Raw genomic sequence first — 108,036 nt, forward strand, 5'->3', positions numbered from 1 at the left:
GGACTCCGTGGACTGCCAGCCGCCGTAGCGACCGGCGCGGTCGTCCTCGGCGCTCCGGCCGGACGAGGCCGCGCCCTTGGGGTCCTTGGGCCGGTTGCGACGCGGGGACACGGGACACCTCACGGGGCTGTACGGGAAGCAGGGGCCGTGTCCAGCCTACGCGGCGCGCACGGGGGTAGGCGAAGGACGTCAAACCGTATAAGTCGCCGCCCAGAACGATGCATTCCGCCGACAATCCGCACAGCCCTTCCCAGGCCGTGTCCTCGGCACGTGGCGGGCGGTTATGCCGGGGTGGGGGAGCTCCGCGTCGGAGCCAGGAAAGCAGGAAGCACCATGCGCGTTGGAACTTTTGTGCTGGCCGCCCAGTTCCCCGGGCAGGGCCAGGGGGAGGCGCTGCACCGGGCGGTCCGTTCGGCGGAGGCCGCCGAGGAAGCGGGGCTCGACGCGGTCTGGCTGGCCGAGCACCATTTCGTACCGTACGGCACTTGTCCGTCCGCGATCACCCTGGCCGCGCTGCTGCTCGGCCGCACCCGCCGCATCCGGGTCGGCACGGCCGTCAGCGTGCTGCCCACGGCCCATCCGGTCGCCCTCGGCGAACAGGCCGCGCTGCTGCACGTCACGAGCCGGGGGCGCTTCACCCTGGGCGTGGGCCGCGGCGGCCCCTGGGTGGATCTGGAGGTGTTCGGCTCGGGCCTCGCGGCGTACGAGCGGGGGTTCCCGGAATCACTCGATCTGCTGGTGCGCTGGCTGCGCGAACCGGCGGTCGCCGCCGCGGGCGAGCGGTTCACCTTCCGCGAGGTGCCCGTCGTGCCCCGCCCGGTGGAGGCCCTGACGGAGCTGCCGGGACCCGAGGTCGTGGTGGCCTGCACCTCGCGGGCGAGCGTGCGGCTGGCGGCCGAGCACGGTCTCGCGATGCTGCTCGGGATGCACGTCGGGGACGAGGAGAAGGCCGAGATGATCGCCGCGTGGCGGCAGTACGCGCGCGCGGTGGGACGGCCCGCGGACGAGATCGCCGACGCCGCCCATGTCTCCGCGGGCGTCTGCCAGGTCGACGACCGGCGCACCGACGCCGTGGAGACGCTGCTGAAGTCGTTGCCGGGCTGGCTGAAACAGGGCCTGGAGGCGCATGTGACGGTGGACGGCCGGAAGCGGACGATGCGCGATCCCGTCGCCTACACCGAACTCCTCTGCGGGCTGCACCCGGTGGGGACCCCGCGGCTGTGCGCCGACCGGCTCGCGGCGACCTCCGAGCGGACGGGCATCTCCCGCTTCGCGCTGCTCGTCGAGGGCTCGGGCGACCTCGCGACGACGGAGGAGAACGTACGGCGGCTGGGCGCCGAGGTCCTCCCCCAACTGCGGTGACGCCCTTCTGCTCCCCTGCCGGGCGGGGAGCTTGCCGCCCCGGTACTGATGGCACCTCCCGCGGGTGGGGCGGCAAGCAGGCAGCTCACATCGTCAGCAGTCCCGCAGTTCGGGCGACTGGTTGAGCAACTGGGCGCGCACCGAGGTGAAGCGGGCCAGCCTCTCGTCGACCGAGGCGTCCAGCGGGAACACCGCCACCCGGTGGCAGTTCTGGAACGCCAGCCGTACACCGAAGTGCCGCTGCAGCGCGCCGCGTATCGCGTCACTCGCGAGCGCACGCAGCAGCTGTCCGCGCGCCTGCTCGTCGGGCGGCGGCGTCTGGTTGTCGGCGAAGTCTCCGCCGTCCACCTTGAGCTGGGCCACCAGGGAGCTGATCATCTCCCATGCGTAAGGCAGGGAGGTCCGGACGCAGTCGACGAATTCGGCTTCGTCGACCTCGCCTCGCTCGGCCTGTTCGAGTAGGGCCGGTGAGACGTCGAGCGACATGGGTTCTCCTCTCGCACCCCCGAACAGCAGGGGTTGCCGGACAGGTAAGGGAGCACGCGACAAGCGGACACGCTGAGTACACGTGCCGCGACCTCCCGTTCCTACGGTAGGCAACCGACGGTGACGCCACCACCAGAATGCGTACATGGACCGATCTCTTTGAGCACACAATCGGCCAGGGATGAACAACTGTTTACACGGGCAAGAGGGACGGCCCACCCGGGCCCGGTCGGGGAGGCGGTGGGAGACCGGTGGGCGAATCGCGGGCACCGGGGCGCGTCCAGTAGCGTTGCCGACCATGCGTCTCGTCATTGCCCGGTGCTCCGTCGACTACGCCGGCCGGCTCACCGCCCACCTCCCCTCGGCTCCCCGTCTGATTCTGGTCAAGGCGGACGGCAGCGTCTCGATCCACGCGGACGACCGGGCCTACAAGCCCCTCAACTGGATGTCGCCGCCCTGCACGCTGAAGGAGGAGCCGGCGGACCCGGCGGGAGACTCGGGCGGCGCCGCCGGGGTGTGGACCGTCATCAACAAGGCGGGCGAGAAGCTCATCATCACGATGGAGGAGATCCTGCACGACTCCTCCCACGAACTCGGCGTGGATCCCGGCCTGATCAAGGACGGCGTGGAGGCGCACCTCCAGGAACTGCTCGCCGACCGCATCGAGACGCTCGGCGAGGGCTACACGCTGATCCGCCGCGAGTACATGACGGCCATCGGCCCGGTGGACATCCTGTGCCGGGACGCGGCGGGGCAGACCGTCGCCATCGAGATCAAGCGGCGCGGTGAGATCGACGGCGTGGAGCAACTCACCCGCTATCTGGAGCTGTTGAACCGCGATCCGCACCTCGCCCCGGTCCGCGGCATCTTCGCCGCCCAGGAGATCAAGCCGCAGGCCCGGGTCCTCGCCACCGACCGGGGCATCGGCTGCCAGGTGCTGGACTACGACGCCCTGCGCGGCATCGAGGACGACAAGCTGCGACTGTTCTGAGCCTTGGCAGGCTTCCGGGCCCTCTGGGTCCTCTGAGGCTTCCGGGCCCTCTGGGGCTTCCGGGTCTTGGGGCTGTACCTGCGGCGCGCTCGGCGCACGGGAAACGAAACGGCGCGGGCCGGATCCGGGGTACGGATCCGGCCCGCGCCGTCTCAGGCGAGGTAGTCCCGGCCGCCCGGCGCACCGCCGCCACCCCGGGCGCTCGCCACGCCGCTCGTCTGCGCCGACACGGTGGGAAGGGGCCCGCCGGCCGAGTCGGACATGGACGGCGAGGTCGGCGGCGGCGAACTCGGCGGCTCGCTGGTCGGCGGCGGGGTGGACGGTGTCGTGGGCGGTTTCGACGTCGGCGGCCTGGAGGTCGGCGGTTTCGACGTCGGCGGCTTGCTGGTGGGCGGCTCGGACGTCGGGTCCGACGGGTCGTGACCGCCCGATCCGCTCGTCTCGCTGGGCTGGTCCGACGTCCCGGTCGTGGCCGACGCCGCCGGCGTCGGGTCGTCCGAGGTGCCGGACGTGCCGTCGGATTCCGGGCCGCTCGGCGTGGCGGTCGCCCCGCCGGTGGCTGCGCCGCCGTTCTCCGGGGTGCCCGCGCCCGGGGCGCCGTCGTCGGTGCCCTGGCCCGCGGACGGGCTGACGTCGATGGTGCCTGACGGGTCGTCGGTGCTGTCGTGCGAGGTCATGCCGAGCGTCACCACCGTGCCGAGCACGGCCGCGAGCAGGACGCCGGATCCGGCCGCCACGGCGTTGCGGCGGGCCAGCCGGCGCAGCTTGCCCCCACGGGACTCCGGGACCGGAGCCGGGATCGGGGCGCCGATCCGCTGGGTGACGGCCGTGTCGCCGAACCGCGGTGCGGCGGACGGGAAGGCCGCCTGGGCGGCGGCGGACGGCGAGACGGACTCGTCGTGGCGCGCGTCGGGCACGTCCTCGCCCGCGGTGGCTGCGACCGCGGGCACGCCCCCCGTGCGGTCGACGACCAGGGCGAGGGCGCGGCGGCCGGCCACGGCACCCCGCCGGTCGGCGAGCGCCCCGCGCAGGCCGATGGACGCCTCCAGTTCGGCGCGGGCCCGGTCGAGTTGTCCGCCGCAGAGCGCGAGTACGCCCAACTCGTGGTGGAAGTAAGCCTGTTCGGCGACGTCTCCGGCCAGCCGGGCGGCCTCGGCGCCGGACCGCAGCGCCCGCTCCCAGGCGCCCCAGTGCAGCCCCGAGGCGAAGGCGGGCGCGGCGGCACGGGCGAGCTGCACGGCGGGGTTCGCCGCGTCCTCGCCGGGTGGCGTGCCGACCGGCACCAGGACGGCCAGCGCGGCGAGCACCGCGTCGGCCTCGGCGCACACCCGGCCGGGCGTGACCGAGGGATGACCGGCCCACCAGGAGTAGTGCTGGGCGGCGGCCAGGGCCTCGGTGACGAGGTCGTCGGCGTATCCGGCGGCCTCCAACTGCACTTGCACGCCCGCCGCGAGCCGGTAGCGGGGGCCGGCCGCGGAGACCAGTCCGCAGCTCGCGAGTTCGCCGAGCGCGGCGTCCGCGTGGGTGTCACCGATCAGGGCGGGCAGGTGCGCCTGGTGCGGGAACTCGCCGCCGAGCGCGACGGCGAACCGCAGCGTGGTGCGCGCCGAGGCGCTCAGCCGGGAGGCGAGCAGCGGCGCGGGCGCCGCGGCCTCGCCGAGGGACGGCAGGGGCACCTCGTCGGCGGCGCCGGCGTCCGCCCCGAAGGGCACGGGGCCGTCGCCCGGCTCGCCCGCCGTCGGCAGCGGGGAGGCGGGACGTACGTTCTCGAAGACCCCGAACTCGTCCACGGCGCCGGCGCCGGCCCGCAGCCGGTCGCGCTGCCGGAGCAGGGCCCCGGCCTGGACGAACCGCAGCGGCAGGCCCTCGGACTCGAACCAGAGGTCGCCCGCCCAGTTGGCCTCCTCCTCGGTCAGGACCCGGCCGGCGGCCCGCTCCAGCAGGTCCAGGCTCGCGGCGCGGTCGAGGCCGGGGAGGAAGACCTCCTCGACGGCGGAGTCGGCGGACGGCGCGGGCACCTCGGGGGTGGCGCCGATCAGGAGGGCGCACTCGGGGGTGGCCTCGATCAGCTCGTCGAGGGCGGCCCCGCCGAACTCGATGTCGTCGAGGACGACGACGGCGCCGATCTCCCCGACCAGGCCGAGCAGTTCCGCCCGCTCCAGGCGGTGCAGGGGGGCGTCGTACACGGCGTGGAAGAGGTCGTACAGCAACTCGCCCGCGGTGCGGTGGAAGCCGCTGAGGCGGACCACGCCGTCCGGGGCGAGGTCCGCGCAGTCCTCGGCGACGAGGTCGAGCAGGGCGGTGCGGCCGGACCCGGAGGGCCCGGTGAGGCGTACGGAACGGCCGCGGGCCAGCAGCCGGACCAGGCGTTCGCGCTCGTCCTGGCGGGCCAGGAGCGGCAGGGTGGGCTGTGCGGGGCCCGGCGGCACGGGCGGCCGGGCGGTGCGGCCGGCCTCGGCCCGCTCGGCGGCGGTGAACTTCTCGGGCCTGCCGGGCCGCTCGCCCGGCGGGCAGGGTTCGATCTCGCTGCCGTCGACGGGGTTGACCGTCAGCAGGTAGTCGCCGGAGACGAGCCGCACCGTGCGCACGGGCACGGGTGTGCTCTGGCCGAAGTCCGGAGTGAGGGATTCCCTGGGCGGGCGCGGGCGCGGTGTGAAGCCGTCGCCCCGGCCGTGGTCCTCGGGTCCCGGGTTGATCGGGTCCATAGGTGTCAAGCCCCCCAAAAGCGTCGTGTGCCCGTGTCCGGCCCCTCCCGGCCTCGTGCACGCCGCGCTGTCGCTTCTGGTCCGGGCCCGCTTGAGGGTTGCGTGGCAGCGGGCGACCGCACCTTAAACCTTCGCACAGTATCCACGACAAGCCGGGGTACCGGACGGCCCGAGACATCACGGTCTCATGAGGATTGCGCACGACGCGGGGTTATGCGGCCTGCGCCCCGGTCTCCCCCGCCACCGGGTGCTCCCCGGGCGGTCGCGGCGGCGGCATCACACCCGGGGCAGGGACTCGACCCCGATGCCTCCCTCGATGGCCAGGATCCGGTGCAGCCGGGTGGCGACCAGCAGGCGCTGCATCTGGGGCGGTACACCGCGCAGCACCAGGCGTCTGCCGCAGCGGCCGGCCCGCCGGTGCGCCCCCATGATCACCCCGAGCCCGGTGGCGTCCCAGGAGTCGAGTTCGGACAGGTCGAGCACCAGGTCGCCGGCGCCGTCGTCGACAGCCGAGTGCAGGACCGTACGGGCGTCCGCCGCGCTGCGGACGTCGAGGCGGCCCCCGACGACCAGCTCGGCGTGGTCGCCCCTGATGTGCATATGCGCTCCCCGTGAGTGCTGCGGCGTACTCCCATGACAGTGCCAGTGCTGTGCACCGTCTGACTGCTTCAGTGGCATTCAGGTTGCCGTCTGTAAGCGAACCGATACCGAATTCACCCCTTGGGGTGATACCACAGGGGCCTGTGCGGTCTCAGCGCTGCCACCCGACCGGATGTCAGTAGGTGTAGAAGCCCTGCCCGCTCTTGCGTCCGATGTCACCGGCGTCAACCATCCGGCGCATCAGCTCCGGCGGCGCGAACTTCTCGTCCTGCGACTCGGCGTAGATGTTGCCGGTGGCGTGCAGCAGGATGTCGACGCCGGTGAGGTCCGCCGTGGCGAGCGGGCCCATGGCGTGGCCGAAGCCGAGTCTGCAGGCCAGGTCGATGTCCTCGGCGGTCGCGACCCCGGACTCGTACAGTTTGGTGGCCTCGACGACGAGCGCCGAGATCAGCCGGGTGGTGACGAACCCGGCCACGTCCCGGTTGACGACGATGCAGGTCTTGCCCACGGACTCGGCGAACTCCCGCGCGGTGGCGAGGGTTTCGTCGCTGGTCTTGTAGCCGCGGACGAGTTCGACCAGTTGCATCATCGGCACCGGTGAGAAGAAGTGCACGCCGACCACCCGCTCCGGGTGCTCGGTGGCCGCCGCGATCTTGGTGATCGGGATGGCCGAGGTGTTGGAGGCGAGTACGGTCTCGGGACGTACGAGCTTGTCGAGCGCGCGGAAGATCTCGTGCTTGACCTCCAGCTTCTCGAAGACGGCCTCGACGACGAGGTCGGCGTCGGCCGCGGCCCGGAGGTCGGTGGTGGCGGTGATGCGGGCCAGCGCGGCGTCGGCGTCGTGCGCCTCCAGCTTGCCCTTGCCCACGAACTTGTCGTACGAGGCCCTGATCGCGTCGGTGCCGCGCTTGAGAGCCTCGTCGGTGACGTCACGCAGGACGACGTCCCAGCCTGCCTGAGCGGCGACCTGGGCGATGCCGGACCCCATGAGGCCGGCCCCGACGACGGCGAGCTTCCCTGCCACTCCGACTCCCCTTACCCGCTGTTCGCGTACGCTTCTCCGGCGGACCCTAGCGCCCCGGAGCCGCTGTGTGACCGGTAAGTAACGCGGGTCACGTCCCACTTGACGGACGTCACACCGGCAGCGGTCAGCGCTCGCCGCGCACGGCGTAGTTGAGCACCTTCTCGCTCAACAGCTCCTCGATGTCGTCGAGGAGGACAAGCACCTCACGTGATACTTCGTCCGGTTTGCGCCCGGTCATCATCTCACGGCCGATACGCGCGAGAGCCGTCTGATGGATCCAGCAGATCTGACTCGCGATCAACCCGGTCAGCGGGTCGCCGACGGGGGCGGCCGCCTCCGCCCGCAGGGTCTCCTCAAGCCTGTCCTGGGTCTCCTGCTGCATCGTCCACAGCCGGGAGCGCAGCGCGGGCGCCTCGTGGATGACGCGCAGGAAGCGCCCGTAGCCCGCCATGAGGCCGACCCGTGGCGAGACCGCCTCGACCTCCGCGCGCAGTTCGCGCAGCACGGCGCGGGTGGCGGACTCCCCCGCGTCCCGGCCGCGTACCCAGCGGGCGAGCCGGTCGACGGTGCCGGCGGAGCGGTCGAGGAGCAGGTCCTCCTTGGCCGGGAAGTAGTTGTAGACGGTGTTCACGGAGACGTCGGCCGCCTCGGCCACGTCCGCCATCGTCACCGTCACGAAGCCGTGCTCCAGGAACAGCCCGGTGGCGATGTCCGAGATCCGCTGCCTGGTCTCGCGCTTCTTCCGTTCCCTGAGCCCTTCTGCCATGCCCGCATCCTAGGCGCGTCCCCCATTATTTGGTGGGATTGAAATTTTGGTGCCATTGCAAAAATGGCGAGCGTCTGTTTCCCTGTGGAGCATGCCCATCATCAGTACGGCCGGACTGGCCTGTACCTTCCGGACGACACAGGGCCCCGTGGCAGCGGTGCGCGGCATCGACCTCACCGTCCGGGCCGGCGAGATCCTCGGCTTCCTCGGCCCCAACGGCGCGGGCAGGACGACCACCCTGCGGATGCTGACCACGCTGCTGCGGCCGACCGGCGGCGCGGCGACCGTGGCCGGCCACGGACCCGGCCGCGCGACGCCTACGCCGGCTCGTACGCCACGGCCCACATGCGGTACGGCGTCCTGGTCGCGGTCGGTTTCGCCGCCTTCGCCATGGCGGTGGGCACGCGGGGCTTCCGTACGGCCGGAGCGTGACGGGCGGAGCATAACTACGCTGGTCGCATGGTCAATCTGACACGCATCTACACCAGGACCGGCGACCGGGGCACCACGAACCTCGGTGACATGAGCCGGGTCGCCAAGACGGACCTGCGGATCGCCGCGTACGCGGACGCCAACGAGGCCAACGCGGTGCTCGGCACGGCGATCGCGCTGGGCGGCCTCGACCCGGAGGTCGTCGCGGTCCTCACCCGGGTGCAGAACGACCTCTTCGACGTGGGCGCGGACCTGTCGACCCCGGTCGTGGAGGACCCGGAATTCCCGCCGCTGCGGGTCGAGCAGTTCTACGTCGACCGACTGGAGGCGGACTGCGACCGCTTCAACGAGCGGCTGACGAAACTGCGCTCCTTCATCCTCCCGGGCGGCACCCCAGGCGCGGCCCTGCTCCACCAAGCCTGCACCGTCGTACGCCGCGCCGAACGCTCGACCTGGGCGGCCCTCGAAGCACACGGCGACACCATGAACCCGCTCACCGCGACCTACCTCAACCGCCTGTCCGACCTTCTGTTCATCCTGGCCCGCACGGCGAACAAGGAGCCCGGCGACGTCCTGTGGGTACCGGGCGGAGACCGTTAGGAGCACCCCGAGCCCCTGAATGGGGCGCGGGGAACCGCCCGACCAGCCCCCACCCCGCCGCACCCGACCAACGACGCATCACACCCCACCCTTCCCAGCGGAGCGCTCCCGCTTGGGAAACAACGTGTAGCTGCCCGCGATCACCGCATTGAGGCCGATCACCAACGCCATCCTCGACTGCCACGCCCGCAGCGACCCGGTCCCGCCCTCCCCACCGACGTACCAGATCGCGGCCTGCAACAGCGCGATGGCGACCACACAGGCTAGGGTCCACCGCCCCGCCGTCCGCCACTCGTGGACCGCACGGGCCCGGCCGTACTTCGGTGGCTTCACCGGCGGCGGCCCGCCCGCGAAGCGATGGGCGACCCGGACGTCGGCCCACTTGATCGTGGCGTGCCCGAGACCCACCGTGAAGCCGATGTAGACGGCGGCCAGCCCGTGCCGCCAGTCCGGCTCCGCACCGTTCTTGAGGTCGATCGCGGTCACCACGAACAGGACGACCTCCAACAGCGGCTCGCACAGCAGCAGGCCCAGCCCGGTGCGCGGCATCCGCAGCAGATAGCGGAAGGCCAGTCCGGCTGCCAGCAGCACCCAGAACGCCACCTCACAGGCGATGATCAACCCGACGATCACAGTTCGCTCCCTTCGCTCACCCCTCCAGGCTCCCGGCCCCGGCCGCCGGTTTCGTCGTCGGCGGCGATGAACTCGCGGGCCCTGCCCGTACATCGAAAGATGCAGTCGCGGACCCTTCCCGGGGCGCAGGCGGCCGTGCCGCGGACCGTGTTCACTGGAGGACATGTCCCCGGCCCGCTCCCGCCCGCACCGCGACGACCTGCGCATCGCCGTGGGCGGGCTGGCCGGGGGGCTGCTGCTGTGGGCGTTCGGTGTCTTCAGCCGGGGGGTCTCGCTCGACCTGGTCGGGTGGCCCGCGTACTGGGCGCCCCTGGTGCCGCTGGCCGTGATGGCGGGCTGCGCGACGCTGCGCCGCGTCCGGCCCGGCCTCGGCCTGCTGCTCGGCACGGCAGCGCTGGCCGCGGACCTGCTGACCAGGGGCAGCATCGTCACCATCGTGCTGTACACGGACCTGGTGTACGCGGCCGTCCTGTACGGCTCCCCGGCCGCGGCCCGCCGCCTCACCTGGACCACCGGGCTGCTCACCGTGCTCGGCGGCGTGCTGCCCGCCGCGCTCCTGGGCTCCGCGCAGGGGCTGCTCATCGGAGTCGCGGTGGGCGTCGTCGCCTTCGCGCCGGCCACGACCGGCTGGGTGGTGCGCAGCCACCGGGACGCGGCCGAGACGGCGCGGCTGCGGGCGGAGCAGACCGCGCTGCTCGCCGGGATGGACCGCACCCAGGCGGTGAACGCGGAACGCGCCCGGGTGGCACGCGAGTTGCACGACCTGGTGGCGGGCCATCTGTCCGCCATCGCCATCCACTCCACCGCGGCGCTGTCGATCGACGATCCCGCCACCTCCAAGGAGGCGCTCGGGGTGATCCGGGAGAACAGCGTCGAGGGGCTGGCCGAGATGCGGCGCCTGATCGGGATACTGCGGGACGACGACGGCGGCGGCGTGTTCGCCACCCCCACGCTCGACGGCCTGGCCGCCCTGGTCGACGGCGCCCGTGCGGGCGGCCTGGACGTCGCCCTCGACGCCGACCACGGCCGGGTACCGGCGCCCGTGGAACTGGCCGCCTACCGGATCGTGCAGGAGTCGCTGACCAACGCGCTCAAGCACGCGGGACCCGGCCGGGTCGCGGTCCGCGTCGCCCAGCGGGACGGCGTCCTCGACGTGCGGGTGACCAGCCCGTACGGCGGTGCGGACGGCCCGCGCGCCCCCGGTTCCGGCGCCGGTCTGGTCGGGATGCGGGAGCGGGCGGCGCTGCTCGGCGGCGATTTCACGGCCGGGTCCGACGGCGCCGTGTGGACCGTACGCGCGACCCTTCCCGCGTCCGAAGGAGACCCCGAGTGAGCCCCCGAGTGATCCGTGTCCTGGTCGCCGAGGACCAGTCCGCCGTCCGCGCCGGGCTCGTGCTCATCCTGCGCAGCGCGGCCGACATCGAGGTGGTGGGGGAGGCGGCGGACGGCGACCGGGCGGTCGAACTGGCCCGGCGACTGCGCCCCGACCTGGTGCTGATGGACGTCCAGATGCCGCGCAAGGACGGGGTGGCGGCGACCCGGGAGATCGTCGCGGAACGGCTCGCGGACGTGCTCGTGCTGACCACCTTCGACCTCGACGCCTATGTGTTCGGGGCGCTGCGGGCCGGGGCGTCGGGGTTCCTGCTGAAGAACACGGAGGCGGGGGAACTGCTCGCGGCGGTGCGCACGGTGGCGCGCGGGGAGGGCGTCATCGCCCCGGCGGTCACCCGGCGGCTGATCACCGAGTTCGCCGCCCGGCCCGCGAGGGGGCCGAAGGCGGATCCCGCGGTGCTGGACGTGCTGACGCGACGGGAGCGGGACGTTCTGTCCCGGCTGGGCGAGGGGCTGTCCAACGCGGAGATCGCCGAGCGGCTCGGCATGGCGGAGGCAACCGTGAAGACGCACGTCAGCCGTCTGCTGGCCAAGCTGGAGCTGCGCAGCCGGGTGCAAGCCGCGGTTCTGGCGCAGGAGTTGGGGATCTAGCGGCCGACAGCGGGAGTGGTCCAGACCTATTGACCCGTGGTCCAGACCTTTCTATTCTCGCGGCACTGTGGGCGTGAAGGCTCAGTCACGCCCCCGACACCCATGGTCACCGATTCTGGCGCCCCGGTGGCCAAAAACAGAAGAGGAGGCGCAGGATGCGCTTCAGACACAGAGCCGCGGCAGGGTTCGCGACCCTGTTGCTCCCCCTCGCCGGACTGGTCGGCCTCGCGGCCCCCGCGCAGGCCGCCGACTCCGCGACGGCCACCTACGCCAAGGCCTCGGACTGGGGAACCGGCTTCGAGGGCAAGTGGACCGTCAAGAACACCGGCACCACCTCGATCAGCTCCTGGACCATCGAGTGGGACTTCCCCTCCGGAACGTCCGTCACCTCGGCCTGGGACGCGGACGTCACGTCGTCCGGCACCCACTGGACCGCCAAGAACAAGTCCTACAACGGCACCCTCGCCCCGGGCGCCTCGGTCTCCTTCGGCTTCAACGGCGCGGGCACCGGCTCTCCGTCCAACTGCAAGCTGAACGGCGGCAGCTGTGACGGCGGCACGGTGCCGGGCGACAACCCGCCGTCCGCGCCGGGCACCCCGACCGCCTCGGGCATCACCAACACCTCGGTGAACCTGTCCTGGTCGGCGGCCACCGACGACAAGGGCATCAAGAACTACGACGTGCTGCGGGACGGAACCAAGGTCGCCACCGTCACGGCCACCTCGTCCCCCTCGTACACGGACAGCGGTCTGACGGCGGGCACCGACTACTCGTACACCGTCCAGGCGCGTGACACCGCCGACCAGACCGGCCCGGCCAGCGGCGCGGTCGCCGTGCACACCACCGGCGGCGGCACCACTCCCCCGCCCACCGGTAACGCGGTCAAGCTCGGCTACTTCACCGAGTGGGGCATCTACGGCCGCAACTACAACGTCAAGAACCTGGTGACGTCCGGCTCCGCGGCCAAGATCACGCACATCAACTACGCCTTCGGCAACGTGACCAACGGCCAGTGCGCGATCGGCGACTCCTACGCCGACTACGACAAGGCGTTCACCGCCGACCAGTCCGTCAGCGGTGTCGCCGACACCTGGGACCAGCCGCTGCGCGGCAACTTCAACCAGCTGCGCCAGCTGAAGGCCAAGTACCCGAACATCAAGATCCTGTGGTCCTTCGGCGGCTGGACCTGGTCCGGCGGCTTCACCCAGGCCGCGCAGAACCCGGCCGCCTTCGCGCAGTCCTGCTACAACCTGGTCGAGGACCCGCGCTGGGCCGACGTCTTCGACGGCATCGACATCGACTGGGAGTACCCGAACGCCTGCGGTCTGAGCTGCGACGCCAGCGGCCGGGACGCCTTCAAGAACCTGATGTCGGCACTGCGCGCCAAGTTCGGCTCCACCTACCTGGTCACCGCGGCCACCACGGCCGACGGCTCCTCCGGCGGCAAGATCGACGCCACCGACTACGCGGGCGCCTCGCAGTACGTCGACTGGTACAACGTGATGACGTACGACTTCTTCGGCGCCTGGGCCGCCCAGGGCCCGACCGCTCCGCACTCCCCGCTCACCTCGTACAGCGGCATCCCGACGGCCGGCTTCACCACCGCCGACGCGATGGCCAAGTACAAGGCGCAGGGCGTGCCCGCGAAGAAGCTGCTCATCGGCATCGGCTTCTACGGGCGCGGCTGGACCGGCGTCACCCAGGACGCACCGGGCGGCACCGCCACCGGAGCCGCACCGGGCACCTACGAGGCGGGCATCGAGGACTACAAGGTGCTCAAGACGTCCTGCCCGGCCACCGGCACGGTCGCGGGCACGGCCTATGCGAAGTGCGGCAGCAACTGGTGGTCGTACGACACTCCGGCGACCATCGGCACGAAGATGTCGTGGGCCAAGACCCAGGGTCTGGGCGGCGCCTTCTTCTGGGAGTTCAGCGGTGACACCAGCAACGGTGAACTGGTGAGCGCCATCAACAGCGGCCTGTCGTAGAACCGTTCGCGGGGCCGGAGGGTCCCGCGATGTCGACGGTTCCCCCGGACCGCCGTCCGGGGGGACCCCGGGAAAAGCAAAGGGTGAATGTGGCTAAGCCACATTCACCCTTTGTCCTGGCGGGGCCGCCTCAAGCCAGGCGAGGAAGCCGGTGAGCGCGTCCTCGCTCATGGCCAGTTCGAGGCGGACGCCCCGATGGGCACAGGCCAGGATGACGGCGTCGGAGAGCAGGGCCAGTTCCTCCTCGCCCTCCGGGACCCGGCGGCCGACCACCTCGATCGCGGAACGCTCCAGGAGGCGACGCGGGCGGTAGGCGTAGGAGAAGACGCGGTACCACTCGATGCGGTCCCCGTTGTAGCGGGCGACCCCGTAGCTCCATCCTTTGCCGCTGGTGTCGGCCTTCTCCGGCACGTCCCAGCGCAGCGAGCAGTCGAACGTACCCCCGGAGCGCTGGATGAGCCGACGGCGCAGACCGAAGAGGAACAGCCCCACCACTACGAGCGCTACCACGACTCCGCACACAGTCAGAGCGAGGACCATCGGCACCGACCTCCTCGTCTCCTAGGTAACGGAACGGAAAAAACACCCACATCTGCCTCAGCCGCGGCTGGTGCCGGATCCCTCCGGTACCAGCCGCGGCTGAGTAAGTCTTCACACGACGCTCCCCGGGACCCTGAGGCCCGGGAGGCGTCCCCGGTCAGCGCGCCGTCGCCGCCCGCAGGCGGACGTCCGCACGCCGCTCGGCGGTGGCATCGCCCTCCGCGCGGGCGCGCTCCAACTCGCGCTCCACGCGCTGGACATCGATCTCGTCCGACAGCTCGGCGATCTCGGCCAGCAGCGACAACTTGTCGTCCGCGAAGGAGATGAAACCGCCGTGCACCGCGGCGACGACCGTTCCGCCATCACTCGTACGGATGGTCACCGGGCCCGACTCCAGCACACCGAGCAGCGGCTGGTGACCGGGCATGACACCGATGTCGCCGGACGTGGTACGCGCGACGACCAGAGTGGCCTCACCGGACCAGACCTGACGGTCGGCGGCGACCAGCTCGACGTGCAGCTCAGCAGCCAAGGGTGGCTCCTCGGGTCACCACCCGGCTGGGGTGCCGGGTGTTGGGGTCAATTCTAATGGGAGTGGAGAGAGGGGCCGGACACCCCCCAGACGGGATGCGTCCGCGCCCCTCTCGCACCGGCACCGGGCTCAGGAGACGCCCAGCTCCTTCGCGTTGGCCTTGAGGTCCTCAATACCACCGCACATGAAGAACGCCTGCTCGGGGAAGTGGTCGTACTCGCCGTCGCAGATCGCGTTGAACGCTGCGATCGACTCGTCCAGCGGCACGTCCGAGCCGTCCACGCCGGTGAACTGCTTGGCGACGTGGGTGTTCTGGGACAGGAACCGCTCCACCCGGCGGGCGCGGTGGACGACGAGCTTGTCCTCCTCGCCCAGCTCGTCGATACCGAGGATGGCGATGATGTCCTGGAGGTCCTTGTACTTCTGCAGGATCGTCTTGACGCGCATCGCCGCGCCGTAGTGGTCCTGCGAGATGTAGCGCGGGTCCAGGATCCGGGACGTGGAGTCCAGCGGGTCCACGGCCGGGTAGATGCCCTTCTCGGAGATCGGACGGGAGAGCACCGTCGTCGCGTCGAGGTGGGCGAAGGTGGTGGCCGGGGCCGGGTCGGTCAGGTCGTCCGCGGGGATGTAGATCGCCTGCATCGAGGTGATCGAGTGACCGCGGGTCGAGGTGATGCGCTCCTGGAGGAGGCCCATCTCGTCGGCCAGGTTCGGCTGGTAGCCCACCGCGGAGGGCATGCGGCCGAGCAGGGTCGACACCTCGGAACCGGCCTGGGTGAAGCGGAAGATGTTGTCGATGAAGAACAGCACGTCCTGCTTCTGGACGTCACGGAAGTACTCGGCCATGGTGAGGCCGGCCAGCGCGACGCGCAGACGGGTGCCCGGGGGCTCGTCCATCTGGCCGAAGACCAGCGCGGTCTTGTCGATGACGCCCGACTCGGACATCTCCTCGATCAGGTCGTTGCCCTCACGGGTGCGCTCACCGACACCGGCGAACACGGAGACACCGTCGTGGTTGTTGGCGACACGGTAGATCATCTCCTGGATGAGCACCGTCTTGCCGACGCCGGCGCCGCCGAACAGGCCGATCTTTCCGCCCTTGACGTACGGGGTGAGCAGGTCGACGACCTTCACGCCCGTCTCGAACATCTCCGTCTTCGACTCCAGCTCGTCGAAGTTCGGGGCCTTGCGGTGGATCGGCCAGCGCTCGCCGGCGTAGGTCTCGTCGACGTTCAGTACCTCACCGAGGGTGTTGAACACCTTGCCCTTGGTGAAGTCACCGACGGGGACGGAGATGGCGGAGCCGGTGTCCGTCACCGGGGCCTGGCGGACCAGACCGTCGGTGGGCTGCATGGAGATGGTGCGGACCAGGCCGTCACCCAGGTGCTGGGCGACCTCCAGGGTCAGCGTCTTCTTCTCGCCCTCGTTCGCCGGGTCGGCGACGTCCACGTGCAGGGCGTTGTAGATGTCCGGCATCGCGTCGACGGGGAACTCCACGTCGACGACCGGGCCGATGACCCGGGCGACGCGGCCCGTGGCCGTCGCGGTCTCAACAGTGGTGGTCATTAGCGGTCACTCCCCGCGGTCGCGTCGGCCAGGGCGCTCGCGCCACCGACGATCTCGCTGATTTCCTGGGTGATTTCGGCCTGGCGGGCCGCGTTGGCAAGCCGGGAGAGCGTGTTGATCAGCTCGCCCGCGTTGTCGGTTGCCGACTTCATCGCGCGCCGCGTGGCGGCGTGCTTCGAAGCGGCCGACTGGAGCAGCGCGTTGTAGATACGGCTCTCCACATAGCGCGGCAGCAGGGCGTCGAGGACGTCCTCCGCCGAGGGCTCGAAGTCGTACAGCGGAAGGATCTCGCCCTTGGGCTGCTCCTCCGCCACCTCGTCGAGGCGCAGCGGCAGCAGTCGGGCGTCCAGCGCCGTCTGCGTCATCATCGACACGAACTCGGTGTAGACGATGTGGAGCTCGTCCACCCCGCCGTCCGCCGTGTCCTGCTCGATGGCTTCGATCAGGGGCGCCGCGACCTTCTTGGCGTCCGCGTACGTCGGCTCGTCGGTGAAGCCGGTCCACGACTCCGTGACCTTGCGCTCACGGAAGTTGTAGTGGGCCAGCCCGCGACGGCCGACGACATACGTGTCGACCTGCCTGCCCTCGCGCTCCAGGCGCTCGGTCAGCTGCTCCGCCGCCTTGATGGCGTTGGAGTTGAAGGCGCCGGCCAGGCCGCGGTCGCTCGTCAGGAGCAGCACCGCGACACGGGTCGGGTTCTCCGCCTCGGTGGTGAGCGGGTGCCTGGTGTTCGAACCGGTGCCGACCGCCGTGACCGCGCGGGTCAGTTCCTGCGCGTACGGCGTGGAGGCCACCACCTTGCGCTGCGCCTTGACGACGCGCGAGGCGGCGATCATCTCCATCGCCTTGGTGATCTTCTTGGTCGCGGTGACGGATCGGATGCGACGCTTGTAGACCCGGAGCTGGGCTCCCATGAGTCAGGTCCCTTCCTTACGTCACTTGGCGGCAGCGGCCGGAGCGTCCTCGCCGAGCAGCTTGCCGTCGGAGGTCTCGAACTGCTTCTTGAAGTCCACGATCGAGTCCGCGACGGCCGTCAGCGTGTCGTCGGACATCTTGCCGCCCTCCCGGATGGAGGTCATGAGGCCCTGCTCCTTGCGGTGCAGGTACTCAAGCAGCTCCTTCTCGAAGCGGCGGATGTCGGCGACCGGCACCTCGTCCATCCGGCCGGTGGTGCCGGCCCAGACGGAGACGACCTGGTCCTCGGTGGACATCGGCTGGTACTGGTCCTGCTTCAGCAGCTCGACCATGCGCTGACCGCGCTCCAGCTGGGACTTGGAGGCGGCGTCCAGGTCGGAACCGAAGGCGGCGAACGCCTCCAGCTCGCGGAACTGGGCGAGGTCGACGCGGAGCCGGCCGGAGACCTGCTTCATCGCCTTGTGCTGGGCGGAGCCACCGACGCGGGAGACCGAGATACCGACGTTCAGGGCCGGCCGCTGACCGGCGTTGAACAGGTCGGACTCCAGGAAGCACTGGCCGTCGGTGATGGAGATGACGTTGGTCGGGATGAACGCCGAGACGTCGTTGGCCTTGGTCTCGACGATCGGCAGACCGGTCATCGAACCGGCACCCATGTCGTCGGAGAGCTTGGCGCAGCGCTCCAGGAGCCGGGAGTGCAGGTAGAAGACGTCACCCGGGTATGCCTCGCGGCCCGGCGGGCGGCGCAGCAGCAGGGACACGGCGCGGTAGGCGTCGGCCTGCTTCGAGAGGTCGTCGAAGATGATCAGGACGTGCTTGCCCTGGTACATCCAGTGCTGGCCGATGGCCGAGCCGGTGTAGGGCGACAGGTACTTGAAGCCGGCCGGGTCGGACGCCGGGGCGGCGACGATGGTCGTGTACTCCAGCGCACCGTTCTCCTCCAGCGCGCGGCGGACCGACGCGATGGTGGAGCCCTTCTGGCCGATGGCGACGTAGATGCAGCGGACCTGCTTGTTCGGGTCGCCCGTGCGCCAGTTGTCCCGCTGGTTGATGATCGTGTCGACGGCCAGGGCGGTCTTGCCGGTCTGACGGTCACCGATGATCAGCTGGCGCTGGCCGCGGCCGATCGGGGTCATCGCGTCGACGGCCTTGTAGCCCGTCTCCATCGGCTCGTGCACGGACTTGCGCTGCATGACCGTGGGGGCCTGCAGTTCGAGTGCGCGGCGGCCGTCGGTCTCGATCTCGCCGAGGCCGTCGATCGGGTTGCCGAGCGGGTCGACGACGCGGCCGAGGTAGCCCTCGCCGACCGCGACGGAGAGGACCTCACCGGTGCGCTGCACCGGCTGCCCCTCCTCGACGCCGCTGAACTCACCGAGGACGATGGCACCGATCTCGCGCTCTTCCAGGTTCAGCGCGAGGCCGAGGGTGCCGTCCTCGAACTTCAGCAGTTCGTTGGCCATGGCCGAGGGCAGGCCCTCGACCTTCGCGATGCCGTCGCCGGCAAGGGTGACCGTACCGACCTCCTCGCGCGAGGCCGCGTCCGGCTTGTACGACTGGACGAAGTTCTCCAGCGCGTCCCGGATCTCCTCCGGCCGGATCGTGAGCTCCGCCATCTGGGTTCCCTGCTCTCCTTGTTGGGCCCGAAGTTTCACTTTGGGGGGATGGGGACTCCCCCCATCAGGAGGTGAATCCTCTGTACGGCCCAACCAGGGCCGCCATCAGTACGTACTGCTTATTGAGTTGCTGCTAGCCGGCCATGCGGCGGGCGGCGTCCTCCAGCCGGTCCGCGACCGAGCCGTTGATGACCTCGTCCCCGACCTGCACCCGGATACCGCCGACGACCTCTGGGTCCACATCGAGGTTGAGGTGCATCGCGCGGCCGTAGAGCTTCGTCAGGGCCGTGCCCAGGCGCCGCTTCTGCGTGTCGCTCAGCGGTACCGCCGAGGTGACGACGGCGACCATGCGGTCCCTGCGCTCGGCGGCGAGCTTGGACAGGGATTCGATTCCCGCCTCCAGGCTACGTCCACGCGGCGCGGTCACCAGGCGCGTCACCAGGCGCTCGGTCGTCACGTCGGCCCGGCCGCCGAGCAGCCGGCGCAGCAGCTCGGCCTTGGCCGAGGCGCGGGCACTACGGTCGGTGAGCGCGGCGCGCAGCTCCGTGTTCGAGGAGACGATCCGGCCGAACCGGAACAGCTCGTCCTCGACGCTGTCGAGGCGGCCCACCTGCTGGGCGGCCGTGAGGTCGGCCACGTCGGCCAGCTCCTCCAGCGCGTCCACCAGGTCGCGCGGCTGCGACCAGCGGGAGCGGACCAGGCCGGACAGCAGGTCCGTGGCCGGGCCGCTGATCTGGCCGCCCACCAGGCGCCGGACCAGCTCGGCCTTGGCCTCCCCGGCCTGCGCCGGGTCGGTGAGGACCCGGCGCAGTGACACCTCGCGGTCGAGCAGCGCGGTGACGGCCGCCAGCTCGTCGGCGAGCTGCGTCGCGTCCACGGACGTGCCGTCCGTCAGCGCGTCGAGCCGCTCACGTGCGGCTGCCAGTGCCTCGCGGCTCGCTCCGTTCATCGCGCGGCCTCGGCCTTCTCGTCAAGCTCGTCGAGGAAGCGGTCGATCACACGGCTCTGCCGGGCGTGGTCCTCAAGGGACTCGCCGACGAGCTTGCCGGCCAGTTCGGTGGCGAGCTTGCCGACGTCCTGGCGCAGCGCGGACGAGGCGGCCTTGCGGTCGGCCTCGATCTGGGTGTGACCGGCGGCGACGATCTCCTCGCGCTGCCGCTGGCCCTCGGCCCGCATCTCGGAGATGAGCGCGGCCCCCTGCTCCTGCGCCTCCTGGCGCAGTCGCGCGGCCTCGTGCCGGGCCTCGGCGAGCTGGGCCTTGTACTGCTCAAGGACGCTCTGGGCCTCGGTCTGCGCGGCCTCGGCCTTCTCGATACCGCCCTCGATGGCCTCGCGGCGCTGCTCCAGAACCTTGTTGATGTTCGGAAGGAGCTTCCAGGCGAGGAAGCCGAAGACGATGACGAAGGCGATCAGGCCGATGACAAGCTCGGGGATCGGCGGGACGAGAGGGTTCTCACTCTCCTCGGCCGCCAGAATGAGCAGCTGGCTCATGTCAGTGCCTTTCGTCTAGTCGGCTGGTCGTGGATCGCTAGATCACTTGCCGTAGACGAACGGCATGACCAGACCGATGAGGGCGAGCGCCTCACAGAAGGCGAAGCCGAGGATCTGGTTGGCGCGGATCAGGCCGGCCGCCTCGGGCTGGCGGGCCAGGGCCTGGGTGCCGTTGCCGAAGATGATGCCGACGCCGACGCCGGGGCCGATGGCGGCCAGGCCGTAACCGATGGAACCGAGCGAGCCGGAGACGGCGGCAAGGGTCTGGAGCATGCCAGTTCTTCCTTCTTCTTTACGGACCGGTGGGGGTTGGCCACCGGACGATCAGGGGGTTGGGTACGGGGCCTCAGTGGTGCTCGGCGAGGGCGCCCTGGATGTAGGTGCAGGTCAGCAGCACGAAGACGTACGCCTGAAGCGCCTGGATGAACAGCTCGAAGGCCGTCATCACAAGGGTCATGATGAAGCTGACGCCGGCGTAGGCGACGCCGATGCCGTTCAGCAGGTACCAGCTGGCGATGGTGAACAGCAGCAGCAGGGTGTGGCCCGCGAACATGTTCGCGAAGAGTCGCACCGCGTGGGTGAAGGGCCGCACGAGCAGGTTCGAGAAGAACTCGATGAGCATCGCCAGGGGCAACACCGGGCCGAGCGACTTGTCGTAGCCGGTGACGTTCTTGAAGAACCCGACGAACCCGTGCCGCTTGAAGGTCAGCGAGACCCACAGGACATAGACGATCAGGGCCAGGATCGCCGGGTAGGCGATGATCGACGTGACCGGGAACTGGGCGACCGGAATGATCGACCACAGGTTCATCATCCACACGAAGAAGAACAGCGAGACGATGAGCGGTACGTACTTCTCGCCCTCCTTCTTGCCGATCGTCTCGTACACGACACCGCGCCGGATGAAGTCGTAGCCCGACTCGGCCACCATCTGCAGCTTGCCGGGCACGACCTTCGGCTTGCGGAAGGCAGCCCAGAAGAATCCGACGACGATGATCGAACCGAGCAGCGCCAACAGCATCGGCTTGTTGAAGTACAGGTTGCTGTCGGCGTCGCCCCAGAGGGGCTTGAACAGGAACGAGTGCAGGCCCGGAGCGGGGAAGCCACAGCCGTCGAAGATGTGGCAGTCGGTCTCGAAGGCGAGCACCTGCGTCGGGTCAGCACTCACCGCGGGCTCCTTCTGCGTGGCGCATGGGTACGGCAACCTCGTTGTGTCGGCGCGGCACACGGCCGCGGTTCGGCACCGGACTGGTGTTACGGATGTGGGGGCGGCTTGGGGGCATCTCGCCTCGCGATTGAGCAGGCGTCAGCTCAAATGCCCGCGCCCGCGATGCCGCAGTTGGCACCGGACGATAGCAGCATCTCTCAGGCGTCTTTATCCCGGCCCTACCTCTCACGACGAGTGACCAGTCGTCTCGGACCGGTCACCGGTCGGAGAAGGGGTCGAATCAGGCTGGACGTAGAGGATCTTGGACTTCATGTGCGCACGTGTCTGCGCGGCGATCCAGGTGAGGGTGGCGGCGACGAGCGTGAGCGCGAAGGCCCGGGGGTTGAACAGTGTCGTGTTCTTGAACGCCGCCACGAACACGAACAGCAGCAGGATCTGCGCCGAGTAGAGCATCAGGCCCATGGCCTGGAACAGATGCGGAAGTGATGCGGCGGTCCGCTGGAGGGCGTAGAGGCCCAGCCCCATGAAGAGGATCACGATGAGCGCCGCGACGACCGCCCCGAGCGCGCCCTTGCCACCCGCGACCACCGCGCCGATGACGGCGGCGAGCGCGCCGACGGCAGCCGTGGGCACGGCGGCCTGGGCCAGGGTCCGGACGTCATTGGACGGCATGGCGGCAACTCCGCTTTTCACAGGGGGCGTGGGGTGTCGTCATGGACGAGCGTAGCCCCGGGCCGAGTAGGGCAGACCTCGCACCAATGGGCTGCGGTAGCACGGTCCCTCGGCTCTGTCCGGGGTTCTCGTGAACCGTATCACAAACTATTTGATGAGGTCTTTACCTGGTAGGTGTGCTTGCTGTCACACATGAGAGTGAAGCTGCGCGTCTGTGCAAAAACCCGGCTCAGTTGTCTGGTATTAGGGGCTTTTGCTCCCCCACGAGTTGGCAATGCTCTAGTCAGATTCTTACCTTGAGCGTCAGCGCGACGTACCGGCATTGCGCCTATCCAGGAGGCGCGAACGGGGTCCGACCGCACTCGCTCCGTTGACCCCGGGCGCCCCCGCGGTGACCGGAGTGCGCTGTTCGTCCTCGACCGGAGCCGCCGCCGGGCAGGGCTCCACGGCGTCGGCCGCCGCCGCCCGCCGGCGCCGGTAGCGCGGCGGCACGAAGCGCTCGGCCCAGCGCGGGGCGCGGGGCGTGAACCGGGGCAGCAGGAGCAGCCCCAGACCGATCGCGCTGAGGAAGACCACGCCGAGCACGATCCACATGGACGCGGAGTTCACGGAGTAGGCCAGCGCCCCGAATCCGATCAGCGCGGACCAGAAGTACATGATCAGCACCGCCCGGCTGTGCGAGTGGCCGATCATGAGCAGCCGGTGGTGCAGGTGCCCGCGGTCGGCGGCGAACGGCGACTGGCCCCGCCAGGTCCGGCGGACGATCGCCAGCACCAGGTCGGCGGCCGGCAGCGCGATGATCGTCAGCGGCAGCAGCAGCGGGATGTAGACCGGCACCGTCTGGTGCACCGCCGCCTTCTCGGAGCCGGTGAACAGGGCCAGCGCGTCCGGGTCGACCTGCCCCGTGATGGAGATCGCACCCGCGGCCAGCACGAGGCCCAGCAGCATCGAGCCGGAGTCGCCCATGAAGATCCGCGCCGGGTGCATGTTGTGCGGCAGGAAGCCCAGGCACATGCCCATCAGGATCGCCGCGAACAGGGTGGCCGGGGCGGCGGCCTCGATGCCGTACGAGTACCAGATCCGGTAGGCGTACAAAAAGAACGCGGCGGCGGCGATGCACACCATGCCGGAGGCGAGGCCGTCCAGGCCGTCCACGAAGTTCACCGCGTTGATCGTGATGACGACCAGCGCCACCGTCAGCAGCGTGCCCTGCCACGGCGTCAGCGCCACGTTCCCGACGCCCGGGATGGGCAGCCACAGGATCGTCAGACCCTGCATGACCATCACGCCCGCCGCGATCATCTGCCCGCCCAGCTTGATCAGGGCGTCGATCTCGAACTTGTCGTCCAGGACGCCGATCAGCCAGATCAGGGCGGCCCCGGACAGCAGCGCACGCGGCTCGTTGGACTTGGTGAAGACCTCGTTGAGGTTGGTCAGGTGATCGGCCACCAGCAGGCCCGCGCACAGGCCGAAGAACATGGCGATCCCGCCGAGACGCGGAGTGGGCTCCCGGTGCACGTCACGGGCCCGGATCTCCGGCATCGCACCGGCCACGATCGCGAACTTCCGTACCGGCCCTGTCAGCAGGTAGGTCACCGCGGCCGTGACACAGAGCGTCAGCAGGTATTCACGCACAGGCTTCCCCACAGGTCTCGCTGGCCATCACAGCCCCACACCCTAGCGAGGGACGCATATGTATGGGGACTTCCGGGTAGCGACGATGGTTGCACGCATGGCTGTGCAGCAGGTGCACGGTCCTGCGCCTACCCTCGCTCAGCCGGGATACGGCGGAAATCTACCGGCAAGCTCGCGCACCTCGTCACGGGCCCCTGCCGGATCGACGTCGCCGCGCAGCACTTCAGCCAGCAGCGCCCCGATCCTGGCCAGTTCCGCCTCCCCCATGCCCTGGGTGGTCACCGCGGCGGTGCCCAGGCGCAGCCCGCGGGCGTGCCCGTACGGCAGCACGCAGCTGTCGAGGACCAGCCCGGCGGCGGCCAGCAGGCCCCGCGCGGCCCGCCCGTCGACACCGAGCGGCGCCGGGTCGGCGGTGATCAGATGCGTGTCCGTGCCGCCGGTGGTCACGGCGAGGCCCTGGGCGGCCAGCTCGGCCGCGAGCACCCGTGCGCCCGCGACCACCTGCCGGGCGTACGCGGCGAACGCCTCGGTGGCCGCCTCGCCGAACGCGACCGCCTTCGCGGCGACGGCGTTCATCTGGGCGCCGGCCTGGGTGAACGGGAACACCGCCCGGTCGACCCGCTCGGCCAGGTCGGCCCCGCACAGCAGCATCCCGCCGCGCGGCCCGCGCAGCACCTTGTGCGTGGTGGCGCAGACGATGTCGGCGTACGGCACCGGGCTGGGCGCCGCCTTCCCCGCGACGAGCCCGATCGGGTGGGCGGCGTCCGCGATGAGGTAGGCGCCGACCTCGTCGGCCACCTCACGGAAGAAGGCGTAGTCCAGGTGGCGGGGGTAGGCGATCGACCCGCACACGATCGCCTTGGGCCGGTGCGAGCGGGCCAGCGCCCGCACCTGGTCCTGGTCGACGAGCCCGGTCTCCGCGTCCACCCCGTACCCCACGAAGTCGAACCAGCGGCCGGAGAAGTTGGCGGGCGAGCCGTGGGTGAGGTGGCCGCCGTAGGACAGCCCCAGGGCGAGGACGGTGTCCCCGGGGCGCAGCAGGGCGGCGTACGCGGCGAGCACGGCGGAGGAGCCGGAGTGCGGCTGGACGTTGGCGTGCGCGGCCCCGAACAGAGCCTTGGCCCGGTCGACGGCCAGCCGCTCGGCGACGTCCACCAGTTCACAGCCGCCGTGGTAGCGGGCGCCCGGGTAGCCCTCGGCGTACTTGTTGGCGAGCGGCGAACCCAGCGCCGCCAGCACGGCCGGTGAGGTGTAGTTCTCGGCCGCGCTGAGCTGGAGGGTCGTCGACTGCCGGGCCAGTTCGCCCAGCAGGACCTCGGCCATCTCGGGATCCTGCCGGCGCAGCACATCGGTCGGTGCGAGCGTGTGGGTGACCGGCATCACGGGCTCCCGGCGGTCGACGGCGGCGTACGTCCAATGTAGGCCCGGGGCGGGTGGGGTGCGCGGTCGCTACATGTGTGCGGGAACGCCCGTCAGGGCCGTGACGACCGGGTCCAGGGCCTCGTGTATCTCGTCGCCGATGGACCGGAAGAAGGGCAGGGGGGCGCCGTAGGGGTCGTAGACCTCGTCGGCCTCGGCCGTGGGGGCCAGCAGCCAGCCGCGCAGCGCGGCAGCCGCCCGGACCAGCGCGCGGGCGCGCGCGACCAGCCCGTCCTCCAGCGGCGGCAGCGTCGTCGGGTCTATCGCGCGCACCAGCCGGGTGAACTCCTTCAGCGTGAAGGTCCGCAGCCCGGCCGAATGGCCCATGGAGATGACCTGGGCCCGGTGGTCACGGGTCGCGGTCAGCACCAGGTCGGCCCTGATCACGTGCTCGTCGAGGAGTTCCCGGCCGGTGAAACCGGAGGCGTCCGCGCCGAACTCGGCCAGCACGGCTTCCGCGTTGGCCTCCATCGGCGCGCCCTCGTGCCCCCAGGTGCCCGCGCTCTCCACGATGAGCCCGCCGCCCAGGATGCCGAGCCGTTCCATGACGAAATGCCGGGTCAGCCGCTCGGTGATGGGCGAGCGGCACACGTTTCCGGTGCTGACGTGGAGGATGCGGAAGGTGTCGCGGGGAAAGCCGAAGGTCGTCGTCTCCTCCGCGCTGTACCCGGTTCCTATGCCGCCCATGGGGGTCCCCCCTGCCCGGGAGCAGCCGGGAGCGGGAGCCCGGGGGAGGTGTCAGGGGCCGTCAATTCGCCACCTCAAGGTCGGGTACGACCTTGCGCAGTTCCTCCGGGGAGAGCGCGCCCTCGCGCAGCAGCACGGGCACGTCACCCGTGACGTCGACGATCGACGACGGCACGTTGCCGGGGGTCGGGCCGCCGTCGAGGTAGACGGAGACGGAGTCGCCGAGCATCTGCTGGGCGGCGTCGCAGTCCTCCGGCGCCGGGTGGCCGGAGAGGTTGGCCGAGGACACGGCCATCGGGCCGACCTCGGTCAGCAGTTCGATGGCGACCGGGTGCAGCGGCATGCGCACGGCGACCGTGCCCCGGGTCTCGCCGAGGTCCCACTGGAGGGACGGCTGGTGCTTGGCGACCAGGGTGAGGGCGCCCGGCCAGAACGCGTCGACCAGTTCCCACGCCTTCTCGGAGAAGTCCGTGACGAGGCCGTGCAGGGTGTTCGGGGAGCCGATGAGCACGGGCGAGGGCATGGCGCGGCCCCGGCCCTTGGCGTCCAGCAGATCGGCCACCGCCTCCGCGGAGAACGCGTCGGCCCCGATGCCGTAGACGGTGTCGGTCGGCAGGACCACGAGTTCGCCCCGGCGGACGGCGGACGCGGCCTCGCGCAGGCCGGTCGCGCGGTCGGTGGCGTCATTGGTGTCGTATCGCCGTGCCATGTCTAACGGTCTCCTTCTGTTGTCGCTCGGGTCGCCTCCGGGGTGCCCGCGGCCGGCTCACCCGCTGCGGTGGGTGCGGGCGCCGGCCTCATGGCAGGGCCCTGCGGGCGGTCGCGAACCGGGGGCGGTTGTTGAGGTCGGGGTGGTCGGCCGCGTCGGCCCAGCCCCGTTCCTCGGTGAAGATCCACGGCACCTGACCGCCCTGGGTGTCCGCGTGCTCGATGACCACGACACCGCCCGGGCGCAGCAGCCGGTGCGCGGCGCGTTCCAGGCCGCGGATCAGGTCGAGGCCGTCCTCGCCGGAGAACAGGGCCAGCTCCGGGTCGTAGTCGCGGGCCTCGGGGGCGACGTACTCCCACTCGGTGAGCGGGATGTACGGCGGGTTGGAGACGACGAGGTCGACCTGGCCGTCGAGGTCCCGGAAGGCGTCCAGGGCGTCGCCCTGGCGCAGGTCGACCCGGGAGCCCGCCATGTTCTTACGGGTCCACCGGAGGGCGTCCTCGGACAGTTCCACGGCGTGCACGCGCGAGCGCGGCACCTCCTGCGCGAGGGCGAGCGCGATGGCGCCGGAACCGGTGCACAGGTCGACGATGAGCGGCTCGACCACGTCCATCGCGCGCACCGCGTCTATGGCCCAGCCGACCACCGACTCGGTCTCCGGCCGGGGCACGAACACGCCCGGCCCGACCTGGAGCTCCAGATACCGGAAGTAGGCCCGCCCGGTGATGTGCTGCAACGGCTCGCGCTGCTCGCGGCGGGCGATGACCTCCCAGTAGCGGGCGTCGAAGTCGGCGTCCCGCACGGAGTGCAACGCGCCCCGCTTCACGCCGTGCACGAACGCGGCGAGTTCCTCCGCGTCGTTGCGCGGCGAGGGCACGCCCGCGTCGGCGAGCCGCTGGGTGGCCTGGGCCACCTCCGCGAGCAGCACGCTGCGGGAGGTCGGGGGTCGCCCCCCAGAAGGTTGCTGCACGCTCGTCCTCCGGTGTTCGGTGCGTGGCCCAGTCGTCCTGAGCGCCTCAGGCGGCGGCCAGTTTCGCCGCCGAGTCCGCGTCGACACATGCCTGGATCACCGCGTCGAGGTCGCCGTCCAGGACCTGGTCCAGGTTGTACGCCTTGAAGCCGACGCGGTGGTCCGAGATGCGGTTCTCCGGGAAGTTGTACGTACGGATCTTCTCGGAGCGGTCGACGGTGCGGACCTGGCTGCGCCGGGCGTCGGCGGCTTCCTTCTCCGCCTCCTCCTGCGCGATGGCGAGCAGCCTGGAGCGCAGGATACGCAGAGCCTGCTCCTTGTTCTGCAACTGGCTCTTCTCGTTCTGGCAGGAGGCGACGACTCCGGTCGGGAGGTGCGTGATGCGCACCGCGGAGTCGGTGGTGTTCACGGACTGACCGCCGGGTCCCGAGGACCGGTAGACGTCGATCCGCAGGTCGTTGGGGTTGATCTCCACGTCCACCTCCTCGGCCTCCGGAGTGACGAGGACACCGGCCGCCGAGGTGTGGATCCGGCCCTGGGACTCGGTGGCGGGCACCCGCTGCACGCGGTGCACTCCGCCCTCGTACTTCAGCCGGGCCCACACGCCCTGTCCCGGCTCGGTCTGCCCGCGGGTCTTCACCGCGACCTGGACGTCCTTGTAGCCGCCCAGCTCGGACTCGGTGGAGTCGATGATCTCGGTCTTCCAGCCGACGCGTTCGGCGTAGCGCAGGTACATGCGCAGCAGGTCGCCGGCGAACAGGGCGGACTCGTCGCCGCCCGCGCCCGCCTTGATCTCCAGGATGACGTCCTTGTCGTCGCTGGGGTCGCGCGGGACCAGCAGGAGGCGCAGCTTCTCGGTGAGTTCCTCGCGCTGCTTCTCCAGGTCCTTGACCTCGGCGGCGAACTCCGGGTCGTCGGCGGCCAGTTCGCGCGCCGTGTCGATGTCGTCGCCGGTCTGCTTCCAGGAGCGGTAGGTGGCGACGATGGGAGTCAGCTCGGCGTAGCGCTTGTTGAGCTTGCGCGCGTTTGCCTGGTCGGCGTGGACCGACGGGTCGGCGAGCTGCCGCTCCAGGTCGGCGTGCTCACCGACGAGTTCCTCGACGGCCTCGAACATCTTGGGCTCCTGATACTGCTCGGAAAGCGGGGAGGCGGGCGACCAAAAACGCCGGTCCCGGGCGCGCCCCGGTGAGGGGCACGGCCATGGACCGGCGAATGGGGGCTCGCTACTTCTTGGAGCCTGCGGCAGCCTTGCCGAAGCGGGCCTCGAAGCGGGCCACACGGCCACCGGTGTCGAGGATCTTCTGCTTGCCCGTGTAGAACGGGTGGCACTCGGAGCAGACCTCGGCCCGGATGGTGCCGGACTCGATGGTGCTACGGGTGGTGAACGACGCGCCGCAGGTGCAGCTGACCTGCGTCTCGACGTACGAGGGGTGGATGTCGCGCTTCAAGGTTTCTCCTAGTTTCCGGGAGGGCGCCGGGTCGCCGCTGCGGGGTGCAAAGGCGTGAACCGGAGCCGACGTACCAGTCTGCCAGGACTGGGGCCATCCCCCAAAACCGGGGGTGTGGGGGATCTATTCCGCCTCCGGCCGGGGAGGGTGTGCCCGGGGGACGGCAGGCCGGCGCCGGCGGCGGGTGCGGCGGGATGCGCGGCCGTGCACGCCGTGCCCCGCGCCCGCCCGCCCTCGCCCGCCCTCGCCTGCCCTCGCCTGCCGTCGCCTGCCGTCGCCTGTCGTCGCCTGTCGTCGGCGGCGCGGGTGGTCAGCCGCTGACCACTCCTGCCGCCTTGCCGGTGGCTGTGCCCTGGGTGGCCGTCTTCGGGATGGTCTGGTCCTTCTTCAGGGCGTTCCAGACGAGCTGGGCCTTGGTCTTGTCGAGGAGGACGCGGTTGGGGTTCGCGGGGTCGTACTGGACCGGCATCGTGACCATGGTCATGTGCGACGCGCTGATGCCCTTGAGGCCGTCCGCGAAGCTCACCAGGGAGTTGACCGAACCCAGGTCGGAGTCGGTGGTGACCGACTTGGTGGCGGTGTCGGCGAGGGCGTAGAGCTTCGTGGGGTTGGTCAGGACGCCGATCTGCTTGACCTGGTTGACCAGGGCCTTGATGAAAGCCTGCTGGAGCTGGATGCGGCCGAGGTCGGAGCCGTCGCCGACGCCGTGCCGGGTGCGGACCAGCCCGAGGGCCTCGTCGCCGTTCAGCTTGTGGGTGCCGGCCGACAGGTCGAGATGGCTGTCGGGGTCGTTGATGGCCTGCGTCGTGGTGACGGTGACCCCGCCCAGCTCGTCGATGAGCTTCTGGAAGCCGGTGAAGTCGACCTCCAGATAGTGGTCCATCCGGAGCCCGGTGACGGACTCGACGGTCTTGACCGTGCAGGTGGCGCCGCCGGTGGAGTAGGCGGAGTTGAACATGGCGCCGGACTCCGCCGGGTGCACGCCGCCCTTGGCGTCGGTGCACTCGGGGCGGTCGACCAGGGTGTCGCGCGGGATGGAGACCACGCTGGCCTTCTTGTGCCCCTCGTAGACGTGGACGATCATCGCCGTGTCGGAGCGCGCGCTGCCGTCGTCGACGCCGCCGCCGAGCTTCTTGTTGGCTCCGGAGCGCGAGTCCGAGCCGAGGACCAGGATGTTCTCGGAGCCGTTGTCGACCTTCGCCGGCCGGTCGGTGCCCAGGGCCTGGTTGATGTCCACGCTCTTGATGTTGCCGTTGAGCTTGTAGTAGACGTACCCGGCGCCCGCGCCGCCCAGCACCACGACGCCCGCGGCCGTCCAGGCCATGACCCGCAGGGCCTTGTTGCGCCTGCGGCGCTTCCCGCGGTGGCGCGGCCTCTTGTCGCCGGACCCGGATATGCCGGGTCCCAGCGTGCTCTCGGCGGACATGTGCTCCTCGGTCCTGGTCGGGTCCTTCGGTTACCCCCTGCTGTCAGGGCCGGGCGTGGTGCCTGTCGCACCATCGTCGCTCCCGCCCGGTCAGACGGCGAAACCCGGGACAGGGTTGCACAACGTACTGTGCCCGCCCTGTGAGAGGGCGGGCACAGTACGTGGCGTCACAAGCCGGATCTATCGGTCCACCTGGGGTTTCAGCCCCAGATGTCGTACTGCTGGTAGCCGGAGCCGACCGTGATCCTTGTGGTGAAGATCTCGCTGGTCGCCTTGCCGGTGCCCGGGTACAGGTACAGCGTGCCGCCCGGCGAACGGGTCAGGAAGTCGGCCTTGCCGTCACCGGTGACGTCACCGACGGCGTCGAAGACGTTGTAGTTGGTCCACGCCTTGCGGACCGTGACCCGGGCGGCGAACGCCCCGGTGCCGGCCTTGCCGGTGCCCTTGTACAGGAAGAGGTCCCCGCCGCTGCTCTTGCGGGCGAGCAGGTCGGCCCGGCCGTCGCCGTTGAAGTCTCCGTGGCCGAGCACCATGTTGTACTGGTTCCAGCCGGGGCCGACCTTCACGGCCGCGGCGAAGGTCCCGTTGCCCTTGCCCGGGTAGATCCACAGGTTGCCGGCGGAGTCGACGTTGAGGATGTCGGGCAGGTAGTCGCCGGTGACGTCACCGGGCGTGATGATCCGGGTACGGGTCTTCCAGTTGCTGAAGATCTTCGTCTGCGCCCAGGAGTCGCTGGCGCGCACGTAGTGCATCCAGAAGACGTCTCCGGTGCCGCTGTCCCGGACCACGAGGTCCTGGACGCCGTCGCGGTCGAGGTCGGTCTGCCGGACGAGGTTCACGCCGTCCCAGTTGCCCCAGGACTGGCGGGCGCCGAGCGAGGTTCCCGTGGAGTCCTTCTCGTACCCCGTCCTGGTGGAGGCGGCGCGCATCCAGACGTCGGCCTTGCCGTCGGTGTAGCTGAGGTTGGCGTCGTCGAGCTGCGCGTAGGCGGCACCGACGTAGGTGCCGACCTTGCTGAAGACGCTGTAGGCGCCCTTGGCGACGCAGTCCGTCACGCCCCAGGAGACGACGCCGACGATCCGGCCGCCGACGACGAGCGGGCCGCCGGAGTCGCCGTTGCAGGCCGTGGTGGTGCCGGTGTCGCTGCCGGTGGCGGGGGTGCCCGCGCAGACCATGTGGCCCTTGACGAAGTCGGAGCCGTAGGCGCCGGAACAGGTGGTGTCCGACTGGACGGGCAGTGTGGCCGTCTTCAGCGTCTCGGAGATGTCCTGCGAGGTGGACGAGGTCCGCCCCCAGCCGTACACCTTGGCGCTGGTTCCGGAGGCGTACGAGGCGGTGTCGCCGTACGTCGTCATCCGGATCGGCGTGGCCTTGACCGGGGTGTCCAGGGTGAGCACCGCGATGTCGTTGTCGACCGTGGTCGCGTTGTACGACGGGTGGTTCCACTGGCGCAGGAGGCCGGTGAGGGTGCCCCCGTGCAGGTCCGTGTTGCCGGAGGCGTCGCTGGTCGGCAGCTGGGCGGTGCCGGTGACGATGACGCCGTTGGCCTTCCAGTTGTAGCCCTTGACGCAGTGCGCGGCGGTGAGGATCTTCGTCGGCGAGACGACCGACCCGCCGCAGAAGAAGCCGATGTCGTCGCTCTCGGAGGCGGTGCCCCGGTCGTCGTAGTACCAGAGCTGCGCCATCCACGGCGCCGAGGTGAGGGTGGTCTGGCTACCGCCGATGATCTTCGGGTCGACGGTGGCGGCGCGGGTGCCCGCGGACAGCGGCGCCTTCGTGGCCGGCTGCCCCGGGGTGTCGTCCCCGGCGAGGGCGCCCGCGACACGGTGTTCCAGTGTGGCGAGCGAGGGCGTGGCGAGGGCCGGTGCGACCGACGGGGTCGGCAGGGCGGTGGCCGCACCCGCGGTGGTGGTCAGCAGCGCGGCGGAGAGGGCCGCGGCGACGCCGACGGCGGTGGCCGCCGGCCCGATGCGTATCGGGCGTCTGCGGCGTCCGCGGCCGGACATGGTGGTTGGCACGAAAGTCCCCCCAGATGAACTTGCGTTGGGAAGGGTGCATGGACACACCCGTTCCTCTCAGCGCCAAAAGGCCGGCCCCCGTCACACCGACGGAAACCGGCCTCTACCACCCACGAGCCCCACCGAAAGGGAACCGAGCGCCCCCGACAGGGGCGCGGGGAACTGCGCAACCAGCCCCCACCCCACCGCACCCAACCGACAACAGACCCCCCCCACAGGGGCGCGGGGAACTGCGCGACAAGCCACAACGACGCCGCAGTCAACCCTCCACGCCGTCACACCCCCCACAGGGGCGCGGGGAACTGCGCAACCAGCCACAACGACGCCGCAGTCAACCCTCCACGCCGTCACACCCCCGACAGGGGCGCGGGGAACTGCGCAACCAGCCACGGCAACCGCAGCCGACGACACCGCACAACCCCGCCCCCCAAGCGGAGCGCCTAGTCTCCGTTGCCAGGCGTAGGCGTCGTCTTCTGGATCTGCATCAGGAACTCGACGTTCGACTTCGTCTGCTTCATCTTGTCGAGGAGCAGTTCGATCGCCTGCTGCTGGTCGAGCGCGTGCAGCACCCGCCGCAGCTTCCAGACGATGCCCAGTTCCTCGGCGCCGAGCAGGATCTCCTCCTTGCGGGTGCCGGACGCGTCGACGTCCACCGCCGGGAAGATGCGCTTGTCGGCGAGCTTCCGGTCGAGCTTCAGCTCCATGTTGCCGGTGCCCTTGAACTCCTCGAAGATCACCTCGTCCATGCGGGACCCGGTGTCGACGAGCGCGGTCGCGAGGATGGTCAGCGAGCCGCCGTCCTCGATGTTGCGCGCCGCACCGAAGAACCGCTTCGGCGGGTACAGCGCGGTCGAGTCCACACCACCGGACAGAATGCGGCCGGAGGCGGGCGCGGCCAGGTTGTACGCGCGACCCAGACGGGTGATGGAGTCCAGCAGTACGACGACGTCGTGGCCCAGCTCCACCAGGCGCTTGGCCCGCTCGATGGCGAGTTCGGCGACCGTGGTGTGGTCCTCGGCCGGGCGGTCGAAGGTCGAGGAGATGACCTCGCCCTTGACCGACCGCTGCATGTCGGTGACTTCTTCCGGACGCTCGTCGACGAGGACGACCATCAGGTGGCACTCGGGGTTGTTGTGGGTGATCGCGTTGGCGACCGCCTGCATGATCATGGTCTTGCCGGTCTTCGGCGGGGCCACGATCAGACCGCGCTGGCCCTTGCCGATGGGCGAGACGAGGTCGATGATCCGAGTGGTGAGGACGCCGGGGTCGGTCTCCAGGCGGAGCCGGTCCTGCGGGTAGAGCGGGGTCAGCTTGTTGAACTCCGGTCGGCCGCGGCCGTGTTCGGGCGCCATGCCGTTGACGGAGTCCAGGCGGACCAGCGCGTTGAACTTCTCACGCCGCTCGCCTTCCTTGGGCTGACGGACCGCGCCGGTGAGGTGGTCGCCCTTGCGCAGGCCGCTCTTGCGGACCTGGGCGAGGGAGACGTACACGTCGTTCGGACCCGGAAGGTAGCCGGACGTACGAATGAAGGCGTAGTTGTCCAGGATGTCCAGGATGCCCGCGACGGGGATCAGGACGTCGTCCTCGGCGACCTGCGGCTCGGCGATGTCGTTGCGGTCCCGGCGGCCCCGGCGGTCGCGGTAGCGGCCACGACGGCCACGACGGCCGCCCTCGAAGTCGTCGTCGTCCTGCTGACGGTCCTGCTGGCGGTCCTGGCGACCGCCCTGCTGGCTCTGCTGCCGGTCCTGCCGGTCCTGCCGGTCCTGACGGCCCTGGCCCGGCTGCTCGTCGCCCTTGCCGCGGCGGTCACGGTCCCGGCCGCGCTCGCGGCGGTCACGCCGGCCACGGCCCTCGCCGTCGGCGCCGTCGCCCTTGGCCTCGCCCTGCGCGGACTGCTCGCCCGACGTCGCGGACCTGGCGGCCGGCGACTCGGCCCTGGCGTCGCTCTGCGCCTCGGCGGTGACGGTCTCGGGGCTGCCCGCCTCGGCGGTGACCCGGCGCCGGCCGCGCTCGGCGGGGGCGTCGTCGGCGGCTGCCTGCTCGGCCGGTCCGGAGACCTTGGGAGAGGGCTGGCCGGGGATCTCGATCTGCTGCTGGCCCACGGCCTTGTCGGCGGCGGCCCCGTCCGCGGCCTCGGCCTTCTTGCCGGCCTCGTCGCCCGTGCGGGCCCGGGACGTGGCCCGGCGCTTCGGCTTGGTCTCGGTGGCGTCCGCCTTGTCAGCGGAGGCGCCACCTCCCGCCTGCGCTTCCTTGATGACCTCGATCAGCTGGCTCTTGCGCATGCGCGCCGTGCCCCTGATGCCGAGGCCGGATGCGACCTGTTGCAGCTCGGCCAGCACCATGCCCTCAAGGCCGGTACCGCGGCGCCGCCGGGAGCCGGCACCGCTGGCAGGCGCGGAGGCGTCCGTGGCGGGCGCGGCAGCGGTCTCCTCGACACGTGCGCCCATCAGATCGGTGGTGTCGCTCACGAAGGGTCCTTCCCTGGAGCGGACGTCGGCCTGTCTGGCTCGGCGACCGGTTGTGCTGTCCGGCTTTGGTCCTTGCTGTGTGGACCGCGCCGGGGCGGTGGTCCGCCAAAGCGGCGGAAGAAATATCTGGTGATGGCGCTTCCTTGAGCCGTGGCACCCAGTGTCACGTGGCGGGGTCGCACCGATTCCGGAGCGTGTCCGGCAATCCGCTCAATGTCCACGGGCGACGCACTGCCCAGGTACGACGTACGGAACACGGAGTGGCTTGGGAGGCTCCCGGAAGAATGTCTGTCCCGGACGGGGACACGAAGCACCTCGCCGTGGTGGGGTCGGGTGCAGACTTGAGGTTAACACTACCGGATCCAACAAACATTCCCCCTCTCCAAATCCGGCAACCGGGTGTCAGGTCGCAAGCGGCAGCACGCTCGCTCCCTGGACATCGAGGCCCAGCCGGTTGGCGGCCCAGTCGGCGCCCGCCAGGGCTTGCACCTTGTCGGCGGTGCCCTCGTCGGCCAGCGCCATGACGGTGGGTCCGGCACCGGAGATCACCGCGGGGACACCGTCGGCGCGCAGCCGCTCCACGAGCGCGGCGCTCTCGGGCATGGCCGGTGCGCGGTACTCCTGGTGGAGGCGGTCCTCGGTGGCGGCGAGCAGCAGTTCGGGGCGCCTGGTCAGCGCCTCGACGAGCAGGGCGGCGCGGCCCGCGTTGGCGGCGGCGTCGACGTGCGGCACGGTGCGCGGGAGCAGGCCGCGCGCGGTTTCGGTGAGGACCGGTTTCGCGGGCACGAAAACCACCGGAACGATGGAATCGTCGGGCTCCAGCCTGATCGCCCGCGCGGCGCCCGCCTCCGTCCAGGAAATCGTGAAACCGCCGAGCAGACAGGCCGCCACGTTGTCGGGGTGGCCTTCGATCTCGGTGGCCAGTTCCAACAGGACCGAGTCGTCGAGCCGGGCCTCGCCGCCTATGGTCACCGCCCGCGCGGCGACGATGCCGGCGCAGATGGCGGCGGAGGAGGAGCCCAGGCCGCGGCCGTGCGGAATGCGGTTGGCGCAGACGATCTCCAGGCCCCGGGGCTGGCCGCCCAGCAGGTCGAAGGCGGCGCGCAGGGCCCGTACGAGGAGGTGGTTCTCGTCACGTGCGAGCGTCTCGCTGCCTTCACCGGCGATGTCGATGTGCAACCCGGAGTCGGCCACCCGGACGACCACGTCGTCGTAGAGCCCCAGCGCGAGGCCGAGGGCGTCGAAGCCCGGACCGAGATTGGCGCTGGTGGCGGGGACGCGCACCCGGACGGCGGCGGCGCGGAACGCTGGACCGGCCATCGCTCGATGACTCTCCTTGAGCTGCGTGGTGGTCGAATGACATTCGATGTGTGCGTACGTGAGACCCCTCGGGCCGCGTGGACGACGCGGCACCGCCCTATGCGGAGGCATATGCGGCAGGCGGGTTCGGTACAGCCTATCGAAGGAAGGTTCCCTGGCGACATAGGGCGCACAGGAGGCGCACGATGCGTGTCGCAAGCCCCCTGTGCATCCCTCATAGGGAGTCCCCAGGTTAGGACGCCGGACGGGCCGGTACGGCCGTTCCGTGGACGGGCCCCGCGGACCCGTCCACGGAACGGTTCGCGGACCCGTCCACGGAACGGTTCGCGGGCCCGACCGCGGACCGGCCGGCGGGCCGGTTCACGGTCGGGCCCCCGGGTCGGTTCGGCCGGTCCGCGGTTCCGTCGCGGGGGCCGCGGTTCTGTCGCAGAGGTCGCGGTTCCGTCGCGGGATCCGCGGGCCGTTCGCGCGCTTTCCGGTCCGGCGGGTGCTCTACGCCGTCAGACGAGCCCCAGCCGCTGGGCCGCGGCCGCCGCGTCGACCGGCACGGTGACCGGCTGCGGGGCGCCCGCGACGGCCCAATCGGGGTCCTTGAGGCCGTTGCCGGTGACCGTACAGACGATGCGCTGGCCGGGGTCGACCCGGCCCTGCTCGGCGGCCTTCAGCAGGCCGGCCACCGACGCGGCGGACGCCGGCTCCACGAAGACGCCTTCCTGTGCGGCCAACAGTCGGTACGCGCGCAGGATCTCACGGTCCGTCACCTCGTCGATGAGGCCGCCCGACTCGTCGCGCGCGCGGAGGGCGTACTGCCACGACGCGGGGTTGCCGATACGGATGGCGGTGGCGATGGTCGACGGGTCCTTGACGATCTCGCCTCGCACGATCGGGGCACTGCCCGACGCCTGGAAACCCCACATTCGGGGGGTCTTGGCGGACACACCGTCGGCGGCGTACTCCTGGTAGCCCTTCCAGTACGCGGTGATGTTGCCCGCGTTGCCGACCGGCAGCACATGGATGTCCGGGGCGTCGCCCAGCATGTCCACGATCTCGAAGGCGGCCGTCTTCTGCCCCTCGATGCGTACCGGGTTGACCGAATTGACGAGGGCCACGGGGTAGTTGTCGCTCAGCTTGCGGGCCAGCGTCAGGCAGTCGTCGAAATTGCCGTCGACCTGGAGGATCTTCGCGCCGTGCACCAGGGCCTGGCCCATCTTGCCGAGCGCGATCTTCCCCTGCGGGACGAGCACGGCGGAGACCATCCCGGCGCGCACCGCGTACGCCGCCGCGGAGGCGGAGGTGTTGCCGGTGGAGGCGCAGATGACCGCCTGGGCCCCCTCCTCCTTGGCCTTGCTGATGGCCATGGTCATGCCGCGGTCCTTGAAGGACCCCGTCGGGTTGGCACCCTCCACCTTCAGGTGGACGTCACAGCCCGTGCGCTCGGAGAGCACCCGCGCGGGGACGAGCGGCGTGCCGCCCTCGCGGAGCGTCACGACCGGCGTGGTGTCGGAGACCGGCAGTCGGTCCCGGTACTCCTCGATGATTCCGCGCCACTGGTGGGTCATTCCTGGTTACTCCCCTTCAACCCGCATGATGCTGGCGACACCCCGCACGGTGTCGAGCTTGCGCAGCGCCTCGACGGTCCCGGACAGGGAGGCGTCGGACGCGCGATGGGTGACGACGACGAGGGAGGCTTCGCCGCCCTCCCGACGCCCACCACCCTGTTCGGCGGCGGCCCCGTCGCCACCGCCCTGGTTCCGGCCCTGCTGCCGAACCGTGTCGATCGAGACACCGTGCTCCGCGAACACGGTGGCGACCTGAGCGAGAACACCCGGCTTGTCGGCGACGTCGAGGCTGATGTGGTAGCGCGTGACGACGTCGCCCATGGGCGAGACGGGCAGTGCCGCGTACGCCGACTCGCCGGGTCCCGTGGCCCCGCCCAGTCGGTTGCGACAGACGGCGACCAGGTCGCCGAGGACCGCGGAGGCGGTGGGGGCGCCGCCCGCGCCGGCGCCGTAGAACATGAGCCGCCCGGCGGCGTCCGACTCGACGAACACGGCGTTGTACGCGCCGCGCACGGAGGCGAGCGGGTGGTTCAGCGGAATCATCGCCGGGTGCACGCGCGCGGTGACCGACCCGCCGTCCTGGGCCCGCTCGCAGATCGCGAGCAGTTTGATGGTGCAGCCCATCCGGGTGGCGGAGGCGAAGTCGGCGGCGGTGACCTCGGTCATGCCCTCGCGGTATACGTCGTCGATGCGCACGCGCGTGTGGAAGGCGATCCCGGCGAGGATGGCGGCCTTCGCCGCGGCGTCGAAGCCCTCGACGTCGGCGGTGGGGTCCGCCTCCGCGTACCCGAGGGCGGTGGCCTCGTCCAGGGCCTCCTGGTAACCGGCGCCCGTGGAGTCCATCTTGTCGAGGATGAAGTTGGTCGTGCCGTTGACGATGCCGAGCACCCGGTTGACCTTGTCCCCGGCGAGGGACTCGCGCAGCGGTCGGATCAGCGGGATGGCACCGGCCACGGCGGCCTCGTAGTAGAGGTCCTCGCCGTTGTCCTCGGCGGCGGCGTGCAGGGCGGCGCCGTCCTGGGCGAGCAGTGCCTTGTTGGCGGAGACGACGGACGCCCCGTGCTCGAAGGCCGTGGTGATCAGGGTGCGGGCGGGCTCGATGCCCCCGATCACCTCGACCACGACGTCGATGTCGCCCCGTTTGACCAGGGCCATGGCGTCGGTGGTGACGAGGGCCGGGTCGATGCCCTCGCGCACCCGGTCGGCCCGGCGTACGGCCACACCCGCCAGCTCCACCGGGGCTCCGATGCGGGCGGCGAGGTCGTCGGCGTGCGTCGTCATGATGCGCGCCACCTCTGAGCCGACTACCCCACAGCCCAGCAGCGCCACCTTCAGCGGACGCGTACGCATCATCCGACCTCGTTTCCTCATACCGTCTACGGTTGGACCAGTCTCACTCACCGGACGGGACTTTCTACCCTTGGTCCGGATTGTGAGACATCTATTTCATTTTCCCGGGACGGGAAACGGGAGATCTTCCGGCCCGCACAGCCTGTGTCACGAACGTCACGCCCGCCGCCCCCTGACGCCGGCCTCCGGCACCGGCCGCCGACCGCCGTCTGCCGTCTGCCGTCTGCCGTCTGCCGACCACCGCCGTATGCCGTCCGCCGCGCAGTTGTCGGTCTCCGGCGGACAACCCGGGGACGGCGGGGTCACGACGTAGGACATGACCAGGGCACGGCGTCCGCTGTCACCCGACGTCGAGCCGCAGCAGGTCCTCCTCGGTCTCGCGTCGGACGATCACCCGGGCCTCGCCGTCGAGCACCGCGACCACCGGCGGCCTGAGCGCATGGTTGTAGTTGCTGGCCATGGACCGGCAGTAGGCGCCGGTCGCCGGGACCGCGATGAGGTCACCCGGTGCCAGGTCGGCGGGCAGGAAGGCGTCCTTGACCACGATGTCCCCGCTCTCGCAGTGCTTGCCCACCACCCGGCACAGCATCGGCTCGGCGGCGGATTCCCGGGAGACGAGGGCCACGCTGTACTCGGCGTCGTAGAGCGCGGTCCGGATGTTGTCGGACATCCCGCCGTCGACGGAGACGTACGTCCGCAGCCCGTCGAGCGGCTTGATGGTGCCGACCTCGTAGAGCGTGAACGCGGTGGGTCCGACGATGGCGCGGCCCGGCTCGACCGAGATGCGCGGGGTGCGCAGCCGTGCGGCGTCGCAGGCACCGGAGACGATCTCGGTGAGCGCCTTGGCGATCTCGTGCGGCTCACGCGGGTCGTCGTCGCTGGTGTACGCGATCCCGAGTCCGCCGCCCAGGTCGATCTCGGGCAGTTCGACACCGTGCTCGTCCCGGATCTCCTTGAGCAGCCCGACCACCCGGCGGGCGGCGACCTCGAAGCCCGACATGTCGAAGATCTGCGACCCGATGTGACTGTGGACGCCGATGACCTCAAGCCCGTCCAGTTGCAGCGCCCGCCGCACCGCCTCGGCGGCCTGCCCGCCGGCCAGCGGAATGCCGAACTTCTGGTCCTCGTGGGCGGTGGCGATGAACTCGTGCGTGTGGGCCTCGACGCCGACGGTCACCCGGATCTGGACCTTCTGCCGCTTGCCCAGGGACTGTGCGATGTGCGCGACCCGCACGATCTCCTGGAACGAGTCGAGGACGACGCGGCCGACACCGGCGCGCACGGCCCGCTCGATCTCGCCGGCGGACTTGTTGTTGCCGTGGAAGGCGATCCGCTCGGGCGGCATGCCCGCGGACAGCGCGGTGGCCAACTCGCCCCCGGAGCACACGTCCAGGTTGAGTCCTTCCTCGTGCAGCCAGCGCACCACGGCGCGCGACAGGAACGCCTTCCCGGCGTAGAAGACGTCGGCGTCGTGCCCGAAGGCGGTGCGCCAGGCACGGGCCCGGGCCCGGAAGTCGGCCTCGTCGAGGATGTACGCGGGCGTGCCGAACTCCTCAGCGAGCCGCTTGACGTCGATACCGCCGACCGTGACCGCGCCGTCCGCGTCGCGCCGTACGGTGTGGGCCCACACCTTGGGGTCGAGCGAGTTGAGATCGGTGGGAGGGGCCGAGTAGTGCCCCTCCGGCAGGACGTCGGCGTGCCGGGGCCCGGCGGGATGTGCGGAACGACTCATGACGGTGACTTTCTGTCTTTCGGGCTCAAGACTTTCTCCGCTGCTCCACGGGGCTGACGTCGGAAGCGCTCAGAGATGGTCGGGGGCGTCGATGCCGAGCAGGGACAGGCCGCCGGCCAGCACCGTCCCGGTGGCTTCGGCGAGCGCGAGCCGGGCGCGGTGGGCGGCCGAGGGTTTCTCCTCGCCGTGCGGCAGGACGGTGAGCAGGAACGGCAGCGCGATGTCGGCGACGACGACGAGGTGCCGCGCGACCCGGTCCGGCGAACGGTGGACGGCGGCCGCGTGCAGGATCCGCGGGTAGTCCGCCAGGGCGGTGAGGAGGGGGCGTACGGCGGCTGCCGGACGCGACGGCACGGCGAAGGCGAAGCCTGCCGGCGGCGTCTTCGTCCCCACGAGCGTGAGATACGCCGTTGTCGCCACCGTCGTGCAATCGGCCGTGGTGGCGGCCGGAGCCACCAGGTCACCGGGCTCGGCGCTGAACCCGAGACGAGCGGCGTTGCGGGTGAGGGCCCGGGTACGGGCGTGTGCGTACCTGATCCGGAAGAGGGGATTGCCCTCGCGCTGGACCAGATGGTCGGCGGTGATCCGGGGCCGGTCGTGCATGGCGGGGTGCAGCAGAGCCCAGCGGGCGGCGTCGGGACCGAGCGGAGCGGGGTCCTCCGGGACCGGCACGGGACGCAGGTTCACCGGTTCGCCGTGCTCGACCTCGGCCCGGCCGCCCTGGGTGGCGACGATCCGCACCAGCGCGTCGGCGACGGCCTCGGCCCGCGCCTCGTACGGCACACGAAGCTCCACGACCTGCCCGGCGAGGGCGTCACCGTGACCGTAGCCCGGTCCCCGGTCCCGGATCTCACGCACGAGCGCACCGTCCGCCGCGGCGCCCGGCACCAGGCTGATGTTGATGAACCCCGGCCCGGTGACGACCACGTCCCCGACCCCATGGGCACCGACGAGATGCGGCCGCAGGATCTCGGCGACCCGCCGAGCGGGCTTCCCGGCCGACCGAGCGAGTTGCAAAGCGACGTTGGTGGCGTAGTCCCCGCACCCTCCCGGCCCCGGCACGGTCACCACGATCCGCTCAGGCACGGTCACACTCAGTTCCCCCACGTCCACAGCACGACGCACCGCGTGCAACACGGTACGGGAGAGCTCGACGGGGGTCACGGGACAAGGGTAGGGGAGGAACCTGAGGACTTGCCGAGCCGGTTCGGAGAGGACCGGCCACCGGAGAAACCCACGCCACCACGGCGACCACACCACCCGGCACGACTGCTACGCGACACCACGACTGTCCGGGACCACGACTACCCGCCACCACGACGGTCCGGCACCACAGCCATCCTGCACCACCGTTGTCCGGCACCACGGCCATCCCCTGCACCACGGCCACCCGGAGAACTCCCCCTCACCATCTACATCTACCCGGAGAACTCCGCATCGGCGGTACGCGCCCCGTCCCCGGCGTCAAGGCTCCCGCCCAGACGCTCACCCCCCACGGCACCACCGGAGCCGGCACCGAGGCCGCCCCCGAGATCATCACCGGGGGACCCCCGCCCTCTCCCCCGCCCCAGCTCAAGCAAGTGCTGTACGAGCCGTACGAGTTCGGCGGGCTCGAAGGGCTTGGCGAGGAAGGCGTCGACACCGGCGTCGAGCCCGCCGTCGACCTCCTGCTCGGTACAGGCGCTGACGATGGCAAGGGGAAGATCACGGGTCCGGGGATCGGCACGGAGCCGCGCGGCGGTACGCACACCGTCCAACCGGGGCATCACGACGTCGAGGGTCACGGCATCGGGCCGCACCTGATGAATGACATCCAGACACTCGGCACCGTCGGCCGCGGTCACGACCTCGATACCCTCCAGTTCGAGATTGACCCTGATCAGCTGTCGGATGACCTTGTTGTCGTCCACAACAAGCACCCGTCCCGAAGCGCCTGGCACACCTTGAGAGTAGGTCCGGACCGGCCACCGCGTCCGGCTTTTCCCCACTTCCACCCGCGCGAGCGAGCCTCCACCGCCCCCACCCACGGCAAACCCGTTCCTGATCACCTCGGAAGACCTGCTAGTGTTCTACTCGTCGCAGCGAGCAACAGCTCCACAACCGACACGCCCCCGTAGCTCAGGGGATAGAGCAACGGCCTCCGGAGCCGTGTGCGCAGGTTCGAATCCTGCCGGGGGCACTCGAAAAATGGGAACAGATGTGCCGGTTTTGCCGGGATTGTCCGCCCCGAGTGTCATGATCGGGCGCCAGCACTTCGGTGTGGGCGCCCGATTTTTTGTTCCATGGCTCCAGCTGACGGTTGACGGACATCAGTCCGTCAACCGCGCTGCCGGGGATCGTCACCCGCATGGTCAGTTCTTCGCGCGGTCGGCTGTAGCGGACCTCCAGCCCGAAGGCGTTGCAGAGCCGGCGTTGGATGCCCTCCGGGACCAACGCAAGGTTTACGTCGAGCTGCGGGAGCGCATCCAGTAGAACCGCGCTGTCGGCGGGACGTGCCGCCGGTTTCGGCGCTTGCAGGTTGGCCAGTTGCTCGGTGAGTTGTTCGCGCTGCGCGCCCAGTGTGGCGTGCTCACGGCGGATGGCGTCGCGGAACTGTTTCTCCTGGTCCGGGTAAAGATCATGGGATTCGCCATCGCGCCGGAGCCGTCGGCGAGGGTGCGGATAAGACGGTCCCGGCGCTGGCCGATGGTGCTGATGACGCGCTCCAGAGCCGCCCGCTCCTTGGCAATACGATCGCCGGCGTCATCCGTGGACTGAGCGGCTTGGGGTGCGGCTGTGAGGTGGCTGCGCCGATCGGGGCGACGATGACCCAGCCCGGCGGCAACGCGGCTCGGGCGTTGCGGAGCTGTCGTGGGAGGGACAGCGTGGGGTCCTGCGCGTCCTCGGTGGATGTGCGGCCGAGCCAGGCCACCGGAACGCTGACCGGGACGACGGCCGGGTCCGGAATGCTGGGCAAGGACCATGGGCGGTCCGGCACCGATGAAGCCCACGGATGGGCGCCAGGTGAGATATCCGGCATGTACTGTCCTTCTCGTGCAAGTCGGGCAAGAGCTCACACTCGGCGTTTGCAGGCCGCGTCGCCACGATGGGCGTACAGCCACTCCAGTACCTCGCGGATCGCAATCGTTTGGCGCTGGGCCAGAGCCTGGGCGTCCTCACCTTCGACGACGACGTGCTCCACCACCACCCGAAGCCTTTGGGTCGGGCTGGAGATTCCCTCGGGCATACGGACGGTCGTCAACCCTGGACGCTCCGTCTCGGCCACGTCATCAAGGCCATCATCTTGCAGGTTGTCGGAGGGCTGCGGTGGCGTGCTCACCACGCGGCTCCCGCTCGCACGGCATGCGGCAGCGAATGATCATGCGGCGGGATGCCATCGGGGAGCAGAAAGCCCACGGCGCTCGCGGCTTGCCCTCGTAGGACACTGTTGGCCGCGTGTTTCCATCTGTGGATGGCCGGTTGGTAGTCGCTCTGCCACCTGGCAGGCGAACGTGGGATGTTCTCAGCACAGCGATACGTCGACGCCGTACACGAACGCTTTGACGGCACAAATCCCGCCACCACAACGGCAGAAGGGCAGACGCCCCCGCGGGCGGACAGGCACCTCAGTAAAGTGATGGCAGGACGAAAGCAGTTGATGGCACGTCAGTACGCGGACAATATCGGAGAGACAGTGGACAACCCTTTCGCCCCTCCTTCCGCAAGCGAGCAAGCTCCGACTTGGTCCTGGCTCGACGAGTACCTGTGGTTCTCGTGCGACATCATCGCTGACCTGGTCGAAGGACGGATGGAGCAACGTCCGCTGGTCGCCACCGTAGCCCGGCTCGAACCTGGAGAGCGCGCACTCGCGGTCGGCCCTGCACAGCGTCTGACCTGGCGGGCCGTCGGCGACGGCAGTTACATGCACCAAAGCGTCGTTGCCTTCGGCAGCCCCGTATTTGTACTGGGCAGCATGGCCGGCTCGGCCCTCGGCAATTCCGCCCGCCGCCGTGCCGCCGAGAACGACGCGCAACCGCGCTGGGTGGTCGAGGGATCCGGTGAAATTACCGTCACCACACGCAAGGTCTACTTCGGCCACCCGAAGTGCGCGCTCGACCTTGCCTGGGGCGGCCTGGACACGATCGACCTCGTCGCACCCGAGATCTTCCAAACCAGCTTCCGCAATATCCACAACGGGCGGCAGACAACAGTTCAGCTCCAGACACCCTGGGCGTCGCTGCTGTTCGTCCTGGCCGCGATCACAGCTTTCCCCGCTCACCCCCGGCTGCTGGGACGCGGCTGGCTCCCGCCGGACTTCGAGAAGCGATGCATCGAAATCGGCCGCCCATGCCGCCCGGCAGCCCGCCTCCTGCTGAACCGCGGCCAGTAGTAGCCGGACACTGTCCGGACCCGTGCGGGCCGACAACAGGTCGAAGCACGTGTACTCGAAGCGGGAGACGGCTCCCATCGCATCGGTGTGGCTGACGCAGTTGCCCTCGCCAAGGTGTACCAGCAGGTGGTGTTGTTACGGTCGGTCCAGGAGGTGATACGGCCGTCCGTGTCGTAGGTGTAGCGCATGGGCAGGCCGGAGGAGTTGGTCTCCTCGCTCAGGTGGCCGGCGTCGTCGTAGGCGAAGGTGAGCAGGGTGGTACCGGGGCGGTCCGGGCGAGTGGGGTCGAGCAGGCGCAGGCCCGTGATGCGGGACAGGGTGGGGTGGTGGTCGAGGGCGATGTGGTAGCCGCCGGAGTGGATCACCGTGACGGGGATGTCGCCGCCGTCGGCGTAGACGACGGTGATGCGGTTGCCGTTGCGGTCCTGGATGTGTTGCAGGGGGGAGATCGACGGCGGTGCCGTCGGCCGCGGGCACTGGGCTGTGGAAGACGTGTACCAGGCCGGTGTCGGGGTCGGTGATGCGCATCGCGCCGTCTGTTTCGTGGTCCCAGGACAGCAACAGGCGGCAGCCAGGCGTCTCCGTGAGGACGGGGACGTCGGTTTCCGCCTCCAGGAGCGGGAAGCACGGGCGAGCACCGTCCGCGGTCGCGTACACGAAGCCCTCGTCGTCCGCCGGTAGCAGGGAGCGTGGCGTCGCCGGCGTCGACCGATCACCGATGCGTGAAGTGTGCTGCCGCAGAGCGGCCGGCGAGACCGTCCGGCCCCGTGGCCGCATCGTGGGTGCCGGAGTCGGGTGGGATCGGCACCCTCCCACCGCGTACACGGTCATTGCCACGTACGACATGAACCAGGGGCAGCCCTGTCCCTGTTCGGTAACCACTGCGCCGCCGCGAGTACGGCGGCGCATACCTCAGTCAGTTGGAAGATCGGACTTGACGTAAACCCAGCTGGTGTCACCCAGACCCCGTCGATAGCGTTGGCATACTCATGCCTACCCTCGCCCCACCGGGAGCCATCCGTGAAGCGCCGCCGCCCTCCCCTGCTCGCAGCCGCCGCGCTGACCGCCTTCGCAGCCCTGTCGCTGTCCGCCTGCGGGAGCGGCGATGGCGGTTCCAAGGACGGCGACGCGATCGCGGGGGCGGACACGGGGAGTGGCTCGGCGACACCGGCTTCACCGAGTGCGAGCGTCCCGGACGCCGCCGGACGCCCAAAGATCACCCTTCCGTCAGACGTCAAGGACGTCTTCACCCCCGAAGAGACCGGCGACTCGGCCAAGGACGCAATTCTGCGGGACAACGCGGAACTGATCCGCGCGATCGATGCAGCGATCGTCGCCCAGAACCCCCGGCTTCCTGCCATGGAGTTCTACACGGAGGGCGAGGGTGCCGTCGCCGCTCAGAAATGGGTCCAGGGATTCAAGGATGCGGGCTGGACGGTAACAGGCACCACGCATTACTTCAATCGTGTTGTGGAGGTGAAGTCCACGACCAGCGCGGCGATCGGCTACTGCGCCGACGAGAGCAAAGCATTCAGCAAAGTCATCAAGACCGGCGAGCTGAAGGGTACCGAGGTGACCAAGGACAGCTACGTCGCCTACAGCGTTCAGGTCGCCAAGAACAAGCAGGGAGTCTGGGAACTCATGAAGATCACGTCAACCCGGGGGGCGGCCGGGTGCCAGCCGTGAGCAGGCCGCTTCGCCTGGCTGCAGTCACCGTTACCGCGGGTTTGATCTCGTTGTGCTCCGCTCCCAGCGCTTTCGCGGACAAAACCAATCCCGGAGCGGGTGCGCTCGGTGGAGGAAGCGGTTCGGAGACGGACACCAGCGCATCTGCCGCGGCCGACGGCGGCAAGCTCTCCGCAAGCGTCTCCGGTGCGATCGTCTTCGACCGCTCGGACAACGGCAACGGTGAATCGACCGGGGCCCTCACCTCGACCACGTCCTGGACTCCCCCCGCCTGTTACTACGCGCCGAAGTACACACCCGAAGAACTTGAGGCGCAGATGAAGCAAGCGTGGTCGAGCAGTGCGCCCAGCCACGAGTGGATTCTGGCCTCCCAGAATTACTACGTGAACGGAGACCCCTACAAGGACTTCAACAAGGACAAGGCCGACGAGGGCTATTGGTGGGACTCGTACGTCACCGAGGGTCGCGAGGCGGATCCCGCCGCCCAGGACTGCGACAGGGAGCAGTCCTTCTGGGTCGGCAAGCGAGACGCACCGCCGGCAGACGTCCCCCAGGCGATCACACCTGAGATGCTCGCCCAGCTCGCCTACGCCGAGATCCGTGTCCCGTCGACCAAGGTCGAACTCGCTCCCGAGGGCACCACCAAGGTGAACCTCCCGACCTGGGCCTGGCTGGACACAACGAAGTTCAAGCCGGTCTCCGTCACGGCTTCCGTCCCCATACTCGGGCTGAGCGCAACGACCACCGCCGAACCGCTCTCGGTGAAAATCGCCCCGGGCACGGATGACGCGGTGACCTACCCCGCCTCCGGAGAATGCGAGAACCTGGACGGGCACATCGGTCAGCCCTACAGCCAGGGCAAGGCGGACCAGACCCCGCCGTGCGGAGTGAAGTACCTGCGGTCCTCCGGCGACAGCTCGTACAAACTCCAGGCGACCATCACCTGGAAGATCAGCTGGACGAGCACCACCGGCCAGGGCGGCGACCTGCCGAACGGCACATTCGGCGCCGGACAGGACGTCGTGGTCCAGGAGATCCAGGCCGTCAACCGCTGACGAGTGGAACACGGGAAACGAGCGTGTCGACGTGCCACGGCGACAGCCATGGCCAGAGCTCCCTCGCCAGGCGGCCACGTCACGCAACCCGGTCGATCGACTCACAGATCACCGCATCGAACCGCCGATCCACACGGTCCGCCTGCCCCCTGGCCCTGGCAAAGAGCAACGCCTGTTGGTCGTGGAGGAGGGCCCGTTCTCACGTTTCGGTGTCTCACGACGCGTCTGTCAGCAGTCGGCCTACGAAGTCCATGTGCTGCGTGCGGTCGGCCTGGAGCCACGTCTCGGCATTGCTGGAGCCGCGGACCCGTGGGTCAACCGCTCGACGTGGGCCGCGTCGACACGCCGCCGTGGCTGCGCTGGAGCGGGTCGGTCCGCCCGACAGCCGCTCCGTGCTCGGCGAGACGTTGGCGATCCTCGCCGGGTTGCAGCCGCTGCCCGCCTGGCAGATGGCCGCGCCGCACCGCCCGGTACGGACCCGGCGCGCGGTACAGGCCCGTACCGGGCGGTGCGGGCCCGGCGCGCGGTGCGGGCCCGGCGCGCGGTGGATGTGTGGGACAGCGCGCGGGTGCTGTTCGTCGCGTACGACGGTGTTGTCCCGCACCCGCTGATGGCGCGGATCAGCGAGGTCGGCGGCACGATCGGCGACAAGCTGGCGCTGCTGACGCGGGAATGGGCCGAAGCAGGGGCAGCGATGCGGGAGGATGGTGAGGTGCCGATGCCGCCGATCGAACAGGGCGCGGGCGAGGTGCTCGCGGATCTCGCACCGGCGCTGCGGCTGACAACCATGACCTGGCCCCGCCGGGACGACGAGGGCCTCGTCGCCCTGCGGGCCCTGGTCTGGGCACGCTGCCGAGACCAGCTGCGCGGCCGGCCCGAACGCCAGCCGCTCGACGAAGCCGAACGCGCCCGTCTGCTGGACGCGTTCACCGCCTCCCGCACCGGTGCGGCACGGGAAGCCGACACCGTCAGGTCGCCGGCCGATCTGTTCCCGGACTACGGAGAGAGCTACCTCAGCCGCGGTCCGCTGTGCTGGAGCCCCGGCCAGGTCGCCGGCTTCGTGGAGGACTGGCTGCCCCGCAAGGCCGTACTCGATCAGGAGCACCGCATGCCCTTGCCCGCCGTGCTGACGCAATGGGTGACTCCTACGCTCACCGAACTCGGTGTGGAGGAGCCATGGATCTCTCCCGTCATCGCCGCGGTCGATGCGCACGTGTCTGCCTTTCGCGCGGCTTCGACGACAAGGAGGCGTGGGGTCCGGCCAAGCAGATCTCGGCCGCCCTCGCCGCGCGGGGCGTCGACCTCACCGACCGCGATGCCGTCGACGCCGTCGTGCGCACCCGCAACGCCGAACGGCCCGCCCGGCGACTCGCCGGCCGGCCCCGGCCGTCCGGCTCCTGACGCATGTCCCCGGCCAGGCGCGCGCCGCGCTCGCAGGCAGCGGCTCGTGTCGTAGTGGGGCAGAGACTTCAGTAGGGCAGAGAGCAGAAACTTGATGAGCAGGCAGGAAGCAGTGGACCAGGACGGTTCCCCCACGGCGCTCCCCCCAGTCGGAAGGCTGGTGGCACGGAGCGGAGATCTCAAGAGCGAGCTGGTGGCGTTCGCGCAGGGTCCGCGTTTCGCCCGGCGACTGGATGCCCGGCTCGACGAGGCCGAGGACCGACTCGGCTTCCTGGACGAGGCGACCGCCATCCAGACGATCGATCACTTCGCACTGCAGTACCGGCTGGCGGACGGCTCCACCGTCGTCGAGCAGTTCGTGGCCCAGCGGCGGCCGCCGCTGTCGCCGGACGAGCGGGCGATGCTGCTCGGCTGGCGCGACGTGGTCGAGGGGGTCTTCGAGGTACAGGGCCTCGATCGAGGCGCCGCCATCCTGCACAACCTGCTGGACGACCTCGTCTACCGGGTCCACTCCAACCTGGGGCGGCGTGCTCTGCGGGATCTACGCAAGGGGATGTTCGTCGTCGCGCGCATCGTGCCCGTCCACCCCGACACCGACGCCTGGGTGGTCAGCGGCGACCTCACCACCTACCCGCCCGGCGACGGTTCGGAGTTGGCGCAGGCCGCCGTCCAGGCCCTGGCTGTCAATCCGCGGCTGCTGCGCCGCAATCCCGAGATGCTGCGCATGGCCTGGGAGATGCAGGCCGAAGCCCGTGCCGACTTCGTCGGGCTGTTCGGCACCGACCTGCTCGTCCTGGACCCGGCAGAGGCGCACGTCCGGTTGCGGGAGTATCACCGTCACCGGCAGGAAAAGGTCCTCGCCGAACTCGACGACGAGGCCGCCGCGCAGGCGAGGAGCAGCGGGCCCTCGCTTGACGAACTCAGCAGACTGCCCGAAGACCTTCTCGACGCGGACGACGTCGCGGTGATCTGTGACGAGACCGAAGGCATCTCCTATTACGCCGGCTTCGGCCGCCTCGACGCGTTGTTCGCCGATCCCGCTCTGGCCCGTGACCGCACCTACCTGACGCAGCTCCGGGAGTACCTGAACGACGACTCCGTCTCCCCCATGGTCATCCGCCGTCTGGTCCAGCGGCACCCCGAGAACGCCGACGCCGTGTTCCGCGCGCTCCTGCGCAAGCCCGCGTTCACCTGGGAGCAGGATGGGGAGGATCTGCTGCGCCGTCGCAAGAAGAGTCACTACGCACAGGAGCCCCTGCCGAGTATCACCCCCGTCGGCGCCCGCCTCGCGGAACTCCTGCGCGCGGAAAGGCACCACGGACGATGAGGCCCGCCACCGCCGCACTCGCCGCCATGGTCGCGGAGGCCATCGTCGATGCCTACGACGAGTACGAGCAACTCGTCGCTCTCCATGCAGTCGTCGAGGACCGCCTCGCCCTCCCGTTCGACACAGCCGTGCTCGGCGTCACCGTGACCGTCATCGCCGTCCAGCTCCGGCCCGGCAGCGGCATCGTCGCCCTGTGCAGACGCGGTCGACACCGTCAGGCGATCGGCCTTCTCGACCCACCGCTGCCCGAACCCGCGCCTGAGGGGTGGGCCTGGGTGGATGCCTACCGGCACTGGGCGTCCTGAGCCGCGTACCCCATGCCTCGCCGTCTCTCCGCTACTGCCAGGCGCGGAGAAGATCTTCAGGCCCCCAGTGGGCCGCAAGCGGCAGACTGCCGACGACACCGCTGCGGGACACCGCGACCAGTGGGGTGTCCCGCCCGGCACCGGGCACCGCGAGCACGTCCCGAGCCAGGGCGTCGTATTCGCGCCGGCCGAACGGCCGGGACTCCAGCCACTTGATGGAGCCGACGAAGTGCACCGCGCGCGCAACGGGGGTTGGGGTCTCCCCTGCTCGAACGGAGTTGAGAGCTTGGGGAAGGTCGGTGCCGACCAGGTCGATCTCGGGGTTGTTCTGCCGGTTCCACCAGCCGCCGACCGCTTCTGTCTCCGGCCATCGCTCGTCGGGCAGCAGCCGCAGCAGCGACTCGCGGATGAGCGGCTCGACCGCACGCCCTCGCCAAGCGGTCCAGGACCGCTCGATGCGCTCCAGGGCAGGATCGCCCCGGCCGCGCTCGACGCGGTGAGCGAGCTCCCGCCCCGCTCCGAGTCGGCCCAGGGGACGAGCGCGGAAAGGGTCTGCTCACCGTCCGGTCACTCGTGAACCGCTGTGGGCCGTGCCGCAGCCCCCGTCCGGCAAGGCTGTCTGGGCCCGAGATCGGGCTCAGTGTCGACGCCCCGACCCGAACCGCACTGGTGCCTCCCACGCCCGGGTGCCCTGCCGTGCCGGGCACGCCCGGTTGAAACATCTCCAGTACCAAGTGCCGTCGCCTCGACGCCGCAGATCCACATCGTCTCCCTGGCACGAACCGCACCGCGGCGGTTTCGCGAAGTCCTCCGCGTGTTCGTGGGTGAGGATCTTGCGGGCGAAATGGCCACCCTTGATGGTCAGCATCACCTCGCGGGAACGACTCTGCGAGAGGGAGTTGAGGCTGCCCAGCAGAACCGTGTGCTCGTCGATGACGACGATCTTCTGGTGCATGACGTTGACGGAAACGACAGTGCGGACCACGGTCCGAAGCTGCTTGACCAGATGGGACTGTTTCTTCTGGCCGGTGTCGTAGGGGTCGCGGACGAACACCGTCACACGCACTCCGCGGCGCACCGCGTCCTCAAGCACCGGCAGAAGGCCGAGCAGGCGTTTCGCGGTCCAGGGGGACCAGATCCACAGGGAGGTGCGGGCCTCGGCCAACCGGTCGGCGAACGTTTCGTAGAAGGAGTTCTCGTCATGGACGTCGGTGACTTCCACGTGGCGCGAGAGGACGTCGGCGAGGCGGGTGCTGAACGGGCCGAGAGGGATGTCGGGCTGTCCGCCCGGCGCGATGAGCTGGGTCGCCGGGACCCACTTGGCGCGCCGGTCGTGGATGAGTGCGGCGAGCTTGCCCATGGCCGTCTGTTCGCCGGCGGCGAGGATGCGGCTGCGGCTTCCGAGAACGTACAACCTGGTCTGTACACGCGTGACGGCGACGTTGAAGAGCCGCACGCCGTTGCGGGCCCAGGCTGTCGCCCCGGGAGCCCGAGTGGCCTGGGACATCCAGAGGCCGTCACCGTAGTCGTCCTCCACGGTGTCGAAGATGACCACGGGGAACTCACGGCCCTGGAACCGGTGTGCCGTCCCGACTTCGGCGAGCCGGCCGTCTGTCGCCTCATGGTCCCGGAGGGCCTCCAGGGTGGCTTCCGCCTGTACTGGGTACGGCGTGACGACACCGGCGTCCTCGCCGTCCTCGCGGTGCAGGTCGATCAGCGCCCTGGCGAGCAGGGCGCCGGCCGGCCACCAACCCTTGCGGCGGCCCGTGCGGTGGGCCTGGGCGAGGCTCTGGAGTCCGTCGGTGTCAATGATCACGATTTCGGCGTCGTCGGGTGCGCGCCGCGCGGTACGTTGCTCGACACCGGGGCCGGGTTTCAGAACGCCGTCGTACGCGAGGGCGTTCGTGAGGCTCATGACGTCGTGGCCGAAGCGGTGCTGGACGTCCAGGACGACACAGCCGGGGTGGTTGACGGCAGCCGCCGGTGACTCGATCCCGAAGTGCTCGTAGACCTCGCGCAGGATCCAGCGGGCGACATCGGGCCGTTTCCTGCTGTCGAGTTTCGGCAGGACAGGGCCGAGCTGCATGAAGTCTCCGAGCAGAACGGCCGTCGTCCTGGCCTTGCCCACGGCAAGGAGGACTTCAGGCAGGGTCGCGGCTCCTGCCTCGTCGACCAGGACGACGTCGTACTCGCCCTCGAACACCGCCTTGGTCGTGCGGAAGCGGGCGAGCGTGGTGGCCACGACCTTGGCGCCGCGGATGATCTCGCCCTGGGCGTCACGGGCGAGTTTGTCGTACTCCTCCTGGAGTTCGCGGTGGCGGCGTTCAAGGGCCGGGTGATTCTCCTGGTCCGCGGCGACTTGGGGTCTCAGGTTCGCCGCGAGGGCGTGGAGCCTGGGGTGGCCGAGGCGGTCGGCCTCCGCAACACGGGTCGCTGCCGCTTGCGAGAGGCTGAGCTCCCGGGCGAGGGGGGCCAAGAGGGCGGTGGTGGACCGGTGGGTTCGCCGTGCCTGTTCCAGGTCGTTCTCCACCGTGCGCAAGGTCGTCTGCCGGAGCCCGATCTCCTGCTTGCTGAACGTGATCCGCGCGCGGATCTCCGCCAGTCGCACCGTTACGGCTTCCTCCTGGCGCGCGAGGACGGAACGGGCTTCCGCTGCCTTCTTCTTCGCTCCCTGGGCCTTGGTACGTGCCGTCTCCAGGCCGCCGCGCGCCGCTTCCCGGTCCGCCTTGGTCCGGCGCCTCGCGAAGCCCTTCAACTGATCGAAGCCGTCCAGGCGCTCCTGAGCCGCCGCGCACTCACTGTCGGCGAGCAGGGCTTTCGCCTCCAGATCGGTGACCACCGACCGCAGTTGGGCGAAGCGTTCCTGATACTCGTCGTACGTTTTCCAGTCGGCCTGGGCCTCCTTCGTCGCCTTCACCGCTTCGTCCGCGGCCTGGTGGGCTTCTTCCAGCCGTACGACGGTCTCCGCTGCTTCCTGGGCGTCGCGGTGCGCCCGATCGCGCGCTCTCTCCAGAGCCTCGGAGGTACGAGCGGAGTCATCGAGCCGCGTGCGGTCCGTCGCGTACGCCACCGCGTCGAAGTCCTTGAGGCTCCGCTCCAGTTCCTCCACCTCACGTGCCCGCTCCCGGGCTTCGACCAACTGGGCGGCGACCGCGCGACGTCGTTCATCGGCTTCGGTCAGACGCCCACGCACCATCAGCGTGAGACAGACACTCGTGTCCTCGGCGACCTCCCGCAGGTGAGGCGGTCCCACTCGGACAATCTCGCCGTCCGCGTGCCGGCGTTCCTTCACCACACCCCACAGGGCGTTGTCCACAGCGATATTGGTAGCCGAGACCAGCAGGACCCGCTTTCCCCGTGCGCTCAGGTCGCCGATGGCCCGTTTGAGGACCGTGGTCTTGCCGGTGCCCGGTGGGCCCCACACCAGCCACAGTCCCTCGCCCGTACAGGCACGGTAGGCGAGGTCCTGAGCCGGCAGGAGCGCGCCCGGCGGCGGTCCGGTCGGGGCCAGCCGACCGGTGCCCGCCTCGCCGCGAGCCATGAGGTGGGCCAGCGGAGCCTCGGTGAGGGCGGCCACGCCCTCGCGCAGGGCCTTCACGAGGAATCCGGTGGGCTGCGGTTTCATCCACAGATGCGGATCGGCGGGGTCCGCGAACTCCGGCACGCGCACCCGAAGAGCGGTGCCGTCCTTGAACACGTCGAGCACGGAGTGCCCCGCGTCCACACCGTCCTCGTCGGGTCCGGCCAGTCTCAGACTGTCGCCCTGGAGCTGGTCCGTCCCGATCTCGGAGCCACGCACGTCGATGACATACTCCCCGGGTTTTCGGCCCCGTACCGCTCGGCCGAGAGGCCGCCAGCGCGGCTCCCGCGCAGGTACGCCCTCGTTGGCCACCCAGGCGTCCAGCGCCGAGACAACTTCTTCCTGCCAGCCCACGTTCCCCCGCTATCACCGTGCTGTCTGGATCTTGGTTCCGTGGTACCAGGGCAGCCAGACGATGCCCACCTACAATCCCGCCAAGGTGGAGCGGTGACTCGTACTCCAGGGCCGGCTCGGTAGCATTCGCAGTAGCATAAAGAGCATGAGCGAGCCTACCCAGAAGTACTCGATCACGATGCCTCGGGACATTGCCGACGCCGCCCGTGCCCGTGGCGGCCCCTCCGGCCTGTCCGCCTACGTCGCCGCCGCCGTCGCCCGGCAGATCGAACGGGACAACCTCAACGAACTTATCCAGGTCGCGGAGGCAGAACACGGTCCCGTCACCGAGGACGAGGTACAGACCCTGCGCGATCAGCTGCACCAGGCACGCGCACAGCAGACCGGTGACGGGAAGAACGCGGCGTGACACGCTCCTCCGCCACCCCGGGCGGCACGCTGGTGCTCGACAGCGAAGGACTGGCGAAGGCTGTACTGCGTGACCGAACGGTCACGGCCTGGCTCGCACTCGCCCGCGCAGACGACTTGCGCGTGATCACGTCTGCGGCCACCTTGGTGGAAGTGGTCCGCCCGCGCGTCAACCGTCCCGCACTGGAATGGACCCTTTCCCGCCTCACCGTGGAGCCGGTTACGGAACCGATCGCCCGCCACGCCGCCGTCCTCCTGGCCGAGGCCGGCCTGCACGGCCACAGGCACGCGATCGACGCCATGCTGAGCGCGACCGCCCTCGCCTCCCCCGGACCCGTCACCATCCTTACGTCCGACCCGGAGGACCTGACCGCACTCTGCGGGTCGCGCGCAACGGTCATCAAGACCTGATCACGCGACACCGGATCCTGAGGATCTGAGAACGGACATCTCGTGGTCATGAAGAACTATCCTCCGACCGCGCGTAGCGATGCCGGCGTCCAGCAGCAAGCATTGCTGCCGGACGCCGGCATGGAGTTGGGATCTTACGTAGATCGAGCCTGACTTACCTGCGTGTCAGCGCACCGACGCACGGAACGGAAAACCACCTCGTGGGTGGAGCCGGACGGACGCCCGAGCCCTGCACGGTCCAGAGCCTGAGCGACCGCCGACCATGAGTTGGCGTCCGGGCAGTACCCGCACGAAGTGACGGCAGCAATGACGGCAACGAGCGCGGACGGCGACGTCACCTGACAACCCCTCGCAGAAGTCGAACGGGCTCGCTGTGCCAGACCACTTGGGCAGGCCCGCGCCTTCTTGGATGTTCCCGAAGGACGAGGCATCTCGCGCTGAAGGTAGGTAGTTCGCGGCGGGTTTTCGCGGCAGTGGTCCGAAGCCGTCTGAGGTACCGACAGGGATACCGACAGGGGTACTGACAGGGGTACTGACAGGGCAGATCGACGCATTCGCTCCGGAGCCGTGTGCGCAGGTTCGAATGCTGTGGGTAGCGGCTCAAGGATTTCTCGGGAATCTGCACGAGTAACGGCGGATCGACACCCGCCGGAAAGTACGGCGTCAGGCCAGTGTCCAGGACGACGGAGGAATGGGTCGTCGTCGTCCAGGGCCACGGCCCAGTCGTCGTCGTGCGACGGGGTTCTGCGGGATCCGTGGTGATCAGCGGTGCGGACGGGGGCCTGGTCGAGTCGGATGCCGACGTGGGGTGGAAGAAGTGCGTGCCGGCTCGGTTTTCATACACCCCGCAAATTGCTTGATTGACAGAATCGATCTGCCGTCGGACTGTACCGATCCACTGCCCCACCAGGGGATTTTACCTTGGTGAGGTTCGCCCGTGACTTTCCTTGAGCCCTTCTGAGGCTGGCTTTTTCATCCGATCGGGAATTGCATAAAACAGCACCACCACGAACAACGGCGTTTGGAGGAAAGGCATGCACAGGACAGCCTTCGAACCGCCCACGGGCGACGACAGCGATCCGGGTGACGCTCAGACGTCCAAGAGAACGGCCGGGGCACCGGGGGGCGAATCCGTGGACGGGCAGGGTGCGATCCGCATCCCCGCGCCGTCGGGATCCCGGTCCGCGGCCATCGGCCCTCGTCCGGACAGGGTCACGGACTGGGCGGCCCACCACGCCCCCGCATCGCGCATCGCACTGCGTGACTGGCTGCTCGTGGCCTTGGCCTTCTCCACCGGCATGTACGACGCGATCACGTTCTTCAGCTTCGGGAAGGTGTTCTCCGCTTTCCAGACCGGGAACATCGTCTTCCTGGGAGCCGGTCTCGACGGGATACGTCCGCCCGACGGTCCCGACCCGGTCCGCGTATGTATCTCCCTGGCCGCGTTCGCGGTCGGCGCGATGGCGGCCGTCCGGATCCTCAAGGCTTTCGACGGCGAGGAAGAGATCGACGACGACCACGTGTCCGTGGTGTGGCCGCGGCGCGTGACGGATGTTCTCGTCGGTGTGCTCGCCGTGCAGTTCGTCTTCCTCGGGCTGTGGCTGACCCACCCCACGGATCTCTCCGGCACCATGATGACGGCCCTCGTCGGAATCAACGCCTTCGGTATGGGTCTGCAGATGAATGCGATCCGTTCCATGCACGTCCCCGGAGTCTCCACCACGGCCGCGACCGCCACCTTCATCAACATCTTCACCGGCCTCGCCGGCGGGACCCTCAACCGCAGCCAGGTACGCCGCTGGGTCGGCAACGTCGCGGCCATGAGCGCGGGCGCCTTCCTGGCCGCCTGGCTGCTCCACCATGCCCACGCGTACGCCGCCACCGTGCCGGTCATCGTCATCGCTCTGGTCATCGTCATCGCCAAGGCGGTCCTCAGCGAACGGCCCTCACGCTCGGGGGCGGCCCGGCTGACCGTGGCACCGGCCGACCATCGCGCCCAGTAGCGGATCCGGTCCGGTCGTTGGCCGGGGCAGGCGGATGTCTGCCCCGGCCTGCCGGGCGGCTCCCGGTCAGACACCGCCCTGCCCGGTGCCACGCCCCCTCAATCCGGGCAGGGCGGGCACACCGGGCAATCCGGGTAGGGCGGGCAGGCCGGGTACGCCGTGTTCGTACAGGGGGCCGGTCCGCCAGTCCCGCGCGTGGCAGGCGTCGAGGATGCGGGGCAGTGCCCGCAGGGTGGTGCGCCAGGAGCCGGGGGCCGAGGTGCAGTCGGAATCGTGCAGCAGGATGGTGCCGCCGCCGCGCAGGTCCCGTAGGACGGTGTCCTGGACGGTTCGCGGAGTGGCCCTTCTGCGCCAGTCCTCGCCCCAGCAGGTCCACAGCACCGGGGTCAGGCCGAGGCGGCGGCAGGCCAGATGGGCCGCGGTGGTCATCACCCCGTACGGGGGCCGGAAGATCAGTGGTGGCCTGCCGGTCACGTCGGCCACGGCGTCACGGGCGCGGGCGAGGTCGTCGTAGGTGGCGCGCGGCCCGCGCACCAGCAGGGGGCGGTGGTGCCAGCCGTGGACGGCGATCTCGTGCCCGGCGGCGGCCATCTCCTTCGCCAGCCCCGGCGAGCGGGCCAGCATCGAGCCGAGCAGGAAGAAGGTGGCACGGACCCCGCGCGCCGCGAGGAGACCGAGGAAGTACGGGGTGGACAGCGGGTCGGGACCGTCGTCGAAGGTGAGGGCGACGTGATCCGGGCGACCCTGCCCGGCCAGGCGCGGCATGACCGTGTTGCGCAGCGGCCCGAACGTGGAGATCGCGGGTGCGGCGTGCACCGCGGCGAGCGCGGGCAGGACCGCGGCCGAGGCGAGCAGGGTGGAGCGGGCGGGGGTCATCGCCTGTCTCCGTCCAGGTAGTGGGCGACCGCGGTGAACCGGGCGGGGGCTTCGGCGTAGGAGTAGGCCAGCGGGGCGGCGACGCCCAGGGAGAGGGTGGCCACCGCGACGGTGGCGGCCAGGGCGAGCCGGCGTCGGCCCGGTCGGCCCACCGTGGTCCCGGCGGACGGGGCCTTGCCCGGTCGGCGCAGGGTACGGGACGGGGCATCGCCCGGTCGGCGCGGCGTACGGGACGGCGCGTCGCCGGGGCCGCGCCAGGTGCGGGACGATCGTGCGCCGACCGGGTGGCCCGCTGCGGGGAGCGGTGCTGCCGGTGTCGGCGTCCCTCCGAAGCGTGCGGCGATGGCGGGCACCGGGCCGGGGCCGGAGCGGTGCAGGGCCAGCCCCGCCGTGCGCTGGGCCCGGCCGCGCGGTCCGTGCAGCAGTTCGCCGAGCACGGGGCCCAGGTCCTCCGGCCGCCGGATCCAGGCGGCCAGCCCCGCCTCCTCCAGCGCCTCGGCGTTGGTACGGCCGTGCCCTGGAATGCAGCGGTAACTGGCCACGGGCAGCCCGGCGGCGAACGCCTCCAGCGAGGTCAGTCCCCCGGCGTTCTGGACCAGCACGTCACAGGCGTGCATGAGGCCCGGCATGTCGTCCACCCAGCCGAAGGCGTACTCGATGCCGTCCCGGCGCAACTGCTCGGCGAGGGCCTGGTTGCGTCCGCAGACCACCACCGGCACCGCGACCTGCGCGTCCCGTATCTCGGCGGCGGCCCGCCGGACCGCGCCGACTCCCCACGAGCCCGCCACCAGCAGGGCCAGGGACGCGTGCTCGGGCAGGCCGTGCCGGGCGCGAGCGGCGGGCCGCTGCCCGTCGGCAGGGGCGAACCGCGGGTCGGTCACGGGGCCGGCGACCGTGACACCCGCCGCGCCCCGGGCGTGGGCCTGGAGCGCGGGTATGGCGTGCACGGCCAGGTGTGCGTCCACGCCAGGGGCGACCCACAGGGCGTGCACGGAGAAGTCGGTCAGGTAGGTGCAGGCCGGCACCGTCAGCAGGCCGCGCCGCCGGAGCGCGCCGAGGACCTGGCTGGCCCCCGGGTAGGTCGAGACGACCGCCCAGGTGTCCGGTGTCAGCGTCCGCAGCGTGCGGCGCTCGGCACTGCGCAGCAGTGCCCGCCACACCAGGCCGGGGCGCGCGGCGTGCTCGGTCGCCGCGTACAGGCGCTGGTAGCCCGTCGGCGCCCAGGTCAGCAGGCGGCGGTAGGTGCCGCGCAGCAGGCGGCCCGTCCGCGCGGGCAGCAGGTCGAGGAAGTCGTGGCGGTCGACCAGGAATCCGTGTGCGGTGAGCCGGTCGGCCAGTCCCGCGGCCGCTCCGTCGTGTCCGGCGCCGACGCCGGCGGAGATGACGACGATCCGCCGGGGTGTCCGGGCCGTCGGCCGCGGCGGTGGCGCGGCGGAGGGCGAAGGCACCGAGCCCGGCAGCGGGTCGTGGCGGTCCGGCACGGTCGATCAGCCTCCTGACGGGAAACGGGGCACGGGCACGGCCGAACGTCCCCGGGCCAGGGCGGCGTCATGGGCGGCCCGGAGCCAGGTCCACGGGCGGCGGCCTCGGGGCACGACGCGAGGGCGGCGTACCGAGGCCGAAGCTACTACATGATGTAGAAGCTGGGAACCGCGGTCAGGTAAGGAGATCGGATGGGTTCGGGACCCCATGGATGACGGCGGGGTGGATCGACGGCGCGGCGGATCGGCGGCGCGGCGGGGTGCGGATGGGACTACGGCTGGAGGCGCGGGTCCACGCGCGCCGGGCGGAGGGGTGCAGGTACGGGTGCGGGTACGGGCACACGCACTGGCACGAGTGAATCTACTACGAGTTGTAGAACATTTGGTTGGGCAGTGGGAATGCGGGATATGGGCGAAGGGGCCGGTGCCCTACGCGACGCCGCCGTGACCGCCGCTGGTCCGCGACGCCGAACCGGCGAAGCGCGGCCGATCCCAGTACGCTCGGTGTGCATGGGTGATCCGCGATGACCGCGCCCCCGCTGCCGGGCATACTCGCCGACCTGGCCCCGCTCCTCGACCACTGGGGCTATGCGGCGGTCGGCGCCCTGATCTTCCTTGAGGACTTCGGTGTGCCGGTCCCCGGCGAGACCGTGCTGATCGCGGCCGCCGTGTACGCAGGGGCGGGCAGACTGAACGTGGTCACGGTCGCGGTGATCGCGGTGGTCGCGGCCATACTCGGCGACAACGTCAGCTACGCCATCGGCCGATACGGCGGCCAACGCCTCGTGAACCGGTACGGCCGCTACGTACTGCTCACCCCCGCGCGCGTCGCCAAGGCCGAGGAGTTCTTCACCCGGCACGGCGGCAAGGTCATCACCGTCGCCCGCTTCATCGAGGGTCTGCGCCAGGCCAACGGCATCATCGCCGGGCTCAGTGGGATGCCCTGGCGCCGGTTCCTCCTCTTCAACACGCTCGGCGCGGTGCTGTGGGTGGGCACCTGGGTGACCCTCGGCTACCTGGCCGGCAACCACATCGACACCCTGTATCCGACCATCCAGCGGTACGAGTTGTTCGTGCTGGCCGCGCTGGCCGTCGTCCTGGTGGTCCTGGTGACGCGCCACCTGATCCGCCGCCGCGCCGCCGCGGCGTCGCCGCCCTCGCCCGCACGGGACGAGCAGGACACCACCTCGACCCGTTGATCAGCATCCGTCGATCAGCATCCGTCGATCAGCATCCGTTGATCGGCATCAGCGCACCGGTCGGCGCCCGGTCCGTCCGCGCGGGCCCGGTCATCACCGCCGGCGCCGACAGCGCACTCACCAGCAGCGGCAGATATACCGGAACCGGCCGGAACACGTCTCACCCCCGGTCGCGGAGATCCCCGTGCAGCAGGTGTTCCAGCAGTTGCTCGTCCTCCGCCGACAGCTCCGACACGAACCGGGCCAGCACCGCCGCGCGGTCCCCGCCCTCGTCCAGCAGGGAATGCATCCCCGCCGCCGCCAGTCCGGCCTGGTCGTCGACGGGCGCGTACGCATGGCCGCGGCCCTCCCGCCGCCGGGTCACCAGGCCCTTGTCGCACAACCGGGTCAGGATCGTCAGCACCGTGGTGTACGCGGCTCCGGTCACCTGCTCGTGGACCACCGCCGCCGACACCGGGCCGCCGGCCGCCCACAAGGCCGCCAGCACCTCCCCTTCCAGCTCACCCCGCGCACGCCGCCGGGCCTCCCCCCGGCCGTCCTTGCCGCCCGTCACCCCGGCACCTCCCAGTCCTTCCGCACCGACAGGGCCGTCCGCCCTCCCGCTCAAGCTACTACGTGACGTAGAAACGTACTCACGGGGAGCGGGGAGCGGGGAGCGGGGAGCCACTGTGCTCAGGGGTCGGGTCAGACGTGTGTGAGCAGGCGCTCCAGCGGGCGGGGTACGCGTTCGAGGTCGAGGTGGGCGACCAGCGCCTGCGCGTAGAGGGCCTTGCGGCCGCTGTGTGTGCCCATGAAGCGGCGCAGTTGGTGCTCCACCGGTCGTTCCCGCTGGGCCGGCTGGCCCTGGAAGGTGTGGAAGGGACGGGTCTCGCCCTGGGCCTCGATCACCTGCCGCACGCTCTCCGGTCCGAGAGCGCGGATCAGTTCGTCCTCCAGGTCGGCGACGCACACCTGGAACCCCAGTGCCTCCAGGTCGGCGCGTGTGAGACCGGCCCCGATCCCGACCCGCTCCAGATGGCGCCGGAAATGCCGCTCCTCGCCGATGTCGCAGAGCCCGGCCAGCGGGAGGCCGAGGCCCGGTGGACCGCATACGTTCAGGAAGCGTCCGATGTTCGTCGCGCCGCCGAGCGGTACCACCGCGACGCCCTCCGCCGCGAGGTCGCGGCCGTAGCGCGTGGCCAGCGATTCGAGCGCGGTCCGATCGCTGTCTCCCTCGACGAGCACGACCGTCCGCACACCGCCGGACAGCTCCCGCGCCACCACGGCGGACGCGCTCGCCGCCGCTCCGCCCGCGGCCCAGGCGACCAGCGCCAGGCGGAATCGCCCCAACTCGTCCACGAGACCTCGCTTCCCGACGCCATCGTGGCACGGTCGCGATCCCGTACGCACGTACGTTTTCCGGTGGCGCCGGGCGGGCTCATGCACGGCGCGCGACAGTTCAAGTACGGCGCACGGCTCAGGTACGGCGTACGGCGTACGGCGCACGGCCCGGCCGACGGCGCGGGGCGTTCAGCTCGCGGGCGCGAACTGGGGCAGGCGGGCCATGATGGCCTGGAGTTCGGCGTCGTCGGAGACGCCCTGGAAGTCGTGGCGGGGCGTGTAGGGCGCTTCGAGCGCGCTGGTCTCCTCGGCGCTCAGCTCGATCGCCAGTGAGGCGACCGCGTCGTCGATCTGTCGCGTCGTGCTCGCTCCGACCAGCGGTGCGGTGACGACCGGCTTGCCGTGCAGCCAGGCGAGGGCGATCTGCGCGCGCCCGACCCCCCGCGCGTCCGCGATGCGGCCGACGGCGTCGACGACGGCGCGGTCCGCTTCCTCGGTCACCGGCGTGTACAGCATCTCGGCGAACCCGTCGTCGCCGCCGCGGGCGGTCGCCCTCGCGTCCGTCCAGGCGCGGGCGAGGCGGCCCCGGGCCAGCGGGCTCCAGACGACCGTGCCGACGCCCTCGTCGAGGCAGAGCGGGATCATCTCCCGTTCCTCCTCGCGGGCGAGCAGGTTGTAGTGGTCCTGCATCGACACGAAGCGGGCCCAGCCGTGCGCGCGCTGGAGGTGCAGCGCCTTCGCGAACTCCCAGGCCGGCATGGACGAGGCGCCCAGGTAGCGGACCTTGCCGGACCTGACCAGGTCGTGCAGCGCTTCGAGGGTCTCCTCCAGCGGGGTCGCGTGGTCGTTGCGGTGGACCTGGTACAGGTCGATGTGGTCCGTGCCGAGGCGCCGCAGCGAGTGGTCGACCTCGGTCATGATCGCCTTCCGGCTCAGGCCCTTGCCGTTCGGGCCCGAGCGCGTCGGGTTCCGCAGCTTGGTCGCGATCACGACGGCGTCGCGGTCCGCGAAGTCCCGCAGCGCGCGGCCGAGGATCTCCTCGCTGGAGCCCTGCGAGTACACGTTGGCCGTGTCGAAGAAGTTGATTCCCTGCTCCAGGGCGTGCTTGACGAGCGGGCGGCTGTCCTCCTCGTCGAGTGACCAGACCGGGTGGCCGCGGCCGGGCTCGCCGTAGGTCATCGCACCGATCGCGATCGGTGAGACGTCGAGGCCGGTGGTGCCGAGCTTGACGTAGTCCATGGGGACTTCTCTCCTTGCTTGCGGGCCTTACGGGTGTTACGGGCCATGCGGGCCATGCGTGATCAGATGCGTACCGTCGTCTTGCCCCGCGCGCCGCCCGCGGCGTTCCGTGCCAGCGCTTCGGGGGCCTCGGCCAGCGAGACGGTCCGCTGGACGGGGACCGTGATCCTGCCCGACGCGACTTCCTCGGTGATCCGGGCGAGCAGATCGGGCTTGTCCTGCATCGCGTAGTTGCTCACGGCGATCCGTTCCGAGCCGAGCAGTTCCGGTGGCGCGGTGAAGGTCACGGACGCGGCCGTGCCGCCGTCGCGGACGAGTCCCGCCAAGTCACCGAAGCCGGCCTGGTCGCGGGTGAGGTCGAGGAAGGCGTCCACCCCGTCGGGATGGGTCCGGCGGACCTGCCCGGCGACGTCGCCGGCCGTGTGGTCGACGGTGCCGGCGGCGCCGAGCCCCCGGATCCACCCGTCGGCGTCGGGCCGGGCGGTCGCGATGACCTCCATGCCGCGGGCGGCGGCCAGTTGGACGGCGAGGACGCCCACCCCGCCGGTGGCACCGGTGATCAGGATCGAGCCGCCGGCCCGCGGGCCGATGGCTTCGAGGACGCCGAGCGCGGTCATGCCCGCGGTCGGCAGCGCCGCCGCGATGTCGGCGGGCATGCCGTCGGGGATCCGCAGCAGCGCCCCCTGTTCCGGGTGCTCCGGGACCACCGCGTACTCGGCGAACGTGCCGTGGCCCAGGGGTGAGCGGAGGAACTGGCCGTGCACGATGTCGCCGGGTTCCAGCCCGCGCACCGCTTCCCCGGCCTGTACCACGCGGCCCGCGCCGTCCACGCCCAGGACGAGCGGGTACACATGGGGCAACTGGCCCTCGAAGTATCCACCGGCGATGCCCACGTCGATCGGGTTCACCGACGCCGCCGCCAGTTCGACCAGGACTTCTCCCGGCGCCGGGCGGGGGACGGGGAGTTCCATCAGTCCGGGTGTGTCGCCGCTCTTCCGTACCGCGACTGCGCGCATGGCTTCATCTCCTGTAAGTCAGCCGGTCCCCCGCGCCGCCCTGGTGGCGCCGATGTGCCGGACGTCGGCGGGCGGCGGATCGCTGCCAGTCAACCCGGCATGGCGGTGGACCTTAAGGACCGATCCGAGCACCGTTGATACCCTGTGGGTATGAGTGAGTTGGAGACGCGGCAGCTCCGGTATTTCGTCGCGGTCGCGGAAGAACTGCACTTCGGGCGCGCGGCCGACCGGCTCGGCATGGCGCAGCCGCCGCTGTCCCGGGCGATACGGGAACTGGAGCGCGGACTCGGTGTGCCCCTGCTCACCCGAAGCACCCGCCAGGTCGCGCTCACTCCGGCCGGAGAGGTCCTGCTGCGGGAGGCCAGGACCGCGCTCGAAGCGGTCAGCGCCGCGGGCCGCCGGGCCCGGCACGCCGGCGAGCCCGCACCCCAGTTGCGTCTCGCGCTGAAGGCCGACATCGACGGCGGTCTGCTGCACCGGATCCTTGAGGCGTACGCCGCGGCGGCCAAGGCCCTTCCGGTCACCCTGGTCCTCGGCCGCATCGGCGAACAGGCACAGGCGCTGCGTGACGGCCGCGCCGACACCGCGCTGATGCTCGCCCCCTTCGACGACCGCGGCCTGGACTCCGAGCCACTGCTCACCGAGCCCTTCGTGATCGCCCTGGCGGCCACCGACCCGCTCGCCGCCCGGCCGTCCCTGCGGTTGGCCGAGTTGGCGGGCCGGAGCCTGCCCGGCGGGTTCCCCGCCGACCGGGGCCCGGTCCTCGACGCGCACGACTGGGCCGCGACCCACCAGCAGCCCGGCGCACCCGGGCCCGGCATCTCCACCGCGATCACCCCGAACGCCCCGAAATACCCGAAAAACCCGAACGCCCCGAGCACTGCGCACACCGCGAGCACCGCGCACCCCATGGACCCCACGGACCCCGCCGACAGCGCGCACAGCGTCTCGGACCTGCCGCAGATCTTCCGGCTCGTCGAACTCGGCAGCCTCGTCTGCTTCGTTCCCGCCTCGGTCGCCCGGCGCTACCCGCGGCCCGAGATCGCCTTCCGGCCGGTCGTCGACCAGGAGCCCGCCGTGCTGGCCGTGGCCTGGCCGCAGGACGCCCACGCACCGGCGGTCGCCGCCTTCGTCCGGGCGGCCGTCGCGGCCGCGGCGGCGGCCCGTGCGGAGGCGGGAGAGTCCGCGGACGAGGACGAACCGGTCCGCCGGCCCTCCCAGTACTGACGATCAGTCAGGAACCGGCAGCCTCACCACCGGGTCACCGGTCACCGGTCACCGGGTCATTCGGCACCGGGCGCCCCCAGGGCCACCGCACCCCCGCCCACCAGCACCCGCGCCCTGTGGTCCCGGTCACTGGACGTCCGGTGAATCAGGAGGGAACTCTTGGTCATGGGATTCTTTGGACGGCCGTTCGAGTGCGATCCGCTGCCTAGCATGACGTGATCGACGTACGGTACGACCCCGGGAGGCTCCGGATGGTGTTGTCCGGCCTCAGATGGAGGTCGTGGCATATGTGGGGCGTCGCGGGTGCCGTCCTCGTGTGCCTGGTGGCCGGGGCCCTGGCCGTCACGCACGGGTCACGACCGGCCCACGCGGACTCCGGCGGTCTGCCGCACACCACCGTCGAGGTGTCGTCGAGCAACTGCGGCCACGGCTGGGACGCGCCCGCGCCCGGTGTCCAGGTGTTCGACCTGCACAACACGACCGGGGGCTCCGCCGAGGTGTTCCTGGAGGATCCGCAGAGCCAGGCCGTCTACGGCGAGGTGGAGGACATCGGCCCCGGAACGACACGGGAGCTGACCGTCCGGGTCGGCAAGGGTTCGTACGCCTTCAAGTGCGTCCCCGACGACGCCGACGCCGTGACCGGGCCGACCGTGCGCATCGCGACGGGCCGCAGCGGCCCGTCGGCGGCCCCGGTCACCGAGCACGATCTGATTCCGCCGGCGCTCGCCTACCAGAAGTGGGTGGGCAGCGGGCTCACCGACGTGGTGCGGCTGACGACGAGGCTCCAGGACACCATCGACCGGGGGGACCTGCCCGCGGCACGGACGGCCTGGCTGCCCGCGCACCTGGAGTACGAGCGGCTGGGCGCGGCGTACGACGCCTTCGGTGACGCGGACGCGCAGATCAACGGCACCGACGCGGGGCTGCCCGGCGGGGTGCACGACAAGGACTTCGCCGGCTTCCACCGCATCGAGTACGGCCTGTGGCACGGCGAGTCCGCCGCCGGGCTGCGCGCTCCGGCCGCCGCTCTGGTGAAGGCGGTCACGGGGCTGCGGGACAGCTGGGCGCAGGCCCGGATGGACCCGGCCCAGCTGGGCCTGCGGGCGCACGAGATCCTGGAGAACACCGTGCAGTTCGAGCTGACCGGCCGCACCGACTACGGCAGCGGCAGCAATCTGGCCACCGCCGGTGCCAACCTGGACGGCACCCGTCAGGTCCTGTCCCGGCTGCACCCCCTGCTCACCACCCGGTACGCCGATCTGTCCGGCCTGGACAGTGAGCTGGACCGTGCCGGGCACACCCTGGACGGTTTCCGGCACGGCGGCGGATGGACCCCGCTGGACCGGCTGAGCCGCACGCAGCGCGAGGACGTCGACGCGGTCCTGGGCGACCTGGTGGAGCGGCTGGCGTCGGTGGCGACCCTGTGCGATCCGCGGAGGACGGTGTGAGTACGGCCGAGGGCACGGACGGAGTCGGCCGGCGCCGGTTCCTGCGCGGGGCGGCGCTCGCGGGTGCGGGGCTGGCCGCGGGGGGCGCCGCCGCGGCCGTCCCGGCGACCGCGTCCGACGCCGCCGCCGGTACCGGGGCGTCCCCCGTCGTCGCGTTCCACGGCGTCCACCAGCAGTCCGTGATCGCGCCGCCGCGCCGGACCAGCGTGTTCGTCTCCTTCGACCTGACCGCGCGGAGCCGGTCCGAGCTGACCGACGTGCTGCGCACCCTCACCGACCGGGCCCGGTTCCTGACCTCCGGCGGCACCCCCGCGCCGGTGGGCATCACCGCCCCGCCCAGCGACTCGGGCATCCTCGGCGAGCGGCTGCCGTCCGACGCGCTGGCGGTGACCGTCGGTGTCGGCGCCTCGCTGTTCGACGACCGGTTCGGGCTGACGAGGCAGAAGCCGCGCCGGCTGACCGCCATGCCCGCCTTCCCCGACGACGACCTGCGCCCCGAATGGTGCCACGGCGACCTCAGCCTGCACCTGCACGCCGACGACAACGACACCGTGCTGCACGCCCTGCGCGACATCGCCCGGCACACCCGCGGCGGCATGCAGGTCCGCTGGCGCCTGGACGGCTTCAGCAGCCCGCCCCGCCCCGCCGGCACCCCGCGCAACCTGCTGGGTTTCAAGGACGGCACGGCCAACCCGGGGACCACCGCCCGTGAGATGGACGGCCTGGTGTGGGTCGGCAAGGGTGCGGGCGAACCCGACTGGGCGGTCGGCGGCAGCTACCAGGTGGTGCGGCTCATCCGCATGCTGGTGGAGTTCTGGGACCGGGTCTCGCTGAGCGAGCAGGAGCGGATGTTCGGCCGCTCCCGTGAGTCCGGCGCTCCCCTGGACGGCGACGCGGAGCACGACACCCCGGACTTCGCGGCCGACCCCAAGGGCGACGTCATCCCCCTCGACTCGCACATACGGCTCGCCAACCCCCGTACCGCGGCCACCACCGACCAGCGGATCCTGCGCCGCCCGTACAACTACGACCTGGGCACGGACAGCAACGGCAACCTCGACATGGGCCTGCTGTTCTGCTGCTACCAGCAGGACGTCGTCCGGCAGTTCGAGACCGTGCAGAAGCGGCTGGCGGGTGAACCCCTCACCGACTACATCTCACCGTTCGGCGGTGGCTACTTCTATGCGCTGCCCGGTGTGCGGGACGCGGCGGACTGGTACGGACGCGCCCTGCTCACCTGACTCGATTCAGACAACTTCGACGCTCGACCAGTCAATAAGCGGTCAAAGTTCGGCCCATTTTCCCTGACCCCTTGTTCACCCGGCCGCCACCACGCTTCCGCCGACATGCCGCCCGAGCGGCGAAACATGCGTGGCCGTACAGCTCACTGAATATTCGCCCGGAGGGTGAACGAGCATGGCCAGCAAGGCAAGCAGAACAACGATCAGGAGTCTGGGGGCGCTGGTGGGGGCCGCCGCTCTCGCCGTCCTCGGCGGAACCGCGCCCACCTGGGCCGCGGTGCCGGCCGGCCACGGCCAGGGCAACCACCAGGACCACTCCTCGACGACCACCCCGATCAAGCACGTGGTCGTGCTCTTCGACGAGAACGTCTCCTTCGACCACTACTTCGCCACGTACCCGAAGGCCGCCAACACCGACGGCACGAAGTTCACGGCGGCGAAGAAGACCCCGAAGGACATCGACACCCTGGCGCACGCCGGGCTGCTGACGAAGAACCCGAACCAGTACGCGCCGAAGCGGCTCTCCCCGTCCCAGGCCATGACCTGCGACCAGAACCACTCCTACGGTGCCGAGCAGCTGGCCGCCGACGGCGGCAAGGCCGACAAGTACGTGGAGAACACCGAGGTCGACAAGTGCAGCGGCGGCCTGTTCGGTGAGCCCGGCCTGGTGATGGACTACTACGACGGCAACACCGTCACCGCGCTGTGGAACTACGCCCAGCAGTACACGCTGAACGACCGCTCCTACAGCTCGGTCTACGGCCCCTCCACGCCCGGCGCGCTGAACCTGGTCTCGGGCCAGACGCACGGCGTGGTCTCCATGGACCCGTCCACCGGCACCGAGAACCCCAAGCAGACCTCGACGCCGGACTCGTACGCGGTCAAGTCGCCCGACGCGAAGGGGGTCGGCACGGTCATCAACGACCCGGACCCGGCCTACGACGACTGCTCCGACAGCGACCACAAGTCCACCAGCGCGCTGGCCTCGATGCAGGGCCAGAACATCGGTGACCTGCTGAACAAGAAGGACGTCAGCTGGGGCTGGTTCCAGGGCGGCTTCCGCCCGTCCACCGCCTGGGACGGCAAGGGCACCGACTACGCCAAGTGCGACACCACGCACACCAACCTCGGTGGCGCGTCCGTGGCCGACTACAGCCCGCACCACAACCCCTTCTCGTACTACAAGTCGACGGCCAACCCGCACCACCTGCCGCCGAAGAACGTGGACGAGATCGGCCACAGCGGTCAGGCCAACCACAACTACGATCTGAGCGACTTCGACGCGGTCGCGAAGTCGGGCAAGCTCCCGGCCGTCAGCTTCCTCAAGGCCGGTGAGTACCAGGACGGCCACGCCGGCTACTCGGACCCGACCGACGAGCAGCACTTCCTGGTCAACGAGATCAACACCATCCAGAGCTCGCCGCAGTGGAAGTCCACCGCGATCGTCGTCGCCTACGACGACTCCGACGGCTGGTACGACCACGCCTACGTCGCTCCGCGCAACGGTTCGACGGACACCTCGCTGGGCTCCAACGGCCAGTCCACCGACAGCAAGGCGTGCCAGAACGGCCCGAAGGCGTCCGGCGGCTACGCCGACCGCTGCGGTCCCGGCACCCGCCAGCCGCTGCTCGTGATCTCCCCGTACAGCAAGGTCAACAAGGTCGACCACACCCTGACCGACCAGTCCTCCATCACCCGCTTCATCGAGGACAACTGGCGCACGGGCCGGATCGGCGACCACTCGTTCGACGCCACCGCGGGCTCCCTGAACGGCATGTTCGACTTCCGGCACTCCAACGACAAGCAGGTGCTGCTGAACTCGGACGGCTCCGTCAAGTCCGTCGGCCCCATCCGCGCCGTCGCCCCGATCGCCACGAGCATCGACGCGGGCCCGATGCAGAACACGGCCGCGACCACCGGCACCTCCGGTGTCACCCTCCCGGTGTACCTCGGTGTGGGCGGGCTGCTGGCCGCCGGCGCCACGGGCACGTACTTCACGCTCCGCCGCAAGCACCGCGTGATCGCCTGACGACGAGCGTCCGGTGACGGACGCGGTCGGCACCGCCCGGCAGCCCGACGCCCCCTGGCCGATGCCTCGGCCCTCCCCGGGGGAAAAGGTCGGCTGCCGGGCGGTGCCTTTTCGTATGCTTCGCCTGCTCCGGCACAAGGACGCAAACGGAAAGGGAACGGGGATGCCCGAGGGATGGCAGTGGGACAGCACGCTGTTCCGCGGCAGCGCGGCCTTCTACGAGCGCGGCCGGCTGCCGTACGCCCCGGGCTTCGCCGGGACCCTGGCCGCCGCCCTCGGTCTGGACGGGCGGGGCCGGCTGCTCGACGTGGGCTGCGGGCCGGGCACTGTGCTGCTGGCCATGGCGCCGTTCGTCGCGGAGGCCGTCGGCGTCGACCCCGACGCGGACATGCTGGCCGAGGCGCGGCGCGCGGCCGAGCGCCGCGGGGTGGCCAACGCGCGGTGGGTGGCCGTCCGGGCCGAGGACCTGCCGGCCGGCCTCGGCGGTTTCCGCGCCGCCGTGTTCGCGCAGTCCTTCCACTGGACCGACCGGGACCGGGTCGCCGAAGCCGTCTTCGGGATGCTGGAGCCGGGCGGCGCGTTCGTCGTCGTGAGCGACCTCAAGGACGGGTCCGGGGAGTCGGTTCCACCGCCACGGCCGCCGTCGCCCGCGCATCCCGCACCGCCCGGCGCGGAGATCCACGCGCTGGTGCGGCGGTATCTGGGGCCGGTGCGCCGGGCGGGCCGGGGCACGCTGCCGAAGGGCACGCCGGGACGCGAGGACCTGGTGCTCGCGCGGGCCGGGTTCGAGGCGTCCGCCCGGCACGTCGTCCCGGGCGGAGCGGTGGTCGAGCGCACCGCGGACGACATCGTGGCGTGGGTGTTCTCCCGGTCCTCCGCCGCACCGCACCTCTTCGAGGACCGGCTTTCGCAGTTCGAGCGGGACCTCCGGGCGGTGCTGCGGCAGGCGTCGCCCGGCGGCCTTTTCACCGAGTGCCTGCCGGCGACCGAGATCAGAACCTGGCGCAAACCGGCGCACGGCGCCGCGGCGCCGCCCGCTCCGGGGGACCGCGCCCCCCGGCCCTGAGCCGCCTGGCTTCACTGACCTCGGGGTCTTTCGCAGCCCGGATCTCCGCACAGCGGTGCTGACCGGACGGGCCCGTTCCAAGCGGTGCGGGAGGGCCGACTCGGGCGGTACGTCGCATCTCCATCTCCCCATGCGCAAAGATGAGTTGATCGATGTCCACCGTCGCGTACCGGTGTCCGGTGCGGGCGGGAGGACGGCGTGGGACGGAGGATCGTGACGTACGCAGGAGCCCTCGGGCGCGGAAGACAGGGGTCCGCCGTGGTGATCGTCTGCGCGGCGCTGCTGGTGGGGTGCTCGGGCGGCGGGAACGACGCTGCCGGGCAGCGGACCACTCCCGGTGCCGCCACCTCGGCCGCGACCGGCGGCACGACGGCCGGGTCCGGGACGGCGAGCCCCGGTCCGGCCGGGTCCGGGGCGGCCTCCGCGGGGTCCGGTGACGGCGCCGGAACCGGGCAGCAGTCCGCCGGGGACGCGCGGTTCAAGGCCGATCCGGCGCTGCTGCCCGCGAACCGGTCGCAGGCCCTGCGACTGCTGCGCGCCGTCACCGTGGGCCCCGACAGCTACGGGCCCGGCTACGAGCGGCGCACCCCGTACGAGAGCGATCCGGCCGACTGGCCGGTCCTCGGCACCGACTGCGTCTGGCAGCGGCGGTCGCTCCCCGCCGACGTGCTCGGCAGCCTCACCCGCTACGCCCGGCTCCCGGCCGCCGGCGGCAAGGGCGAGGTGCGCACCGCCGCGACCGTCACCGTGCACCGCACCACCGCCCAGGCCGACCTGGAGATGTCCGAGACCCTTGAGGAGGCGCTGCGCTGCCCCGACCAGCAGTTGCGCGCCGACGAACGGATCATCGGCCTCAACTCGATCGGCTCCGGCTACGGAACGAACGGGAACACCTCGGCCGACGACGTCCTGCTGGAGGTGGGCCGTTACCGCAATCCCGAGATCGGCAAGGGGGACATGAACTACTTCTGGGACCAGGTCCGGCTCGGACCGGTGACCATAGCCGTCGCCGTCCAGGGCGGCACGGGGTACGCGCAGGGCGATCTGCTGACCGCGCAGGCGCGGGCCGTCGCCGCCATGGAGACCGCGGTGCGCGGCGAACTGGGGGACCGCAAGTGATCGACCGTTCCCTGCGCCCGGGTGACCCCTCGTTCCTGGGCGGCCACCGGCTGCTGGCCCGGCTCGGCGAGGGCGGCATGGGCGTCGTCTACCTCGGCCGCGCCGACTCGGGGGCGCTCGCCGCCGTCAAGGTGATCCAGGCCGAGTACGCGCACGACGACGACTTCCGGGCCCGGTTCCGCCGCGAGGCGGACGCCGCCCGGCGGGTGGACTCCCCGTGGGTGGTCAAGGTCACCGGCGCCGATCCGGACGCCGCACGGCCCTGGCTGGCGACGGTCTTCGAGCCCGGCCCGTCGCTCGCCGAGGCCGTCGGCCGGCACGGGCCGCTGCCCGCGCGAGCGGTGCGGGTCCTGGGGAAGGCACTGGCCCGCGCGCTGGCCGCCGTGCACGAGGCCGGTCTGGTCCACCGGGACGTGAAGCCGGGCAACATCCTGCTCGCCGCCGACGGCCCCCGGCTGATCGACTTCGGCATCGCCCGAGCGAGCGACGCGACCGCGCTGACCGCGTCGGACGTGATCGTCGGCACCCCCGGCTTCCTCTCCCCCGAGCAGGCCGCGGGCGGCGACCGGCTCGGTCCGGCGAGCGACGTGTTCTCGCTGGGCTGTGTGCTGGCGTACGCAGCGACGGGCCGGCCGCCGTTCGGCGCCGGCGCGGTGGACGCGCTGCTCTACCGGACCGTCCACGACGAGCCCGATCTCGACGGCCTGGACGAGGAGTTGGCCACCGTCCTGCGACGCTGCCTCGCCAAGGACCCGGCCGAGCGGCCCACCCCGGACGGTCTCGACGCCGCCCTGGTGGAGGACGTGCCGTCCGGGACCGCCGACTGGCTGCCGGCCGGCGTCGTCCGCATGGTCGCCGACCGGTCCGCGGAGATGCTGTCGCTGCCCGAGATCGGGGCCACGATCATCGAGGGACCGGTGCGCGAGGGCGACCCGTCCCGGCGCCGGTTCCTCGCCGTCGTCTCCGGGGGCGCGGCCGTCCTCGCCCTCGGCGGCGGTGCCGCGGCCTGGGCCGCGCTGCGCGGCGGCGGGCGGCACGCGGCGGCCGGGCCCGGCTGGGCGATCGGGGTGCAGGCCGACCTCAGCGGCCCCGGCAAGGCGGCCGGGCAGGCGCAGCAGGAGGGCGCCCGGATCGCGGTGGAGGAGTTCAACGCCCGCGCCGACCGGCCGTTCACCCTGCGGTTGGCGTCGTCCGACGACGAGGGCCGGGCCGATCGTGCCGCCGCGGCGGCCCAGCGGCTCGTCGACGACACGGACGTCCTGGCGGTGATCGGGGCGGGCACCGACGCGACCACCCAGGCCGCCCTGCCCGTCTACGACGCGGCCCTGCTGCCCGTGCTCGGCATGTCCGCCGGACTGAACCTCGTACAGAACATCCGTTCCTTCGTGCGGGGCCGGCCGCTGCACAGCGTGGTCGCCATGAAGCTGGCCTTCCATCTGGAGGCGACCAGCGCGGCCAGTCCGGTGGGTGTGCTGCTGGACCGCGGCGGCGCCGACGTCTCCTGGATGACCATCCAGATGGTCAACTTCCTCGTCCGGGAGTACCACGACGCGACGTATCCGCGGGTGGTGCCGGCCGGCACCACCGATCTCACCGGCGTACTGGCCGACATGCGGTCCGCGGGCATCGAGGCGTTCGTGTACGCGGGTCCGGTCGACGGGGCGATCCGGGCGGCGCGGGGGATGGCCGGCTTCGACGGGCCGAAGTACGCGGCCGAACCCGCCCTCGACGCCCGGTTCGCCGCCGAACCGGCCGCCGCCGGGTGGACGGTGGTGGCGAGCGCGATCGGGCCGGGCGCGACGGACGTCCGCTCCTTCGCCCAGACCTTCCGCGAACGGTACGGACGCGGCCCCGGCTTCTGGGCCGCCGAGGGCTACGACGCGGCGAACCTGCTGATCCGGCAGCTCACCGCGACGGCGGGGAAGCGCCCGACCCGCAAGGCGCTCATCGGCCCGCTGGGGAAGGCCGAGTACCAGGGCATCACCCGCGACTTCGCGTTCGCCGCCGCGGACGGGAGCCCGCCGACGCTGAAGACGCCGGCCAGCTTCGTGCACCAGGTCCTCGACGGCACCTTCCACTATCTGGGCCCGGCCCCGGACCAGGCTCCCCAGCCGAGGACGGCGTGACGGCGTCGCGGTCGGGGGCCCGGTGGCGATGCGGCCGCTGACCGCCGCCGACCCGGAGTCGGTCGGCGGGTACCGCCTGCTGGCCCGGATCGGAGCGGGCGGCATGGGCGTCGTCTACCTCGGCCGTTCCGCCGGCGGCGCGCTGGCCGCCGTCAAGGTGATCCGCGCCGAGCACGCCGCCGATCCCGGCTTCCGGGCCCGGTTCCGCCGCGAGGCCGCTGCCGCCGCCCGGGTCGACGGCCGCTGGACGACGCCCGTGACGGCCGCGGACCCCGAGGCCCCCGGGCCCTGGATCGCCACCGCCTTCGTCCCCGGGCCCTCGCTCGCCGAGACGGTCGGCGGGTACGGGCCGCTGCCGCCGGACACCGTGCGGGCGCTCGGTGCCCGGCTCGCGGACGCACTCGCCGCCGTGCACGCGGCCGGGCTCGTGCACCGTGACGTCAAACCCGGGAACGTCCTGCTCGCCCTCGACGGTCCCCGGCTGATCGACTTCGGCATCGCCCGGACGAGCGGCGCCACCGCGCTGACCGCGTCGGACGTGATCATCGGCACCCCCGGCTATCTCTCGCCCGAGCAGGCGCGGGCCCGCGAGGAGGAGGTGGGCGCGCCCAGCGACGTGTTCTCGCTGGGCTGCCTGCTCGCCTACGCGGCGAGCGGACGGCCGCCGTTCGGCGGTGGCGGCGCGGCGGGCGCGCTGTACCGCACCATCCACGAGGCGCCCGACCTCGACGACGTCCCGGACGACGCGCTGCGCACGCTGATCGCCCGCTGCCTCGCCAAGGCCCCGGCCGACCGGCCGACGGTGCCTCGGCTGCGGGCGGACCTGGGCGGGTCCGGGTCCGACACCGACGACTGGCTGCCGACCGGTCTGCCCGCGGTGATCGCCGAACGTTCGGCGCAGGTCCTGAACCTGCCGGAGCCGGAGCGGCGCGCACCACCGGAGGTCGCACCGCAGGAGCCCGCAGCGCGGGAGCGACCCGCCTGCGGACGGCGGCGTCTCCTGCTGCTGGGCGCCTCGACGGCGGGTGTACTGGCCGTGGGCGGCGGCGCCGCCTGGCTGGTCGGCCGGCGGGCCGGGGCGGGCGCGGACGGCCCCCGGCCCACCCGCGCCGTCGCCGTGCACGCCGACCTGACGGGCCCCGGCAAGGCGCTCGGCGGGGCCGTCGAGCGGGGCGTGCGGCTCGCCGCCGAGCAGCACAACGCACGCGCGGACCGCCGCTACGACCTGGCCCTCACCGTCCTCGACGACCGCGGCGAGACGGACCGGGCCAAGGAGCTGGCCAAGCGGCTGGTCGCGGCGGGCGAGGCGTGCGCGGTGGTCGGGCCGACGTCCGACGCCACCGCGCTCGCGGTCCGGGACACCTACAACGGCGCCCTCGTGCCGATGCTGACCGCGTGGGCGGGCGCCTACACCCTGTACGGCATGAACTCGGTCACCGAGCCGGCCGTGTTCCAGGTCAGGGCGCCCGACTACGCGATGGGCCCCCCGCTCGTCCACTACCTCAGCACCATCAGCCGGGCCACCCGTACCGCGCTGATCGACGACCGGGCCACGGCCGAGTACAGCTGGCAGACCGTCCAGGCGCTGACGAAGCCGCTGTCGTCCGCCGGTTCGGTCAGCGCGTACCCGGTGGCCGCGGACACCGACGACTTCGCTCCGGTGGCCGCCGAGGCGGCACGGGCGCAGGCCGTCGTCTACTGCGGCAGTTCACCGCGGCGGGCCGCCGCCTGCGCCCGCGCGCTGCGGGCGGCCGGGTTCACCGGCACGCCCGCGGCGACCGAACCGGTCCTCGACTCCGGCGGTCCGGGCTTCCTGGACTCGGCGGGCGCGGCGGCTCAGGGCTGGGTCTTCGCCACGACGTACGTGGACCCGGCGCGGATGAAGTCGGCGGCGGGTTTCGTCAGTTCGTTCCGGCGGCGGTACGGCGTCCAGGAGGTCGGGCGGGGCGCGGCGGAGGCGTACGACGTGGCCGGCCTCCTCGCGGAGGCGCTGACCGTGATGGGCACGGGGCAGTTGGACACCGGCAGCCTGGCGCACCGGCTGCGCGCGCTGAAGTACCACGGCGTCACCAGGACCATCGCCTTCCGCTCGGACACCGGCGGGGTGCAAGTGACGCCGGGCCTGTTCCTGTGGCGGGTGACGAACGGCGTGCCGCGGTTCCTCGGGCAGTACGAGGAGGTACGGGCGGACACGGGCACGGGGGACGAGTCCTGACGGCGGGCATCCGGCCCGGGGGACGAGTCCTGACGGCGGGCATCCGGCCCGGGGGACGAGTCCTGACGGCGGGCATCCGGCCCGGAGGACGACTCCCGACAGCGGGCATCCAGCCCGGAGGACGCGCCGGGCGGGACTTCGGACCGGGTCGGCCCAGAAGGCGTGTCCGCGGATCGCGGCACGGCTCAGGCGGTGCGCCGGCGGGTCGCGGCGGGCTTCTTCGCCGTCGTCTTCTTACCCGCCGGCGCGTCCGCGGACGCGGTCTTGGCGGTCGCCTTCTCCGTCGTCTTCTTGGTCCGGGCGGACTTGGCCGCCGTTTTCTTCCCGGCGGAGGCGGTCTTCTTCGCCGCCGTCTTCTTCGCGGCGGCCGTCGTCTTCCTGGCGCCCGTCTCCTTCGGGGCCGCGCGGCCGGTGCGACGGCGGGGCAGCGAGGTGACCTCGGCGTGCTCCTGCGACCCGCCGGCCGCCGCCCGCGCCGCCGGCTCCGCCGCCTCCTCGCCCCGCGACTCCTTGGCCGCCCGGACGCTGCTCTCCAGCGCGGCCATCAGGTCGAGCACCTTGCCGCTGGTGGCCGCAGCGGGCGTCTCGGGGGGTGACTCACCGGCCGCCTTCGCGGCGATGACCTCCTCCAGGGCCTCCCGGTACTCGTCGTGGAGATCGGCCAGGTCGACCTCGCCCAAGGTGTCCATCAGGGCGTCCGCGAGGTCGAGTTCCTTGTCGCGGACCGTGACGTCCGCCCCCGGGGCGACGCCCTCGGGGGCGCGGACCTCGTCCGGCCACAGCAGCCCGTGCATGGCGATGGCGTCCCCCACCACCCGCAGCATGCCCAGCCGCTCCCGGCCGCGCAGGGCGTACTTGGCGATGGCGACCTTGTTGCTGCGCTTGAGCGCCTCGCGCAGCAGCGTGTACGGCTTGGCCGCCGCGGCGCCGCCGGCCGCGAGGTAGTACGCCGAGCCCATCTGGAGCGGGTCGATCCGGTCGGCCGGGACGAAGGCCACGATGTCGATCGTGCGGGCGGTCGGGATCGGCAGGTGGGCCAGGTCGTCGTCGGAGATCGGAACGACGGAGCCGTCCGCGTCCTCGTACGCCTTGCCGATCTCCGCGCCGCTCACCTCGCGGTCCTCCAGTTCGCAGAACTTGCGGTAGCGGATGCGACCGCCGTCCTCGGTGTGGATCTGGCGGAAGGCGATCGAGTGGCTCTCGGTGGCGTTCACCAGCTTGATCGGGATGCTGACGAGACCGAAGGAGATGGCGCCGTTCCAAATGGATCGCACGTTCCACACCCTTCCTTCCGATTCCTGGCGTTCCTGGTGTTCCTGGTGTTCTTGGTGTTCTTGGTGTTATGGCGACGAATATCTGAGATTGTCATCCTATGACGCCGATCACAGAGGTGGAGGGGCGACGGGTCGCGCTCAGCAACCTGGAGAAGGTGCTGTACCCGGCGGACGGCTTCACCAAGGGCGAGCTGCTGCACTACTACGCGACCACGTCCGCGGCGCTGCTCCCCCATCTCCGCGACCGGCCGGCGTCGTTCCTGCGCTATCCGGACGGGCCGGACGGGCAGGTGTTCTTCGCCAAGAACGTGCCGCCGGGCACGCCCGAGTGGGTGACGACCGCCGAGGTGCCCCGGTCGGAGGGGCCCACCCGGATGGTGCTGGTGCAGAACCTGCCCTCGCTGATGTGGGCGGCCAACCTCGTCGCCGAGTTCCACACCCCCCAGTGGCTGATCGGGGCCCCCGAGCGGGCCGACCGGCTGGTGTTCGACCTGGACCCGGGCGCTCCGGCGACGGTGGTGCACTGCTGCGAGGTCGCGCTGTGGCTGCGGGAGCGGCTGGCGGCGGACGGGCTCGAGGCGTACGCGAAGACCTCCGGGGCGAAGGGGCTGCATCTGCTCGCCGCGGTCCGCGGGGCCTCGTCGGAGCGGGCCTCGGAGTACGCGAGGGGGGTCGCCGTGGCGGCGGAGCGGGCGCTGCCGCGGCTGGTGGTGCACCGGATGACCCGGAGTCTGCGGCCGGGGAAGGTGTTCGTCGACTGGAGCCAGAACGCGGGCAGCAAGACCACCGCCGCGCCCTACACGCTGCGGGCACGGGCCGAGCCGACGGTGTCCACGCCGGTCACCTGGGACGAGGTGGCGGACTGCCGGCTACCGGAGCGGCTGGCCTTCCGGGCCCAGGACGTCGCGGCGCGACTGAAGGATTTCGGCGACCTGATGGCTCCGCTGCTGGACCCGGCACGCGCCGCACAGCTGCCCTGACCGGGCCGCCGCCCCTCACACCCGCAGCCAGGTGTTCCGGTCGCGGGCCATCGCGTGCAGGGCCTGAGCGTCCGCCGGTTTCAGCACCCCGCCGAGCCGGGCCAGCGCCGCGACCTCCGTGTCCCGCAGGACGCGCAGCTCGCGGGGCCGCACGGTGACGGTGACGTCCGCCGGGTCCACCAGGACGAGCACCGGGCGGACCTCGGCGGTCAGGGCGTACGAGGCGCGGTCGGCGTCGGAGCGGACCCGGCGCAGCACCGGGTGCGCCTCGCGGCGGCCGAGCGCGACCAGCGGGTCGGTCACCAGGACGCGCTGCTTGCGGGCGTACAGGGTGTGCAGGGCGAAGATCCCGGCCGGTCCGATCAGCAGGTGGTGGATCCGGTCGCCGCCGGGCAGCGGGACCGAGTGCAGGACGTGCCAGCCGGCGCCGTCCAGGCCGTCCAGCACCTCGCCGACCGTCTGCTCGGCCAGCAGGGCCCGGCGCCGCGGGTCGGGACGCAGCCGCCGGGCCGGGCCCGGATCCCGGTCGAGGTCCACCAGCAGCGCCTCGCCGGGGCGGTTCGGGGCCAGGTCGTCGTCCGGGTGCAGGGAGAGCCGGACCAGCTCGGCGGGCGTCGGGACGGGCGGCGGGCCCACGCTCACCGGGCCGGCCAGGAAGGGCTCCAGCACCTCCAGGACGTCCTGTCTCCGGTCCTCGCTGAGCAGGTTGACCCGGGCCGCCGCACGGTCGTACCAGGCGATGTTCCTGCCGTCCTGGAGACAGACGTACAACCGCTCCCGGCCCTGCCGCCGGTCCGGCACCACGCGCAGTCCGCTCATGCGCCATCACCCCTCGACCATGGAACAGGCGGGACGCTCCGGGAGCAAGGAGCAGGTTCCTGCGCCACCGGCCGGCGGCGCCCGCGGACGGGCGGCGCCGCCGGCATCCGGGCGGGCCGAGCCGCCGCCGCCGTGTTCCGCCGTTCGGGTGCACAAAAAGGATTTGCCGCCGAATAGGGTGTACGGGGCCCCACCGACCCCGATCCCCAGGAGCACCGTGCCACGCCGTCCCCCCGCCCGCGCCGTCCGTACCGCGCTGGCCGTCGCCCTGCTGTCGGTGGCGGCGGCCGGCTGCGGCGACACGGGCGGGCTGCGCGCCGCGGGTCCCACCCCGACCGCCGCGGGCCCGGCCAAGCTCTGGCCCGGCCTGGAGCCGGCGTCCAGCCCCGCCTGGCCGTACGACGCGGCGAGCCGAGAGCCCGTACGGGGCGTCACCGTGCCCGGGGACGACATCCACAAGGTGGACCCGGTCGCCGTGGTCCGGGCGGAGGTCGCCGCGCACCCGGACAGCTACGGCTCGAAGGGCCCGTACCACGGGACGGCGGACCGGATCGCCGACTGCGCCGCGGGCGGGGACCGGAGCCGGTGCCCGCTCCTGCCGGCGTACTACCGCGACCTCACCGGGGACGGCCACGACGAGCTGGCGCTGGGCTTCAGGCTGTACCCGACGAACCAGACCGCGATCCGTGTCTACACGGTCGAGAACCACCGGCTGGTCCAGATCCTCGCGGACAACGACGCGATCGTCGGGGTCGAGCTGGCCGGGCGTACCGTGATCGTCCGCTCGCCCGCGGGGATCTCCGGCTACGAGTACCGCACGACCTGGACCTGGGATCCGCAGCAGCGCGCGATGGTGTTCGCCCGCGACGAGTTCCTGCGCACCGGCGGGGGCGGACCCGCCCGCACACCGGCGCCGTCACCGTCGTCATCACCGACGCCGTCATCTCCGGCGCCGTCATCGCCGTCGCCGTCGGCCCAGGGATCGTGATGAGGCGGCCCGCACTGCCCCAGTGGACCGGGACGCTCGCCGCGAAGGCCGCCGTCTTCATCGCGGTGATGTGCTGCGCGCTGGCCGCGCTGCTCGGTGTCCTGGTGCACACCTCGGTGACCAACCAGACCGTCGGCCAGGCCCGCGCCGAGGCACTGACCCAGCTGACCGACGCGACCCAGGCGTACCAGTCGGGGGACATGCTGCCGCCGGGCGCCGGCATCGATCCGGCGGGACTGCCCGCGTCGCTGCGGACCCTGGCGGCAGGCGGGCAGCGGGGCACGATGGTCACCCGGCACCACGGACAGCCCACGATGTGGGCGGCGGGCCCGGCCGCGGGCGGGCGGGCGCTCGCGGTGGAGGTCGACTACGCGCAGCAGGCGAGCACCATCGCCGGGCTCGACAGCTCGATCCTGTGGTCGTCGGGGCTGGCGATCACGGCGACGCTGGCCGTCGGCGCGTTCGCGGTGACCCGGGTGACCCGGCGGCTGCACGGCACGGCACAGGTGGCCCGCCGGATCAGCGCCGGTGACCTGGACGCGCGGGTGAACGACCCGCGGACGAAGGATCCGACGCACCGTCCGGACGAGGTGGCGGCCGTCGCCGCCGCGCTGGACTCGATGGCGTCGTCGCTCCAGGGCAAGCTCCAGCGCGAGCAGCGGTTCACCGCGGACGTGGCGCACGAACTGCGCACCCCGCTGACCGGGCTGCACGCGGCGGCCGAACTGCTGCCGCCGGGGCGCCCGACCGAGCTGGTGCGGGACCGGGTCGCGACGCTGCGGACGCTCACCGAGGACCTGCTGGAGATCTCCCGGCTGGACGCCGGGCGGGAACGGCTGGAGACGGACACCGAGGAACTGGCGGCGCTGGCCCGGCGGGTGGTGCGGGCGTCGGGGACCGACACCGAGGTGCGGGTGGTCACGGACGCCTGGGTGGAGACCGACCGGCGGCGTCTGGAGCGGGTGCTGGGCAATCTCGTGGCCAACGCGCACCGGCACGGGCGGCCACCCGTGGTGCTGACGGTGGACGGACCGGTCGTCACGGTCCGGGACCACGGCGACGGCTTCCCGGACTACCTGATGGCCCACGGCCCCCAGCGATTCCGCACGGAGGGCGTGACGACCGGCCACGGGCTCGGACTGACGATCGCGGTGGGCCAGGCGGAGGTGCTGGGCGCGCTCCTGCACTTCACCAACGACACCAACGGCGGAGCCATCGCCCGCCTACACCTACGCCGCCCCCGCTGACCCCCGACCCGCACCCGCACCCGCACCCGCACCCGCACCCGACACCCGACAACCACCCACCCCCCAACACGGCCGTCACCCAACCCACCCACACCAGCCACCCCCTCCAGCCACCCCCTCCCCCCCCCAGGGGCGCGGGGAACTGCGCAACCAGCCACCCCCAACCCGCAGACCACCCCCTCCAGCCACCCCCTCCCCCCAGGGGCGCGGGGAACTGCGCAACCAGCCACCCCCAACCCGCACCCGACACCCAACAACCGCCGCCACCACTCCCCCACCCCACCCCACACCACCCCATCCGCCATCCGGCAACCCCGGCCCCGATGGCCCAACATGACGGGGCCGTCAAGAACGGCACTCCTAGCGTGGCGGTCGACCGATTTGATGATTCGTCGGCTTTCATCGTTTTCATCACTTTCACCGCTTTCCCCCACGCCCCCCAGGAGGTCCCCATGCGCCCGCGCTCCCCCCTCACCCACGGCCTCACCCACACCTTCACCCACACCTTCACCCGCACCTTCACCCGCACCTTCACCCGCACCCTCGCCGCAGCCGCCGCGTCCGGCGCCCTGCTCACCACGCTCGCCGCCGCCCCCGCCACCGCGGCCCCGCACGGCGGCGAAGGGCCGGGCCGCTCCCGGGGCGTGGTCACCGCGATCGGCGGGCTGTGGCTGCACGACCGGCCGGACCGCGGCAGCCGCCGGATCGGCTTCGCCCAACAGGGCCAGATCGTGTCGATCTACTGCCGGTTCCCCGGCGGCCCGGTGAACGGCAACCGCATCTGGTACCTCCTCGGGGACCGCACCTGGGCCTGGGGTTCGGCCCGCTACATCCGCGTCCTCGGGCTCACGCCACGCTGGTGCTGACCGTCAAGACGCACAAGGCTCCCGATTAGGTAGGTTCCGGACATGACGAAGGCCGGAACCGCCGTGGCGACGACGGAGACCCCCACCCCCGTCGTCCCCCTCCACCGGCGCCGCGGCATCGAGCTGACCCTCATCGTGCTGGCCGTCCTGCTGTCCGTGTACGGCTACTGCGCCGTCGGTCTCGCGCGCTCCGGCGCCGTCCCGCCCGGCGCCGCCGGCTACGGCGCCGGGCTCGGCGTGCTCGCCCTGGGCGCGCACGCCGCGGTCCGGCTCCGGGCCCCCTGCGCCGACCCCCTGCTGCTGCCGATCGGCGTGCTGCTCAACGGCCTCGGCCTGGTGCTGATCTACCGGCTCGACCTGGAGACGCCCGGCGACCGGGCGGCGCCCGCCCAACTCGTGTGGTCCACGCTCGGCGTGGGGCTGTTCATCGGCGTCGTCCTGCTGCTGCGCGACCATCGGGTGCTCCAGCGCTACGCCTACGTCAGCGGCGCGGCGGCGCTGGCCCTGCTGATGCTGCCGATCCTCTTCCCGGCGGTGAACGGCGCCCGCATCTGGGTCCGGCTCTCCGGCTTCTCCATCCAGCCCGGCGAGTTCGCGAAGGTGCTGCTCGCGGTCTTCTTCGCCGCGTACCTGGCGGCCAATCGCAACGCGCTCGCTTACGCGGGCCGCCGCGTCTGGTTCGTACAACTGCCCACCGGGCGGGTCCTCGGCCCGATCGTCACCCTCTGGCTGATCAGCGTCGGCGTGCTGGTCCTGGAGCGCGACCTGGGCACCTCACTGCTGTTCTTCGGCCTGTTCGTGGTCCTGCTGTACGTCGCCACCGGCCGCACCGGCTGGATCGCGGTGGGGCTGCTGCTCGCCGCGTTCGGCGCGGTCGTGGTCGGCTGGCTGGAGCCGCACGTGCACACCAGGATCGAGGACTGGCAGCATCCCTTCGCCACGATCGACGCGGGCCGGGGCCCCAACCAGCTCGCGCAGTCCCTGTTCGCCTTCGCCGCGGGCGGTGTCCTCGGTTCCGGTCTGGGCCTCGGCCACTCCGTGCTGATCGGCTTCGCCGCCAAGTCGGACTTCATCCTGGCGACGGCGGGCGAGGAACTGGGGCTCGCCGGCCTTTCGGCGATCTTCCTGCTGTACGGGCTGCTCGTGGAGCGCGGCTACCGGGCCGGCCTCGCCCTGCGCGACCCCTTCGGCCGGCTCCTGGCCACCGGCCTCGCCTCGCTCGTGGCGCTCCAGGTGTTCGTCATCGCGGGCGGGGTGACCGGACTGATCCCGCTGACCGGCATGGCGATGCCGTTCCTGGCGCAGGGCGGTTCCTCGGTCGTCACCAACTGGACGATCACCGCACTGCTGATCCGGGTCAGCGACTCGGCCCGGCGCCCCTGCGAGCCGGAGGCGGCCCGATGACCCGGCACATCCGGCACGCCGCCGTGTTCTGCGCCCTGCTGCTCACGGCGCTCCTGGTGAACGCCGCCCGGGTCCAGGTCGTCGAGGGACCGGGCTACGACGGCAACCCCGCCAACCGCCGCGCCACCATCGCCCGTTACGGCCAGCCGCGCGGCGACATCCTGGTGTCGGGCGCCCCGGTCACCGGCTCCCGGGACACCGGCGAGCAACTGCGGCACGAGCGGACGTACCGGGACGGCCCGTTGTACGCCCCGGTCACCGGCTTCGCCTCGCAGGTGTACGGGACGACGTTCCTGGAGCACGCGGAGGACGGCATCCTCTCCGGCGCGGACCCGCTGCTGTCGCCGTTCCCGCTGTGGAACGACGTCACCCGGGCGCAGAGCGAGCCGGGGAACGTCGTCACCACCCTGAACCGGGCCGCGCAGGAGGCGGCCTACCGGGGGCTGGGCCGGCGCAAGGGCGCGGTGGCCGCCGTGGAGCCGTCCACCGGCCGGATCCTGGCGCTGGTCTCCAGCCCGTCGTACGACCCGGCCGAGCTGTCCGGGAACGACGCGTCGGTGACGCGCGCCTGGGACCGGCTCAACGACGACCCGGACAAGCCGATGCTGAACCGGGCCGTACGGCAGACCTATCCGCCGGGCTCCACCTTCAAGGTGGTCACCGCGGCGGCGGCGCTGGACGCCGGAGTGGTCCAGGACCTGGACCGGCCCACGGACTCCCCCGACCCGTACACGCTGCCCGGCACCAGGACGCGCCTGACGAACGAGGCGGAGGGCTGTGCGGACGCCTCGCTGCGCGCGGCCTTCGAGTGGTCGTGCAACACGGTGTTCGCGAAGCTGGGCGTGGACGTCGGGGTCGAGGACATGGTGTCGACGGCGCAGGGCTTCGGTTTCAACGACACCGACCTGAAGATCCCCTTCTCGGTGGCGCAGAGCACCTTCGACACCCGGGTCGACAAGGCGCAGTTGGCGCTGTCGTCGATCGGCCAGTACAACACGCGGGCCACACCGCTTCAGATGGCGATGGTCGCGGCGGCCGTGGCGAACGACGGGCAGGTGCGCACGCCGTACCTGGTGGAGCGGACCACCCGCAGGGGCGGGGAGACGGTGGGCACCGCCGGTCCGCGCGCGACGCGCCAGGCGATGAACCCGGCGACGGCCATGCGGCTGAAGGAGCTGATGACCGGCGTGGTCCGGGAGGGCACCGGTGCCAACGCGGCCATCCCGGGGGCCACCGTGGGCGGCAAGACCGGCACCGCGCAGCACGGCATCGGCAACGCCGGTGTGCCGTACGCCTGGTTCGTGTCCTGGGCCAAGGCCGACAGCGCGCTGGAGCCCCAGGTGGCCGTCGCCGTGGTGGTGGAGGACGCCTCCGCCGACCGGGGCGAGATCAGCGGCGCCGGCAACGCGGCGCCGATCGCCAAGGGGGTGATGCGGGCGGTGCTCGGCCTGTGAGCCGGCGAACGCAGCCCCCGCTGCCCCGTCGTCCCCTCATCCCCTCGTCCCGCCGCCCCGCCGCCCCGCCGCCCCGCCGCCCCGCCGTCCCGCCGCCCCGCCGAGTGCTCGCGCCGGGCGGTCATCGCGCCCGGTTCGCCGTGCCGGAACCGCCCGAACCGCCCGGCGGCGAAGTGTCGTCGCAGCTCACCCTTGTCGCGTCGGTCGGCTCGCACCCGTACGGCGTGTCGCACTTGTTGACGCCGGGTCAACAAGTTGTACGCGGGGGATTGACTCGCTTGCTGACAAGCAGTCTCATAAGTGCGAGAGGACGTACCCCGGGTAACGAGGTGACGGAGCCATGACGACCCTGACGGAAGCCGACGCGCTCGACGGACTGCGTGACGCCCTCGGCCTGCTCAAGGACCGGGAGCAGGTGGCCGAGCGCCTGCTCGTCTCTTCCGCCAAGCACTCCTTCGACCCCGACAAGGAGCTGGACTGGGACGCGCCCTTCGAGGAGGGCAGGTGGTTCTGGCCGCCGGAGCTGGTGTCGCTGTACGACACGCCGCTGTGGCGGCGGATGAGCGAGGAGCAGCGGATCCTGCTCTCCCGGCACGAGGCGGCGGCGCTCGCCTCACTGGGCATCTGGTTCGAGACGATCCTGATGCAGCTGCTGGTCCGGCACATCTACGACAAGGCCGCGACGAGCGCCCATGTGCGTTACGCGCTCACCGAGATCGAGGACGAGTGCCGGCACTCCAAGATGTTCGCCCGGCTGATCTCGCACGGCGGCACGCCCTGGTACCCGGTGGGCCGGGCGCACCAGGCCCTGGGCCGGGTCTTCAAGACCATCTCCACTACCCCGGGCTCCTTCACGGCGACGCTGCTCGGCGAGGAGGTCCTCGACTGGATGCAGCGGCTGACCTTCCCCGACGAGCGGGTCCAGCCGCTGATCCGGGGCGTGACCCGGATCCACGTCGTCGAGGAGGCCCGGCACGTGCGCTACGCCCGTGAGGAGCTGCGCCGCCAGATGGTGACCGCCCCGAAGTGGTCCCAGGAGTTCACCCGGGTCACCTCGGGGGAGTTCGCGCGGGTGTTCTCGGTGGCCTTCGTCAACCCGGAGGTCTACCCGAACGTGGGGCTGGACAAGCGGGAGGCGCTGGCGCAGGTGAAGGCCAGCGGCCACCGCCGTGAGGTGATGCAGACCGGCGCGAAGCGCCTGACGGACTTCCTCGACGACATCGGGGTGCTGCGCGGCGCGGGCCGCAGGCTGTGGCGGTCGTCGGGACTGCTGGCCTGAGCGGTCGCCGGGGACGGGATCACCCGCGACCGCCGCGGCCGGGAACGGTTACGCTGCCGGTCATGACCCCGCAGGCCCCCACCCCCGCCTACCGCCGGCTCAGCGTCGAGGAGCGCCGCAGTCAGCTCATCGACGCCGCGCTGTCGCTGTTCGCGCACCGCAGGCCCGAGGACGTGTCCCTCGACGACGTGGCGGAGGTCGCCGGCGTCTCCCGCCCGCTGGTCTACCGGTACTTCCCCGGAGGCAAGCAGCAGTTGTACGAGGCCGCCGTCAGGTCCGCCGCGGACGAGCTGGAGCAGTGCTTCGACGAGCCCCGCCAGGGCCCGCGCCTGCTCCGCCTCACCCGCGCCCTCGACCGCTACCTCACCTTCGTCGACGGGCACGACACCGGCTTCAGCGCCCTCCTTCAGGGCGGCAGCGTGGTCGAGACCAGGCGCACCAGCGCGATCGTGGACGGCGTACGGCGGGCCGCCGCCGTGCACATCTACAACCACCTCGACATCACCGAGCCCGGCCCCCGGATGCGCATGACCGTCCGGATGTGGATCACCGCCGTGGAGGCGGCCTCCCTGATCTGGCTCGACGAGGACAAACAGCCGCCCCTCGACGAGTTGCGCGACTGGCTGGTCGAACAGTTCGTGGCCCTGCTGACGGTGACCGCGGGCCGGGACCCGCAGACGGCGGCGCTCATCGCGGCGCTCGCCGAGGATGGCTGACACTGGTGCCGTGAAGAGTCAGGACACCCCGTTCGAGGGCGGGCCCATGGACGGGCGCGTGCTGCCCGTACTGCTGGGCCTCACCGGCCATCCCCCGAAGACGTACCGCATCCCGGTGCCGGACGCGCACGGCGGGCCGCCCACCGTCCTGGTCTACCGCCGGATGCCCCGCGCACAGAGCAAGCGCCTAGGACTCGTACGGGGCTGGAAGTACGCGTACGACGCCGAGGCCGGCCAGGGGGCGGCGCGGGCCGGCGCCCGCCACCGGTGGCCCTGGTCCCGGCCGGCGGCCGGCCCCGATGCCGGGCGGTCCGGCACACCGGACGACACCGACGGGTGACATGGTTGCGCCGAACCGCGCACACTCGGCGCGCGGACCGCGCGCGCACCCCCGATACTCCCGGCGCGGGGGTGAAGATACGACAAAACGCCCGCCCGTACCGGAGGTGATGTCGTGTCAGGAAGGCTGCTGCGCCTGGTGGGTACGGCCGTGGTGGCGGCCCAGGCCGCCTTGGTGCCGCTCCCCGCCGTGGCCGCGCCACAACCGCAGCGGTCCGTGGCCGAGCTGCTGACGGACCTTCAGCGGCTGTACCGGCAGACCGAACAGGCCACCGAGACCTACAACGGCACCGCGGAGCAGTTGGAGCGGCAGCGCGCCGAGGTCAGGCGGCTCGACGGGGAGCTGGCCCGCGCCCGGCTCTCCCTGCACGACAGCCGCAGGGACGCCGCACAGCTCGCCCGGCAGCAGTACCAGAGCAGCACCGGCCTCTCCCCCTACGTACGGCTGCTGCTCGCCCGTGATCCGCAGCGGGCGCTCGACGAGGGCCATGTGATCGGTCAGCTGGCGCGGGAGCAGGCGCGGACCGTGGACCGGCTCGAAGGCAGCGAGAAGAAGCAGGACGCCCTGGTCCGCAGGGCGCGCAAGGCCCTCGACACCCAGCTCCGGCTCGCCGAGCGGCAGCAGAAGCAGCGGAACGACGTCCGCACCCGGCTCGCCGGCATCGAGAAACTGCTCGCCTCGCTCAGCGCCGAGCAGCTCGCCGAAGTCGCCCGCGTCGAACAGGACGGGATCGCCGACGCCCAGCAGAAGATCGTGACCTCCGGCGCGCTCAGCGGCGCGCGGCCCGCGTCCGAGCAGGGCGACCGGGCCGTGCGCTACGCCATGGACCAGCTCGGCAAGCCGTACCAGTGGGGGGCACAGGGCCCCGGGGCGTACGACTGCTCGGGGCTCACCTCACAGGCGTGGGAGCACGCCGGCACGCCGATCCCGCGGACCAGCCAGGAGCAGTGGGCACGCCTCGCCCGCGTCCCGCTGGACGAACTGCGCCCCGGCGACCTCGTCGTCTACTTCCCCGAGGCCACGCACGTGGCGATGTACCTCGGAGACGGAAGGGTCGTCCAGGCCCCCCGTCCCGGCGACCGAGTCAAGATCTCCCCGATCGCGGCCAACCCGATCCTGGGCGCGGTCCGCCCGGACCCGACCGAGAAGCCCGCCCGCCCCCACACCCCGGCAGCCCGACCGACCCCCTAGCCACCCAACGCCCCACAGCCCCGCCCCCGTAGGGGCGCGGGGAACCGCGCGACAACCCCCCACCCACCCGCACGACGAACTACACGCGCCGCCACCCCGAAGGGGCGCGGGGAACTGCGCAAACAAACCCCGCCCACCCGCACAGCACTCAGCCCCCGGCAACAGAAGCCAAGTACGCCTTCGTCTTCTCCGGCTCGTAGAAATAGCCCTCGAAGTCCGCCGGATCATCGAACCCGTTCGCGAACCGCCGCGCGACGGGCGCGAACCGCCCGGCCGCCTCCATCAGCTCCAGAACATGCTCCCGCGGCGGAGCAAGCATCGCGTTGGTCCACTTGGTGACATACCGCGCCGTCTCCCAGTACCGCTCGAAGGTCCGCCGCATCCAGACCTCGTCGAACTCCTTCTCACCGTGTTCCAGGATCGAGGCGAGGTAGGAGGCCGCGCACTTGGACGCCGAGTTGGAGCCCTGCCCGGTGAGCGGGTCGTTGGCGACGACCACGTCCCCCACCCCCAGGACCAGACCGCCGCCGGGCAGCCGGCCGACGGGGTTGCGGACGGTGGGCGCGTAACGGCCCGCCAGCACGCCGCCCGCGTCGGTCAGTTCCGCCTTCCTGGCCCGCTCGTACTCCCAGGGGGTGTACCTCTCCATGAGGGCCAGGGTCAGGGACAGGTGCTCGCCCGGATCCCTGACACCGGCGAAGACGTCGAGGGGGCCGCCCGGGACGCCTTCCCAGAACAGCATGTCCGCGCGGCCGTGGGCGGTCAGGGACGGGCTGACGATCAGCTCGCCGACGCCGGGGACGAGGTTGCAGCGGGCCGCGTCGAACTCCGGGTGCTCGGGATGCGGGCCCAGGTCGTGGACGTAGGCCGCCGCCAGGGCGCGCTGCGGTTCGCGGTAGGGGGACCGCTCGGGGTCGCGGGCGAACATGGACACCAGTTCGCCCTTGCCCGCCGCCACCAGCACCAGGTCGTAGACGCGGGAGAAGTAGTCGAGGTCGCCGACCGCGGCTCCGTGGATGACCAACTGGCCGCCGCGCTGCGCGAACGTCTCCATCCAGCCGGCCATCTTCAGCCGCTGGTCGACCGACTGCGCGTACCCGTCGAGCCTGCCCACCCAGCCGATCGCCCGCTGCGCGGGGCCGGGGTCGAAGGAGCCGGGGGCGGCGACCGAGACGCCGAGCCCTTCGATCTTCGGGGCCCGCGCCTCCCAGAAGTTCAGCTGGAGGTCGCGCTCGTGCTGGAGTGCCGTGTGGAACATGCACTGCGTCGACATGACCCGGCCGGAGCGGATCTCGTCGGCCGTCCGGTTGGACATCACGGTGACGTCGTAGCCGTGGGACTGGAGTCCGAGGGCGAGCTGAAGCCCGGACTGGCCGGCTCCGACGACGAGTATCTTCCGCATGCGGGTGATGCCTCCTGGAGGGCTACGGTCGGCCTACGGCCTACTCGGGGCTTTCCTCAAGTGCGTGAGCGACTAGGGCGAGCAGAGTCTCGATCACCGATATCCGGCGCCGCGCATCCATGATCATGACAGGTACGTGCGCGGGAACGGTCAACGCCTCCCGTACGTCCTGCGGCTCGAACGGCTCACTGCCCTCGAAGTGGTTGACCGCGACGACATAAGGCACCCCGCAGCTCTCGAAGTAGTCCAACGCCGGGAAGCAGTCCTTGAGCCGGCGGGTGTCGGCGAGCACGACCGCGCCGATCGCGCCGCGCACCAGGTCGTCCCACATGAACCAGAACCGCTGCTGGCCCGGCGTGCCGAACAGGTAGAGCACCAGGTCGTCGTCGAGCGTGAGACGGCCGAAGTCCATGGCCACGGTGGTGGTCTGCTTGGCGGGCGTGGCGGAGATGTCGTCCATGCCCTCGCTCGCCTCGGTCATCAGCGCCTCGGTCTGCAAGGGCCTGATCTCCGAGGCGGCGGTGACCAGCGTGGTCTTGCCGACACCGAAGCCGCCCGATATGACGATCTTGGTGGCGGCGGGCGGCCGGGTGCGATCCGTCTGCCAGGGCTTCAGCTCCTCGTCGGACTCGACGGGGGGAACGACGCCGACGGCGTCAGAGACGACGGAGTCCACTCAAGACCCTTTCCAGCAGCACTCTGTCCGGTCGGCCGGTGCCGTGACCGGTGCCGGTTCCGTACACACGGATCTTTCCCTGGTCCGCGAGGTCGCTCAGGAGCACGCGGACCACGCCGAGCGGCATCTGCAGCAGCGCGGCGATCTCGGCCACCGTACGCATGCGGCGGCACAGTTCGACGATGGCCCGCATCTCCGGCATGACCCGGCTGGGGCGGTCGCCCTGCGTCAGTTCCCTGCGCTCCTCGGCGGGCTCCAGGGCCTCGGTGCTGGCCACGAACGTCTCCACGAGCAGGACGTGGCCGAAGCGGGTACGGCCGCCGGTGAGCGAGTAGGGACGGACCCGGGCGGGCCTGCGGTCGCCGCCGCGGACCGGGAGCTCCTTCGGAGCACCGCTCACCTGCTGCTCCCCGTCGCATCGGACTCCAGGGATTTTCGCAGCTCGCTGCGGAGTTCAGGGGTCAGCACGTGGCCGGCCCGGCCCACGAAGAGCGCCATGTGGTAGGCCACCACGCTCATGTCGCAGGAGGCGGAGCCGTGCACGCCGAGCAGCGAGCCGTCGCTGATCGACATCACGAACAGGCTCCCCTCGTCCATGGCGACCATCGTGTGCTTGACCGCGCCGGAGTCCATCAGCTTGGCCGCGCCCAGGGTGAGGCTGCCGATACCGGAGACGAGCGTGGCGAGGTCGGCGGCGGAACCGCGCGGACCGCTGCGGCGGGGGGACTCGCCGGCCTCCCGGGCCTCGGCGGTGTGGCCGGGGTCGGAGGAGACGAGCAGCAGGCCGTCGGAGGAGACCACCGCGACCGACAGGATGTCCGGCACCTCCTCGATGAGGTTCGTCAGCAGCCAGTGCAGGTTACGGGCCTCACGGCTCAGTCCGAAGGTGCTGGGCGCGGTCAACTGCTTGCCTCCTCGACGGTGCCCCCCGGGGTTTCTCCGGCGGTTCGCTCCGCGGGCCGGTCCGCGGGTGTGCTGGTCCCGGGGGTCTCCCCGGCCATCTCCGCCTCGACCTCGCGGCGGCCGGCCTCCGCTCCGCGGTGGAAGCCGCCGAGTCTGCGGCGCAGCGCGTCGGCGTCCACGGAGCCGGCCGACCGCCGGGGTGCCTGGGCGGGTGCGGTGACCTTCGGGGTGCGTTTGGGCAGGCCCTTCGCGGTGAGCAGGTCGGGCGTGCGCTCGTGGGCCGCCTCGTCGCCGGTACCGCCGACGGCGGACGCACGGACTCCGGCGTCCGCCCCGGGGGTGTGCGGACGCCCGTGGGCACCGTCGGCTGACCGGGGGGCCCCGGACTCTTCCGTGGACCGGGGAGCCGCGGACTCTTCCGTGGACCGGGGAGCCCCTGGCACGTCGATGGGCCGGGCGGGGCCGGGCGCGTCCACGGAGCGGACCTGTTCCGGCGCTTCCGCGGTCCGGGCGGGGCCGGGCGCGGGGTAGCCGTGCGCCTCGTCGCTCGGATCCGGTGCGGAGGCCGGCGCCGGCACCGGTGCCGGTGTGCTCGGCCGGGCCGACGCGGCGTCGACGGCGGCGGGGTCCGGTACCAGCAGCTCCATCGTCGTCTCGGCGAACGACTCCGACGAGACCGCGGGCTCCGGCACGGCGGCGTGCTCCACCGGACCGGTCCGGGCCTCCGTCGCCGCCGAGGGCTCCACCGGGCCGGCGGCCGGGTGCTCCGGGGCCGCCGAGTGCTCCGCGGTCCCGGCCACCGGGTGCTCCGGGGCCGCGGGGGCCGGGTGCTGCGGCGTAGCGGCGGCAGGGTGCTGCGGCGTAGCGGGCCCATGGCCGGGCTCGGTCCGTGCCTGCGCGGGGTCGGCGGGCTGGTCCGTGGCGGCCGCCCGGCTCACGGCGCGTTCCGCCAGCGCCACCAGCGGATCGTCGTCCGGCGCCCGGCCGTGCAGCACATTGGAGTTGACCTCGGCGTCCGCCCCGGGCAGCGAGACCGCCCGGTCGCCGCCGGCCGTGGCCGCAGCGGACGGGACGGACGTCGCCGCGGCGCTCTCCAGCAGGTCCTGGGAGAGCACCACGACCGCCGTCACACCGCCCTGCTTCTGCTCGCGCAGCTGCACCCGGACGCCGTGCCGCTGGGCGAGGCGGGCCACGACGTACAGGCCGAGCCCGAGGCCGTCCTCGCCGTCCTGGCCGTACGACGTGTTCGGGTCGAAGTCGGCGAGGCGGGCGTTGAGCCGCTCCAGGCGGTCACCGGTCATGCCGATGCCCTCGTCCTGCACCGAGAGCATCACCTCGCCGTTCTCCAGCAGCCAGCCGGAGATCTCCACGGGCTGCTCCGGCGGGGAGAACGAGGTGGCGTTCTCCATGAGTTCGGCGAGCAGGTGGGAGATGTCGTCCGCGGCGAAGCCCACCACGTGGGCGTGCGGGGGCAGCGCGGCGATGCGGACCCGCTCGTAGCGTTCGATCTCGCTGACCGCGGCCCGCACCACGTCGACCAGCGGCACCGGTCCCGGGTGGTTCAGGACGCGCTCGGAACCGGCGAGGACCAGCAGGTTCTCGCTGTGCCGGCGCATCACCGTGGTGAAGTGGTCGAGCTTGAAGATGGTGGCCAGCCGGTCGGGGTCCTGCTCGCGCTCCTCCAGGCCCTCGATGACGGCAAGCTGCCGCTCGACCAGGCCGAGCGTGCGCAGCGCCAGGTTCACGAACGTACCGCCGATGCCGGCCCGCAGCTGCTCCAGCTGGGCCTGGGAGACCTGGAGGGCGTCCCGCAGTTCCTGGCGCGCGTCGGCCATCTTCTGGCGCTGCCCGACCAGGTGCTTGCGGTCGGTCTCCAGGGTGGCGACGCGCTCGTGCAGGGCGACGGCACGCGCGTGCAGGGTGTTGACGGAGCGGACGGCCCGTGCGAACTCGTCGTTGCGGCCGGTGAAGGCGATCGGTTCCTCGGCCGTCGGGTCCGCCGCCTCGGCCAGCCGTGCCGAGCCGCGGCGCAGCACCGACAGCGGGCGGGTGAGGGTGCGGGCCAGCGCGGTGGCGACGCCGATGGCGACCAGCAGCAGGGCGCCCAGGGCGGCGGTGCGGATCTCCAGCTCGGTGACGTCGTCGTCGCGCAGCCGGGACAGGTCCTTGGTGCGGTGGTGGTAGAGCGAGGACTCCGCGCCGCGCATCAGGTCGACGCGGGCGGACAGCGCGGCGTCCAGCTTCTTGGTGCTGGTGGCCAGTTCGCCGTCGGAGAGCGTGGGCTGGTCGGTGAGGTCGGCCAGGTCCTTGTCGGCCGCGTCGGCCTCGGGTCCGGTGACCGTGGAGTCGTACGTCGTGACGGCCGTTTCGGGCGCGCCCTCGCGGAAGTCGGCGAGGGCCGCGTCGGCGCGCAGCCGGGCCTGCTGGGCGGCGGCGGTGAGGGCGTCGCGCTGCTTCCTGTCGGCGTCGGAGGTGACCGCGACCGTCGTGGGCAGGCCGGTCAGGGGGTCGATCACCGTCTGGGGGGTGCTCGGCACCTTCAGCGCGGCGAGGAGCAGCCCGCGGGTGGCGGCGGACTGCTGGACCGCGGTGTCCAGCTCGGCGAGCGCGTACGCTCCGGAGCCCGCCCGCGGCGGCATCTGCTCGGCCAGTTCCTCGGCGATCCTGTGCAGGTCGGTGATGACGGCGGTGTAGCCCTCGTGGGCCTCCAGCGCGGTGCCCTTGCCGGTGAGCGCGGCCCGGCGGACGGACGCGATGGTGTCCAGTTCCGAGCGGAGCCCGGCGGGCGTGTCGGTGTCGGCGCGCAACTCCTCGACCTGCTGGTCGACGCGGGCGCCGCGGTCCTCGGAGGGGGTCTTGGACTTGGGCCGGCCCGCCGCGACGAAGGAGGAGACCTCGTCGCGCTCGTCGGCGAGCGCGTGTGCGAGGGTCAGCGCGCTCTCGGTGCGTCCGGCGAGGTTCACCAGTTCCTGGGCGTCGCTCAGTTGCCCGGAGGCGGCGACCAGGGACGGGGCGCCGGCCCCGGCGACGGCCGCGGCCACCACGGCCACGGCGAGGATCAGCCGGTTGCGTACGTGGGTCGGGCGGCCGGTGCCTACGGGGGGCCGCTCGGCGGCGCCCCCTTCGGGGGCCGGCTGTCCGCCTGTGCGCCGAGGCCGCTTCATCTGCACCGGTGCTCGCATTCTTGAACTCGTGTACCCATGGGCCCGGGTGGCTCCCCGCCGTCCCGTTGATCGTCCCGATGCCGAGGTGATGTGTACACCCGGTGCGGTCCGTCCGACCCTCCCAGTGCCGGTGGCCGACGGTCGTGCATCACCTGACCCGCCACCCGAAGGAGTGAACCCTGGAGGGGAGTTGACGGGCAAATTCCACCGGCATGGGCGGGCGGGGGCCGTGGCGGGTCGGCTGGACGCGGACGGCTCGCTTTGGCAGTATGCCCGGCCACGTTTTCGCGGAGCGCTCCATTCCCCCGCAAAACAGGCGCCTGACCTGCGCGGCTGCGCACATTCGGGGGCCGTTGCCACCCTTCCGCAGCCCTTGTGAAGGGCTCGTGCAGACTGGCCGGATGCGTACTGACGTCGTTTCCGAGCCCGGCGACCCCGGCCGGCCCAACGAGGACTTCGCCGGTGTCGGCGCACCAGCCTCAGGACAGGGCGGCTGGGTGGTCGTCCTGGACGGGGTGACCCCGCCGCAGGACGGGACGGGCTGTCTGCATTCCGTCCCCTGGTTCACCGCGCGACTGGGCGGTGCACTGATCGAACTGACCGTTTCCTACCGAGATCTGACGCTGGCGGAGATTCTCTCCCGGGCGATCGCCAGAACCGCCGGCGCACACGCGGACACCTGTGACCTTTCTCACCCACGCACCCCGCAGGCGACCGTCGTCCTGGCCCGCTGGTCGGCGGAGTCACTGGAGTACCTGGTCCTGTCCGACTCCACCCTCCTGCTGGAGTCCCCGGACGGCACGGTCACCCCGGTCCAGGACGACCGCATCGCCCGGCTGCCCCGTTCGTCCCTGGCCACCGACGCCGTGGCGGACGCCACGGTCCGCAACAAGGAGGGCGGTTTCTTCACGGCCGCCGCCGACCCGTCGGTCGCCGCCCGCGCGGTGACGGGGAGCGTGCCCCGCGGCGAGGTCCGCGCCCTGGCCGCGCTGACGGACGGGGCGACACGCTGGGTGGAGAAGTTCCACGAGGGCGACTGGACGGACTGCTTCACTCTGCTGCGGAAAGAGGGCGCACAGGCGTTGATCGACCGGGTGCGGGCCCTGGAGACGACCGACCGCGAGGAGCGCAGGCATCTCGGACGCAGCAAGACACACGACGACGCGACGGCGGTCCATGCCGAACTCCGGCAGCTCCGCACGCCCGCGGCACCGGACCGTGCTCCGCACGGCCCGGCGACGTGCCCTGCCTCCCCCGCCCCGCCTGCTCCGCCCACTTCCCCTACTTCTCGATGACCCCGTTCAGCTTGTGGAGCAGCCGGGCCAGTTCGGCGACCTCGTGCGGGTCCCAGTGGGCGAGCTGGTGGACGTACCGGGCCCGGCGCGCCTCGCGCACCCTGCCGACCCGGCGGCGGCCCTCGTCGGTCAGGTTCACCAGCCAGGCGCGGCCGTCCCCGGGGTCGGGCTCGCGGGCGACCAGGCCCAGCTCCTCCAGGGCCCGCAGCTGGCGGGACATGGTCGCCTTGCCGACGCCGATGTAGGCGGCGAGATCGGTGGCCCGCTGCCGGCCCTGCTCGTCCAGCCGGATCAGCAGGCCGTACGCGGCCGACTCCAGGTCGGGGTGGACCTCCCGGGCCATCTCGCCCTGACTGGCCCGGGCGCGGCGCATCAGGACCGTCATCTCCCGTTCCAGGGACAGGAATTCCTGGTCTGTACCATCCGGCGACACCTCGGCGGCGGCCCGCCGTCCGTCGTCGTTCGCGTCCTCGTGCACGTCAGCACCCCTGATCAATTTCGCGGTCCTGAAAGTTTCTGCCAAGCGTCGCCATCGCCCCAGCTCCGTAAGTATTTCGCAGGCGTAGACCAACGGCAGCCTTCGGGGCCCCTTCCCACGGCCCGGTCTACGTGCGTAGCTTCTCTGCCAGGCCGTTACTGGCATGCTCACGCCATTCGGCCGAGTCGGTCGTCCGCGGTCCCCCCACCACACTCCTCGGAGGCACGCCCATGCCCGTGCACAGACCCGGCACCATCCGCCGCAGGCTCACGGCCCTGTCCGTGACACTGCTGGCCGCCCTGTCCCTCACCCTGCCCCTCACCAGCGCCCAGGCCGCCACCACCCCCGCGCGCGGCTCGGCCCACATGGGCATGGGCGTCCTGGCCCACGACGGCCGCAGCGGCACGCCCAGCACCGGTGACGCCACCCAGACCGAGGGCGTCGACGTCTCCAGCTACCAGGGCAACGTCGCCTGGTCGACGCTGTGGAACAGCGGCGTCAGGTGGGCGTACACGAAGGCGACGGAAGGGACGTACTACACGAACCCTTACTTCACCCAGCAGTACAACGGCTCGTACGACGTCGGCATGATCCGCGGCGCGTACCACTTCGCGACCCCGGACACCACCAGCGGCGCCACCCAGGCCAACTACTTCGTCGACCACGGCGGCGGCTGGTCCAAGGACGGCAAGACCCTCCCGGGCGCCCTGGACATCGAGTGGAACCCGTACGGCGCCTCCTGCTACGGCAAGTCGCAGAGCGCGATGGTGAGCTGGATCGCCGACTTCCTGAACACCTACAAGGCCCGCACCGGCCGCGACGCGGTCATCTACACGGCCACGAGCTGGTGGACCGAGTGCACCGGCAACTACGGCGGCTTCGCGTCCGCCAACCCGCTGTGGATCGCCCGCTACGCCTCCACCGTGGGCACGCTCCCGGCCGGCTGGGGCTTCTACACCATGTGGCAGTACACGTCGTCCGGACCGACGGTCGGGGACCACGACAAGTTCAACGGGGCGCTGGACCGGGTGCAGGCACTCGCGAACGGCTGACCTCCCAGGGCAGGTGAAGGCCCGGGTTCCCGTGCGAGCACGGGAACCCGGGCCTTCCTTCATCCGGCGGCCTCCTCCCCCAGTGCTCAACGCCTGGGAGGTGCCCCCATCGCGGCCACCGGAACCTCCGGCTCCGCGCCGTTCTCCGCGCCGTTCTCCGCGCCGTTCACGGCCGGCGACAGGGCCAGCTCCAGGACCTGGCGGACGTCCGTGACGGCGTGGACGTCGAGCTTGTCCAGCACCTCGGCCGGGACGTCGTCCAGGTCTGCCTCGTTGCGCTTCGGGATGATCACGGTGGTCACCCCGGCCCGGTGCGCGGCCAGCAGCTTCTGCTTCACACCGCCGATCGGCAGCACCCGGCCGGTGAGGGAGACCTCGCCGGTCATCGCCACGTCGGTGCGCACCAGCCGCCCGGACAGCAGCGAGGCCAGGGCCGTGGTCATCGTGACGCCGGCGCTCGGACCGTCCTTCGGCACCGCGCCCGCCGGGAAGTGGATGTGCACGCCCCGGTCCTTCAGATCGCCGACCGGGAGTTCCAGTTCGGCACCGTGCGAGCGCAGGAAGGACAGGGCGATCTGCGCGCTCTCCTTCATCACGTCGCCCAGTTGCCCGGTCAGGGTCAGGCCCGCCGCGCCCGTCTCCGGGTCGGCGAGGGACGCCTCGACGAACAGGACGTCACCGCCCGCTCCGGTGACCGCGAGGCCGGTCGCCACGCCCGGCACGGCCGTGCGGCGCTGAGCCGGGTCCTGGGCGGACTCGGGCACGTGGTGCGGCCGGCCGAGCAGGTCGCGCAGGTCGGCGTCCCGGACGGTGAACGGCAGCTTCCGCTCGCCCAGTTCGTGCTGCGCCGCGACCTTGCGCAGCAGCCGGGCCACGGCCCGCTCCAGGTTGCGCACGCCCGCCTCACGGGTGTACTCGCCGGCCAGCTTGCGCAGGGCGCTCTCGTCGAGGGCGACCTCGTCGTCCGCGAGGCCCGCCCGCTCCAGCTGGCGCGGGAGCAGGTGGTCGCGGGCGATGACGACCTTCTCGTCCTCGGTGTAGCCGTCCAGCCGGACCAGCTCCATGCGGTCGAGCAGGGCCTCCGGGATGGCTTCGAGCACGTTGGCGGTCGCCAGGAAGACGACGTCGCTCAGGTCCAGCTCGACCTCCAGGTAGTGGTCCCGGAACGTGTGGTTCTGCGCCGGGTCCAGGACTTCGAGCAGGGCCGCCGCCGGGTCGCCGCGGAAGTCCGAGCCGACCTTGTCGATCTCGTCCAGCAGGACCACCGGGTTCATCGACCCGGCCTCCTTGACGGCACGCACGATCCGGCCGGGCAGCGCGCCGACGTAGGTGCGCCGGTGGCCGCGGATCTCGGCCTCGTCCCGGACACCGCCGAGGGCGACCCGGACGAACTTGCGGCCCATGGCGTGCGCCACGGACTCGCCCAGCGAGGTCTTGCCGACTCCCGGCGGGCCGACCAGCGCCAGCACGGCACCGCCGCGCCGGCCGCCGATCACACCGAGGCCCCGGTCACCCCGGCGCTTGCGCACCGCCAGGTACTCGGTGATCCGCTCCTTCACGTCCAGGAGGCCCGCGTGCTCGGCGTCCAGGATCGCCTTGGCGCCCTGGATGTCGTACGCGTCCTCGGTCCGCTCGTTCCACGGCAGTTCGAGGACGGTGTCGAGCCAGGTGCGGATCCAGGAGCCCTCCGGGGACTGGTCGCTGGACCGCTCCAGCTTGTCGACCTCCTTCAGGGCGGCCTCGCGGACCTTCTCGGGCAGGTCGGCGGCCTCGACCCGGGCGCGGTAGTCGTCGGACTCCTCCTCGCTGTCCTTCTCGCCGTTCAGCTCGCGCAGCTCCTTGCGGACGGCTTCCAGCTGACGGCGGAGCAGGAACTCGCGCTGCTGCTTGTCGACGCCCTCCTGGACGTCCTTGGCGATGGTCTCGGCCACGTCCTGCTCGGCGAGGTGGTCGCGCAGGTGCTGGGTGGCCAGCTTCAGCCGGGCCACCGGGTCGGCGGTCTCCAGCAGTTCGATCTTCTGGTCGGTGGACAGGAACGGCGAGTAGCCGGAGTTGTCGGCCAGCGCCGAGACGTCGTCGATGGCCTGCACCCGGTCGACGACCTGCCAGGCGCCGCGCTTGCGCAGCCAGGCGGTGGCGAGGGCCTTGTACTCCTTGACCAGTTCGGCGACGTGGCCGGGCAGCGGCTCGGGCACCTGCTCGTCGATCCGGGTCCCCTCGACCCACAGCGCGGCCCCCGGTCCGGTGGTCCCCGCGCCGATCTTCACCCGGCTGAGGCCGCGGATCAGCGCGCCGGGGTCGCCGTCGGCCAGCCGTCCCACCTGCTCGACGGTGCCGAGCACACCGGTGCTCGCGTACGCACCGTCGATGCGCGGGACCAGCAGGACCCGGGGCTTGCCGGGTTCCGCCCGCGCGGCGGCCTGGGCGGCCTCCACCGCGGCGCGTACGTCGGTGTCATTGAGGTCCAGCGGAACCACCATCCCGGGCAGCACGACCTCGTCGTCGAGCGGCAGCACGGGCAGGGCGAGCGGTGTGAACGCCGCGGACTCAGCAGCCATGATCTCCCCTTCGGCAGTCAAGTTGAGCTATGCCGACTCAATGCACAGGGCCCTCCGTATGTTCCCCACCCCCCGTTCGCCCAGAGCGATCACCCCGCCCACACCCCCTGGAGACCCGCGGAGCCGCACAACAGGGGCGCGGGGAACTGCACAACCGACCACAACCCACCCGCACCCGACCCACCTCACCCGCACCCCACAGGGGCGCGGGGAACCGCGCGACAGACCACGACGCACCCGCACCGCTCCCACCGCAGAACCCCCTCACAGGGGCGCGGGGAATCACGCAAACCGGCCCAGAACCCACGTCACACCGCCGGACTGATCCCCACCACCGCAAGCCGGAACATCCGCTCCGCCGCCCCCCGGGGATCCGGCCGGCCCTCCGTCGCCAGCACCACCCCGACGACGAGCGTGATCAATTCCGCGACGGTGACGTCCGCCGCCACCGCCCCGTCCCGCACGGCACGCCGCAGCAACGGCTCCCCCGCCTCCTCCAGCTTCGTCGCGCAGGAGTTCTCGTACACCGAGTCGGGCCCGGCCCCCTCGTAGGCCAGCGCCGCCGCCAGCCCTCGCGCGGACGCGGAGTAGACGACGACGTCGCCCAGCCAGGACAGCAGCGCGCTGCGGCTGTCGCTCTCGCCGGTCAGCTCCCGCGCGCGGGCGCACAGCGCCTCGATCCGCTGCCGGGAAACCGCTTCCAGCAGGGCACGACGCGTGGGGAAGTGGCGGCGCACGGTCGCCGAGCCGACCCCCGCGATGCGGGCGATCTGCTCCAGGGAGGCGCCGGACCCGTGGGCGCCGACCTCCTCCTCGGCCACGGCGAGGATGCGCGCGTAGTTGCGGCGCGCGTCCGCACGCCGGGTGTCAGGCATGGCGTCATCTCCAGGTTTGCTAAACGGCGGGCCCCGCCATATCGTACCGCGAAGAAAACGGCGGCCCCCGCCGTTTTCTCGCCGAGCAGAGCACCGGAGGAGACCCATGTCCGCAGACCCCGCACCCGTCCTGGTCACCGGTGCCACCGGCAGACAGGGCGGAGCGACCGCCCGCGCCCTGCTCGCGGCGGGTGTTCCCGTCCGCGCCCTGGTGCGTGACACGAGCACCGACCGGGCCAGGGCCGTCGAAGCGCTCGGCGCCGAACTGGTCACCGGCGACCTCCACGACCGCGCCTCGGTGGTCCGGGCCGCCGAGGGGGCCCGCGCCGTCTTCTCCGTGCAGATGCCCGCCCTGACCGCGGAAGGCTTCGACTTCGACGGGGAGGTGGCCCAGGGCGTCAACCTCATCGAGGGCGCGCGGGCGGCCGGAGTGCCGCAGTTCGTGCACACGTCCGTCAGCGGCGCCGGGCAGCACACCCGGACGCCCGGCTGGACCGCGGGCCGCTGGGGGACGCTGGAAGCCAGCCTGGGCGCCAAGAGCGCCGTCCAGGACCGGCTCCGCGAGGCCGGATTCGCGCACTGGACCCTCCTCAAGCCCGGCTTTTTCATGGAGAACTTCCTCCCCTCCATGGCCTTCCTGTTCCCGCGCGGCGTCGAGGGCGGCCTGGTGAGCGTCCTGAACCCCGGTACCCGGCTGTCGCTCGCCGCGGTGGACGACATCGGCGCGACGGCCGCCGCGGCCGTCGCGGCACCCGAGCGGTTCGACGGGGTCGAGCTGGAGCTGGCGAGCGACTACCTGTCGATGACGGAGATCGCCGAGGTGCTCTCCCGCGCGCTGGGCGTCCCGCTGTCCGCGCCGGACATGACCGAGGAGGAGGCCCTGGCCGCCGGGATGCCGCCGATGGGCGCCGCGCACGCGTGGATGAACGTGGCCGGCCAGCCCGCCCGCCCCGAGTACGCGAGCGCCCTCGGCATCCCGCTCACCGGTTTCGCGCAATGGACCCGGCGGCACCTGCGGCCCACGGCCTGACCCGGCCCCGGCGGGACCGTGGCGGCGGGCCGGCCGCAGAGCGGGGAACCGGGTTCAGCGGGGGACGCGTGCTCCGGCGTCGCCCGCAGGGGCCACCTCGCCGACCGCGACCACGGCAGCCACGGCGGCCTCGGCGGCGGTGTTGCGCGAGCGCTGCCAGTACCGCACCAGGGGCCAGGTCGCGACGCCGATGACCAGCGAGATGAGGTGGCCCCAGCCGGTCATCGGATCCGTGAACGCGATCAGGTTCCCGGCGATCGTCGCGCCGATCAGGCCGAGCAGGATCCAGCGCAGCCAGGGAGTGACCAGCCCGGCCAGGGCGCCGGTGGCGGCGGCCACGCCGAAGCTGATGCCGTAGTCGAGGCGGTGCAGCGAGGTGGCGGGCAGATGTCCCGCCAGCACCGCGAGCCCCACGGGCACCTCGGTCGCCAGGGTGGCCAGGATGTGCCCGAGCAGGAAGACACCGGCCGCGCGCAGGGCGCCGACCCGCCGCTCCAGCGCGGTCAGGACCAGCAGGAAGCCGAGCACGTACGGCGTGAACACCCCGCCCGCGATCCACAGCGCGCTCGCCACCAGCACGCTCATGGGGGTGCGCACCAGGTGGGCCACGTCCGTGCTGGAGCCCTGCTGGAGGGCGTGCACGAGGGACGGGTCGGCGACGGAGGCGACCAGCGAGGTCACGGCGAGCACGGCCGCGTAGGCGAAGGTGAAGGGCGTGGCGGCCGGGGTGGGCAGCAGCAGCCAGGGGCGGCGGACGGACGGCAGCCGATCGGACGGCACCCGGGCGGGCGCGGCTTCGGCGGGCAGTGCCGCCGGCCGTGCACGCCGCTGGTGCGGCATCCCGCCCAGCAGCCCGGCCGTACCGGTTCCGGGCGGACCCACCGCCTCCGCAACCCGCGGCGGACCCGAGGCGTCCGCGGCCGGAGGCGGACCGGAAGCGTCCGGGGCGCGGCGCGGACCCGAGGCGTCCGGAGTCCAGGACGGGCCCGAGACCTCCGGCAGGGGCGTGGGCGGGGCGGCCGTCGTCGCGGCCGCCGCGGTCTCGTCCACCGTGCGGCGCTCCTTCCGTTGCGCCCCACCCTTCGCGCCCCGGTGACCTCTGTCTATGACCGACGCCACCTGAGGCCCGGATTCACAGGATGTGCAGAGCCGACGGCTGCTCCGTACGGGAACGCGGCCGTGGGCCGAACACTCCATCGGATGAGAAGTGCCGCCGACGGGGTTGACCGCGCGAGCGGGTCCGAGCGGGCCGGCGGTCGTCATCGGACAGCGCGTGGAGGCTGCCCGCGCACGTGCGGCTCCGCGCGTGCGGACGGCGCCGGGCACGGTCCGCGGGCGCGGTCACCAGCGGCGGGGCGGACCCGCGGGCGTGGTCCGAGGCGTCGGGCAGGATGGGGGCATGACCGCCGCCTACGACACTCCCGAAGTCCTGGACCGCCGCGAGGGCCCGTACGGCGAGGTGGTCCTGCGTCGGCACGGTCCGCTGCTCCAGATCATCGCCAACGGCTGTTTCCTGATGGACACTTCCGACGGCCGCTCGGAACGGCTGCTCGTGGACGCCGCGCTGGAGGCGCTGGACGGGCGGGCGGCGCCCGAGGTGCTGATCGGCGGGCTGGGGGTCGGGTTCTCGCTCGCACACGCGGCCGCGAACCCCCGCTGGGGCCGGATCACGGTCGTGGAACGGGAACCCGCGGTCGTCGCCTGGCACCGCGCGGGACCGCTCGCGGAGATGTCCGCCGCGGCCCTGGCCGATCCGCGCACCCACATCGTGGAAACCGACCTGGTGGCGTACGTGCGTGAGACCTCCGCCGCCTTCGACGCGCTGTGCCTGGACATCGACAACGGGCCCGGCTGGACGGTCACCGAGGACAACGGCGGGCTGTACACACCGGCCGGACTGGCCGACTGCGCACGTGTGTTGCGGCCCGGTGGGGTGCTCGCCGTCTGGTCCGCCGAACCGTCTCCGAAATTTGAAGGATCCTTGCAGAATGCCGGGTTCCAACGGGTGCGTACCGAAGAGATCCCCGTTGCCCGGGGCGTTCCGGACGCCGTGCATCTCGCCGTACGACCTGGATAGCGACGGCCCGCTGAATCACCGTAGTGTGCTTCCCTGACGCGGATCATTCAAGCGTCAATAGCAGTCATGGGATCACCCCACGGATTCCGGAAAGCACACTTCAGGGGCGGGCGATGGAGCAGACACATACCTCCCACAACGGCACGGCGACGGCCGGGCCGGGCGCGCAGCGCAGGGTCCTGGTCGTCGAGGACGACCAGACGATCGTCGACGCCATCGCGGCCCGCCTGCGCGCCGAGGGTTTCCTCGTGCAGACCGCGGGCGACGGTCCGGCCGCCGTCGACACGGCCGAGGCTTGGCAGCCGGACCTGCTGATCCTCGACATCATGCTGCCCGGCTTCGACGGCCTGGAGGTCTGCCGCCGCGTGCAGGCCCAGCGCCCGGTGCCGGTGCTGATGCTCACCGCGCGGGACGACGAGACCGACATGCTGGTCGGGCTCGGGGTCGGGGCGGACGACTACATGACCAAGCCGTTCTCCATGCGCGAGTTGGCCGCGCGGGTGCACGTGCTGCTGCGCCGGGTGGAGCGGGCCGCGCTGGCCGCGGCGACTCCGCGGTCGGGCATCCTGCGCCTCGGCGAACTGGAGATCGACCACGCGCAGCGCCGGGTGCGGGTGCGCAGCGAGGACGTGCACCTCACCCCGACCGAGTTCGACCTGCTGGTCTGTCTGGCGAACACCCCGCGCGCGGTGCTCTCCCGCGAGCAGTTGCTCGCGGAGGTCTGGGACTGGGCCGACGCCTCCGGCACGCGGACCGTCGACAGTCACATCAAGGCGCTGCGCCGGAAGATCGGCGCCGAGCGGATCCGCACCGTGCACGGTGTGGGCTACGCGCTGGAGACGCCGACGCCATGAGCGAGGGGCGGTCGGCCGCGCGGAGGAGCCCCGTGGAGCCCTGGGGCGGCGTACGCCCGTTCTCGATCAAGACCAAGCTGGGTGCGCTGGTCGTCATCTCGGTGCTGATCACGACAGGTCTGTCGATGATCGCGGTGCAGACGAAGACGGAGCTGCGCTTCATCACGGTCTTCTCGATGATCGCCACTTTGCTGATCACCCAGTTCGTGGCGCTGTCCCTCACCGCGCCGCTGGACGAGATGAACGCGGTGGCCCGGTCCATCTCGCACGGCGACTACACGCGCCGGGTGCGCGAGAACCGCCGTGACGAGCTGGGCGACCTGGCCCAGACGATCAACATCATGGCGGACGAGCTGGAGGCGCAGGACCGGCAGCGCAAGGAGTTGGTGGCAAACGTCTCACACGAGCTGCGCACGCCCATCGCGGGCCTGCGGGCGGTGCTGGAGAACGTCGTGGACGGCATCGCCGAGCCGGACACCGAGACCATGCGTACGGCGCTCAGGCAGACGGAGCGGCTCGGCCGCCTCGTGGAGACGCTGCTCGACCTGTCCCGGCTGGACAACGGGGTCGTGCCGCTGCGCAAGCGGCGGTTCGAGGTGTGGCCGTACCTGTCGGGGGTGCTGAAGGAGGCCAACATGGTCGCCTCCGCGCGCGCGGGCATCGCCTCCGGCTCGGGCAGCCACACCCGGACCGACGTCCATCTGCACCTGGACGTCTCGCCGCCGGAGCTGACGGTGCTCGCCGACCCGGAGCGCATCCACCAGGTCGTCGCGAACCTCATCGACAACGCCGTCAAGCACAGCCCGCCGCACGGCCGGGTCACCCTGCGGGCGCGGCGCGGGACGCATCCCGACTCGCTGGACCTCGAAGTCCTCGACGAGGGCCCCGGCATTCCGCGCTCGGAGTGGCACAGGGTCTTCGAGCGGTTCAACCGCGGCGCCGTCAGCCGCCCGCACGGTCCGGGCAGCGACGGCGGCACGGGGCTCGGCCTGGCGATCGCCCGCTGGGCGGTCGATCTCCACGGCGGCCGGATCGGCGTGGCCGAATCCGAGCGGGGCTGTCGGATCCTTGTCACTCTTCCGGGAGAGCCTTCTCTCCCAAGTTGACGTAAAGTTCGAAGCGGAACCACAAGATCCACGCGCCTTCCCACGGACAGGCGCGTGCGGTCCGCGCACGCCTGCGCGGATGCGCGCCCACGGGCCCGGGGCCGGACACTCCATTCGTAGCCGAACCACGCTTGTTTCCCGCCATTTGAAGGCTCGAAACCCGGTTTCTGATGTGACTTACACGACGATGAACCGGTCCGACCTGACCTTCAGGGTCGCGGAGGCGTAGCCTTTATTCCCGCTGTCCATCACCTTGTGAAGCGGAAGAGGGCGGTTGCCGCCGTGTCGCCACAGTCAGCCAGTAATTCGAGCTCTCCCAGCCTTCGGCCGGGCGGTTCCACCACGACCGACGAGCCGGCCGGGAAGAATCCCGCAGCCGCGTTCGGCGCCAATGAGTGGCTAGTCGACGAGATCTATCAGCAGTACCTCCAGGACCCGAATTCGGTAGACCGCGCCTGGTGGGACTTCTTCGCCGACTACAAGCCGGGAGCGGCTGCCGCCCCGGCTCAGGCGGGTGCTGCGGCCGCGGGGGCCGCAGAGACCTCCCCCACGCTCGCATCCGCTCACGCGGGGGAACCCGCATCGGCTGCCCCGGCCCAGCCCGCCGCACCGGTCGCGCCCGCGGCGCCCGCTCCGGCCGCCCCGCAGCCCGCGGCCGCCGCCCCGGCTCCGGCGCCGGCCCAGGCCGCCCCGCAGCCC

94 protein-coding genes, 1 tRNA gene and 4 pseudogenes (1 of these 99 running past the window's edge) are annotated in these 108,036 nt (G+C 71.6%); 44 read left to right on the forward strand and 55 right to left on the reverse strand.

The annotated features are described in order from the left end of the window. Positions 1-111, reverse strand: partial view of an ATP/GTP-binding protein gene (locus ACFC09_RS20830; RefSeq protein WP_376530316.1) — the 5' end (the start) only. Its footprint begins 231 nt before the window's first position; 111 of the gene's 342 nt are visible here — the first part of the coding sequence; it begins with the start codon at positions 109-111; its stop codon lies off the left edge, out of view. A 222-nt stretch (positions 112-333) separates the two neighbouring features. Between ACFC09_RS20830 and ACFC09_RS20835 the strand changes: the two genes are divergently transcribed. Then, the gene (locus ACFC09_RS20835; RefSeq protein WP_376530318.1) at positions 334-1,362 is read left to right on the forward strand and encodes an LLM class flavin-dependent oxidoreductase; all 1,029 of its coding nucleotides are present in this window, start codon (positions 334-336) and stop codon (positions 1,360-1,362) included. Positions 1,363-1,455: 93 nt separating this feature from the next. Here ACFC09_RS20835 and ACFC09_RS20840 read toward each other — a convergent pair whose 3' ends face one another. After that, entirely contained in the window at positions 1,456-1,848 is a 393-nt protein-coding gene (locus tag ACFC09_RS20840) for an SCO5389 family protein (protein ID WP_376530320.1), read from the reverse strand. A 298-nt stretch (positions 1,849-2,146) separates the two neighbouring features. On the opposite strand from ACFC09_RS20840, the gene nucS reads away from it, so the two are divergent. After that, positions 2,147-2,839, forward strand: coding sequence for an endonuclease NucS (nucS, locus tag ACFC09_RS20845; RefSeq protein ID WP_376530323.1), 693 nt, complete (start codon positions 2,147-2,149; stop codon positions 2,837-2,839). A 152-nt stretch (positions 2,840-2,991) separates the two neighbouring features. Here nucS and ACFC09_RS20850 read toward each other — a convergent pair whose 3' ends face one another. From ACFC09_RS20850 to ACFC09_RS20865, 4 genes are all read right to left on the reverse strand, one after another. Continuing rightward, positions 2,992-5,544 carry an ATP-binding protein gene (locus ACFC09_RS20850; protein ID WP_376530326.1) on the reverse strand — a complete coding sequence of 851 codons (2,553 nt, stop codon included), beginning with the start codon at positions 5,542-5,544 and terminating at the stop codon, positions 2,992-2,994. A 276-nt stretch (positions 5,545-5,820) separates the two neighbouring features. Further along, positions 5,821-6,144, reverse strand: coding sequence for an STAS domain-containing protein (locus ACFC09_RS20855; RefSeq protein ID WP_003997851.1), 324 nt, complete (start codon positions 6,142-6,144; stop codon positions 5,821-5,823). A 175-nt stretch (positions 6,145-6,319) separates the two neighbouring features. Then, positions 6,320-7,168 carry a 3-hydroxyacyl-CoA dehydrogenase family protein gene (locus ACFC09_RS20860; RefSeq protein ID WP_376530329.1) on the reverse strand — a complete coding sequence of 283 codons (849 nt, stop codon included), beginning with the start codon at positions 7,166-7,168 and terminating at the stop codon, positions 6,320-6,322. Positions 7,169-7,292: 124 nt separating this feature from the next. After that, on the reverse strand, positions 7,293-7,934 hold the full coding sequence (locus ACFC09_RS20865) for a TetR/AcrR family transcriptional regulator (RefSeq protein ID WP_376530332.1): 642 nt from the start codon (positions 7,932-7,934) through the stop codon (positions 7,293-7,295). A 91-nt stretch (positions 7,935-8,025) separates the two neighbouring features. On the opposite strand from ACFC09_RS20865, the pseudogene ACFC09_RS20870 reads away from it, so the two are divergent. The 3 genes and pseudogenes from ACFC09_RS20870 to ACFC09_RS20880 form a co-directional block, all read left to right on the forward strand. Next, positions 8,026-8,232: pseudogene (locus ACFC09_RS20870) on the forward strand (ATP-binding cassette domain-containing protein); the annotation flags it as partial. An 11-nt stretch (positions 8,233-8,243) separates the two neighbouring features. Further along, positions 8,244-8,366, forward strand: a pseudogene (locus ACFC09_RS20875) (ABC transporter permease); the annotation flags it as partial. A 27-nt stretch (positions 8,367-8,393) separates the two neighbouring features. Continuing rightward, the gene (locus ACFC09_RS20880; RefSeq protein ID WP_376530335.1) at positions 8,394-8,966 is read left to right on the forward strand and encodes a cob(I)yrinic acid a,c-diamide adenosyltransferase; all 573 of its coding nucleotides are present in this window, start codon (positions 8,394-8,396) and stop codon (positions 8,964-8,966) included. 78 nt (positions 8,967-9,044) lie between these two features. Here ACFC09_RS20880 and ACFC09_RS20885 read toward each other — a convergent pair whose 3' ends face one another. Beyond that, a complete protein-coding gene (locus ACFC09_RS20885) occupies positions 9,045-9,599 on the reverse strand; it encodes a hypothetical protein (RefSeq protein ID WP_376530337.1) in 555 nt (184 codons plus the stop codon). 163 nt (positions 9,600-9,762) lie between these two features. Here ACFC09_RS20885 and ACFC09_RS20890 point away from each other — a divergent pair, with 163 nt between their 5' ends. The 3 genes from ACFC09_RS20890 (at position 9,763) to ACFC09_RS20900 (ending at position 13,570) form a co-directional block, all read left to right on the forward strand. Next, positions 9,763-10,932: a sensor histidine kinase gene (locus tag ACFC09_RS20890; RefSeq protein ID WP_376530340.1), complete on the forward strand. Its 1,170-nt coding sequence runs from the start codon at positions 9,763-9,765 to the stop codon at positions 10,930-10,932. An 8-nt stretch (positions 10,933-10,940) separates the two neighbouring features. Next, the gene (locus ACFC09_RS20895) at positions 10,941-11,582 is read left to right on the forward strand and encodes a response regulator (RefSeq protein WP_376530554.1); all 642 of its coding nucleotides are present in this window, start codon (positions 10,941-10,943) and stop codon (positions 11,580-11,582) included. Between the two features lie 155 nt (positions 11,583-11,737). Next, positions 11,738-13,570: a glycosyl hydrolase family 18 protein gene (locus tag ACFC09_RS20900; protein ID WP_376530342.1), complete on the forward strand. Its 1,833-nt coding sequence runs from the start codon at positions 11,738-11,740 to the stop codon at positions 13,568-13,570. Between the two features lie 93 nt (positions 13,571-13,663). On the opposite strand, the gene ACFC09_RS20905 is transcribed toward ACFC09_RS20900, so the two are convergent. The 26 genes from ACFC09_RS20905 to ACFC09_RS21030 form a co-directional block, all read right to left on the reverse strand. Continuing rightward, complete coding sequence (locus ACFC09_RS20905) at positions 13,664-14,110, reverse strand: DUF2550 domain-containing protein (RefSeq protein WP_376530344.1); 447 nt, start codon at positions 14,108-14,110, stop codon at positions 13,664-13,666. Between the two features lie 157 nt (positions 14,111-14,267). Then, entirely contained in the window at positions 14,268-14,642 is a 375-nt protein-coding gene (locus ACFC09_RS20910; RefSeq protein WP_376530346.1) for a F0F1 ATP synthase subunit epsilon, read from the reverse strand. Between the two features lie 129 nt (positions 14,643-14,771). Then, complete coding sequence (gene atpD / locus ACFC09_RS20915) at positions 14,772-16,208, reverse strand: F0F1 ATP synthase subunit beta (RefSeq protein WP_376530348.1); 1,437 nt, start codon at positions 16,206-16,208, stop codon at positions 14,772-14,774. Next, positions 16,208-17,122, reverse strand: coding sequence for a F0F1 ATP synthase subunit gamma (locus ACFC09_RS20920; protein ID WP_376530350.1), 915 nt, complete (start codon positions 17,120-17,122; stop codon positions 16,208-16,210). The genes atpD and ACFC09_RS20920 overlap by 1 nt, the downstream gene beginning before the upstream one ends. Positions 17,123-17,143: 21 nt before the next feature. Further along, positions 17,144-18,736, reverse strand: coding sequence for a F0F1 ATP synthase subunit alpha (gene atpA / locus ACFC09_RS20925; RefSeq protein ID WP_376530352.1), 1,593 nt, complete (start codon positions 18,734-18,736; stop codon positions 17,144-17,146). A 133-nt stretch (positions 18,737-18,869) separates the two neighbouring features. Beyond that, a complete protein-coding gene (locus tag ACFC09_RS20930; RefSeq protein WP_376530354.1) occupies positions 18,870-19,685 on the reverse strand; it encodes a F0F1 ATP synthase subunit delta in 816 nt (271 codons plus the stop codon). Then, positions 19,682-20,227, reverse strand: a complete 546-nt coding sequence (locus tag ACFC09_RS20935; protein WP_376530356.1) for a F0F1 ATP synthase subunit B — start codon at positions 20,225-20,227, stop codon at positions 19,682-19,684. Before ACFC09_RS20935 ends, ACFC09_RS20930 begins: the two co-directional genes overlap by 4 nt. A 42-nt stretch (positions 20,228-20,269) precedes the next feature. Further along, positions 20,270-20,500: an ATP synthase F0 subunit C gene (atpE, locus tag ACFC09_RS20940; RefSeq protein WP_376530358.1), complete on the reverse strand. Its 231-nt coding sequence runs from the start codon at positions 20,498-20,500 to the stop codon at positions 20,270-20,272. Positions 20,501-20,573: 73 nt separating this feature from the next. Next, positions 20,574-21,395, reverse strand: coding sequence for a F0F1 ATP synthase subunit A (gene atpB, locus ACFC09_RS20945; RefSeq protein WP_376530360.1), 822 nt, complete (start codon positions 21,393-21,395; stop codon positions 20,574-20,576). A gap of 225 nt (positions 21,396-21,620) precedes the next feature. Next, the gene (locus ACFC09_RS20950) at positions 21,621-22,067 is read right to left on the reverse strand and encodes a hypothetical protein (protein ID WP_376530362.1); all 447 of its coding nucleotides are present in this window, start codon (positions 22,065-22,067) and stop codon (positions 21,621-21,623) included. 303 nt (positions 22,068-22,370) lie between these two features. Continuing rightward, positions 22,371-23,702, reverse strand: coding sequence for an MraY family glycosyltransferase (locus tag ACFC09_RS20955; protein WP_376530364.1), 1,332 nt, complete (start codon positions 23,700-23,702; stop codon positions 22,371-22,373). A gap of 138 nt (positions 23,703-23,840) precedes the next feature. Continuing rightward, on the reverse strand, positions 23,841-25,082 hold the full coding sequence (gene glyA, locus ACFC09_RS20960) for a serine hydroxymethyltransferase (RefSeq protein WP_376530366.1): 1,242 nt from the start codon (positions 25,080-25,082) through the stop codon (positions 23,841-23,843). Positions 25,083-25,151: 69 nt separating this feature from the next. Then, entirely contained in the window at positions 25,152-25,808 is a 657-nt protein-coding gene (locus tag ACFC09_RS20965) for a protein-tyrosine-phosphatase (protein ID WP_376530368.1), read from the reverse strand. Positions 25,809-25,869: 61 nt separating this feature from the next. After that, on the reverse strand, positions 25,870-26,517 hold the full coding sequence (locus tag ACFC09_RS20970) for an L-threonylcarbamoyladenylate synthase (protein ID WP_376530371.1): 648 nt from the start codon (positions 26,515-26,517) through the stop codon (positions 25,870-25,872). A gap of 88 nt (positions 26,518-26,605) precedes the next feature. Beyond that, positions 26,606-27,445, reverse strand: a complete 840-nt coding sequence (gene prmC / locus ACFC09_RS20975) for a peptide chain release factor N(5)-glutamine methyltransferase (protein WP_376530373.1) — start codon at positions 27,443-27,445, stop codon at positions 26,606-26,608. Between the two features lie 88 nt (positions 27,446-27,533). After that, the gene (gene prfA, locus ACFC09_RS20980) at positions 27,534-28,601 is read right to left on the reverse strand and encodes a peptide chain release factor 1 (RefSeq protein ID WP_376530376.1); all 1,068 of its coding nucleotides are present in this window, start codon (positions 28,599-28,601) and stop codon (positions 27,534-27,536) included. A 109-nt stretch (positions 28,602-28,710) separates the two neighbouring features. Continuing rightward, positions 28,711-28,935 carry a 50S ribosomal protein L31 gene (gene rpmE / locus ACFC09_RS20985; RefSeq protein ID WP_376530378.1) on the reverse strand — a complete coding sequence of 75 codons (225 nt, stop codon included), beginning with the start codon at positions 28,933-28,935 and terminating at the stop codon, positions 28,711-28,713. Between the two features lie 310 nt (positions 28,936-29,245). Continuing rightward, positions 29,246-30,361, reverse strand: coding sequence for an LCP family protein (locus ACFC09_RS20990; RefSeq protein ID WP_376530380.1), 1,116 nt, complete (start codon positions 30,359-30,361; stop codon positions 29,246-29,248). Between the two features lie 200 nt (positions 30,362-30,561). Continuing rightward, on the reverse strand, positions 30,562-32,367 hold the full coding sequence (locus ACFC09_RS20995; RefSeq protein WP_376530557.1) for a trypsin-like serine protease: 1,806 nt from the start codon (positions 32,365-32,367) through the stop codon (positions 30,562-30,564). Between the two features lie 452 nt (positions 32,368-32,819). Then, entirely contained in the window at positions 32,820-34,847 is a 2,028-nt protein-coding gene (rho, locus tag ACFC09_RS21000; protein WP_376530382.1) for a transcription termination factor Rho, read from the reverse strand. 402 nt (positions 34,848-35,249) lie between these two features. Then, complete coding sequence (gene thrB / locus ACFC09_RS21005) at positions 35,250-36,167, reverse strand: homoserine kinase (protein WP_376530384.1); 918 nt, start codon at positions 36,165-36,167, stop codon at positions 35,250-35,252. 500 nt (positions 36,168-36,667) lie between these two features. Next, positions 36,668-37,726, reverse strand: coding sequence for a threonine synthase (thrC, locus tag ACFC09_RS21010; protein ID WP_376530387.1), 1,059 nt, complete (start codon positions 37,724-37,726; stop codon positions 36,668-36,670). Positions 37,727-37,732: 6 nt separating this feature from the next. Further along, positions 37,733-39,079 (reverse strand): homoserine dehydrogenase, encoded by a 1,347-nt coding sequence (locus tag ACFC09_RS21015; RefSeq protein WP_376530390.1) that lies wholly within the window; start codon positions 39,077-39,079, stop codon positions 37,733-37,735. Positions 39,080-39,416: 337 nt separating this feature from the next. After that, the gene (lysA, locus tag ACFC09_RS21020) at positions 39,417-40,808 is read right to left on the reverse strand and encodes a diaminopimelate decarboxylase (protein WP_376530392.1); all 1,392 of its coding nucleotides are present in this window, start codon (positions 40,806-40,808) and stop codon (positions 39,417-39,419) included. A 69-nt stretch (positions 40,809-40,877) separates the two neighbouring features. Continuing rightward, on the reverse strand, positions 40,878-41,972 hold the full coding sequence (gene nrtL, locus ACFC09_RS21025; RefSeq protein WP_376530394.1) for an ArgS-related anticodon-binding protein NrtL: 1,095 nt from the start codon (positions 41,970-41,972) through the stop codon (positions 40,878-40,880). Positions 41,973-42,226: 254 nt separating this feature from the next. Further along, on the reverse strand, positions 42,227-42,853 hold the full coding sequence (locus tag ACFC09_RS21030; RefSeq protein WP_376530559.1) for a response regulator: 627 nt from the start codon (positions 42,851-42,853) through the stop codon (positions 42,227-42,229). A gap of 62 nt (positions 42,854-42,915) precedes the next feature. Between ACFC09_RS21030 and ACFC09_RS21035 the strand changes: the two genes are divergently transcribed. Then, positions 42,916-42,987, forward strand: a tRNA-Arg gene (locus ACFC09_RS21035). A gap of 873 nt (positions 42,988-43,860) precedes the next feature. On the opposite strand, the gene ACFC09_RS21040 is transcribed toward ACFC09_RS21035, so the two are convergent. Then, positions 43,861-44,127, reverse strand: a complete 267-nt coding sequence (locus tag ACFC09_RS21040; RefSeq protein ID WP_376530397.1) for a hypothetical protein — start codon at positions 44,125-44,127, stop codon at positions 43,861-43,863. Between the two features lie 297 nt (positions 44,128-44,424). Between ACFC09_RS21040 and ACFC09_RS21045 the strand changes: the two genes are divergently transcribed. Then, on the forward strand, positions 44,425-45,177 hold the full coding sequence (locus tag ACFC09_RS21045; RefSeq protein ID WP_376530400.1) for a hypothetical protein: 753 nt from the start codon (positions 44,425-44,427) through the stop codon (positions 45,175-45,177). Here the strand turns inward: ACFC09_RS21045 and ACFC09_RS21050 are convergent. Then, positions 45,063-45,365, reverse strand: a complete 303-nt coding sequence (locus ACFC09_RS21050) for a hypothetical protein (RefSeq protein ID WP_376530562.1) — start codon at positions 45,363-45,365, stop codon at positions 45,063-45,065. The genes ACFC09_RS21045 and ACFC09_RS21050 overlap by 115 nt on opposite strands. A gap of 832 nt (positions 45,366-46,197) precedes the next feature. Between ACFC09_RS21050 and ACFC09_RS21055 the strand changes: the two genes are divergently transcribed. The 5 genes from ACFC09_RS21055 to ACFC09_RS21075 all read left to right on the forward strand — a co-directional run bounded on the left by ACFC09_RS21055 (position 46,198) and on the right by ACFC09_RS21075 (position 50,951). Further along, positions 46,198-46,863, forward strand: coding sequence for a hypothetical protein (locus ACFC09_RS21055; RefSeq protein WP_376530402.1), 666 nt, complete (start codon positions 46,198-46,200; stop codon positions 46,861-46,863). After that, positions 46,851-47,918 (forward strand): hypothetical protein, encoded by a 1,068-nt coding sequence (locus ACFC09_RS21060; RefSeq protein ID WP_376530405.1) that lies wholly within the window; start codon positions 46,851-46,853, stop codon positions 47,916-47,918. The genes ACFC09_RS21055 and ACFC09_RS21060 overlap by 13 nt, the downstream gene beginning before the upstream one ends. Positions 47,919-48,486: 568 nt before the next feature. Beyond that, positions 48,487-49,374 (forward strand): hypothetical protein, encoded by an 888-nt coding sequence (locus tag ACFC09_RS21065; RefSeq protein WP_376530407.1) that lies wholly within the window; start codon positions 48,487-48,489, stop codon positions 49,372-49,374. A 105-nt stretch (positions 49,375-49,479) separates the two neighbouring features. Continuing rightward, a complete protein-coding gene (locus ACFC09_RS21070) occupies positions 49,480-50,646 on the forward strand; it encodes a hypothetical protein (protein WP_376530413.1) in 1,167 nt (388 codons plus the stop codon). Next, positions 50,643-50,951: a hypothetical protein gene (locus ACFC09_RS21075; protein ID WP_376530416.1), complete on the forward strand. Its 309-nt coding sequence runs from the start codon at positions 50,643-50,645 to the stop codon at positions 50,949-50,951. The genes ACFC09_RS21070 and ACFC09_RS21075 overlap by 4 nt, the downstream gene beginning before the upstream one ends. 31 nt (positions 50,952-50,982) lie before the next feature. On the opposite strand, the gene ACFC09_RS21080 is transcribed toward ACFC09_RS21075, so the two are convergent. The 3 genes and pseudogenes from ACFC09_RS21080 to ACFC09_RS21090 form a co-directional block, all read right to left on the reverse strand. Continuing rightward, on the reverse strand, positions 50,983-51,186 hold the full coding sequence (locus tag ACFC09_RS21080) for a hypothetical protein (protein WP_376530418.1): 204 nt from the start codon (positions 51,184-51,186) through the stop codon (positions 50,983-50,985). A gap of 72 nt (positions 51,187-51,258) precedes the next feature. Continuing rightward, positions 51,259-51,483 (reverse strand): annotated as a pseudogene (locus ACFC09_RS21085) (DUF234 domain-containing protein); the annotation flags it as partial. 105 nt (positions 51,484-51,588) lie between these two features. Then, positions 51,589-54,750, reverse strand: a complete 3,162-nt coding sequence (locus ACFC09_RS21090; RefSeq protein ID WP_376530421.1) for an AAA domain-containing protein — start codon at positions 54,748-54,750, stop codon at positions 51,589-51,591. Positions 54,751-55,030: 280 nt separating this feature from the next. On the opposite strand from ACFC09_RS21090, the gene ACFC09_RS21095 reads away from it, so the two are divergent. From ACFC09_RS21095 to ACFC09_RS21105, 3 genes are all read left to right on the forward strand, one after another. Beyond that, positions 55,031-55,294 carry a CopG family transcriptional regulator gene (locus ACFC09_RS21095; protein ID WP_376530424.1) on the forward strand — a complete coding sequence of 88 codons (264 nt, stop codon included), beginning with the start codon at positions 55,031-55,033 and terminating at the stop codon, positions 55,292-55,294. Further along, positions 55,291-55,704 carry a type II toxin-antitoxin system VapC family toxin gene (locus ACFC09_RS21100; protein WP_376530426.1) on the forward strand — a complete coding sequence of 138 codons (414 nt, stop codon included), beginning with the start codon at positions 55,291-55,293 and terminating at the stop codon, positions 55,702-55,704. Before ACFC09_RS21095 ends, ACFC09_RS21100 begins: the two co-directional genes overlap by 4 nt. Before the next feature lie 1,034 nt (positions 55,705-56,738). After that, on the forward strand, positions 56,739-57,707 hold the full coding sequence (locus ACFC09_RS21105; RefSeq protein ID WP_376530429.1) for a YoaK family protein: 969 nt from the start codon (positions 56,739-56,741) through the stop codon (positions 57,705-57,707). A gap of 66 nt (positions 57,708-57,773) precedes the next feature. On the opposite strand, the gene ACFC09_RS21110 is transcribed toward ACFC09_RS21105, so the two are convergent. Together ACFC09_RS21110 and ACFC09_RS21115 are read right to left on the reverse strand one after the other, a co-directional pair. Further along, the gene (locus tag ACFC09_RS21110) at positions 57,774-58,583 is read right to left on the reverse strand and encodes a polysaccharide deacetylase family protein (protein ID WP_376530431.1); all 810 of its coding nucleotides are present in this window, start codon (positions 58,581-58,583) and stop codon (positions 57,774-57,776) included. Then, positions 58,580-60,064, reverse strand: coding sequence for a glycosyltransferase (locus tag ACFC09_RS21115; protein ID WP_376530433.1), 1,485 nt, complete (start codon positions 60,062-60,064; stop codon positions 58,580-58,582). The genes ACFC09_RS21110 and ACFC09_RS21115 overlap by 4 nt, the downstream gene beginning before the upstream one ends. 524 nt (positions 60,065-60,588) lie before the next feature. Between ACFC09_RS21115 and ACFC09_RS21120 the strand changes: the two genes are divergently transcribed. Beyond that, on the forward strand, positions 60,589-61,263 hold the full coding sequence (locus ACFC09_RS21120; RefSeq protein WP_376530435.1) for a DedA family protein: 675 nt from the start codon (positions 60,589-60,591) through the stop codon (positions 61,261-61,263). 160 nt (positions 61,264-61,423) lie between these two features. Here ACFC09_RS21120 and ACFC09_RS21125 read toward each other — a convergent pair whose 3' ends face one another. From ACFC09_RS21125 to ACFC09_RS21140, 4 genes are all read right to left on the reverse strand, one after another. Then, complete coding sequence (locus ACFC09_RS21125) at positions 61,424-61,816, reverse strand: BlaI/MecI/CopY family transcriptional regulator (protein ID WP_376530437.1); 393 nt, start codon at positions 61,814-61,816, stop codon at positions 61,424-61,426. 131 nt (positions 61,817-61,947) lie between these two features. After that, positions 61,948-62,601, reverse strand: coding sequence for a TOPRIM nucleotidyl transferase/hydrolase domain-containing protein (locus ACFC09_RS21130; RefSeq protein WP_376530440.1), 654 nt, complete (start codon positions 62,599-62,601; stop codon positions 61,948-61,950). 171 nt (positions 62,602-62,772) lie between these two features. Next, positions 62,773-63,822, reverse strand: coding sequence for an aldo/keto reductase (locus tag ACFC09_RS21135; RefSeq protein ID WP_376530443.1), 1,050 nt, complete (start codon positions 63,820-63,822; stop codon positions 62,773-62,775). 62 nt (positions 63,823-63,884) lie between these two features. After that, a complete protein-coding gene (locus ACFC09_RS21140) occupies positions 63,885-64,838 on the reverse strand; it encodes an NADP-dependent oxidoreductase (RefSeq protein ID WP_376530446.1) in 954 nt (317 codons plus the stop codon). A 150-nt stretch (positions 64,839-64,988) separates the two neighbouring features. Here ACFC09_RS21140 and ACFC09_RS21145 point away from each other — a divergent pair, with 150 nt between their 5' ends. The 8 genes from ACFC09_RS21145 to ACFC09_RS21180 all read left to right on the forward strand — a co-directional run bounded on the left by ACFC09_RS21145 (position 64,989) and on the right by ACFC09_RS21180 (position 77,309). Further along, positions 64,989-66,065: a LysR family transcriptional regulator gene (locus tag ACFC09_RS21145; RefSeq protein ID WP_376530449.1), complete on the forward strand. Its 1,077-nt coding sequence runs from the start codon at positions 64,989-64,991 to the stop codon at positions 66,063-66,065. Between the two features lie 287 nt (positions 66,066-66,352). Continuing rightward, positions 66,353-67,513, forward strand: a complete 1,161-nt coding sequence (locus ACFC09_RS21150) for an EfeM/EfeO family lipoprotein (protein ID WP_376530451.1) — start codon at positions 66,353-66,355, stop codon at positions 67,511-67,513. After that, positions 67,510-68,754, forward strand: a complete 1,245-nt coding sequence (gene efeB / locus ACFC09_RS21155) for an iron uptake transporter deferrochelatase/peroxidase subunit (RefSeq protein WP_376530454.1) — start codon at positions 67,510-67,512, stop codon at positions 68,752-68,754. Before ACFC09_RS21150 ends, efeB begins: the two co-directional genes overlap by 4 nt. A gap of 175 nt (positions 68,755-68,929) precedes the next feature. Then, positions 68,930-70,783, forward strand: coding sequence for a phospholipase C (locus ACFC09_RS21160; protein WP_376530457.1), 1,854 nt, complete (start codon positions 68,930-68,932; stop codon positions 70,781-70,783). Between the two features lie 163 nt (positions 70,784-70,946). Further along, positions 70,947-71,849, forward strand: a complete 903-nt coding sequence (locus tag ACFC09_RS21165) for a class I SAM-dependent methyltransferase (protein ID WP_376530460.1) — start codon at positions 70,947-70,949, stop codon at positions 71,847-71,849. 213 nt (positions 71,850-72,062) lie between these two features. Beyond that, positions 72,063-72,968, forward strand: a complete 906-nt coding sequence (locus ACFC09_RS21170; RefSeq protein WP_376530463.1) for a hypothetical protein — start codon at positions 72,063-72,065, stop codon at positions 72,966-72,968. Next, complete coding sequence (locus ACFC09_RS21175) at positions 72,968-75,094, forward strand: bifunctional serine/threonine-protein kinase/ABC transporter substrate-binding protein (protein ID WP_376530565.1); 2,127 nt, start codon at positions 72,968-72,970, stop codon at positions 75,092-75,094. The genes ACFC09_RS21170 and ACFC09_RS21175 overlap by 1 nt, the downstream gene beginning before the upstream one ends. Positions 75,095-75,122: 28 nt before the next feature. After that, entirely contained in the window at positions 75,123-77,309 is a 2,187-nt protein-coding gene (locus ACFC09_RS21180; protein ID WP_376530466.1) for a bifunctional serine/threonine-protein kinase/ABC transporter substrate-binding protein, read from the forward strand. Positions 77,310-77,494: 185 nt separating this feature from the next. On the opposite strand, the gene ACFC09_RS21185 is transcribed toward ACFC09_RS21180, so the two are convergent. Continuing rightward, entirely contained in the window at positions 77,495-78,592 is a 1,098-nt protein-coding gene (locus ACFC09_RS21185; RefSeq protein ID WP_376530468.1) for a Ku protein, read from the reverse strand. 89 nt (positions 78,593-78,681) lie between these two features. On the opposite strand from ACFC09_RS21185, the gene ligD reads away from it, so the two are divergent. Beyond that, positions 78,682-79,563, forward strand: a complete 882-nt coding sequence (gene ligD, locus ACFC09_RS21190; protein WP_376530470.1) for a non-homologous end-joining DNA ligase — start codon at positions 78,682-78,684, stop codon at positions 79,561-79,563. A 15-nt stretch (positions 79,564-79,578) separates the two neighbouring features. Here the strand turns inward: ligD and ACFC09_RS21195 are convergent, their stop codons facing one another. Further along, positions 79,579-80,382, reverse strand: coding sequence for a nuclease-related domain-containing protein (locus tag ACFC09_RS21195; RefSeq protein ID WP_376530473.1), 804 nt, complete (start codon positions 80,380-80,382; stop codon positions 79,579-79,581). Between the two features lie 217 nt (positions 80,383-80,599). Here ACFC09_RS21195 and ACFC09_RS21200 point away from each other — a divergent pair, with 217 nt between their 5' ends. From ACFC09_RS21200 to ACFC09_RS21240, 9 genes are all read left to right on the forward strand, one after another. Continuing rightward, positions 80,600-81,370, forward strand: coding sequence for a hypothetical protein (locus ACFC09_RS21200; protein WP_376530476.1), 771 nt, complete (start codon positions 80,600-80,602; stop codon positions 81,368-81,370). Then, on the forward strand, positions 81,370-82,617 hold the full coding sequence (locus ACFC09_RS21205; RefSeq protein WP_376530478.1) for a histidine kinase dimerization/phospho-acceptor domain-containing protein: 1,248 nt from the start codon (positions 81,370-81,372) through the stop codon (positions 82,615-82,617). The genes ACFC09_RS21200 and ACFC09_RS21205 overlap by 1 nt, the downstream gene beginning before the upstream one ends. 452 nt (positions 82,618-83,069) lie before the next feature. Continuing rightward, positions 83,070-83,483 (forward strand): SH3 domain-containing protein, encoded by a 414-nt coding sequence (locus tag ACFC09_RS21210; protein ID WP_376530481.1) that lies wholly within the window; start codon positions 83,070-83,072, stop codon positions 83,481-83,483. Positions 83,484-83,525: 42 nt separating this feature from the next. After that, positions 83,526-84,887 (forward strand): FtsW/RodA/SpoVE family cell cycle protein, encoded by a 1,362-nt coding sequence (locus ACFC09_RS21215; RefSeq protein ID WP_376530484.1) that lies wholly within the window; start codon positions 83,526-83,528, stop codon positions 84,885-84,887. Continuing rightward, positions 84,884-86,341, forward strand: coding sequence for a penicillin-binding transpeptidase domain-containing protein (locus ACFC09_RS21220; protein ID WP_376530488.1), 1,458 nt, complete (start codon positions 84,884-84,886; stop codon positions 86,339-86,341). The genes ACFC09_RS21215 and ACFC09_RS21220 overlap by 4 nt, the downstream gene beginning before the upstream one ends. A 340-nt stretch (positions 86,342-86,681) precedes the next feature. Further along, a complete protein-coding gene (locus ACFC09_RS21225; protein WP_376530491.1) occupies positions 86,682-87,620 on the forward strand; it encodes a diiron oxygenase in 939 nt (312 codons plus the stop codon). A 62-nt stretch (positions 87,621-87,682) separates the two neighbouring features. Further along, a complete protein-coding gene (locus ACFC09_RS21230) occupies positions 87,683-88,336 on the forward strand; it encodes a TetR/AcrR family transcriptional regulator (protein WP_376530494.1) in 654 nt (217 codons plus the stop codon). Between the two features lie 10 nt (positions 88,337-88,346). Further along, positions 88,347-88,676 carry a hypothetical protein gene (locus tag ACFC09_RS21235; protein WP_376530496.1) on the forward strand — a complete coding sequence of 110 codons (330 nt, stop codon included), beginning with the start codon at positions 88,347-88,349 and terminating at the stop codon, positions 88,674-88,676. Between the two features lie 114 nt (positions 88,677-88,790). Continuing rightward, the gene (locus ACFC09_RS21240; RefSeq protein ID WP_376530498.1) at positions 88,791-89,867 is read left to right on the forward strand and encodes an NlpC/P60 family protein; all 1,077 of its coding nucleotides are present in this window, start codon (positions 88,791-88,793) and stop codon (positions 89,865-89,867) included. Positions 89,868-90,015: 148 nt separating this feature from the next. On the opposite strand, the gene ACFC09_RS21245 is transcribed toward ACFC09_RS21240, so the two are convergent. Genes ACFC09_RS21245 through ACFC09_RS21265 form a run of 5 tightly spaced genes read right to left on the reverse strand, consistent with a single transcriptional unit; the run spans position 90,016 to position 96,030 of the window. Then, positions 90,016-91,269 carry a styrene monooxygenase/indole monooxygenase family protein gene (locus tag ACFC09_RS21245; RefSeq protein ID WP_376530501.1) on the reverse strand — a complete coding sequence of 418 codons (1,254 nt, stop codon included), beginning with the start codon at positions 91,267-91,269 and terminating at the stop codon, positions 90,016-90,018. A gap of 40 nt (positions 91,270-91,309) precedes the next feature. After that, positions 91,310-91,945, reverse strand: coding sequence for an ATP/GTP-binding protein (locus tag ACFC09_RS21250; RefSeq protein ID WP_376530503.1), 636 nt, complete (start codon positions 91,943-91,945; stop codon positions 91,310-91,312). After that, positions 91,926-92,345 carry a DUF742 domain-containing protein gene (locus ACFC09_RS21255; RefSeq protein WP_376530506.1) on the reverse strand — a complete coding sequence of 140 codons (420 nt, stop codon included), beginning with the start codon at positions 92,343-92,345 and terminating at the stop codon, positions 91,926-91,928. Before ACFC09_RS21255 ends, ACFC09_RS21250 begins: the two co-directional genes overlap by 20 nt. Next, on the reverse strand, positions 92,342-92,848 hold the full coding sequence (locus tag ACFC09_RS21260; RefSeq protein WP_376530509.1) for a roadblock/LC7 domain-containing protein: 507 nt from the start codon (positions 92,846-92,848) through the stop codon (positions 92,342-92,344). The genes ACFC09_RS21255 and ACFC09_RS21260 overlap by 4 nt, the downstream gene beginning before the upstream one ends. Next, entirely contained in the window at positions 92,845-96,030 is a 3,186-nt protein-coding gene (locus tag ACFC09_RS21265) for a nitrate- and nitrite sensing domain-containing protein (RefSeq protein ID WP_376530511.1), read from the reverse strand. The genes ACFC09_RS21260 and ACFC09_RS21265 overlap by 4 nt, the downstream gene beginning before the upstream one ends. A 383-nt stretch (positions 96,031-96,413) precedes the next feature. On the opposite strand from ACFC09_RS21265, the gene ACFC09_RS21270 reads away from it, so the two are divergent. Continuing rightward, positions 96,414-97,307 (forward strand): hypothetical protein, encoded by an 894-nt coding sequence (locus tag ACFC09_RS21270; RefSeq protein WP_376530513.1) that lies wholly within the window; start codon positions 96,414-96,416, stop codon positions 97,305-97,307. On the opposite strand, the gene ACFC09_RS21275 is transcribed toward ACFC09_RS21270, so the two are convergent. Next, complete coding sequence (locus tag ACFC09_RS21275; protein WP_376530515.1) at positions 97,294-97,785, reverse strand: MarR family winged helix-turn-helix transcriptional regulator; 492 nt, start codon at positions 97,783-97,785, stop codon at positions 97,294-97,296. The genes ACFC09_RS21270 and ACFC09_RS21275 overlap by 14 nt on opposite strands. A gap of 230 nt (positions 97,786-98,015) precedes the next feature. On the opposite strand from ACFC09_RS21275, the gene ACFC09_RS21280 reads away from it, so the two are divergent. Continuing rightward, positions 98,016-98,837, forward strand: a complete 822-nt coding sequence (locus ACFC09_RS21280) for a lysozyme (protein WP_376530517.1) — start codon at positions 98,016-98,018, stop codon at positions 98,835-98,837. Between the two features lie 86 nt (positions 98,838-98,923). Here the strand turns inward: ACFC09_RS21280 and lon are convergent, their stop codons facing one another. Together lon and ACFC09_RS21290 are read right to left on the reverse strand one after the other, a co-directional pair. Beyond that, positions 98,924-101,395 carry an endopeptidase La gene (lon, locus tag ACFC09_RS21285; protein ID WP_376530519.1) on the reverse strand — a complete coding sequence of 824 codons (2,472 nt, stop codon included), beginning with the start codon at positions 101,393-101,395 and terminating at the stop codon, positions 98,924-98,926. A 308-nt stretch (positions 101,396-101,703) separates the two neighbouring features. Further along, positions 101,704-102,270: a TetR/AcrR family transcriptional regulator gene (locus ACFC09_RS21290; RefSeq protein ID WP_376530521.1), complete on the reverse strand. Its 567-nt coding sequence runs from the start codon at positions 102,268-102,270 to the stop codon at positions 101,704-101,706. 106 nt (positions 102,271-102,376) lie between these two features. Here ACFC09_RS21290 and ACFC09_RS21295 point away from each other — a divergent pair, with 106 nt between their 5' ends. Further along, complete coding sequence (locus ACFC09_RS21295) at positions 102,377-103,300, forward strand: NmrA family NAD(P)-binding protein (protein ID WP_376530523.1); 924 nt, start codon at positions 102,377-102,379, stop codon at positions 103,298-103,300. A 54-nt stretch (positions 103,301-103,354) separates the two neighbouring features. Here the strand turns inward: ACFC09_RS21295 and ACFC09_RS21300 are convergent, their stop codons facing one another. After that, positions 103,355-104,350, reverse strand: a complete 996-nt coding sequence (locus ACFC09_RS21300; RefSeq protein WP_376530526.1) for a rhomboid-like protein — start codon at positions 104,348-104,350, stop codon at positions 103,355-103,357. A gap of 349 nt (positions 104,351-104,699) precedes the next feature. On the opposite strand from ACFC09_RS21300, the gene ACFC09_RS21305 reads away from it, so the two are divergent. The 4 genes and pseudogenes from ACFC09_RS21305 to kgd all read left to right on the forward strand — a co-directional run. Then, positions 104,700-105,377, forward strand: a complete 678-nt coding sequence (locus tag ACFC09_RS21305) for a spermidine synthase (RefSeq protein ID WP_376530529.1) — start codon at positions 104,700-104,702, stop codon at positions 105,375-105,377. A gap of 113 nt (positions 105,378-105,490) precedes the next feature. Next, positions 105,491-106,231 carry a response regulator transcription factor gene (locus ACFC09_RS21310; protein ID WP_376530531.1) on the forward strand — a complete coding sequence of 247 codons (741 nt, stop codon included), beginning with the start codon at positions 105,491-105,493 and terminating at the stop codon, positions 106,229-106,231. After that, on the forward strand, positions 106,228-107,337 hold the full coding sequence (locus ACFC09_RS21315) for a sensor histidine kinase (protein ID WP_376530534.1): 1,110 nt from the start codon (positions 106,228-106,230) through the stop codon (positions 107,335-107,337). The genes ACFC09_RS21310 and ACFC09_RS21315 overlap by 4 nt, the downstream gene beginning before the upstream one ends. 282 nt (positions 107,338-107,619) lie before the next feature. Then, a pseudogene (gene kgd / locus ACFC09_RS21320) lies at positions 107,620-108,036 on the forward strand (multifunctional oxoglutarate decarboxylase/oxoglutarate dehydrogenase thiamine pyrophosphate-binding subunit/dihydrolipoyllysine-residue succinyltransferase subunit); the annotation flags it as partial.

It is taken from the genome of Streptomyces sp. NPDC056161 (genome assembly GCF_042268025.1).
In the GTDB taxonomy this organism is placed as follows: domain Bacteria; phylum Actinomycetota; class Actinomycetes; order Streptomycetales; family Streptomycetaceae; genus Streptomyces.

What these genes read in the sequence shown, in the direction of transcription:
- ACFC09_RS21295 (WP_376530523.1), top strand. Translation starts at nt 102,377, where the DNA reads ATGTCCGCAGACCCCGCACCCGTCCTGGTCACCGGTGCCACCGGCAGA.
- ACFC09_RS20905 (WP_376530344.1), bottom strand. Translation starts at nt 14,110, where the DNA reads ATGGTCCTCGCTCTGACTGTGTGCGGAGTCGTGGTAGCGCTCGTAGTG.
- ACFC09_RS21050 (WP_376530562.1), bottom strand. Translation starts at nt 45,365, where the DNA reads ATGCGCTACACCTACGACACGGACGGCCGTATCACCTCCTGGACCGAC.
- ACFC09_RS21270 (WP_376530513.1), top strand. Translation starts at nt 96,414, where the DNA reads ATGCGTACTGACGTCGTTTCCGAGCCCGGCGACCCCGGCCGGCCCAAC.
- ACFC09_RS21095 (WP_376530424.1), top strand. Translation starts at nt 55,031, where the DNA reads ATGAGCGAGCCTACCCAGAAGTACTCGATCACGATGCCTCGGGACATT.
- ACFC09_RS21145 (WP_376530449.1), top strand. Translation starts at nt 64,989, where the DNA reads ATGAGTGAGTTGGAGACGCGGCAGCTCCGGTATTTCGTCGCGGTCGCG.
- ACFC09_RS20900 (WP_376530342.1), top strand. Translation starts at nt 11,738, where the DNA reads ATGCGCTTCAGACACAGAGCCGCGGCAGGGTTCGCGACCCTGTTGCTC.
- ACFC09_RS20920 (WP_376530350.1), bottom strand. Translation starts at nt 17,122, where the DNA reads ATGGGAGCCCAGCTCCGGGTCTACAAGCGTCGCATCCGATCCGTCACC.
- lon (WP_376530519.1), bottom strand. Translation starts at nt 101,395, where the DNA reads ATGGCTGCTGAGTCCGCGGCGTTCACACCGCTCGCCCTGCCCGTGCTG.
- ACFC09_RS20835 (WP_376530318.1), top strand. Translation starts at nt 334, where the DNA reads ATGCGCGTTGGAACTTTTGTGCTGGCCGCCCAGTTCCCCGGGCAGGGC.
- ACFC09_RS20930 (WP_376530354.1), bottom strand. Translation starts at nt 19,685, where the DNA reads ATGAACGGAGCGAGCCGCGAGGCACTGGCAGCCGCACGTGAGCGGCTC.
- ligD (WP_376530470.1), top strand. Translation starts at nt 78,682, where the DNA reads ATGACGCCGATCACAGAGGTGGAGGGGCGACGGGTCGCGCTCAGCAAC.
- ACFC09_RS20935 (WP_376530356.1), bottom strand. Translation starts at nt 20,227, where the DNA reads ATGAGCCAGCTGCTCATTCTGGCGGCCGAGGAGAGTGAGAACCCTCTC.
- ACFC09_RS21225 (WP_376530491.1), top strand. Translation starts at nt 86,682, where the DNA reads ATGACGACCCTGACGGAAGCCGACGCGCTCGACGGACTGCGTGACGCC.
- ACFC09_RS20890 (WP_376530340.1), top strand. Translation starts at nt 9,763, where the DNA reads ATGTCCCCGGCCCGCTCCCGCCCGCACCGCGACGACCTGCGCATCGCC.
- ACFC09_RS21150 (WP_376530451.1), top strand. Translation starts at nt 66,353, where the DNA reads ATGTGGGGCGTCGCGGGTGCCGTCCTCGTGTGCCTGGTGGCCGGGGCC.
- ACFC09_RS20880 (WP_376530335.1), top strand. Translation starts at nt 8,394, where the DNA reads ATGGTCAATCTGACACGCATCTACACCAGGACCGGCGACCGGGGCACC.
- ACFC09_RS20970 (WP_376530371.1), bottom strand. Translation starts at nt 26,517, where the DNA reads ATGGCACGGCGATACGACACCAATGACGCCACCGACCGCGCGACCGGC.
- thrB (WP_376530384.1), bottom strand. Translation starts at nt 36,167, where the DNA reads ATGGCCGGTCCAGCGTTCCGCGCCGCCGCCGTCCGGGTGCGCGTCCCC.
- lysA (WP_376530392.1), bottom strand. Translation starts at nt 40,808, where the DNA reads ATGAGTCGTTCCGCACATCCCGCCGGGCCCCGGCACGCCGACGTCCTG.
- ACFC09_RS21195 (WP_376530473.1), bottom strand. Translation starts at nt 80,382, where the DNA reads ATGAGCGGACTGCGCGTGGTGCCGGACCGGCGGCAGGGCCGGGAGCGG.
- ACFC09_RS21205 (WP_376530478.1), top strand. Translation starts at nt 81,370, where the DNA reads ATGAGGCGGCCCGCACTGCCCCAGTGGACCGGGACGCTCGCCGCGAAG.
- ACFC09_RS21110 (WP_376530431.1), bottom strand. Translation starts at nt 58,583, where the DNA reads ATGACCCCCGCCCGCTCCACCCTGCTCGCCTCGGCCGCGGTCCTGCCC.
- ACFC09_RS20855 (WP_003997851.1), bottom strand. Translation starts at nt 6,144, where the DNA reads ATGCACATCAGGGGCGACCACGCCGAGCTGGTCGTCGGGGGCCGCCTC.
- atpE (WP_376530358.1), bottom strand. Translation starts at nt 20,500, where the DNA reads ATGCTCCAGACCCTTGCCGCCGTCTCCGGCTCGCTCGGTTCCATCGGT.
- nucS (WP_376530323.1), top strand. Translation starts at nt 2,147, where the DNA reads ATGCGTCTCGTCATTGCCCGGTGCTCCGTCGACTACGCCGGCCGGCTC.
- atpA (WP_376530352.1), bottom strand. Translation starts at nt 18,736, where the DNA reads ATGGCGGAGCTCACGATCCGGCCGGAGGAGATCCGGGACGCGCTGGAG.
- ACFC09_RS21075 (WP_376530416.1), top strand. Translation starts at nt 50,643, where the DNA reads ATGAGGCCCGCCACCGCCGCACTCGCCGCCATGGTCGCGGAGGCCATC.
- ACFC09_RS21135 (WP_376530443.1), bottom strand. Translation starts at nt 63,822, where the DNA reads ATGGACTACGTCAAGCTCGGCACCACCGGCCTCGACGTCTCACCGATC.
- ACFC09_RS20995 (WP_376530557.1), bottom strand. Translation starts at nt 32,367, where the DNA reads ATGTCCGGCCGCGGACGCCGCAGACGCCCGATACGCATCGGGCCGGCG.
- ACFC09_RS21140 (WP_376530446.1), bottom strand. Translation starts at nt 64,838, where the DNA reads ATGCGCGCAGTCGCGGTACGGAAGAGCGGCGACACACCCGGACTGATG.
- ACFC09_RS21310 (WP_376530531.1), top strand. Translation starts at nt 105,491, where the DNA reads ATGGAGCAGACACATACCTCCCACAACGGCACGGCGACGGCCGGGCCG.
- ACFC09_RS21220 (WP_376530488.1), top strand. Translation starts at nt 84,884, where the DNA reads ATGACCCGGCACATCCGGCACGCCGCCGTGTTCTGCGCCCTGCTGCTC.
- ACFC09_RS20865 (WP_376530332.1), bottom strand. Translation starts at nt 7,934, where the DNA reads ATGGCAGAAGGGCTCAGGGAACGGAAGAAGCGCGAGACCAGGCAGCGG.
- ACFC09_RS20965 (WP_376530368.1), bottom strand. Translation starts at nt 25,808, where the DNA reads ATGGGCGGCATAGGAACCGGGTACAGCGCGGAGGAGACGACGACCTTC.
- ACFC09_RS21165 (WP_376530460.1), top strand. Translation starts at nt 70,947, where the DNA reads ATGCCCGAGGGATGGCAGTGGGACAGCACGCTGTTCCGCGGCAGCGCG.
- ACFC09_RS21280 (WP_376530517.1), top strand. Translation starts at nt 98,016, where the DNA reads ATGCCCGTGCACAGACCCGGCACCATCCGCCGCAGGCTCACGGCCCTG.
- glyA (WP_376530366.1), bottom strand. Translation starts at nt 25,082, where the DNA reads ATGCCGGTCACCCACACGCTCGCACCGACCGATGTGCTGCGCCGGCAG.
- ACFC09_RS21045 (WP_376530400.1), top strand. Translation starts at nt 44,425, where the DNA reads ATGGCAGGACGAAAGCAGTTGATGGCACGTCAGTACGCGGACAATATC.
- ACFC09_RS20950 (WP_376530362.1), bottom strand. Translation starts at nt 22,067, where the DNA reads ATGCCGTCCAATGACGTCCGGACCCTGGCCCAGGCCGCCGTGCCCACG.
- ACFC09_RS21315 (WP_376530534.1), top strand. Translation starts at nt 106,228, where the DNA reads ATGAGCGAGGGGCGGTCGGCCGCGCGGAGGAGCCCCGTGGAGCCCTGG.
- ACFC09_RS21210 (WP_376530481.1), top strand. Translation starts at nt 83,070, where the DNA reads ATGCGCCCGCGCTCCCCCCTCACCCACGGCCTCACCCACACCTTCACC.
- ACFC09_RS21305 (WP_376530529.1), top strand. Translation starts at nt 104,700, where the DNA reads ATGACCGCCGCCTACGACACTCCCGAAGTCCTGGACCGCCGCGAGGGC.
- thrC (WP_376530387.1), bottom strand. Translation starts at nt 37,726, where the DNA reads ATGACCCACCAGTGGCGCGGAATCATCGAGGAGTACCGGGACCGACTG.
- ACFC09_RS21105 (WP_376530429.1), top strand. Translation starts at nt 56,739, where the DNA reads ATGCACAGGACAGCCTTCGAACCGCCCACGGGCGACGACAGCGATCCG.
- ACFC09_RS20990 (WP_376530380.1), bottom strand. Translation starts at nt 30,361, where the DNA reads ATGTCCGCCGAGAGCACGCTGGGACCCGGCATATCCGGGTCCGGCGAC.
- ACFC09_RS21290 (WP_376530521.1), bottom strand. Translation starts at nt 102,270, where the DNA reads ATGCCTGACACCCGGCGTGCGGACGCGCGCCGCAACTACGCGCGCATC.
- ACFC09_RS21180 (WP_376530466.1), top strand. Translation starts at nt 75,123, where the DNA reads ATGCGGCCGCTGACCGCCGCCGACCCGGAGTCGGTCGGCGGGTACCGC.
- ACFC09_RS21120 (WP_376530435.1), top strand. Translation starts at nt 60,589, where the DNA reads ATGACCGCGCCCCCGCTGCCGGGCATACTCGCCGACCTGGCCCCGCTC.
- prfA (WP_376530376.1), bottom strand. Translation starts at nt 28,601, where the DNA reads ATGTTCGAGGCCGTCGAGGAACTCGTCGGTGAGCACGCCGACCTGGAG.
- atpD (WP_376530348.1), bottom strand. Translation starts at nt 16,208, where the DNA reads ATGACCACCACTGTTGAGACCGCGACGGCCACGGGCCGCGTCGCCCGG.
- ACFC09_RS21245 (WP_376530501.1), bottom strand. Translation starts at nt 91,269, where the DNA reads ATGCGGAAGATACTCGTCGTCGGAGCCGGCCAGTCCGGGCTTCAGCTC.
- ACFC09_RS20850 (WP_376530326.1), bottom strand. Translation starts at nt 5,544, where the DNA reads ATGGACCCGATCAACCCGGGACCCGAGGACCACGGCCGGGGCGACGGC.
- ACFC09_RS21215 (WP_376530484.1), top strand. Translation starts at nt 83,526, where the DNA reads ATGACGAAGGCCGGAACCGCCGTGGCGACGACGGAGACCCCCACCCCC.
- ACFC09_RS20840 (WP_376530320.1), bottom strand. Translation starts at nt 1,848, where the DNA reads ATGTCGCTCGACGTCTCACCGGCCCTACTCGAACAGGCCGAGCGAGGC.
- ACFC09_RS21160 (WP_376530457.1), top strand. Translation starts at nt 68,930, where the DNA reads ATGGCCAGCAAGGCAAGCAGAACAACGATCAGGAGTCTGGGGGCGCTG.
- ACFC09_RS21230 (WP_376530494.1), top strand. Translation starts at nt 87,683, where the DNA reads ATGACCCCGCAGGCCCCCACCCCCGCCTACCGCCGGCTCAGCGTCGAG.
- ACFC09_RS21015 (WP_376530390.1), bottom strand. Translation starts at nt 39,079, where the DNA reads ATGATGCGTACGCGTCCGCTGAAGGTGGCGCTGCTGGGCTGTGGGGTA.
- ACFC09_RS21265 (WP_376530511.1), bottom strand. Translation starts at nt 96,030, where the DNA reads ATGCGAGCACCGGTGCAGATGAAGCGGCCTCGGCGCACAGGCGGACAG.